We start from the raw sequence: 110,815 nt of genomic DNA on the forward strand, positions 1-110,815 counted from the left end.
GCGCGGGCGTATCGCCGCAGCAGCGCGAAACCGCCGACCTGATCATGCAGGCGGTGGGCGCCACGGTCTGGCTGGACGATGAAACAAAGATCGATGCAGTGACGGCGGTGTCGGGCAGCGGCCCGGCCTATGTGTTCTATTTCATCGAAGCGATGCAGCAGGCGGCCCAGGAGCTGGGGCTGACCGCAGAGCAGGGCATCGAGCTGGCCAAGGCGACGTTTACCGGCGCGGCGCAGCTGGCGGCGCAATCGGCGGAGCCGGTTGCCCTGCTGCGCGAGCGCGTAACCTCGAAAGGCGGCACTACCTACGCCGCGCTGACCAGCATGGAAAATGCCGGCGTCAGGCAGGCCATCGTCAACGCCATCAAGGCGGCTGCGGCGCGCGGGCAGGAACTGGGCGACGAGTTCGGGCGCGATTGATCTGCAAGTAACGCCAGGGTTGAAAAAACAGGGCCGATCGTAAAACGATGGGCCCTGTTTTTTAGGGAGGACTGCTGACGGCTGCAGGTCTTATCTGTTGCGGCCGATCGCCAGGCCGGCCAGCAAGCCGATGACAGCAGCCACGCTGACTGCCTTCCATGGATTGTCGCCAACATATTCGTCGGTCACGTGGGCAGCGTGCCTGGTCTTTTCCACCGCTTTCTTGGTTGCTTTCGGCAATTCCGATTTGGCTGTTTCCAGCGCCGCTTTCAGTTTTGCGCGCGCCTGGTTGTACTTGGTTTCAGCGTGGTCCTGGGTGTCGTCGAGCAGGTTTTCTGCGTCCTTGATGACCGATTTGAGTTCGCCTGCCAGATTGTCGCGCATCTCTTTTACGTTGTCGGTAGTAGCCATGTTTGCCTCTTCAATGTGGATTGCGGGGAAAGATGTTGCCTAATGTATCACACAAAATGACGCAGGGTTCTCAGCGCAGGGCGTAGTCCAGCGCAATGCCGGCAAATACCGCCGCCCCCAGCCAGTTGTTGTGGCGGAAAGCGGCAAAGCAGCCGTCCCGGTCGCGGCTGCGGATCAGGCGGTAGTGATAAAGCGCGCAAGCGGCCGCCAGCAGCATGCCGGCGCTGAACCAGCCGCGCAGGCCATACTGCCAGCCTACAGCAAATACTAAACCCAAACTGGCCGCATAACAAAGCATGATCGCCAGCACGTCGTAGCGGCCGAAAGTGATCGCTGAGGTGCGGATGCCGATCTTGAGGTCGTCGTCGCGGTCGACCATGGCGTATTCGGTATCGTAAGCCACCGCCCAGAACACATTGGCGACCAGCAGCAGCCACGCCGCCGCCGGCACGATCCCCTGTACCGCTGCAAAGCCCATCGGGATGCCGAAGCCGAAGGCGATGCCGAGGTAGGCCTGCGGAATCGCGAAGAAGCGCTTGAAGTAGGGATAGCTGCCGGCGACGATCACCGCGATCACCGACAATTCCTTGGTCAGCGCGTTGAGCGGCAGGATCAGCAGCAGCGACGCCAAGGTCAGCAGCACCGCCACCATGACGGCTTCCCAGGCGGCGATCTTGCCGCTGGTGAGCGGCCGTTCGGCGGTGCGTTTGACATGCTTGTCGAAGTCGCGGTCAGCGAAATCGTTGATGGCGCAGCCGGCCGAACGCATCAGCACGGTGCCGGCGCAGAAGATCGCCACCAGCGTCCAGGCCGGCTTGCCGCCGGCGGCAAGCCACAGGGCGGCCAGGGTGGGCCACAGCAGCAGCAGGATGCCGATGGGTTTGTTCAGGCGGACCAGCTGGAAATAGAGTTTGAGGCGATTCATGGCGATCTGTTGCGGACTGGATAAACAAAAAAAGAGACCTCTAAAAGGTCTCGCTGAAGACGGCGGCCGGCGCTTGCGCGCCGGTTCAGCCTTCGACGGCTAGCGCGTCATGCAGCAGGCTCACGCCTTTCAGGCCGCAGGCCAGCACGGCCTTCTGCACTGCTTCGATGGCGGCGTGGCGGGTAAAGCTCTTGCGCCAGACAATAACGACGCGGCGCGACGGCCCCGGCGCGGTAAACGGCACATAGCGCAGCATGCCGTCCTTGGCGTCGAGGTCGGGCACGGACGCTTGCGGCAGCACGGTGATGCCGATGCCGGAAGCCACCATGTGGCGTATGGTTTCCAGCGAAGAGCCTTCAAAGGTGCGGGCGATGCCGTCGCCGGCGGTCGAGAAGCGCGACATTTCGGGACATACTTCCAGCACCTGGTCGCGGAAGCAATGGCCGTTGCCCAGCAACAGCATGGTTTCCGATTTCAGGTCCTGGGCGCTGATGCTGGCGCGCTCGGCCCAGGCATGGTGCTTGGGCAGCGCTACCACGAACGGTTCGTCGTACAGCGGCTGCACCATCAGGCCGTGCTCGGGAAACGGCAGGGCGATGATGGCGGCGTCCAGTTCGCCTTGGCGCAGCAGCTCCAGCAGGCGCACGGTGAAATTTTCCTGCAGCACCAGCGGCATCTGCGGCACTTGCTCGATCATGGTTTTCACCAGCGGCGGCAGCAGGTAGGGGCCGACGGTGTAGATGATGCCGAGGCGCAGCGGTCCGGCCAGCGGATCCTTGTTCTGGTTGGCGATTTCGCGGATGGTGGCGGTCTGCTCCAGCACCCGTTCCGCCTGCGCCACGATCTGCGCGCCCAGCGGCGTCACCGAAATCTCGGTGCCGCCTCTTTCGAAGATCACCACGCCCAGCTCGTCTTCCAGCTTCTTGATCGCGACGGAGAGAGTCGGTTGCGCGACGAAGCAGGCTTCCGCGGCATGGCCAAAGTGCTTTACGCGCGCTACCGCGACGATATATTTGAGTTCGGTCAGAGTCATGTTGTTATCTTCGCATATTTTTTAAGAGAGGATGTATCTCCGTGTTTGAATGCCGTTCCTGCACTCTGGTAATCCTTGCTGCAAACGCAGCCTCCGCTACACCTTGAGAAAGTCTTCCCGCTCGCCCAGCCAGCGCGCCAGGTGGGCGCTGACGGTGGCGTTGTTGGCCGGCGTCGGTTCCTGCAGCAGCGTATGCGCCAGTTCGCGCGCACGGTCGACCAGCCATTGGTCGGTCATCAGGTCGGCGAAGCGCAGCATGGCCTGGCCCGACTGCCGTGCGCCAAGGAATTCGCCGGGACCGCGGATTTCCAGGTCGCGCCGGGCGATTTCAAAACCGTCGGTGGTTTCGCGCATGGTCATCAAGCGCTGCTTGGCGATCTGGCCGAGCGGGGATTGATATAAAAGTAAGCATACGCTTGCTGCGGAACCGCGTCCAACCCGGCCGCGCAGCTGGTGCAGCTGCGACAGGCCGAAGCGTTCCGCATGCTCGATCACCATCAGCGAAGCGTTCGGCACATCGACCCCGACTTCAATCACGGTGGTGGCCACCAGCACATGGCATTCGCCGGCGCTGAAGGCATCCATCACTTCCTGCTTCTCGGCCTGCTTGAGGCGGCCATGCACCAGGCCGACGCGCAGGTCGGGCAGCGCTTCCGCCAGCATGGCATAGGTCTCGCTCGCGGTCTGCAGCTGCAAGGCTTCCGATTCTTCGATCAGCGGACAGACCCAGTAAGCCTGGCGGCCTTCCAGCACGGCGGCGTGGACGCGCGCGATCACTTCGTCGCGCCTTATCTGGTCGACCGCGCGGGTGACGATAGGCGTGCGGCCGGGCGGCAATTCGTCGATCACAGAGATTTCCAGGTCGGCGTAATAAGTCATCGCCAGAGTGCGCGGAATCGGCGTGGCGCTCATCATCAGCTGATGCGGCACCGTCGCCTCGGTTTTCGCCGCCGCCGCTGCTTCGCCGCCGCCGTTCTCGGAAGTGGTCTTGTTGCGCAGCGCCAGCCGCTGGCCGACGCCGAAGCGGTGCTGTTCATCGACGATCACCAGCCCCAGCTTGGCGAACTGCACGCTGTCCTGTATCAGGGCGTGGGTGCCGATCACCAGCTGCGCCGCGCCGGATTCGATCATGGCTTGCGCCGCCAGTTTTTCCTTCTTTTTCAGGCTGCCGGTGAGCCAGGCGACCTGCACTCCGAGCGGCTCCATCCAGGCGGCGATCTTGCGGAAATGCTGGTCGGCCAGGATTTCGGTGGGCGCCATCAGCACCGCCTGGTAGCCGCTGTCGATGGCCTGGGCCGCCGCCAGCGCCGCCACCACGGTCTTGCCGCTGCCGACATCGCCTTGCAGCAGGCGCTGCATCGGGAACGAGGCGCGCAAGTCTTCGCTGATCTCAGCCACCACCCGTTGCTGCGCCTTGGTCAAGGTAAACGGCAAGGTAGCGAGGAAGGCCGCCGACAATTGCCCGACCAGCGGCAAGGCCCGCGCATTCTTGGCGCGGCGCGCAACCTGGGCGCGTTTCAAAGACAGCTGCTGGGCCAGCAGCTCGTCGAACTTCATCCTGACCCAGGCTGGATGCGAACGGTCTTCCAGCGCGTGTTCATCGACTTCGGGCGGAGGGTTGTGTAGCAGGCGCACGGCGTCTTCGAACGGGCTGAGCTGCTGCGCCGCCAGCTGCGCCGGCGACAAGGTATCGCGCCATTCGACGCGCTGCATGGCGTCAGCGATCGCCTTGCGCAGGAATATCTGCGACAGCCCCTCGCCAGCCGGATACACCGGCGTCAGCACCTCGGGCAGCGGCGCCCCTTCCAGCACCACCTTATAATTCGGATGGACCACCTCGGCGCCGAAAAAGCCATGGCGGATTTCACCGCGCGCGCGAACCCGGGTGCCGACCGCCAGCTGTTTGGTCTGGCTGCCGTAGAAGTTCAGGAAGCGCATCACCAGCTGGCCGCTGTCGTCGGCGATCGTGACGATCAGCTGGCGCCGCGGCCGGTACTGGATCTCGCAAGAACTGACCACCCCTTCTACCTGGGCGATGCTGGCGCCCATCATGCCTGCCTGGCGGATGGTGACGACCTCGGTTTCGTCTTCGTAGCGCAGCGGCAGGTGCAAAACCAGGTCCATGTCGGTGCGCAAGCCGAGCTTCTCCAGCTTGCTGGCGCGGGTGTTCGCGGCTGGGGCGGGGGCAGGTTTTGCGGCAGGTTTTCGCTTTGGAGCTGGCATATCGGACTGTTAATGGGTGGCTGGACGGCGGCAGGGCGTAAAATAGCGGGTTTGCTCACGGGCTTGCTTGTCAATCGCGGTATCCTGTCCGGATTTCCAGCGTCTGCCATTGTAAAGCCTATGGCTGCAATGGCAACCCGAGCGTTATTTCATTATTTATCCGAGCATGCATTCTCTTTCCGATTACGATTTCGACCTGCCGCCAGAACTGATTGCGCAGACGCCCTTGGCCGAACGCAGCGCCTCGCGCCTGCTGCACCTGGACGGCGAACAATTGATAGATCGTCAATTCACTGACATTGTCGAGCAGCTCAATGCCGGCGATCTGCTGGTGTTTAACGATACCCGGGTGCTCAAGGCGCGCTTTTTCGGCATCAAGGAAACCGGCGGCAAGGTCGAGGTGCTGGTCGAGCGGGTGGTCGACGACCGTACCGTGCACGCCCAGCTGCGCGCCTCGAAATCGCCGCCGGCCGGCGCCAGGATCCGCCTGGCCGATGCTTTCGACGTCACGGTGGGCGAGCGGGTCGGCGAATTCTATACGCTGCAGTTTCCCGCCAATGTGTTCGACTTGATCGATGCCCATGGCCGGCTGCCGCTGCCGCCGTATATCGAGCACGATGCCGACGCTTTCGATGAGACCCGTTATCAAACCGTCTACGCCAAGCATGCCGGCGCCGTGGCTGCGCCGACTGCGGGCTTGCATTTTGACCAGGCATTGCTGGAGCAACTACGCCAGAAGGGCATCGTCTTCGCTTATGTCACGCTGCACGTAGGCGCCGGCACCTTCCAGCCGGTGCGCAGCGAAAACCTGGCGGAACACAAGATGCACAGCGAGTGGTACACCATCGGCCAGGCCACGGTGGATGCGGTGCGCGGCACCAAGGCGGCCGGCGGCAAGGTGATCGCGGTTGGCACCACCAGCCTGCGGGCGCTGGAGTCGGCTTCGCAGTCAGGCGCCTTGCAGGCCGGCAGCGCCGATACCGCTTTGTTCATCACACCCGGTTACCGCTTCAAGACCGTGGACCGCCTGATCACGAATTTCCATTTGCCGAAATCGACCTTGCTGATGCTGGTCTCGGCTTTTGCCGGCTATGACCGCATACGTGCCGCCTATGCCCATGCCATCGCCCAGCGCTATCGCTTCTTTAGCTACGGCGACGCAATGCTGCTCACTTATACCGCTTAATTTTGATTCTTGAAAATACCATCCATGCTTGAATTTACCCTGATAAAAACCGAAGGCAAAGCTCGCCGCGGCCGTCTGAAACTGAACCACGGCACGGTTGAAACGCCGATTTTCATGCCGGTCGGCACTTACGGCTCGGTCAAGGCGATGTCGCCGCTGGAGCTGGTCGAGATCGAGGCGCAGATCATTCTGGGCAATACCTTCCATCTATGGCTGCGGCCCGGCACCGAGGTGATCGATAAATTCAACGGCCTGCACAAGTTCATGGGCTGGGACAAGCCGGTCCTGACCGATTCCGGCGGCTTCCAGGTGTTTTCTCTGGGCGCGATGCGCAAGATTACCGAAGAGGGCGTGAAATTTTCTTCGCCGATCAACGGCGACAAGCTGTTCCTCTCGCCCGAGGTGTCGATGCAGATCCAGAAATCGCTCAATTCCGACATCGTGATGCAGTTCGATGAATGCACGCCCTACGAAATCGACGGCCGTCCCGCTACCAGCGAGGAAGCGGCGCAATCGATGCGCATGTCGCTGCGCTGGGCCAAGCGTTCCAAGAACGAGTTCGACCAGCTGGAAAATCCGAACGCGCTGTTCGGCATTGTCCAGGGCGGCATGTTTGAAAACCTGCGCGACGAATCGCTGGCCGGCCTCGAAGATGTCGGTTTCCATGGCATCGCCATCGGCGGCCTGTCGGTCGGCGAGCCGAAGGAAGAAATGATGCGTGTGCTGGAGCACATCGGCCCGCGCCTGCCGGCCGACAAGCCGCACTATCTGATGGGCGTAGGCACGCCGGAAGACCTGGTGGCCGGCGTCGAAAACGGCGTCGACATGTTCGATTGCGTGATGCCTACCCGTAACGCCCGCAACGGCTGGCTGTTTACCCGCTTCGGCGACCTGAAGATCAAGAATGCCCGCTACAAGGACGATGAAAAACCGCTGGACGAAACCTGCGGCTGCTATGCCTGCCGCAATTTTTCGCGTGCTTACTTGCATCATTTGCATCGCACCGGCGAAATCCTTGGCGCGCGCCTGAATACGATACACAATCTGCATTACTACCTGGATCTGATGAAAAATATCCGGGCAGCGCTGGATGTGGGGCAGTTCAGCGTATTTGTGACCCAGTTCCACCTGGACCGGGCACGCGGCGTATAAAGTGGATTGCCTGGTGGGAAGTATGTATTTTGCAACTATTCCCCCGTAAACGGCTCTAAGCACACTGGTCCAATCTGCCGACGCCAACTATAGTGGCAGCAGGTTGGCCGATTTCCCGGCAATATGTAGCGCCGGGGAGCGGCTAGTGTAGTGTTTCGCATGTAATGGCGCTTAAGAAATGGTGTATTTTCGCGCCAGGCTAGACGCAAACCGGAGCGATAGTGGGCTATCGCGAGGATTTGCAACGACGCATGGCGTGAAAAGACGCCGTTTATTAAGTGTGATTATGTGCGCAACACTACACTCGACGGTTGCATGCCGTTACCCAATGCTAGAATGCTGGGCTATTTTCAAACTATTACCTGGAGCAACTCGTGTCAATTATTTCCAGCGCTTACGCGCAAACTGCACCTGCGGCTACCGCCGCTGCCGGCCCATTCGGCCTGAGCGGCAACCTGACCAGCTTTTTGCCGATCATCCTGATGTTCGTGGTGCTGTACTTCCTGATGATTCGTCCGCAAATGAAGCGTCAGAAAGAACAGAAAGCCATGATGGATGCCCTGGGCAAGGGCGATGAAGTAGTGACGGCCGGCGGCATGCTGGGCAAGATCACCAAGGTTGCCGACGGTTACGTCACCCTGGAAATCGCCAGCGGCACTGAAGTCGTGGTGCAAAAGGGTTCGGTTACTACATTGCTGCCAAAGGGCACGATCAAGACGGCACTGTAAGCAGGCGCCTGACTGATGGAACGAGAGCATCCGGATGGGTGCTCTCTTCAAATGTATAGTCCGGAATAAAAAAGAGCCTGGCGGCGCAATGCTACAAGACATCGCCGTAGGGCATCGGCTGCATCAACCATGCAAGCAAGAGACTCCCTCTGAGACTCACACAGAACGCTGAATCAATATGAATCGCTATCCTCTCTGGAAATATATTCTGATCGTCATCGCGCTGCTGTTCGGCGTGCTGTACACCATACCGAATCTTTTTGGCGAATCGCCGGCGGTACAGGTCAGCAGCGGCAAATCGACCCTCAAGGTCGACAGTTCGCTGGCCGATCGGGTGTCGCAAGTGCTGCAGCAAGGCAATTTGTCGACGGACAGCGTCACGTTTGAGAACGCCGGCGCCCAAGGCACGGTACGCGCCCGTTTCCACGATACCGACACCCAGTTCAAGGCCAAGGCACTGCTGGAACAGAGCCTCAATACCGACCCGACCGATCCGGTCTACGTGGTCGCCTTCAACCTGGTGCCGAATACGCCGCACTGGCTGCAAGCCATCCATGCGTTCCCGATGTACCTGGGCCTGGACTTGCGCGGCGGCGTGCACTTCCTGATGCAGGTCGACACCAAGGCGGTCATCAACAAGCGCCTGCAGGGTCTGCAAGCCAGCGTCCGCAGCGAATTGCGCGACAAGGATATCCGCTACAGCGGCATCAACCGCAATGGCGACACCATCGAAATCAGTTTCCGCGACCAGGATACGCTCAACAAGGCGCGCAATATCCTGACGCCGCAACTGACGGAAATGTCGATCCAGATAGCGCCTCCGGTTGCCGGTTCCGATCCGATGCTGACCGCATCGCTGAAACCGGAAGCGCTCAAGCAGATCGTCGACAACGGCGTTACCCAAAACATCACCACGCTGTCGAAGCGGGTCAATGAGCTGGGCGTGAGCGAACCGATCATCCAGCGCCAGGGCGCGGACCGCATCGTGGTGCAGATGCCTGGGGTGCAGGACGTTTCGCGCGCCAAGGACATCATCGGCCGTACCGCGACGCTGGAAGTGCGCATGGTGGACGAATCGGTCACGCGCGGCACCGAAGCGACTGCCGCCATTCCGTTCGGCTCCGAACTGTTCAAGGTCGGCAAGAATGCGCCGGTAGTGCTGTACAAGGACCCGGTCCTGACCGGCGACTATATTTCCAGCGCCGCCGTCAGCTATGACCAGAACCAGCAGCCTTCAGTCAGCCTCGACCTCAACGGCGACGGCGGCCGCAAGATGCGCGACGCTACCCGCGGCAAGGTCGGCAAGGCAATGGCGATCGTGCTGTTTGAAAAAGGCAAGGGCGAAGTCCTGACCGTGGCGACGATCCAGAGCGAGCTCGGTTCGCGCTTCCAGATCACCGGCATGGGCTCGACGGAAGCGGCGGCCGACCTGGCGCTGTTGCTGCGCGCCGGTTCCCTGGCAGCGCCGATGACCATCATCGAAGAACGCACCATCGGCCCGCAACTGGGCGCCGAGAACATCAAAAAGGGTTTTGACTCGACCATGTACGGTTTTGCCGTGATCGCCGCGTTCATGATCATCTATTACATGCTGTTCGGTTTCTTCAGCGTGCTGGCCTTGTCGGTCAACCTGCTGCTGCTGATCGCCGTACTGTCGACTCTGCAGGCCACCCTGACCTTGCCAGGTATCGCCGCGATTGCGCTGACCCTGGGTATTGCGATTGACGCCAACGTGCTGGTGAACGAACGTATCCGCGAAGAACTGCGTAACGGCAATTCGCCGCAGGCTGCGATCTCGATCGGTTTCGACCGCGCCTGGGCCACCATCCTGGACTCCAACGTCACCACCCTGATCGCCGGCCTGGCATTGCTGATTTTCGGTTCCGGCGCGATCCGCGGCTTTGCCGTCGTGCACTGCCTGGGTATCCTGACTTCGATTTTCTCGGCGGTGTTCGTCTCGCGCGGTTTCGCCAATTTGTGGTACGGCCGCAAGAAGAAACTGACCAGCTTGTCGATCGGCCAGATCTGGAAGCCGACCGCTTGAACTGCAGTCCCGAATCAGGACCGCGATAGATATTCAATAACGCTGCCGGCGCGCTTCATCAGCGCGCCGGCACAGCAAGAACCAGTGGTGTGAACCAAAAGGAATGTGATGGAACTTTTCCGTATCAAAAAAGATATTCCGTTCATGCGCCATGCATTGATATTCAATGCAATTTCGGCGCTGACGTTTGTATTCGCCGTATTCTTCCTGTTCTCGAAAGGCCTGCATCTGTCGATCGAGTTTACCGGCGGTACGGTGATCGAGGTCGCCTATTCCAAGCCGGCCAATATCGAGAGCATCCGCAAGACGGTCGAAGGCCTCGGCTATACCGATAATCAGGTGACCAACTTCGGCACAGCGCAAGACGTCATGATCCGCTTGCCGGCCAAGAAAGGTGAAGACTCGGCTGCGCAAAGCGCCACGGTGCTGACTGCCTTGCAAAAGCAGGACGCCGACGTGACCCTGAAACGCACCGAGTTCGTCGGTCCGCAGGTGGGCGACGAGCTGGCGCACGACGGCTTGATGGCGCTGCTGTTCGTGGTGATCGGCATCATGATCTACCTGGCCATCCGCTTCGAATGGAAGTACGCGGTAGCGGCGATTATCGCCAACTTGCACGACGTGGTGATCATTCTCGGCTTCTTCGCCTTCTTCCAGTGGGAATTCTCGCTGACGGTGCTGGCGGCGATCCTGGCGGTGCTGGGCTACTCCGTGAATGAATCGGTGGTGGTGTTCGACCGCGTGCGTGAAACTTTCCGCGACCGCCGCTTCGGCAAGCTGGCGGTGGCCGATGTCATGAACCATGCGATCACCAGCACCATTTCACGCACCATCATCACCCACGGCAGCACTGAAATCATGGTGTTGTCGATGTTCGTGTTCGGCGGTCCGGCGCTGCACTATTTTGCACTGGCGCTGACCATCGGTATTCTGTTCGGTATCTACTCTTCGGTGTTCGTGGCGGCAGCGGTAGCCATGTGGCTGGGCGTCAAGCGGGAAGACATGATCAAGCCGATCAAGGAAAAGGATGATGTTGACGGCGCGGTGGTCTAAGCGTCCGCAGTAATAAGAAAACCAGCCTGCGGGCTGGTTTTTTTGTGGAGAAAAATGGCTGCCGGACTGGCAGCCATTTTTATTTCCGACTCAGAAGAGACTCAGATCTTCTTCGCCAGCAGCGCGGCATGTCCGATGTAGTTGGACGGTGTCATCGCCAGCAGATGATCCTTGGCTTCCTGCGGGATTTCCAGCTTGAGGATGAACTCGCGCAGCGCATCCTTGGAAATGCCCTTGCCGCGGGTCAGTTCTTTCAGCTGCTCGTAGGGATTCTCGATGCCGTAGCGGCGCATCACGGTCTGCACCGGCTCAGCCAGGACTTCCCAGGTTGCGTCCAGGTCTTCGCCCAGGCGCGCCGGATTCACTTCCAGCTTGTTCAGGCCGCGCAGGCAGCTGTCGTAAGCCAGGATCGCGTAACCGAGGCCGACGCCGATATTGCGCAGCACGGTGGAATCGGTCAGGTCGCGCTGCCAGCGCGACAGCGGCAGCTTTTCCGACATGTGCTTGAGCACGGCGTTGGCCATGCCCAGGTTGCCTTCGGAGTTTTCAAAGTCGATCGGGTTGACCTTGTGCGGCATGGTCGACGAACCGATTTCGCCGGCCTTGGTGCGCTGCTTGAAATAACCCAGCGAGATATAGCCCCAGATGTCGCGGTTCAAGTCGAGCAGGATGGTATTGCTGCGGCTGATGGCGTCGAACAGCTCGGCCATGTAGTCATGCGGCTCGATCTGGATGGTGTAGGGATTGAATGTCAGGCCCAGGCGCTGCTCGATCACATCCTTGGAGAAATTCTCCCAGTCGAAATCCGGGTAGGCAGACAGGTGGGCATTGTAGTTGCCGACTGCGCCATTCATCTTGCCCAGGATTTCCACTGCGCCGATACGCTTGACCGCGCGTTGCAGGCGCGCCACGACGTTGGCGATTTCCTTGCCGAGCGTAGTCGGGCTGGCAGGCTGGCCGTGGGTGCGCGACATCATCGGCAGTTCGGCGTTGGCATGGGCCAGTTCGGTCAGCTTGGCGATCAGCTGCTGCAAGGCAGGCAACAATACGGTATCGCGCGCCGCTTTCAGCATCATGCCGTGCGAGGTGTTGTTGATGTCTTCCGAGGTGCAGGCGAAGTGGATGAATTCCGACGCTGCCACCAGTTCAGGCACGTCCTTGACCTGTTCCTTGAGCCAGTATTCCACGGCCTTGACGTCGTGGTTGGTGACGGCTTCGATGGCCTTGATGCGCTCCGCATCGGCTTCGCTGAAATCGCTTGCCAGTTTGTCGAGCAGGGCGCCGGCGCTGGCCGAGAAGGGCTTGATTTCGGCAAAGCCGGCATTGGATAATGCTTGCAGCCAGGCAATTTCAACCTTGACCCGGTGGTGCATGAAGCCGGCCTCGGACAGGATCGGGCGCAACTTGTCGGTTTTGGCAGCGTAGCGGCCATCCAGCGGGGACAGGGCGGAAAGCGTGGTAAGAGACATGATAGTGACGGCTATAGAAGTGGATGACGGGTGGATCAAGATAAGGCTGGCGCGGCGATAGTTTTCATAATGCAAAATGAAACAAGGCCGGGCAAAAACAAGCAAAACCGAATTTTACCATTTGCACCGTGGTAAATATGCCGCTTTGCGCACGGGCCCGGTTGGCAATGAACAAAGTCGCCAATGTCGAATGCTATAATCAGCCAACATTTTTTACCATAAGTGACATATGAAGCTGATCGGTTCCCTGGGTAGTCCTTTTGTTCGCAAAGTCCGTGTCGTGATGGCGGAGAAGAAGCTTGATTACGACTTTGTGCTGGAGGACGTGTGGGCGCCTGATACCAAGATCCAGGCTTCCAACCCGCTGGGCAAGGTGCCTTGCCTGGTGATGGAAGATGGCGGCGCCATGTTTGATTCGCACGTGATCGTCGAGTATCTCGATACCCTGACGCCAGTCGGCAAGCTGATCCCGATCAACAGTCGCGAGCGTTCCGAAGTCAAATGCTGGGAGGCGCTGGCCGACGGCGTGCTGGAAGCCGGTGTGCTGATTCGCCTGGAAGGCACGCAACGGCCGGAGGAATTGCGCAGCCAGGCATGGATCGACCGCCAGCAGCGCAAGATCGACGCCGGCCTCAAAGCCATGTCTGCCGGCCTGGCGGAAAAGCCGTTTTGCTCGGGCACGCATTATTCGCTGGCTGACGTGGCGGTGGGCTGCGCGCTGGGCTGGCTCAGCTTCCGCTTTCCGGAAATCAACTGGCGCGAAGACTATCCGACCCTGGCCAAGCTGTTCGAGAAACTGTCCGAAAGACAGTCGTTCAAAGACACTGTTCCGCAATAAGCCAGTCTCAGATTACAGTCATTAACAATGGCAGCGCAGAATTTTCCATCCACATGCCAGGCTGCCGCCACCAGCGCAGCGGCACTGTGCCGCGTTGTCAAAGCAAAAAAACAGCAGCTCATCTGACCGGAGCGCGCTGTTCCGTCAGATGGGCGACGGAACGGCTGGCTCTCGGCAAATTATCCCGCAGGCAAACTCCCCCGCACCTCTGAACGGACTCTGAACGCTCCTCATTCAGCGACGAGCTGCATGCGCCGATGACCAAGGCAAGCCGAGTCTTGCGCGCGCGGCTGCAGCAGTTCGCGTAGTGTGATTAAGCGGCAGGCCCTGCTTTTTTTGGCGCAAAGAAAGTCGACGGCGACTGGCCGAAGGTCTTCTTGAACATGGCGGAAAACGCCGACTGGCTGGCATAGCCGAGTTCGGCCGCGACCAGCGACAGCGGCATGCCGCGCGCGATCATCGGCGCAGCATGCGCCAGCCGCACCTGCTGCCGCCACTGGCCGAAGGTCATGCCGAGATCCTTCTCGAACAGGCGCGCCAGCGTCCTTTCCGAAGCGCCGGCCTGGTCCGCCCAGGCGGCCAGCGTCATGCCGGAGTCGGGTGCTTCGATCAAGGCCTGGCAGATGGCCTGCAAGCGTTTTTCGGTAGGCAAGGCGACCCGGATGCCCGGCGTCCTGGCCGCCATCAGTTCATCCAGGATCAACTGCGCCAGCAGCGATTCGCGCACGCTGTCGACGTCGGCTTCGGTCAGGGCGGCGATCAGTTCGCGCAACAGGGTCGAGACTTCCAGCACGATGCATTCCTGGCCGGCAAACGGGTTGGCGTCAGCGTGGATGTACAAAGCGCGCAATTGCGATTTTTCTATGGTGGCGATTTCATGCACCAGTTGCGGCGGAATCCAGATCGCTCGCAGCGGCGGCACAATCCAGGTGCTGTTGCCGACCGTGACGCGCAGCACGCCCTCGGGCGCGTAGGTGACCTGGCCCCAGGGGTGGGAGTGGGCAGGCAGCAGCTTGGCAGCGCCGAGGTCACGGGCGCGCAGGCGCACCGGGTGGCGGGCGTCGGGTACTACATCGAGCAAGCCTATCGTGGTGTGGGTCAGGATGTTCGCTGGCATGGGGATAGATGAAATTGGCGGAAATGCGACAAATTATGTCTTCCTATCTTAAAACAGTCTTCCGCTTTTTGCTTACACTTCAGTCTTGCGAATGATAAGCAGTAGTCCGGCTGCAGCCTGGCCGCTTTGTTGTCCTTTTTGTTTGCGCCTCTTCCCAACTATTCAGTTCATCGCCATGCAAACCGTTGCCAAGCAGATTTCCCCCGCGCTAGGGTCGCAGGATGCCGAGAAAACCGGTTTCCGCGTACTCGGCGCCATCAGTTTCGCCCACTTCCTCAACGACATGATCCAGTCGCTGATCCTGTCGATCTATCCGCTGCTGAAAGGGAACTTCAATCTCAGCTTCGCGCAGATCGGCCTGATCACCCTGACTTACCAGATCACGGCATCGATCCTGCAGCCGCTGGTGGGGTTGTACACCGACAAGCATCCGAAACCGTATTCGCTGGCGCTGGGCATGGGCTTTACGCTGGTCGGGCTGCTGCTGCTGTCGGTCGCGCCGAGCTACGGCATCCTGCTGCTGGCGGCGGCGCTGGTGGGTACGGGCTCTTCCATCTTTCATCCTGAATCATCGCGCGTGGCGCGCATGGCCTCGGGCGGCCGCCATGGCCTGGCGCAGTCGATCTTCCAGGTCGGCGGCAATGCCGGCAGCTCGATGGGGCCTTTGCTGGCGGCGTGGGTAGTGATTCCGCACGGCCAGGGCAGCATCGCCTGGTTTTCCGGCGCGGCATTGCTGGCGATCCTGGTGCTGCGGCAGATCGGCAACTGGTACAAGCGCAAGCGCCTGGAAGCCAAGGGCAAGCCGGCCAAGGCGCAGCATCACTACGTGGCGCTGCCGCGCAAGAAGGTCATATTCTCGATCGGGATCCTGCTGTTGCTGATTTTCTCGAAGTATTTCTACATGGCCAGCCTCAGCAGCTACTTCACGTTTTACCTGATCGATAAATTCCAGCTGCCGGTGCAGGCGGCGCAGCTGCATCTGTTCGTATTCCTGTTTGCGGTGGCGGCCGGCACCGTGCTGGGCGGTCCGATCGGCGACAAGGTCGGCCGCAAGCTGGTGATATGGGTGTCGATCCTGGGCGTGGCGCCGTTCACCCTGATGCTGCCCTATGCCAATCTGTTCTGGACCGGCGTCCTGACCGTGGTCATCGGCGTGATCCTGGCGTCGGCCTTCTCGGCGATCCTGGTGTTCGCCCAGGAACTTGTGCCGGGCAAGGTCGGTACCGTATCCGGCCTGTTCTTCGGCTTTGCCTTCGGCATGGGCGGCATAGGCGCCGCAGCGCTCGGCAAACTGGCCGACATGACGAGCATTAGCTTCGTCTATCAGGTCTGTTCGTTCCTGCCGCTGATCGGCTTGCTGGCGATGTTCCTGCCGAACCTTGAGGGTCACCGGCGTAAGGTGGCCGGTTGACGGCAGATCAGGACGGGTCACGGCCATGAAAAAAGCGCGCTGTTATCGGCGCGCTTTTTTTTTATGGCGAAGTCATTATTTCTTCTGTTTTGCAGTCCACTGTTCCAGCGCCTGCAAGGTATTGGCAACATGCTTGTCCGGGTCCATGCTGCTGTATTCATAGATGATGCTGCCGTTCGGCGCGATCACATAGGAAACCCGGTCGGCATAGCTGGTTTTGGAAAGCAGCACCGAGTCATAGGATTTCATGATTTTTTGATCGGTGTCCGCGGCCACCGCAAATTTGCTGCGGCATTCGCTCACTGAAAACTTGTTGAGGGTGTCGATGTTGTCGGCGGAAACACCGATCACGCTGGCGCCCAGCGCCTTGTATTTGTCGACGGCCTCGGCAAACATATGGGCTTCGATGGTGCAGCCTTTAGTGAATGCCGCAGGATAAAAATAGAGCACTACCGGCCCTTTTTTCAACTCGTCGGCCAGGGAGTAGCTGAACACTTGGCCGCCCAGCGAAGCCTGGGTGGTGAATGCGGGCGCCCGGTCACCGGCCTTGAGGGCGGCAAAGGCCGGTGCTGCAACTGAACTACAGATCAATAGAGTGGCAATCAGTCGTTTCATGGTGACTCCTGGTTAAAGATAAGCACCATCATGCTGCGAGTTGCAAGAGTTGTCCAATCACATGTTCAATCTTGAATGTCGAGCGAGTAATACAGCTTCCAGGCTGTTGCTGCTATTAGCGCCAGCCTCTGCCGCCCCAACCGTGGCCGCCCCAGCCGCGACCGCCCCAGCCTCGGTAGTAGCCGAAGCCGATATCGACGCTAGGTGCGACATACACCGGCGCCGGTGCGTAATAGCCGCCGCCGTAATAATCGCCGCCGTAGTACCCATTGCCGCCATAAGGCACGGCAACGCAGCCGCCGAGCAGCAGGCTGGCTCCCAGTGCCGCACTTACCAATAGTAATTTTTTCATGATGCCCTCCGTCCATGCAACCAATGCAGGTTCGATTTAAGGGTAGCAGATAAGTTCAGGGTGGGAAGCGCGCCATGTATCACGCCAGAATGGCTGAACAGGGGAGTATGTATCGATTGAAGGTAAAACAGAGGCTGGATTGGTTAATTTTTTCACATACCCCGCCTAGTATATCGGCGGGGCATGGTAAATCATGTGCTACTTTTACAAACGGTAACCAAATACCCGGTGGAACTGCTCATCGATTTCTGCACGGCTGGGCGCATGGTTTTGCGGTCCCTGATGGGCAATCTTAATGCTGCCCAACAAGCTCGACAGGCGGCCGGTAGTGGCCCAGTCCATGCCGTTGCTGAGACCGTACAGCATGCCGGCGCGGAAGGCGTCGCCGCAGCCGGTCGGATCCAGGATCCGTTCAGCCTGGACGCAAGGGATGTCGATCTTTTTACCGTCGGTATAGATCTCGGCCCCGAGTTCGCCGCGCGTGACGACCAGCGCTGAAACGCGCTCGGCGATTTGCGCCAGCGTCAGGCCAGTGCGCGCAGCCAGCATCTCCGCTTCATAGTCATTCATCGCGATATAGGTGGCGAGTTCGATGAAATGCTTCAGCTCGTCGCCGTTGAACATCGGCATGCCCTGGCCCGGATCGAAGATCAGCGGAATGCCTTGCGCCACGCAGTCTTCCGAGTGCTGCAGCATACCGTCGCGGCCGTCCGGAGCGACGATCGCCAGCTTCACCGGACCCGCGTCAGCCACTTTGTTTTCGTGCGAATAGGTCATCGCGCCAGGGTGGAAGGCGTTGATCTGGTTGTTGTCGGCGTCGGTCGTGATGAAGCATTGCGCGGTGTAGATCGATTCGATGGTGCGTATCGATTTACGTGTAATGCCTTGCCGATCCAGCCGCTGCAGATAGTCGCCGCCATCGTGGCCGATGGTCGCCATGATTTGCGGCGAGCCGCCCAGCAGCTTGAGGTTATAGGCGATATTGCCGGCGCAGCCGCCGTATTCGCGGCGCATGGTCGGCACCAGGAAGGAGACGCTGATTTTGTGCAGCTGGTCTGCCAGCAGCGCATCCGAGAATTTTCCCGGATATTGCATGATGACGTCGAAAGCCAATGAACCGCAGATGAGAGAGGTCATATTAAATAGGAAGCTTGCTGGTTGGCGCGTTAGCCCGCGCAAATATTAAGGATAAAACAGGTATACACGATAACCGGAAGCCTTGAGCTGCAACAGCTCAAAGGTTACCTTGACCGGCTGTTCCTGGTCGCTGGCAAAGCCCTGCGCCAGATTGGCCGATGGATTCAGGTAGTCATGCGGCGCAAACACGCGCCGCGCGATAGGCTTTTCGTTGGCATCGTTGAGGGTCAGCTCGATATTGGGCCAGGCTTGCACGGTGTCGCTGTGGTTGCGCAGCAGCAGGTTCAGCGAAAACAGGTTGCGTGCCGGGTCGAGTGCCTGCAATTCATTGGCTTCAAACGAAATGCTGTCGATCTTCATCGGCAGGCCGACGCTGCAGCCGATTTTTCCGCAGGCGCTGATCAGCGCCGGCTTCAGTTGCGGCATGCGGGCGGCGAGCTGGTCGCGGAAAAAATAGGTAGCCTGGCCGGCCAGGCCCACCAACAGCAGCGCGCTGATGCCCCACATGGCGCCGCGCAGGGTGCCGCCGATGCGTTGCTGGCGGCGCGCGCTGAGCACGAAATCGGGTTCCTCGGCCAGGGGTTCTTCCGCTTCAACCGCCTTCTCTCGATTTTTTTTCTTGCCGCTGCTTTCCGCACCGTCGGCGGCGCCAGACGCCGATGCGGCGGCATTCTTTTCGCCACGCCATGGCTTGCGCTGCAGCTCGTCAATGATGCGGTCGAGTTCGTCGTCGTCCTGGCTGGCCGCTGTCCCGCCATTTTTTTCCTTGGCTGCCAGCGTATAGTCGTCCTGTCCGGCCACATGCATCAAGGTCATGCGCGCCATCTGTTCTTCCGGCTCGTCGTCGGCATGGCGATGCCAGACGTTGGGCGCAGGCGCGTCGGCACTTTCCTCGCCGGTTTCGCTGGCGGACGGTTTGATCAGGCCGAACGGCGTGTGATGGACGTCGGCAGGAGCGGACTGGCTGGTCTCTTCGGCGATGCGCAGGTCTTCTTCGAGGCCGTCGATAGCGGCTTCGACCCGGGTGCTGCTCGGGCTAGCTGTTTTCGTTTCAGGGACGCTGGCCGGCGCAGCGATGCTTGCGGCCGGCGGCGGATGAGCGGCCGCTATGGCAATCGCCGCGCTGGTTTCCTGCCGCGGTTCCGGCGCTGGCTCAGGTGCTGGTTCAGGAGCGAAAGGCTCCATGTAAACCGGTGCAGCCGGTTCGCTGACGACTTGCGGGGTTTGTACTGCTGCCTGACTGACGGGGGGCTGGGCGGCGACTGCCGCGGCGGCCGCTGGCGCAATTGCGGCTTGCTCCGGCTCTGGAGAAGATGCTGCGTCCGGCGCTGCCACGGGGGCAGCCAGTTCCGGCCGCACCAGGTGTTCGATGCCGTTGAATACTTCGCGGCAGCTGCCGCAGCGGACCAGGCCGCCGCGCAGCTTCAGCTGGTCATTGGCGACCCGGAAGGTGGTTTGACAATGCGGACATTGGGTCGCGAGCGCCATGGCGTGCGGCTTAGTGACGAGCGTTGCGGGTGCCGGACAGCGCGACCCAGCCGTCCTGCTCGGCCCACACCGTCAGCGGCAGCCATTGCGCATAGGCGGCGATGACGTCGTTGGCCTGTTCGGCCAGCACGCCCGACAGCGTCAGGCTGCCGCCGGCCGCAACCCGGCTGCACAGCATCGGCGCCATCAGCTTGAGCGGACCGGAGAGAATGTTGGCGACCACGACGTCGTAGACCTGCGGCGCAGCCTGCTGGCTGCTGAAATCTTCCGGCAGATAATAGGCGACCTCGCAATGGTTGCGTTCGCTGTTGTAGCGCGCGGCATCGATGGCGTGCGGGTCGATGTCGACGCCGATCACGGTGGCGGCGCCGAGCTTCTTGGCGACCATGGCCAGGATGCCGGAGCCGCAGCCGTAGTCCAGCACCGTTTGCGGCTTGTGCGGCGGCAGCTTGGGTATATTCGTTTCCAGCCACTCCATGCACAAACGGGTGGTCGGGTGGCTGCCGGTGCCGAAGGCGAGACCGGGATCGAGCTCCAGGATCAGTCCGTTGGCGTCGGGCGCATCGTGCCAGCTTGGCACTACCCAGATGTTCTTGCCGATATGGATAGGGTCGAATTGCGATTGCGTCAGGCGCACCCAATCCTGCGCCGCCACCGGACGCAGAGAGTAGGGCGGCACCGCTACGCCGCAGGCTGCGGCGGCGTTGCTGACGATGGCGGCATGGTCGGCGTCGACCTCGGCCAGGGCCACTACGCGGCTGCGCTGCCAGGCCGCTTCTTTCGGCTCCATGCCGGGTTCGCCGAACAAGGGCTGCTCGTCGGGCGTGCCGAGGTCGGCATCTTCGACCGAGACCGACAGGGCGCCAGCTTCCATCAACGCGTCCGACAGGGTCTCGGCGTCGCTCAGTGCTACTTCAATAACAATTTCGGTCCAGCTCATCAGATGCCTTACAGTGCGTGATGGATTTTTCACCGCCCGGATTGCCTGCGGTGAAAAATCCTTATTTCTTTACTGCTTTATCTGTTTCCTTGGCCACCACCGGCCGTTCGGCCAGTTTGTGCTCCAGATAATGGATGTTGGTGCCGCCTTCGATAAAGCGGGCATCGATCATCAGTTCGCGGTGCAGCTGGATGTTGGTCTGGATTCCTTCGACCACCATTTCCGACAGCGCAATCTGCATCCGTTTGATAGCCTGTTCGCGGCTGGCGCCGTAGGAAATGACCTTGCCGACCATCGAATCATAATGCGGCGGCACGAAATAGCCGGCGTAAGCGTGCGAATCGACACGGATGCCGGGGCCGCCAGGTGCATGCCACGACAGGATTTTGCCTGGCGATGGCGTGAACTTGAACGGATCTTCAGCGTTGATACGGCATTCAATGGCGTGGCCGGTGAGCTGGATGTCGCGCTGGCGGAAGCGCAGCTTTTCGCCGGCGGCGATGCGGATCTGTTCCTGCACGATGTCGATGCCGGTGATCATTTCGGTGATCGGATGCTCCACCTGGACGCGGGTGTTCATTTCGATGAAATAGAACTCGCCGTTTTCATACAGGAACTCAAACGTGCCGGCGCCGCGGTAGTCCATCTTGCGGCAGGCTTCGGCGCAACGGTCGCCGATTTTCTCGATGATCTTGCGGGGGATGCCTGGTGCCGGCGCTTCCTCGATCACCTTCTGGTGGCGGCGCTGCATCGAGCAGTCGCGCTCGCCCAGCCAGACGGCGTTCTTGAACTGGTCGGCCAGGATCTGGATTTCCACGTGGCGCGGATTTTCCAGGTACTTCTCCATATACACTTCAGGATTGCCGAAAGCGGCGCCGGCTTCGGTCTTGGTCATGGTGACCGCATTGGCCAGGGCCGCCTCGGTATGCACCACGCGCATGCCGCGTCCGCCGCCGCCGCCGGCCGCCTTGATGATGACCGGATAGCCGATCTTGCGGGCGATCTTGACGATTTCCTTGGGGTCGTCCGGCAATGCGCCTTCCGAACCGGGAACGCAGGGCACGCCGGCGCGTATCATGGCTTGCTTGGCGGATACTTTATCGCCCATCAGGCGGATGTTCGCCGGCCGCGGGCCGATGAAGACAAAGCCGGATTGCTCCACGCGTTCAGCAAAATCGGCGTTTTCCGACAAGAAGCCGTAGCCGGGATGGATCGCTTCGGCGTCGGTCACTTCAGCGGCGCTGATGATGGCCGGCATGTTGAGGTAGCTCAGGCTGGACGGCGCCGGGCCGATACAGACCGATTCATCCGCCAGTTTTACATATTTGGCGTCACGGTCAGCCTCGGAATGGACCATCACGGTCTTGATGCCCATTTCACGGCAGGCGCGTTGGATGCGCAAGGCGATTTCGCCGCGATTGGCGATAAGGATTTTTTCAAACATAGGTGGTATGTGTCGCTATGGGTCCAGCGTTATCAAACTTTGGGTTGCCGGTGCGGGGCTCGCGTAGCGTCGGATGACTAGTGCGGCAGATGCCCCTGCGCTGGCAACCAGAACGGCGAAACCCCGATGAAGCGGATGCCGCCGTGCAGATTACGTGTAACTTACTGTGGATGACTCGGGGTTGCCGGATTATCCAATGATGAACAACGGCTGGCCGAATTCGACCGGCTGGCCGTTTTCAACCAGGATCTTCTTGACCACGCCGGAAGCGTCGGCTTCGATCTCATTCAGCAGTTTCATGGCTTCGATAATGCACAGGGTGCCGCCTTCCTTGATTTCCGAACCGACTTCGACGAATGCCGGCGAGCCGGGAGCCGACGAGCGGTAGAAGGTGCCGACCATAGGCGATTTGACAATATGGCCTTCCGGTACGGCCGCTACGGCTTCCACCGGAGCTGCCACCGCGACGGGCGCAGGTGCGGCGACCTGATACTGTGCAGGGTGCTGCTGCTGTTGCGGTTGCATCATGACAACTTGGTTTTGCTGGGATGCAGACGACTTGACGATACGGACCTTGCTTTCGCCTTCCGTGACTTCAAGTTCTTCGATGTCTGACTCCGCGACCAGGTCGATCAGCGTTTTGAGTTTTCTCAAATCCATGTGCAATCCTTCAGAATATATAAATTATGAAAAGCTATTTTTCGTTTTTTAACATGCAGATCAACGCAGTTGCAGTGATTTTGCAAAGACGTCAGTCAGTTTACTGTAATGCGGTCAACTAGAGTTTCTTAATGGCAAAATCAATTGCGGCGCGATAGCCATCCACGCCCAGGCCGCAAATGACACCGACAGCGACATCGGATAAATAAGAGTGATGCCGGAATGCTTCCCGTTGGTGGATATTCGAGATGTGGACTTCGACAAAACGAATCGCCACGCCGCTCAGCGCATCGCGCAAGGCCACGCTGGTATGCGTCAGCCCGCCGGGATTGATGACAATAGCGTCGATGCCTTCTACCTTGGCCGCATGGATGCGGTCTATCAGTGCACCTTCGTGATTGCTCTGAAAGTGCACAAGTCGGGCGCCAGCGGCGGTAGCCTGGACCCTAGCTGCTTGTTCAACGTCGCTCAGCGAAGTTGAACCGTAGACTTCTGGCTCTCTTGTTCCCAGCAGGTTCAGGTTGGGTCCGTTGAGTAGAAGTATATTTTTTGCCATGGAGATGATGCTCCGTTTGACGACGATGGCGCATTTTGCCGTCAAATGACGCTGACTGGCAAGGGAAAATTTGTTTCTGTGAAATTTCAGCGCGGCATTGTTAATTGTTTTTTTGGGTAAGCTTCTCACTTACAGCAGGGATAAATCTTTCCGCAGCTCATCGAATTTAATGCTGCCAAGATACATCTTCTTCACCCCGCCATCGCGTCCGATCAGGACCGTAAAGGGCAGGCCACCGGACTGGTTGCCGAACTGCCGCAGCAGTGCGGTGGCGCCGGTGCCGGCCACATACAGAGGGTAAGAGATTTTGTATTTCTCGGCGAATTTCGCGATGTTATCAGCAGAATCGACGCCGATCCCGATAATTTGAACATTTTTCGCTGCAATCTCGCCCTGCAAGGCATTCAGTTCTGGCATTTCCTCCACGCAGGGTGCGCACCAGGTCGCCCAGAAATTGACGATCAGCGGTTTGCCTTTCCATTGCGCGAGGGAGCTGGCTTTGCCGCCGGCGTCCGGTATTTCCTGGGCAAACAGCGCGGCCACGGCAGCGTTCTCCGGGGCGGTCGGGGTATTGCGCTGTATGCCGAAATACACGCCGATCGCGCAAAATAAGAGCGCAATCGGCACAAATATCAAAATATTTCTTTTCATTAATTTTCTTCTTTGTTGATCAGCGCCAGCACCGCGTTCAGATCGGCGCGTTCAGCCCGTTTGCCGGACGCGGCCCTGATACTACCGCGCAAATCGTCAGTTTCATATAGGGTGAGATGGATACCCTCTTTCTTATACATGAAACTCACAGTTTCCACTGGATCGTTATTACCCCCGCTTTTAAGGGAGGGGCTGGACGACAGTTCGAATTGCACATTCTTGTTAAAAAGAAAAATTTCTACGTCTTTCGGACTATCTACGAACAAGTGCAGGTAAATATCGGAGTGTTCCCCGGCAGTCCCATTCAGGGCCGCGCCGGTCAGGTAAGGCTTGAATTGCGCCAGTTCGCCCATGATTTCCGCCGCCAGCCGGCGCAGGTGCAAGAGCCGGGCCGGCTGCGTGTCGGCGAAGAACAGTTCGTTGTATAAACGTACTTCGTCTTCGATCTGGGCGTTATCTGGCATGAAACTGCCGCTACGGCCGCGATTGCTGCCGACGCACAGTTCCAGCGCCTTGCGTTTTGCGGTTCCATAGTCGGCGCCGTCCTCGGCGATCATGCGTGCCGCCGCCGCCGCGATTTCTGCGCGCAGCTGTTCTAGTTCAGGGGAAAGATTGGATGCCATGACCGTCATGATATCTCAATGTGCAAACTCCTATTAAGCCCCTATTAATAGTAGCTACTCCTGCCGGGCGCCGGGTGCTCCGGCAGGTGCATGCAGGCGAACCGCGCAAATCTGCGATCCCACTTTTTAACACGCTGCTAACGGCGGCAGCGGCCGCTCAGGTAAAATCACGGTATTCCCTCTTTTCAGAATAGTGAAACTCAAGAATGCACATTCATATCCTTGGCATCTGCGGCACCTTTATGGGCGGTTTGGCGGTCTTGGCTAAACAGGCAGGACATAAAGTCACCGGTTGCGATGCCAATGTGTACCCGCCGATGAGCACCCAGCTCGAGGCGCAGGGAATCGACCTGATCCAGGGTTTTGGCATCGAGCAGATCGGCTTGCAGCCGGATCTGTATGTGATCGGCAACGTGGTGGTGCGCGGCAATCCGCTGATGGAAGAAATCCTGAACCGCGGTCTGCCTTATATTTCCGGGCCGCAATGGATCGGTGAGCATATCCTGCGCGACAAATGGGTGCTGGCAGTGGCCGGCACACATGGCAAGACCACGACATCGGCCATGCTGGCCTGGATCCTGGAAGACGCCGGCTACGATCCGGGCTTCCTGATCGGCGGCGTACCGATGAATTTCGGGATTTCGGCGCGCCTGTCGGGCAAGGCCGAGGTTGGCGCTCACACCGCAGCATCCCCATTCTTTGTAATTGAGGCGGATGAGTACGACACGGCATTCTTCGACAAGCGCAGCAAATTTGTCCATTACCACGCCAAGACGGCCATCCTGAACAACCTGGAATACGATCACGCCGATATTTTCCCCAACCTGGCAGCCATAGAAACCCAGTTCCACCATCTGGTGCGCACCGTGCCTGGCGTCGGCCGCCTGCTGGTGAATGCCCGTGAACCTGCCTTGCAGCGGGTGCTGGAGCGCGGCTGCTGGAGCGAAAAGGAATTGTTCGGCGGCGACGGGGAGCAAGGCTGGTCGCTGGCGACGCTGGACAACGGCCATTTCGAGGTGCGCTTCAATGGCGAGCTGCAAGGCTGCGTGCAATGGGAGCTGAGCGGCGAGCATAACCGCATGAACGCACTGGCGGCGATTGCCGCGGCGCGCCATGTCGGTGTGCCGCCGGCGCAGGCAATCGCCGCCCTGGCGCGCTTCGAGAATGTCAAGCGGCGCATGGAGTTGCGCGGCGTCGTGAGGGATATTTCCGTGTACGACGATTTTGCCCACCATCCGACCGCGATCGCCACCACGGTCGCCGGTTTGCGCAAGAAAGTCGGCAAGGCGCGCATCCTGGCGGTGCTGGAGCCGCGTTCCAATACGATGAAGCTGGGGGCCATGAAAGATGCATTGCCGGGCAGCCTGGGCGAGGCCGACCTGGTGTTCGGCTACGGCGCCAAGGGCGGCGGCAAGGACGCCCTCGACTGGAACCTGGCCGAAGCGCTGCAGCCGCTTGGCAGCAAAGCAAGTACTTACAGCGAGCTGGAGCCGTTGGTGGCGGCGATCGTCAAGGCTGCCCAGCCGGGCGACCAGGTGCTGGTGATGAGCAACGGCGGCTTCGGCGGCGTCCACCAGAAACTGCTGACGGCGCTGGCTGCCCAATGATCCTGTATCTGCACGGTTTCCGTTCTTCGCCGCAATCGTTCAAGGCACGCTTGCTGGCCGAACGCATGCGGCTGCTGGGTCGGGCCGATGAGTACCAGTGTCCGCAGCTGCCGGCCTCGCCCGCGGCTGCGATCGCCCTGGCGCAGGATCTGGTGCGCGAGGTCGACCCGGCCCAGCTGACGCTGATCGGCTCCTCGCTGGGCGGCTACTACGCCACCTGGCTGGCGCAGCAGAGCGGCTGCAGCGCGGTGCTGCTGAATCCAGCCGTCAAGCCGCCGCGCGACCTGGAGAAATATGTCGGCGTCAGCACCCAATATCACTCCGACGACCCGTTTGAGTTCAAGCGCGAATACATGGCGGAATTGCAGGCCCTGCAGGTTGACGTCATCAGCAAGCCAGAACGCTATTTCCTGATCGCCGCCACCGGCGACGAAGTGCTGGACTGGCGCGAGATGGTCGGCCACTATCCGCAAGCCCGGCAAATAGTGATCCAGGGCAGCGATCACGGCATCAGCGAATTTGCCGACTACGCCGATGAAGTGCTGGCTTTCTGCGGCATAGAGGCGGAATCGAGCAACCGATGATGCATGCCCGTACCCAGGCCAAATGGCATGACCACGCCAACGGCGTAGCGCCGTCCGTCGCCATGCGCGACTGGCTCACTGACCGCGTCTCGCTGACCTACAAGCTGATGGCGCACTGCCAGCAGTTCCGGGTGCAGCGCCTGCGCCAGCAGCGGGCGCTGCCGCTGGCCGAGGAGTGGCAGGCGATCGGCTTGCCGCGCCGCCAGCAGGTGCAGGAACGCGATGTGCTGCTGCGTTGCGACGGCCGTCCCATGGTGCTGGGCCACACGGTGCTGGCGCTGGATGCGACTACCACCGAATGGCCGTTCTTCGGCAGCCTGGGTGAGCGCTCACTTGGCTCGACCCTGTTCGGCGATCCTCTGGTGGCGCGCGGACGGTTGCAGTATGCGCGCCTGTATGGCGGCCATCCGCTGGTGCGGCGCATGTGCGCCGCCAGCGGCGTCGACGCTTTCGCATACCCGCTGTGGGCCAGGCGTTCGGCTTTCCGGCGCAAGACCGGCATCATGCTGGTGACAGAAGTATTTTTCCCCGAGATCGAGGAATTGCGGCGAGCGCGGGCGGATATCAAGGTGTTGTCCGCCGGGTTTTCCATTTCCTCCGATCTATCCAGGCATATCCATCCGGCCCATCAATTACTTTCATTTGCCGCTACTAAACAGGTTTAGCCTCGGGTAGCAGCGATATCATCAGAAATCCACACAGAAATTCACAAGTAAAGCGCATGCAATGAATCTATTTTTTGAAGAGTCCGGCGACTTTAAAGCAGGTGTCGTACTGTCGCAGCAAGGCGAGGCCTATCAGGTCGAACTGCCAACGGGCAAACGCAGCAAGGTGAAAGCCAAGGACGTGCTGCTGCAATTTACTGCGCCGACGCCGCAGGATCTGCTGGACGAAGCCAAACAGATCGCGCAAGGCATGGAGCTCGACTTCCTGTGGGAAGTCGCGGGCCAGGAAGAATTCGGCTTTGCCGAACTGGGCGCCGAGTATTTCGGCCACGCCCCGCAACCGGTGGAAGCCGCCGGCCTGCTGCTGAGCCTGCACACCGCGCCGATCTATTTTTATAAAAAGGGCAAGGGCCGTTACAAGGCCGCGCCGGAAGCATCGCTGAGAGCGGCCCAGGCCGGCATCGAAAAGAAACGCCAGCAAGCCCTTGTCCAGGCCGGCTACGTCGACCAGCTCAAGGCCGGCCAGTTGCCGGAAGTGATGAAGCCGCTGGCGCTGCAGCTGCTGTTCAAACCGGACAAGAACAGCCTGGAATACAAGGCGCTGGAGGCAGCCTGCAATGAATTGCAGACTTCGCCGCAGCGCCTGATGCTGGCGGTCGGCGGTATTGCTTCGCCGAAGCAGCTGCACCTGTCCAAATTCTTGCTGGAATTTTTCCCCAAAGGTGCGGGCTTTCCCAAGATCGCCATCCCGGCGGTGGCCGACCTGCCGCTGGCGCAGGTGCAGGCATTCTCCATCGACGACGTCACCACCACGGAAATCGACGATGCCTTGTCGGTGCAGACCCTGGCTGACGGCAATGTCCGCATCGGCATTCATATCGCCGCACCGGGCCTGGGCATCAAGCGCGGCGGTCCTCTGGACGCGATCGCGCGCGCGCGCATGTCGACCGTCTACATGCCGGGCGACAAAATCACCATGCTGCCGGACGAACTGGTGGAAGCGTTCACCCTGGCAGAAGGCAAGAACTGTCCGGCACTGTCGCTGTACGCCACCCTGAATCCGGCCGACTGGAGCCTGATCAGTACCGAAACCAAGGCCGAACTGGTGCCGATTTCCGCCAACCTGCGCCACAACACGCTGGACGAACTGGTGACGGAAGAGAACCTGGCCAACGACGCCGGCGACTATCCGCACAAGGCCGATATTGCCGTGCTGTGGAAATGGATACAGGTTTTGGAGCAAGGCCGCATGGCCAAGCGCGAAGGCTTCGGCTTGCGGCCGGAGCAGAACAACCGCGTCGATTTCAATTTCTATGTCGAAGACGATGTCGTCACTATCGCGCGCCGCAAGCGCGGTGCGCCGCTGGACAAGATCGTGGCGGAACTGATGATCTTCGCCAACAGCAGCTGGGGCAAGCTGATGTCGGACCACGGCGTGCCCGGCATCTATCGTGCCCAGGGCGGCGGCAGCGGCGGCTGGGCTGCCAAGATGCAGGTGCGCATGGTGACGCACGCGGCGCCCCACCAGGGCCTGGGCGTCGATCAATATGCGTGGAGCACTTCGCCTCTGCGCCGCTATACCGACCTGGTCAACCAGTGGCAGATCCTGGCTTGCGTCGAAGGCGGCGTCGCCGCGCCGCTGGTGGCGCCGTTCAAGCCGCGCGATGCCGATCTGTTCGCGATCGTCTCCGGCTTCGACGCCGCTTACTCCGGCTACGGCGACTTCCAGTCGAACATGGAGCGCTACTGGTGCTTGCGCTGGCTGGGCCAGGAACAGGCGCGCCAGGTAGAAGCCGCGGTGCTGAAGGATGAAATCCTGCGGCTGGCCGAGATCCCGCTGGTCATCAAATTGCCGGGCATGCAACAACTGGCGCGCGGCACCCAGGTCAAGCTGGACATCATCCGCTGGGACGAGGTCGACCTGACGGTTGAGGCGCGCTTGCTGGAAGTCTCTGCGCCGCCGGACGACCAGCAGCTCGACGAGCCGGAGGAGGAAGAGGAAATGGCTGCGGAACTGGATGCCGCCATGGACATGCCGCACGAGAGCACCGAAGCCGAGCTGGAAGCTGCGCTGGAGAGCGAACCTGCGGCGCCGGCCGCTGATGACGAGTGTGCAACTCAGGAGAGCAAACCGGCAACGGAGTGAAAGCATCAGGCAGCGGAGACCTGCAGTAAATTTCCTGTGGGCATCTCTCTGTCGTAGAATGCTTCCCTTGTAGAATTCTACGTTTGTAGAATTCCTCTCCGAACTTCTCTTTTCACTTTTAACAGCGACCTTTGGCACACGCGTGAAATCCTTTTTTCAAAATCGAATCCTGGTCGGCGCCATCGCGGCATCGGTATTGGCGCATGCGGCGCTGCTGGCGGTGCGTTTCGCTGCGCCTGAAGCCTTCAAGCTGAAACCCACCGATCCGGCGCTGGAAGTGATCCTGGTCAACGCCAAGCACAACACCAAGCCGGTCAAGCCAGAAGCGCTGGCGCAAGCCAACCTGGATGGCGGCGGCAATGCCGACGCCGGCCGCGCCAAATCGCCGCTGCCTGACATGCGCAAATCGGAAGATGGCGACAATGTCCAGGCCGCTCAGCGCCGCATCGAGCAGCTGGAGCAGCAGCAACAGCAGATGCTGGCGCAGATGAACAAGCAGACGCCTTTGAAGATGCCTGTCATGGATGTGTCGGACAAGGCCAGCGACAACACGCCGCAGCCTAGCGGCAGGGACCTGGTCGAAAGCGCCAAGGCGATCGCCCGCAGGGAAGCGGAAATCTCGAAGAATATCGACGACTACAACAAGCGGCCGAAAAAGACCCAGATCACGCCGAGCACCCGCGCGGTCGGCTACGCGGCTTATTACAAGGCGTTCCAGGACCGCGTCGAAAAACTGGGCACCTTGAATTTCCCGAAAAAGAATGGCAAGAACCTGTACGGCAAGCTGGTGGTCTATATTCCGATTTACCAGGATGGCTCTTTGTACACCAAAGAAGGCGGCGCCCGTATCGAGCGCGGTTCTGGCAATCGCGACCTCGATGCCGCCACCTTGAAAATCATTGAGCGCTCAGCGCCGTTCGGACGCTTCCCAGAGAATATGCGCAGCAGCGGCAAAGACGATGTGTGGGAAGTGATTTCCACTTTCGAGTTTACCCGCGAAGGGCTGCTGGAAGCACAACTGATGAGCGGAGTAAATCAATGACAGGCGGCGCCGGATCTACAGCTTGCTTTGCAGACTACGTGGTGATCGGCAATCCGATCGCCCACAGCAAATCGCCGGCGATCCATGCCCGCTTTGCTGCCGACACCGCGCAGGACATGCGCTATGCGCACCTGCTGGCGCCGCTCGACGGCTTTGCGGCCGCGGTGCGGGAGTTCATCGCCCAGGGCGGCCGCGGCGCCAATGTCACCGTGCCGTTCAAGCAGGAAGCCTACGCATTGGCCGACCAGCTGACTACCCGCGCCAAGGCGGCCGGTGCAGTGAATACATTGAAATTCGACAATGGCGTCATCCTCGGCGATAACACCGATGGCGTTGGCCTGGTCAGCGACATCGTGCGCAATGCCGGCTTTGACCTTGCGCACAAGAAAATCCTGTTGCTGGGCGCCGGCGGCGCGGCGCGCGGCGCGGTGCTGCCGCTGCTGGAAGAGCGGCCGGCGCAGCTGGTGATCGCCAACCGCACGGTGGCCAAGGCGGAAGAACTGGTGCGGCAGTTCCAGCAGTACAGCGAGCAGCCAGGCATCCTGAGCGCCTGCAGTTTCGCGCAGGCGACGCAGGGGTTCGACCTGGTGATCAACGCGACTTCGGCCAGCTTGCAGGCCGAATTGCCGCCGCTGGCTGCCGGCGTATTCGGCCCCGCGGCGCTGGCTTATGACATGATGTATGGCAGCCAGCCTACCGTCTTCATGCAGTTCGCCGCAGCGCACGGAGCGCGCGTGCGCGATGGCCTTGGCATGCTGGTGGAGCAGGCGGCCGAAGCGTTCTTTGTCTGGCGCGGCGTGCGCCCGCATACCGATGCTGTATTTGCGGCCTTGCGTTCTCAGCTTTAAATGCGCAGCTTTAAGCGCGCACAACTGGCTGCCCGGATTATTTATTTGCAGGAAATCAGAATGAAATCAGTCGGCAAGATTTTTTTGCGTTTATGTTTGCTGCTGATCGCCGCAGTCTTGCTGCTGCAGGTTTATTTTTTCGTACAAATCTGGTGGTGGGTCGACCACAATCCAAGCTCCACCAGCTTCATGCGCCATCGCCTGTCCGAGCTGCAGGAAACCGTACCGGACGCCCAGCTGCAATTCAAATGGGTGCCGTATGCGCGCATCTCGAACAATCTGAAACGCGCCATCATCGCTTCCGAAGACGCCAATTTTTCCGAGCATGACGGCGTCGACTGGGATGCGCTGCAACAGGCTTACGAGAAAAACACCAAGAAGGGCAAGGTGGTGCGCGGCGGTTCCACCATCACCCAGCAGCTGGCGAAAAACCTGTTTCTCTCCGGCGAGCGCAGCTATCTGCGCAAAGGCCAGGAGCTGATCATCACCTATATGCTGGAGTTCCTGATGGACAAGGAGCGCATATTCGAAATCTATCTGAACGTGGTGGAGTGGGGCAACGGCGTGTTCGGCGCCGAGGCGGCCTCTCAGCACTACTACAAAACCTCCGCCACCAACCTCGGCGCCAGCCAGGCCGCGCGGCTTGCAGTGATGCTGCCGCGGCCGCGGTTCTACGATAAGAATCGCGGCTCGGCTTATCTGTCGCAGCGCACCGGTTTGATTTTGCGGCGCATGGGATCGGCTGAATTGCCTTAATATACGGGCCTGACGGAAGTTGTTTAAATTGCAGCAAGCTCGGATTGCCGGACTGAAAAAAACTGCATGGCAACGTCCCTGAAAAATCAGTCTGCGAGGTAAGCGTGATCAATGTATTCATATTGCAAAACGGCCGGCTCAACCAGGTCAATATCGAGAGTCAGAGCGACTTGCAACAGGTCCAGCCGGTCTGGGTCGACCTGACCGAACCGAACGACCAGGAGCGTGCCTGGGTCAAAAGCATCTACGGCGTTACCTTGCCCGGCGAGGACGAAGTCAAGGATATTGAAGCCTCGGCCCGCTATTACGAAGCGGAAAACGGCGACCTCCACTTGCGTACCGACTTCCTGTTCGAAGAAGACGACGGCCCGTCGTCCACCGTCACCGTCGCTTTCATCCTGGCGCGCGACATCCTGTTTTCAGTGCATGGCGAAGACTTGCCGGTGTTTCGCCTGGTGCGCATGCGCGCGCGTTCGCGGCCGGGCTCTATCGGCGATTACAAGGACGTGTTGCTCGACCTGTACCAGACAGATGCCGAATACTCCGCCGACGCCCTGGAGGGCGTCTACAAGAAGCTGGACGAGGTCAGCCAGCGCGTGCTGCAAAAGAAGCTGACCGACCAGGCTGCGGCCGAAGCGCTGAGCGCCATGGCGCATGAGGAAGACTTGAACGGACGGATCCGGCGCAACATGATGGATACCCGCCGCGCCGTCAGTTTCCTGATGCGCGGACGCTTGCTGAACGTGGATCAGTTTGAAGATGCGCGCCAGATCCTGCGCGATATCGAATCGCTGGATGGCCACACCGCGTTCCTGTTCGACAAGATCAACTTCCTGATGGATGCGACGGTCGGCTTCATCAACATCAACCAGAACAAGATCATCAAGATCTTCTCGGTCGCCTCGGTGGCGTTCCTGCCGCCGACCCTGATCGCCAGCATTTACGGCATGAATTTCCGTTTCATGCCCGAGTTCGAGTGGCATCTCGGCTATCCGCTGGCACTGGTGCTGATGGTGTGTTCGGCGATCACGCCGTTCTGGTACTTCCGCCGGCGCGGCTGGCTGAACTGAAAACAGAATGGGCGCGCCCACCTCGGTGGCCCTGGTTGCGTCTCCGTCATTCCCGCGAACGCGGGAATGACGTGGCCGACGAGGCGGACACCTAGACCGGTATGCGGCGGATCTTTACGCCAGTTGCGCAAATGCGCCGCGCGCTGCGGCGATGGTTGCCCCGATCACTGCGTCGTCATGCTGCGCCGACACGAAACCGGCTTCAAAGGCCGACGGCGCCAGGTAGACGCCGGCATCCAGCATGGCGTGGAAGAATTTGTTGAACAGGTCCTTGTTGGAAGCCATCACCGCGGTGTAAGTGCCCGGCACCTCTGCCGCAAAATACAGGCCGAACATGCCGCCGATGGCGTCGCCGCTGAAGGTGACGCCGGCTTCCTTGGCAGCGTCGCTCAAGCCTTGCACCAGCTTGGCGGTTTGCGCCGTCAGCCTGGTGTAGAAATCCGGTTCCTGGATCAGCTTGAGGGTGCTCATGCCCGCCGCCACCGCCACCGGATTGCCGGACAGCGTACCGGCCTGGTACACCGAACCGAGCGGCGCCATGTGCTTCATCAGGTCGGCGCGGCCGCCGAAGGCCGCCACCGGCAAGCCGCCGCCGATGACCTTGCCCAGCGCGGTGATGTCGGGCTTGATGCTGTATAGCGCTTGCGCGCCGCCCAGCGCCACGCGGAAGCCGCACATCACTTCATCGAAAATCAGCACAGTGCCGTATTGCGTGCACAGGCGGCGCATGGTTTGCAGGAATTCCGGCGTCGCCCGCACCAGGTTCATGTTGCCGGCCACCGGCTCGACGATGACGCAGGCGATCTGGTCGCCCATGTCCTTGAAAGCCTGTTCCAGCTGCTCGCAATTGTTGTAGTCGAGCACCAGCGTGTGCTTGACGAAATCTTCCGGCACACCGGCCGAAGTCGGATTGCCGAAGGTCAGCAAGCCGCTGCCGGCCTTGACCAGCAGCGAATCGGCGTGACCGTGATAGCAGCCTTCGAACTTGACGATCTTGTCGCGGCCGGTGGCGCCGCGCGCCAGGCGCAGCGCGCTCATGGTCGCTTCGGTGCCGCTGGACACCAGGCGCACTTGTTCGATCGACGGCACCAGCTTGCAGATTTCTTCTGCGATCTCGATTTCGCCCTGGGTCGGCGCGCCAAAGCTGAGGCCGCGCGCGGCCGCATCCTGCACCGCCTTGATCACCACGGGGTGGGCATGGCCGACGATCGCCGGACCCCAGGAGCCGATGTAGTCGATGTAGCGGCGGTCATCGGCGTCCCAGAAATAAGGGCCTTCGGCGTGCGTGATGAAGCGCGGCGTACCGCCCACCGAACGGAAGGCGCGCACCGGCGAATTGACGCCGCCGGGAGTGGTCAGTTGAGCGCGGGCGAACAGGGTATCGTTATTGGAAATCATTTGCTTGGTGTCGGAAAAATGGTTCACGAAAGATGTTTGCTATGAATGCATGCTGCTCTGCGTGCGCTGAAAATCAGGAATCGCCGGCGCCGTCCTCGTCCTTTGTTTCGCGCTCCAGTCCCTCTTCGCGGGCCCAGAAATAGCGGTCCGGTATCAGCCGGCCCATCCCCAGCCGTTGCGCTGCGGTGACTGCGGCCAAGGTGAATTCCTGGGCTTCGGAAACCGCCTCCGGCACGTCCAGGCCGTTGGCAAGCATGGCTGCGATCGCCGCCGACAAGGTAGTGCCGGCGCCGCTGAAAGAGCCGGAGACGCGCGGCCAGGTATCCTGCCGCACCACGCCGTTTTCGCTGAACAGGGTGTTGCCGATTTCGGCGGCTGGGGTCGGGGTGCCGGTGACGAACAGATATTCGCAGCCGAGTTCGATGACGCGCATCGCGTCGATGCTCAGCATGTCTTCCGACGACTGCTCGCGCCAGGTTTCCGCCAGCCGCGCCAGCTCCACTGCCGACAGCACCATGACGGTGGTTTGCGGAATCAGCAGTTCACGGATGGCGGTCAGCAGGTCTTCGCTGTCTTGTCCCTGATCCGGCATGGCCGATAGAAAAGGGTCTAGAATCAGCGGGATTTCCGGATAGTCTGAGACAATCTCGGCGATCACCGACACGCTCTCGATGCTGCCGACGGCGCCGACCTTGAAGGCGGCCACCGGCATGTCTTCGAGCAGCACGCGGGCCTGGTCGGCGACCCAGTCTGCATCGATCTGCTGGGTGTCTTCGATGCGGGCGGTGTCGCCGATCAGTATCGACGTGATGACAGACAGGCCATGACAGCCCATCGCTGAAAAAGTGGCCAGGTCTGCCTGGATGCCGGCGGCGCCGACTGGGTCGGCCACGCCGAAGGTCAATATAAGGGGAGAAGTTTGGTTTTGCACGGCGGGTAGATTAAGATATCCGACTTTGCATTTTACTTGATTGAAGGGTCACTGCCGTGAGCAATAACGAAAGCAACGCAACATCGAAGACTGAATACAAAACCTGGATGTGCCTGATTTGCGGCTGGGTCTATGACGAAGAGGCCGGTTTGCCGGAAGAAGGCATCGCTCCGGGCACCCTGTGGGACGACGTGCCGATGAACTGGACTTGTCCGGAATGCGGCGCGCGCAAGGAAGATTTCGAAATGGTTGCCATTTAAGCTAATCCCCTCTTTTTTATTGTAGAAAGATTAAGTTATCGTTCTCAGTTACAAAATAAATTGAACTTTACCGGCTTCTGTACATAAAACATTGTCCTAAGGAATGTCTTTCTTTGTTACAGTGACGCCGTAGATTTATTTGGATTGAATGAGACGATTTCATGACTACATCACTTGGCGGCGTCAACCTGAAGGTTATGGTGATTGACGATAGCAGCACGATTCGTCGTTCTGCGGAGATTTTCCTGAGCCAGGCCGGTTATCAGGTAGTACTGGCCGAAGATGGCTTCGATGCCTTGGCGAAAGTCAACGATCACAAGCCTGCACTGATTTTTTGCGACATCCTGATGCCTCGCCTGGACGGCTATCAGACCTGCGCCCTGATCAAAAAGAGCGCCAAATTCCATGCAACGCCGGTGGTCATGCTGTCGTCCAAGGACGGCCTGTTTGACCGCGCGCGCGGCGCCATGGTTGGTTCAGACGAGTACCTCACCAAGCCGTTCACCAAGGACAGTCTGCTGAAGGCGGTGCGCCAGCATACCCAGACTGCGGACGGTGCAGTACCGGCTGTGGCATGAGCCGCAGCGGTTGAACGATTAAATAATTGACGTAAGTAGTTTGCGTAACTGAAGTAAATAAAGGTTGAAAATGGCCATACAAAAAATTCTCATAGTCGACGACTCCCCAACCGAGCGTTATTTCCTGACCGATATCCTGGCGAAGGCCGGCTACTCCGTGTCGACTTCCGAAAACGGCGAAGGCATCCTCGACAAGATCAAGGCTGACAAGCCGCAACTGATCCTGATGGACGTGGTGATGCCTGGCCAGAACGGCTTCCAGGTAACGCGCTCGATTACGCGCGACGACGACACCAAGGATATTCCTATCATCATCTGCAGCAGCAAGGGCCTGGAAACCGACCGTATCTGGGGCTTGCGCCAGGGCGCGCGCGACTACCTGGTGAAACCTATCGATCCGAAGGAACTGCTCGCTAAAATCGCTGCGCTCGGTTAATCGAGTGCGGAAGTTGGAATTTAAAGTTTGACCTACGGCATCAGTACACAATCAATATGACCCAATCAACCTCGCCTCTGACGGCGGATTTGCCGCCATCGTCACCGCTGCAACCTGTCAACAAGGTTGCGCTTGACGCCGACTTGCGCCGCAGCCGGCTGCGCGAATTCCAGTCGCACTTGCTGGAGCGGATGCAGGCTGCCCGCAGCGGCAGCGAGGCGCAGGAAAGCCAGCTTGGCTTATTGATCGGATCGAGCCGGTGGTTGTTGAATCTGCAAGAGGCCGGCGAAATCGTCGCCGTCGACCAGATTTCGCGGGTGCCATTGACCCACGACTGGTATCTGGGCCTGAGCAATGTGCGCGGCACGCTGATCAGCGTGATCGATTTTGCACGCTTTCAGGGACAGGGATTGACGCAAATTGACAAGGAATGTCGGATTGTCGCTTTCGCACCGACATTTTCTTTCAACAGCGGCTTGCTGGTGTCCCGTGTTATGGGCTTGCGCAACGTCGCTCAAATGACGCTGCAAGCCCCTGATCCGCTGGACCAGACTGGCGCCCGGCGCTATCTGGACAGCGATTCCCAGGTCTGGACCGAGCTGAGCATGGCCCAAATCTTGCACGACCCTCGTTTTTTACAAGTAGGTTTATGAGTCCCAGGCGCCGTTGCAACAGCAGCGGTGTCCGGTGGCAGCGAATTGGCAATTAGGAGATTCTGTAATGGCATTCAAACTACCGTCTTTATCCAAGGCGGCCAAGGAAGAGCAGGGCGAGGCTGGCGATCGTTTCATGCAGGACGCGCTGATGCACGATCCTGAACAGACTGTCATGGAAGAACGTTTCATTCCTGAGCCGCCGCCGGCGCCTGTCGTGGCGCCGCTTGCTGCGCCAGCCCCTGTTTATAAGCCTGAGCCGACAGCGGCGCCAAGCTTTGCGGCCGTTCCGGAAGCTGCCGTGACGGCTGCGCCGGCTGCCGCTTTCACCCGCGCTGCCGTTGAAATCGCCAGCCCGGATGCACGGCCGTTGCCACTGATCGGCAAACTGCCGCAGCAAAAGCAGGTCCGCCTGCTGCTGATCATGCTCGGCGCGGGTTTGCTGCTGACCATTTTGTTCCTGTGGCTGAACGCCAAGAGTTCCACGATGAGCTCGACCCAGACCCAGATCGCCGGCGACGCGCTGATGCACTCGCAGCGTATCGGTAAGGCGACGCCGAATGCGATTCAGGGTAATGCCGAGGCGTTCAAGCAACTGGCCGACAGCCGCACGGAATTCAACCAGGATTTGGGCATCCTGTCGAAAGGCGGCGATTTCAAGGGACACGATATCAGTGCCCCGAGCGCCGCCATGGATTCCAAGCTGACCGACGTCAACAAGATCTGGTCGAATACAGACAAGGCCGCGGACACCATCCTGAAGCTGCAAAAGGAATTGACCAGCTTCGGCGTGACCTTGCAAAAACTGAACGGCATCTCGCCTAACCTGCTCGACCTGTCGGAACAGATCGCGACCCTGAAGACCCAGACCGGCGCCACCCCGCGCGAAATCGCGGCGTCCTCGCAGCTGGTCATGTTGACCCAGCGTCTGGGCCGTAGCGCCAATGAATTCCTGACTTCTGAGGGTGTGAACCCGGAAACGGCGTTCTTGCTGGGCAAGGATACCAACACTTTCCGCGACATCGTCAGCGGTTTCCTGAACGGCAGCGATGTATTGCGCCTGCCGGCCAGCAAGAACGAAGAAGAACGCAGCAAGCTGACCGAACTGGAAAAGAGCTTTGCCGAATACCAGGAGTCGGTTGCATCGATTCTGGGCAATATGCAGAACTTCGTTTCCGCCAAGCAGTCCGAGCAATTGATCTTTACCGAGAACGAAAATCTCAAGCAACGCCTGGGTGCGCTGCAGGATACCTATCGTACTGCGCAGGATACGCAAAGCATCTGGTTCTGGCTGATGCTGCTGTCGGCCTTCGCGACCCTGCTGGCGGCTGCCGCGATTGCCTGGGTGCAGGTGCAGGACGGTCGTCACCGTACCCACGAAGCTGACGTACGCCGGATGGAAGCGGAAGAACAGCGTCTGCAGGCGATCAAGCAGGAAGAAGACGCAAGTAACGCCAACGACCAGAACCAGGCCGCGATTTTGCGCCTGATGAATGAATTGCAGGAAGTGGCGGACGGTGACTTGACAGTGCAGGCAACGGTGTCGGAAGACATTACCGGCGCGATCGCCGACTCGGTTAACTATACGGTGGAAGAGTTGCGCGGGCTGGTCGGACGGGTTACCGCAACGGCGCAGCAGGTTACCGTGGCGTCGGACCAGGCGCAAAGCATTTCGATCGAACTGCTGGCGGCGTCGCAACGGCAGTCGCGCGATATTCAGGAAACCACGCAAGCGGTTCTTGACATGGCGACCCAGATTACCGACGTTTCCAAATCGGCTAGTGAATCAGCTGAAGTGGCGCGGCAGTCAGTTAGCGCGGCGGAAGAAGGTTCCAAGGCGGTGGAAAATGCGATTTCGGGTATGAACGAAATCCGCGAACACATCCAGGAAACCTCCAAGCGCATCAAGCGGCTGGGCGAATCGTCCCAGGAAATTGGTGAAATCACCGAACTGATTTCCGACATTACCGAACAGACCAACGTGCTGGCGCTGAATGCGGCGATCCAGGCCGCTTCCGCCGGTGAAGCAGGACGCGGATTCTCGGTGGTTGCGGAAGAAGTTCAGCGCCTGGCGGAACGTTCCGGCGCGGCGACCAAGCAGATTGGCGCGCTGGTGCGTACCATTCAGACCGACACCCACGATGCGGTGGTGGCGATGGAACGTTCGACGCAAGGGGTGGTCGAGGGTGCCAAGCTGTCAGATGCGGCCGGTGCGGCGCTGTCGGACATCCGGCGCGTTTCGAACCGTCTGGCGGAACTGATTCAAAGCATTTCCTCCACTACCGAGCAGCAAGCTAATTCTGCAAACGGCGTGGCCACCAACATTCAAAACATTCTTTCGGTGACGGAAAAGACGCGGGAAGGTACACGCCAGACGGCGCTGTCGATTCGCGAACTGTCGAAGCTGGCAGAAGATTTGAAGAGTTCGGTATCGCGTTTCCGCGTGACCAATTAATGTGTAGTCCTGCGCTTGCCGACCTGCCGTCAGGTCTGCAAGCGCGGTATCGGCCAAGGCTTGCCCGGGTTTGCGCTGCTACTGCCGCAATCATGGGTGATGTTTTGGCCGATATGCATCATGGTCAACTCGTTTGACCACACCCTGAACCCATGAGGCAGTCATGACCACCGATTTTTCCAGTTCCGCGGCGCATTTGCAAGATTCAACGCGGACTCATCTTGATACCGGACCATTGTCATGGGTGATGAGCGAAATTCGCGAGGCGCTGAACCAATCCGGCAATGCCTTGTTGCAAATCAGCGACAAGCAGCAGGCCGGCGACGATCATTCCACCGCCATCCGTCATGCCAAGACCTATCTGCACCAGGCGCACGGCGCCTTGCAAATGGTCGACATTGACGGCGTCATCATCATCACAGAAACCGTTGAAGACCTGCTCGAGCGCGCCGAATCCGGCCAGGCCGAACTGAGCGCGCAGCATGTGCAGACTATCGGCAATGCCTATCAGGCATTGATCGAATACCTGGACGAAGTGCTGGCCGGCGGCAGCCATCAGCCGGTACGCTTGTTCCCTTATTACCAGGCGCTGCTGGAAATCCGCGGCGCTGAAAGAATCCATCCGGCCGACCTGTTTTTCCCCGACCTGACAATCCGCCCGCATTTCCCGGCCGCAGATCATGCCGTGGCGATCGAGGCCGAAGCCTATCTGCCCCTGCGCAAGCGCTTTGAGCGCGCGCTGCTGCCGTTCCTGAAAAGCGCCGACAAGGCGATTGAACTGGAAAACGCCGGCGTCATGCAGGTAGTGGTCGGCGAAGTCGAACAGACCCAGCGCAACCAGCAGGCGCGGGCTTTCTGGTGGGTCATGCACGGCTTTTCTGAAGCGGTTGCGACGGCGCAGATTTCCAACGAACTGTACGTCAAGCAGTTGTTCGCCCGCATCAACCTGCAACTGCGTCGCCTCAGCCAAGGCTCTTCCAGCATTTCGGAGAGGCTGTTGCGCGATGCCTTGTTCTTTATCGCCGGGATTGAAAACGCCTCCAAGCTGACTACCCAGATTCGCGCCGCCTACCGTCTCAATGGCTTGGTGCCGACCGACTACAGCACCCGCCACTACGGCCAGATCAGCCTGGACGCATTGGGCGCCGCCAAAGAACGCCTGGGGCAAGCGAAGAACATGTGGGACCGTCTGGCCAGCGGCGACGCCGGCCCGGCTGCTGCGTTTGAAAAAGAAATGCACGGCCTCAGCGAAGCCGGCAGCCAGCTCAACGCGCCGTCCTTGTCCAAGCTGCTGCGCGAACTGAACGGCATCGCGCGCCACGCCGCGCATTCGCGGCCAGGTGACGCGATCTGCATGGAAATCGCCACCAGCCTGTTGTTTATCGAAAACACGCTGAACCACATCAGCCGTCTGCCGCAGAATTTCTCCGAGCGTGCCGATGCCATGACTGCGCGCCTGCTGGCCGTGGTCTCGGGCGAGACCTTGGACAAGCCGGCACAGTGGATCGACGACATCTATCGCGAAGCGCAACAGCGCCAGACCGTCAAGATGCTGGCTTCGGAAATGCTGTCGAGCTTGCGCCAGGTTGAAAAAATGCTGGATGAGTTCTTCAGGGAGCCAGAGCGGCGGGAAGTGCTGACCCAGATCGAACAAGTGCTGCACCAGATCCAGGGCGCGCTGGCGATCCAGGACCAGAGCGACGCTATCCGCGTGGTCGAACACACGCGCAGCACCTTGAAACGTTTTGCCGCCGAGGGTGGCGAGCTGTTGCCGGAAGCGCCGGAACAAAAGGAGTTTGAACGGATTGCGCAAAACATCGGTGCGCTGAGTTTTTTCATTGAAACGCTGCAGCATCAGTCGGATACGCAAAACAACCACTTCACTTTCGATGAAGAGGCCGGCGTATTCCGCATCAATCTGCTGGAGCGGCGCGCGATGGTTGCCGCGCCGCAGCCCGATCCGGTTGTGTCGTCGACAGTCAGCGAGCATCATCCAGCGGCAGCAAGCGCCGGCGGCGACAGCCTGCCATCGCTGCCTGAACTGGCAACTGTGGAAGACGAGCTGCTGCAGCACCAGCAGCAATCGGCGGAGCTGGCGCTGTCGCTGACAGCGCAGCCGCACGATCCGGAGCTGCAGGAAAGACTGAAGGAATCGCTGGTGCAGATGCGGGTTGATGCTGCCCTGAGCGACAATCCGGAAGCTACCGACCGCGCCCAGGCTGCGATCGACATTCTCGACCATCCGGATTTCTCCGCTTCACAGCAATCGCTGGCGGAGATCGTGACCACCATCGTGCCGCTGCATGCAGCGGAAGCGGCGCCGCCTGTAGCGGCGGTGGCGACGGTGACTGACGAGGAGGCCGACGCCGAACTGCGTGAGATTTTTTTGTCCGAAGCAGAAGAGGTCCTGACTAACGCCAGGCAAGCCCTTCTGCAATTGCACGGCGCACCGCACAAGCAAGAGCCGCTGACAGTATTGCGCCGCGCTTTCCATACACTCAAAGGCAGCGGCCGCATGATCGGCTTGAATGCTTTCGGCGAAGCGGCCTGGAGCATCGAACAGGTCTTGAACCTGTGGCTGTCGGAATCGCGCGCGGTAAGCGCCGACCTGAGCGCTCTGCTCGATCATGCCGTGACCGAGCTTGATGGCTGGGTCAGGGAAATCCAGCTGGATGGACACTCGGAACGGACGCCGCATGCATTGGCTGGCATTGCCGAGACTGTGCGCGAAGGCGGTGCTTTCGCCGCTCCGGCAGTCGCCGCCCCGGTGCTGGCCGAAGCCGCAAGCGAAATCCTGGAACTCAGCGATTTGCCGGAGATGCCGGCGCAAGCCGAGGAAATCCAGCTGAGCGACGACGACCTGGCCTTGTTCGGCGTCACCCACGCTGAGCACACGGAAACCGTCGTCTCCATCCACAGCAAGGCGCACGAAGCCGGCATTGAAGAAGAACTGACCTCGGCAGCGGAAATGCATGAACAGCCGCTGGCTGAAGCGGCGCCGGTCGCCGCGTTGCAGGAAGCGCCTGCCAGTGCTGAAGTTATCGCTTTTCCCGGCATGCAGGAAATCCGGCATGACGACAGCACCAAGCAGATCGGCGACCTGACCATCAGCCTGCCGCTGTACAACATCTATCTGGCCGAGACCGACCAGCTGGTGCGTCACCTCGCGCATGATTTTGCCGAGTGGCGGCATGAACCTGAACGGCCGGTGATGACGCAATCGGTGCACGCCGCCCATTCGCTGGCGGGCAGTTCCGCCACAGTAGGTTTCAAGCCTTTACAGGAAGTCGCGCATGCGCTGGAAATGGCTTTGCAGCGCATGGCGTTGCAGCCAGGCAGCCTGCACGGCGCCGATTATGACACCTTGCAATTGAGCGTCGAGCGCGCCAAGTGGATGCTGCAGCAGTTCACTCAAGGCGACATGCCGTATTACGAGCCGGCGCTGGTGAGCAGCCTGGACAGTTTGTGGCAGCGGCAGGAGTCGCGCGCGCATGAAGTGGAAGAGTTGCCGGAAATAGAAGGCAGCGAAGAAGCGCCGGCGCAGGAAATCGTTGCGCCTGCTATCGAGCTTGAATCGATAGCTGCAGAAATCGCACCGCAACTGACTGAAGTTCCTGTAGCCCCGATCGCGGCCGTCACCGAACCTGTCGAAAACTGGGATGAGGCATTGCACGTGCAGCCGATCGCGATTGCCGCCGTGGCGCCGCATCAGCCTGCAGTGGCGGAAGTGCCGCATCTGTTTGAAGCGCCGAAGGAAGATATCGATCCTTTGCTGGCGGTGCGCGATGAGCTGGATCCAGATTTGCTGCCGATCTTCCTGGAAGAGGGCGGCGACATGCTGCCGCAGATCGGCAGCGCCTTGCGCAGCTGGCAGGAAAATCCGGTCGGCACGACCAGCGCGCATCCGGTGCCGCAGGCTATCCTGCGCCATCTGCACACTATCAAGGGCAGCGCCCGCATGGCCGGCGCGATGGTGCTTGGCCAGCACATGCACGAGATGGAAAGCCATATCGAGGTGATCCTGCAATCGGGCAGCTCGTCACGCCACACGGTCGACGAATTGCTGGCGCACTATGACCGCGGCGTACAGATGTTTGATAATCTGCGCAATCCGCAAGCGGCGCAACCTGTCGCTCCTGCTGCGCCGCTCGCAGCAGAGGCGGCGGCCCAGGCGCATGCACCGGTCAACCTGCCGAGCGTGATGCCATCGCTGGCTGCCGGCGTGGTGGCGCCGGCGCTTGCCAGCACCGGCGGCCTGGTGTCGCAGGTGCGCGTCAATGCGGATATTCTCGACCGGCTGGTGAACCAGGCCGGTGAAGTTTCGATCACCCGTTCACGGCTTGAATCCGGCATCGGCACCTTGCAGCTGTCTTTGTCTGAATTGACGGAAAACGTTGACCGCTTGCGCGGCCAGCTGCGTGAGATCGAAATCCAGGCTGAAGCGCAGATCAGTTCGCGCATGACCCTGGCCGGCGAGCGCGAATTCGACCCGCTCGAATTCGACCGCTTCACGCGGCTGCAGGAACTGACACGGATGATGGCGGAGAGCGTCAACGACGTTGCCTCGCTGCAGAAGAATCTGACCAACACAGTCGAAGGCGCCAACGTCGACTTGCTGACGCAACGCCGGCTGACGCGCGATCTGCAACAGGATCTGATGCATGTGCGGATGGTGCAGTTTGCCAGTATCGGCGAGCGTCTGTACCGGCTGACACGCCAGGTCGCCAAGGAACTGGACAAGCGCGTCAACCTGGATATCCGCGGCAGCCATGTGGAAATCGACCGTAGCGTGCTGGAAAAGATGATCGCTCCGTTCGAGCATTTGCTGCGTAACGCCATCGTGCACGGGATCGAATCGCGGGAAGCACGGCGTGCTGCAGGCAAGAACGAAACCGGCGAACTGAAAATTGAAATCCGTCAGGACGGTAATGAAATTTTGATTCAGCTGTCGGATGACGGCCAGGGCCTGAACCTGCCGCGCATCCGCGACAAGGCGCGTTCCGTCGGTCTGCTGGAAAACGATGAGCAGCTCTCTGACCTGGAAACCACCGACTTGATTTTCCGTCCCGGATTTTCCACCGCTGCGGATGTCACGGAGCTGGCCGGACGCGGCGTCGGCATGGACGTGGTGCGCTCGGAAGCGGCATCGCTGGGTGGCCGCGTTGCGGTGACCAGCGATCCTGGCCATGGCACGCATTTCACGATTCACTTGCCGCTGACCCTGGCGGTTACCCAGGTCGTGCTGCTGACCACCGGCGGCAGTACCTACGCCGTGCCGTCGGCGCTGGTGGAACAGGTGCAGCAGTTGAAGGCCAAGGCCTTGGCCGCCGCCTATAACGACGGCACGCTGATGTGGCAGGGACACAAGGTGCCCTTGCAGTATCTGTCGACGTTGCTGGGCGATGCCGAGATGGCGCCGGTGGCGCAGCAATATTCTCCGGTCATCATTCTGCGCAGCGGTAATGACCGGGTCGCCTTGCATGTCGACGAAATCGTCGGCAACCGAGAAGTCGTGGTCAAGAATATCGGTCCGCAATTGTCGCGGATGATCGGGATTGCCGGCGCCACGGTGCTGGGTTCCGGCGATATCGTGCTGATCCTGAATCCGGTGCCTTTGATGCAGCTGCAACTGCAGCGTTCGGCGCACGAACATCGCGCACCGCGGCAGTCGCACCTGGCAACCCACGACGCCATGGGCGCCGTGGCCGAGATGAGCGTCAATCCTGAATCGGCAGCGCCGCCGGTGGCACAGGCAGTGCAGGGCTTGCGCAGCCAGAGCGTGGTGATGGTGGTCGACGATTCCTTGACCGTGCGCCGGGTGACCCAGCGTCTGCTGTCGCGCGAAGGCTACCAGGTAGTGCTGGCGAAAGACGGCGTCGATGCGCTGGAGCAGCTGCAGGCGATTACTCCGGACGTGATGCTGGTGGACATCGAAATGCCGCGCATGGACGGCTTCGACTTGACCCGCAATATCCGCAATGACGATCGGACCCGCCATATCCCGATCATCATGATCACCTCGCGTACCGCGGGCAAGCATCGCAGCTATGCGATGGAGCTGGGCGTCAACGAGTATCTGGGCAAGCCATACCAGGAAGATGAGCTGATCAGCAACATCAAGTCGTTCATCAAAAAAGAAACAAACACCCTGCAATAAAATGACGGGGGCTGGTGGAAAAACAATTTTCACCGGCCCCTGGAATTCCTCCCCGTTGCTTCCTTCTCACTCTTCAGTTACTTTTCTCACCGCCGCATAACGCTGCAAGGTCAGCTTGCGCGCCTCATCGTGCTGCACCAGCGGCAGGGGGTAATTTTCTCCCAGGCGGATGCCGGCATCCTGCAAGTCTTTTGCAGGCGCCAGCCATGGCGCATGGATATGCCTGTTGCCGAGAGCGGCCAACTGGGGCAGGTAGAGGCGGATGAATTTGCCCTCCGCATCGAATTTCTCGGATTGGGTGATGGGATTGAAGATGCGGAAATAAGGCTGTGCATCGCAGCCGGATGACGCCGCCCACTGCCAGCCGCCATTGTTGGCGGCCAGGTCGAAATCATTGAGCTGCTCGGCAAAGTAGCGCTCTCCCCAACGCCAGTCGACGCCCAGGTCTTTTATCAGGAAAGACGCAACCAGCATGCGCAGGCGGTTATGCATGTAACCACTCTGCTTGAGCTGCAGCATCGCCGCATCCACCAGCGGATAACCGGTGCGGCCGGCGCACCAGGCCAGGAACAGCGCCTGCGCATGCTGCCCGCTTTCCCAGGGGATGGCGTCGTAGTCCGGCTTGAATGCGCGTTGTGCGACATGCGGATGGTGGTACAGGATCATGAAGTAAAAATCGCGCCACACCAGTTCCGACAGCCATACCGCTGCGCCGCTGGCGGCGGCGCCCTGATGCAGGATTTGATACGCGGCGCGGGCCAGGGTGCGGATCGATATGGTGCCGAAACGCAGATGCACCGAGAGATAGGATGGTCCTTTGACCGCGGGGAAATTGCGGGCGTCTTCGTATCGGCCGATACGCTGCAGGAAGTCTTCCAGCAGACTGGCTGCGCCGGACATGCCAGGTGTGATTTTCAAGGCGTGCAGATTGGTTTCCTGGAAGCCGAGTTCGGCCAGGCCGGGGATCATGCCATGCTCCGGCGCGGGCGACGCCAGCCGCGCCGCGTACTTTTCGATCGGGTAGGGCTTCAGGAAAAAAGGTCCATCTGCCGCAGCCAATCTTTTCATCCAGGCGTTCTTGTAAGGCGTGAATACTGAAAACGGCCGTCCTGACAGGGTAAGGATTTCGTCTTGTTCAAAAATCACCTGGTCCTTGAAGCTGTGCCAACTGCGGCCGGCAGCGGCCAGGATGCTTGCGATCTTGGCATCGCGTTGCCGAGCCTGCGGTTCGTAATCGTGGTTGCTGAACACGGCATCGACGCCAAGTTGGGCAGCCAGCGCCGGGACCTCATCGGCAGCGGCGCCGTGGCGCACGATCAGGCTGCCGCCCAGCTTGCGCAGTTCCCGATCCAGTTCGACGATGCTGTCGCGGATGAATTCGACGCGGCGGTCAGCCGTCAGGCCGGCATCCAGCAAAGGCTGCAGGATGTCGGTGTCGAAGACGAACGCGCAGAACACGGCCCTGCTGGTTTTTAAGGCGTGATGCAGGGCGGCGTGGTCGAATACGCGCAAGTCGCGGCGAAACCAGACCAGGGATTTTTCAAACTGGGGCATGGAGGCGGTCTATATAAAAATCGCGTGAGGTAGCGCCGAGGCGGGCTTGCGAGCGACTTTACCCGAGAAGCAACAGTATGCAAAGCGGCTTGCGCCGGTTTAAAACTGATAAAATGCGGCCCATGGCCAAGCTAGATACAACTCCGGACGATTCTCCCGCGCGCAAGAGCGCTGCGAAGGCATCGGGCGACCCGGATTCTCCCTCTTTGAATCTGACAAATCATTTCCTTATTGCAATGCCCTCCATGCTGGATCCGGTTTTTGGCGGAACCGTGGTGTATTTATGTGAGCATAATGCCAACGGCGCCCTCGGCGTGGTGATCAATAAACCTACCGATATGACCATGCAGCTGCTGTTCGAGCGCATTGACCTGAAGCTGGAAATCAATCCGGAACTGGGCTTTGACGATCCAATCGGCGAGCGGCCGGTGATGTTCGGCGGCCCGGTCCAGGTTGAGCGCGGTTTTGTGCTGCATACGCCGGGCAAGAGCTATTCATCGACGCTGAAAGTGACGGAACAGATCGCCATGACGACCTCCAAGGATGTGCTGGAAGAGGTTGCCCAAGGTGGCGGACCGCAGCGAATCCTGGTCAGCCTGGGGTGTTCGGGCTGGAGCGCGGGCCAGCTGGAAAGTGAAATCGTGCATAACGGCTGGCTGACGGTGGCTGCTGATCCTGCGATCATTTTCGACCTGCCGGTCGCCGAGCGTTTTGCCGCCGCTGTCAATCTGCTCGGTATTTCTCCGTATATGCTGACGTCGGAATCCGGGCGTGCGTGAGTTGAACGGCAATATGCGCGGGAGCCTGGCATGAGCGGTTTGACAGGCACGGTGCTTGGTTTCGATTTCGGCCTGAAGCGCATCGGCGTGGCTGTCGGCAATACTCTGTTGAAGCAGGCGCAGCCCTTGCAAGTCATCAGCGCTGCGACCAATGACGGCAAGTTCGCCGAAATCGCGCTGCTGATCAAGGAGTGGCAACCGGTGCTGTGCGTGGTCGGCTTGCCGCTGCATCCGGATGGCGCAGAGCATGAAATGAGCGTGCGCTGCCAGCGCTTTGCCAATCAGCTGCACGGCCGCTATGCAGTCGCCACGGTGCTGGTGGATGAGCGTTACTCGTCGGCGGTGATCAAGCAGCAGCGCGGAGAAGTGATCGACGACCAGGCCGCCGCGATTATCTTGCAGCAGTATTTTGACGATTTATCTGAATGATCCTGTTCGATTTTGTGATGAAGACGCAATGACTACTATCACCCCCCAATTCGATGCCGAAGCGCTGTACCTGGTGCTTGAGGCAAAAGTAAAAGCCGCGCTGGCGCAGACCGACAATGTGGCGGTCATCGGCATCTATTCCGGCGGCGCCTGGATTGCCGAACGCCTGGTGGCGGCCTTGCACCTGAATCCGGCGCAGCGGCTCGGCTTTATCGACGTCTCCTTCTATCGCGACGATTTTTCCGAAAAAGGCTTGCGCACCGATATCAAGCCGACCCAGATTCCATTCGATGTCAACGGCGCCACCATCCTGCTGGTGGACGACGTGCTCTACACCGGCCGCACCACGCGCGCCGCCATCAACGAGCTGTTCGACTACGGCCGCCCGGCAAAGATCATGCTGGCGGCGCTGATCGACCGCGGCGAGCGCGATTTGCCGGTGGCGGCGGATTTTGTCGCCGATGCAGTCACCTTGCAGCCTGGCCAGTCCCTACAACTTCAACGCGCCGACGACGGCAGCTTCACTTTAGACATCCAACCCAATGCTTAATCCTCAACTCAATAAAAACGGCGAACTGCAGCATCTGCTGACGATCGAGGGCCTGCCGACTTCTGTTGTCACGCACATCCTGGATACGGCTTCCTCCTTTGTCGGTGTCAGCGACCGCGATGTCAAGAAAGTGCCGCTGATGCGCGGCAAAAGCGTGTTCAACTTGTTCTTTGAAAATTCGACCCGCACCCGCACCACGTTTGAGATTGCTTCCAAACGCTTGTCGGCCGACGTCATCAACCTGAACATCTCCGCCTCCAGCGCCAGCAAGGGCGAATCGCTGCTGGACACCATCGACAACCTGTCGGCCATGCACGCCGACATGTTCGTGGTGCGCCACTCGCAATCCGGCGCACCCTACCTGATCGCCAAGCACCTGACCGATACCAAGCAGCACCACGTACACGTGGTCAATGCCGGCGACGGCCGCCACGCCCATCCGACTCAGGGCTTGCTGGACATGTACACCATCCGTCACTACAAGAAGGATTTCAGCAACCTGACGGTGGCGATTGTCGGCGACATCCTGCACAGCCGGGTGGCGCGTTCCGACATCCACGGCCTGACTACGCTGGGCGTGCCGGAAGTGCGCGCCATCGGACCGCGGACCTTGCTGCCGAGCGGCCTGGAGCAAATGGGCGTGCGGGTATTCACCGACATGAATGAAGGCCTGAAAGGCGTCGACGTCATCATCATGCTGCGCTTGCAGAATGAACGCATGAGCGGCGCGCTGCTGCCGTCAGCACAGGAGTTTTTCAAGAGCTACGGCCTGACCCCGGAACGGCTGGCGCTGGCCAAGCCGGATGCGATCGTGATGCATCCGGGGCCGATGAACCGCGGTGTCGAGATCGACTCGGCAGTGGCCGACGGCGCGCAAGCGGTGATCCTGCCGCAGGTGACTTTTGGCATTGCGGTGCGGATGGCGGTCATGAGCATTTTGGCTGGGAATTAAAATAGGCCGTTATAAACCACGTCGCGTCATTCCCGCGAAGGCGGGAATCCATTTTACTCAGCAAGTTGGAGCCCAGCGTTCGCGGGGATGACAGCGTTTCTGGGGATCGCGCTCAAGGTGTCGCTGGTTTACGTGTTTTTATCCAGATAATTATTTATTGAATCGCCATAACATTTACAGATGAAACTTCACATCAAAAACGGCCGTCTGATCGACCCCGCAAACAATATCGATGCACAGCAAGATCTGTTTATTGCCGCCGGCAAGATAGTCGGCATCGGCAACGCTCCTGCCGATTTCACCGCCAACAAAACCATCGACGCCAGCGGCCTGGTGGTGACGCCCGGCCTGGTGGACCTGAGCGCGCGCCTGCGCGAGCCGGGCTATGAGTACAAGGCGACGCTGGAATCGGAAATGCAGGCAGCGATGCAGGGCGGCGTCACCAGCCTGGTCTGTCCGCCGGATACCGATCCGGTGCTGGATGAACCGGGCCTGGTGGAAATGCTGAAGCACCGCGCCAAGAGCCTGAACCAGGCGCATGTCTATCCGCTCGGCGCGCTGACTGTCGGGCTGAAGGGGCAGGAACTGACCGAGATGGCCGAGCTGACCGACGCCGGCTGCATCGGCTTCGCCCAGGCCGAAGAGCCGGTACTGGATACCACGGTGCTGCTGCGCGCGCTGCAATATGCGCGCACCTTTTCGTACACCGTCTGGCTGCGTCCGCAAGATCCTTACCTCGGCGCCGGCGGCATCGCCCACAGCGGCCCGATTGCGTCGCGGCTCGGCCTGTCCGGCGTGCCGACCATGGCCGAAACCATACGGCTGCAGACCATTTTCGAGCTGGTCCGCTCCACCGGCGCACGTGTGCACCTGTGCCGGATTTCTTCCGCCGAAGGCTTGGAACTGATACGCAATGCCAAGAAAGAAGGCCTGCCGATCAGCTGCGACGTCGGCGCCCACCACATCCATATGACGGATGTCGACATCGGCTTTTTCGATTCCAATGCGCGCATGACGCCGCCGTTCCGTTCGCAGCGTGACCGCGATGCGATCCGCCAGGCGCTGCTGGACGGCACCATCGATGCCATCTGCTCGGATCACACGCCAGTCGACGACGATGAGAAACTGCTGCCGTTTGGCGAAGCGACGCCCGGCGCCACTGGGTTGGAACTGCTGCTGTCGCTGGCCTTGAAATGGGCCGAGGAATGCGTCGACGCAGCACCGCAGCGCCTCACCCGTGCGCTGGCAAAAATCACCACTGACGCTGCGCGCGTGGCTGGCTTGCCGGCCGGCCAACTGGCCGTCGGCAGCGTCGCCGATATCTGCCTGTTCGATCCGGCGGTGCGCTGGACCGTCGCCGCCAAAGAACTGGCCAGCCAGGGCAAGCACACGCCATTCCTCGGGTATGAACTCAGTGGACGCGTCAAGACCACGATCGTGGCCGGACACATCACGTTCGAACGCGTATGAAGCGGCTGCAATTTGCCTGGCGCCTGACGCGCGTGCTGCTGCATCTGGTGATCGGCCTGTGGACCTGTGCGGTGGTGTTTCCGTTTGCCGATGCCACAGGCCGGCGCTGGCGCATCCGCCAATGGTCGGTCGAACTGCTGGCTATCTGCCGGGTAGAAGTCGCCTTGCGCAATCCTGGCGACAGTGTCGCCGCAGTGCGGGCGCTGATTGTCGCCAATCACGTATCCTGGCTCGACATTTTCGTCATCAACTCGATCCAGACCTGCAGTTTCGTCGGCAAATCGGATATCCGCGACTGGCCGCTGCTTGGGTGGCTATGCGAGAAGGGTGGCACCATCTTTATCGCGCGCGGCAAGCAGCGCGACGTGCGGCGCATTTTCCAGGGGCTGGTCACGAGCATCCAGGCCGGCGAGCGTGTTGCTTTTTTCCCGGAAGGCACCACCGCAGCGCAAGGAGCATTGCTGCCGTTTCATGCCAACCTGTTTGAAGCCGCGCTGGATGCCAAGGTGCCGGTGCAGCCATATGCGCTGCGCTACCTGGATGCGCAAGGAGCGCTGCATCCGGCGGCGGATTTTATCGGCGACATGACTTTTGCGCAGAGCATGATCGCGATCTTGCAGGGCGAGCCGATGAAAGCCGAGCTGATCCAGCTGGCCCCGATCGAAACCGCAGGCGTACACCGGCGGCAGCTGGCCGCTACTGCGCAAGCCTTGATTGCCGATGCATTGGAACAGCCTCAGGCCGAGCGGGTCAGCGCTGCGGCATGATGCCATTTCCGCTTCAGGGCTGACCGGGCCGTTGCGCTTGCGGGCAGCTCACTTGCAGCAGCGCCCGGTCGGCCAGGCGCACGGCAGTCAGTTTGCCGCCCCAGACGCAGCCGGTATCGAGCCCGATCAGATTGGGCCTTTGTATCAATCCCAGCGTCGACCAGTGTCCGAACACCACGGTGACGTCCTCCGTCTGGCGCCGCGGCGCATCGAACCACGGCAGGTAGCCGGGCAGGGAAATTCCAGTGCTTTCCTTCGCCGCCAGTTCCATCGTTCCGTCTTTGTCGCAAAAGCGCAGGCGTGTCAGGGCGTTGACGATGCAACGCAGGCGTTCGTTGCCTTTGAGTTCATCGTTCCAGTGCAAGGGATGATTGCCGTACATCTCGCGCAAGAAGCCTATCCAGTCAGGTCCTTGCAGCACGTCGCCTACTTCTTGGGCCAATGCCAACGTTTTCGTCGCCGACCATTGCGGCAGCACGCCGGCGTGTACGAATAAATGATCTTGCTGGTATAGGGCCAGAGGCTGGCGTCTTAGCCAATCAAGCAACTCTTCCCGGTCAGGTGCATTCAGGATTTCATCCAAGGTATCGCTGCGATGGAGTTTGCGGATGCCATGGGCGGCGGCCAGCAGATGCAGGTCGTGGTTGCCAAGCACGGCCTGCGCGCGTTCGCCCAGGGAGCGTATCAGGCGCAGCGTTTGTAGAGACTGCGGGCCGCGATTGACCAGGTCGCCGGCAAAAATGAATGTGGCGCCAGGGGTTGCCGCCTCGATCTTGTCTATCAGGGTTATCAGGCTTTGGTAACAGCCTTGCAGGTCGCCGATGGCGTATGTCAAAGGACTAACGATTGGCATAAATGGAAGTATGAATTGGCGGGTTGACGGTTGCCATTGTAGATCGGTAGCAGGTTTCAGCGCAGAGATAGATGTTTTGAAGGTTTTCCGGCCACACGGGGGTTATGTAATTGAGATAAGTTGATTTTTGGCACTTTCCGTCGCAAAGGTGGTCCTAATTGCCCATCGCGATCATTTCCAGTTATTTAGATAGAAAATACTTGCATGAATGCATAGAAATTGCACCGACTTTTCGGCCGAACTAATCCGAAATGTGCTGCAAAGGTCGGATTTCTACGGATAATGGGGGATAATCTCGAACTGTTCAGATATTTTTATATTGCAAAAATATAATCAATATAAAATATCGCTTTTAATTTTTGCACTGCATTTAGGATGACCTCATGATTTTTATCACTGGAGGAGCCGGCTTTATCGGTTCCAATTTCGTACTGGACTGGCTGGCGCAGAATGACGAGCCAGTGATCAATTTCGATAAGCTGACTTACGCTGGAAATATCAATAATCTGGTGAGTTTGCGTCAGGATCCGCGCCATATCTTTGTACAAGGAGATATTGGCGATACGGCTCAGGTGGCTGCTTTGCTAGCCAAGCATAAGCCGCGCGCAATTGTGCATTTTGCGGCGGAAAGCCACGTTGATCGCTCCATCCATGGACCAGCCGCTTTTGTGGAGACTAATGTCAACGGCACCTTCGGCTTGCTTGAAGCAACGCGCGCATACTGGGGGGCTCTGCCGGAAGCTGAGAAAGCAGCCTTTCGTTTTCTGCACGTTTCAACCGACGAAGTGTACGGCACCCTGGGTCCGGATGATGCGCCGTTTACCGAAACGACTCAGTACGCGCCTAATAGCCCTTATTCTGCATCGAAGGCTGCATCGGATCATCTGGTCCGCTCCTATCATCATACTTACGGCCTGCCTACGCTGACCACCAATTGTTCCAACAATTACGGCTCCTACCATTTTCCCGAAAAGCTGATTCCTTTGATCATCACCAATGCGCGCGCCGGCAAAGCACTACCTATTTATGGCGATGGACAACAGGTGCGCGACTGGCTCTACGTGAGCGATCATTGCGCGGCGATTCGCCGGGTGCTGGAGGCCGGCAAGCCGGGCGAGGTATATAACGTTGGCGGCTGGAATGAGAAGGCCAATCTGGAAGTGGTGCACACCTTGTGCGACATCCTGGACCAGTTGGACCCCAAGCCGGCTGGCAGTTATCGTGACCAGATAACTTATGTTACCGATCGTCCTGGCCATGACCGGCGTTACGCCATCGATGCGCGAAAGATTGAACGCGAACTTGGCTGGAAGCCGCTCGAAACCTTCGATACGGGCATTCGCAAGACGGTCCGGTGGTATCTGGACAATCAGGAGTGGGTCAAAAATGTCCAGTCTGGCGATTATCTGAAGTGGGTTGAGCAAAATTACGAGCAGCGCCAGAGTTCGGTAGGGGGGTGTCCAATGAACGAGCCGATTTCGCAAAGCCGTAAAGGAATTATTCTCGCTGGCGGTTCCGGCACACGTCTGTATCCAGTGACGATGGCGGTCTCCAAACAGCTGCTGCCAGTGTATGACAAGCCGATGATCTACTATCCGCTGACTACGCTGATGCTGGCAGGGATACGCGAGATTCTGATCATTTCGACGCCGCAGGACACGCCGCGTTTCAAAGAGTTGCTGGGCGACGGACGGCAATGGGGAATCGAACTCAGCTATGCTGTGCAGCCGACGCCGGATGGTTTGGCACAGGCGTTCATTATCGGCCGTGAATTCGTCGGCGACTCGCCATCCGCCTTAATTTTGGGCGACAACATTTATTATGGCCACGATTTCGAGAGTCAGTTGCGTGCAGCATCTGCACGCACTGAGGGCTCTACAGTCTTTGCCTACCATGTTCATGATCCGGAACGCTATGGCGTGGTTGAGTTTGACGATCAGCGGCGCGCGGTGAGCATCGAAGAAAAGCCTGCCCAGCCTAAATCTCACTACGCGGTTACCGGACTCTATTTCTACGACAACGAAGTGTGCGATATCGCTGCCGGCATCAAGCCATCGCCGCGCGGCGAGCTTGAGATTACCGATGTCAATCGCGTCTACCTCGAGCAACATCGTCTGAACGTCGAGTTGATGGGGCGAGGCATGGCTTGGCTGGATACTGGTACGCATGAATCGTTACTGGAAGCGGGGCAATTTATTGCCACTATTGAAAATCGTCAAGGCCTGAAAATAGCCTGTCCGGAAGAGATTGCCTATCGCAAGGGATACATCGATGCTGAGAAACTAGAGCAATTGGCACAGCCGTTAAAGAAAAACGGATATGGCCAATATCTGCTGGGCTTATTAAAAGACAAGGTGTTTTAAATATGCAAGTACAAACCACAAATATTCCTGAAGTATTGATTTTTGAACCAAAGGTTTTTGGTGATGATCGCGGCTTCTTCTACGAAAGTTTCAATGAACGCGGTTTTAATGAATTAACCGGTCTCAGCGTTAATTTTGTTCAAGACAATCATTCCAAATCCGCCAAAAATGTCTTGCGCGGACTGCATTACCAGATCCGTCAGCCGCAAGGCAAGCTGGTGCGCGTCGTCGCCGGCGAGGTATTTGACGTTGCGGTTGATGTGCGTAAGAGTTCACCCACTTTCGGGCATTGGGTCGGCGTGACGTTATCGGCGGAAAACAAGCGCCAGTTATGGATTCCTGAAGGATTTGCACATGGTTTCGTGGTCACCAGCGAATCGGCTGAGTTCCTGTACAAGACTACGGACTACTGGGCGCCTGAATTCGAACGCAGCATTTTATGGAACGATCCTGCCATTGGCATTGACTGGCCGATTCAGGGAGCGCCGTTGTTATCAGGCAAGGACCAGATCGGGAAATTACTGGCTGACGCAGAGGTTTTTGCATGAAAATTCTCGTCACAGGTAAAACCGGCCAAGTCGGCTATGAGTTAGAGCGCAGCTTGCAAGGCCTTGGTGAGATCATCTCTCTTGATCGCAATCAGATGGATTTATCGGATTTGACCCAGGTCCGGGACGTCATTCGTGAGATCAAGCCAAATCTGATCGTCAATCCGGCCGCCTATACGGCGGTGGACAAAGCCGAGACGGAATCCGAGCTAGCCATGCGCGTCAATGGCGAGGCGCCTGGAGTCATGGCGGAAGAGGCCCGCAAGCTGGGCGCAGCGATAATCCATTACTCTACGGACTATGTATTCGATGGCAGCAAGACGAGTCCATATACAGAAAATGATCCCACCTGTCCGATCAACGTGTACGGACGCAGCAAGCTGGCCGGAGAACAGGCAATTCAGGCTGCAGGCATTCCACATTTGATTTTGAGGACCAGCTGGGTCTACGGCGCACGGGGGAAAAATTTTCTGCTGACGGTGCTACGGCTAGCCCAAGACCGCAGCGAGTTGCGCATCGTTGGCGACCAGCACGGGGCGCCAACCTGGTGCCGGACAATTGCAGACACAACTGCGCATATAGTGGCTCAGGCATCGAGTGCCCAGGATTCACATGTCTGGTGGCAGGAGAAGAGCGGTTTGTATCATCTGACCGCACAAGGCCAGACCACTTGGGCGGGATTCACGGAAGCGATACTGGCAAACGCTGTTATCTCTAAAAAGCCCATCGTAACTGCTATTACTACGCAGGAATATCCGTTGCCGGCAAAGCGCCCAAGCTATTCAGTTATCTCGTGCGAGAAATTAATCGCAACTTTCTGCGAATTGCCAACTTGGGAAAATTCTTTACGATTATGTCAATCTTGAGAACGTCAAATATACCCGACATTTATAATATGATGGTTCATTTTCGTATATTTGATTATGTTTCTCAGAAATTGGCATTGTGCAAATTATCTTGCGGGTGAGCGGTTAGATGCCGGTTATTTGGAAATGTGAAATAGCTTTTAAATTATTTGCTGTTGAAGATTTATGATTTTTCAAAGAGGTATTATTATTTCTTTGTTTAATTGAAATTGGAAATAAATTATGGACTTTTAAATGTCGCTTAGTAAAAATACAATATGGAATTTGGCTGGAGCTGGACTTCCACTAGTTGTTGGTGCTGTAACTATCCCATTTCTGATGAATAAATTAGGAATTGAGAGATTTGGGATACTTACTCTTTTATGGGCGATTATTGGTTATTTTAGTCTTTTTGATTTCGGATTGGGGCGGGCAATCACGCAACAGGTGGCTGCGTCATTAGGAGCTGGAAGATTAGGCGAGATACCTGGCTTAATTAAGATGGGAGTGAAATTCACCTTCCTAACCGGATTGGCCGGTGCTCTCATACTTGTTATTGCTTCTTATCCGCTTGGCTATAAAGGCCTGAATGTATCCGTCTCGTTGCAACAAGAAACTTTCTATAGTTTGTTGATTGCGGCCTTGGGTATTCCGCTTGCCACTGTGAGCTCTGGACTACGCGGGGCGCTCGAAGCGTATGAGCATTTTTTTGCAAGTAATGTCGCGAAGATTTTTCTTGGTGTATCGATATTTTTCTTTCCCGTGATTGGCGTGTTTTTTTATGGGAAAAGTCTGTTGGCAGTTACTAGCTTCCTCATTCTTGCAAGATTGCTGAGCTGTGTCTTATATTGGTATTTGGTTAGTAAACTCCCTTGTGGAAATATTGCTAAAGGCACTGTCGATATTGGAATGAGAAAGAAACTATTTTCATTCGGAATATGGATGACTGCGAGTAATTTGATTAGTCCATTATTGGTGAATATGGATCGATTTATTATTTCATATTTATTGGGCGCGACAATGGTCGCGTATTATACGGTTCCATTTGAATTTCTCGTCCGCATGCTGATATTGCCGGGTGCAATTGGCGCCACGTTATTACCAAGGCTAGCAAGAGATTTCACTATTGATTCAAAAACAGCAAGAGCCACATTCAACGGCGGCGTAAAAATAACATCAATTATTATGTTTTTATTATGCCTTGCAGCCGCACTTCTGGCTTACCCTTTAATGAAGCATTTTCTTTCTGCTGATTTTGCAGATAAATCCTGGGTATTGGTTTTAATACTGTCATTGGGCGTGTTGGTGAACGGCATTGCTTATATGCCTTATACTGCGTTGCATGCGCTCGGATATGCCAAGCCAACTGGAATATTACATATTACCGAATTTATTGTTTATATCCCGTTGCTATTTTTATTAGTTAAAATGGGTGGGTTAGAAGGGGCTGCCATCGCATGGCTGATTCGAGCTGCAGTGGATTGCTTCGGACTTTTCTATTTATGCTATGGCAGGATCAACCGAGATATTTGAGCTTAGAATAATATTTTTATTGCCATGTTCAAGCCAAATAATTGGGTATTTGTTTTTTGAAGATGCATATTTTTCTTCACCAGATTTTTGGCTGTTACTTGGGGGCTCCCATTTTTCATGTTTTTCAATAAATCATTTCGTACATCGAACCAAGTAGCCTACTGATCAGTTTGCAGGCAGAATTTTCACTTCGTTAAATTTTAAGGTTATGCAATGCAGAAGATCGCGTCAGTAACAATTTGTTCAATTAATTATATTGCCAAGGCTTTGGTCCTTTTTGATTCATATCGATTGCATCATCCGGATCATGATTTTTATGTCGTCATAGTGGATAGAAAAAATGCGGATTTCAAAGTTGACCGCGAGGGAATATCTGTTATTTGGGCAGAGGATTTAGGAATACCTGATTTTCATCAAAAGGCCTTTACTTTCGATGTTATCGAATTTAATACAAATGTTAAACCGACAGCTTTGAAAATGCTGCTCAAAAAATATAGCGCCGTACTATATTTGGATCCCGACATTGAAATTTTTTCACCTCTGATCCCTGTTTTTGATGGACTTGAGCATGCTCCCATTGTGGTAACCCCACATTGCAATACTCCCATTCTTGATGGATGTAAGCCCGATGATCTGGAGCTTTTGAAGTTTGGGACTTTCAATCTGGGTTTTGTTGGCGTTTCACAATGCGACGAGGCGTTTGGATTTCTCGATTGGTGGTCGGCCCGCTGTCTTGAGCATGGCTTTTATGAGCCGCAAGTCGGACTTGCGGTTGATCAAAAATGGGTCAGTTTGGCACCGTCATATTTTCCAAATCTAAAAATCCTGCACGATGTCGGATTGAATCTGGCATTTTGGAATCTGCATGAAAGAACTCTTTCATTGAAAGATGGTGCGTGGGTGGTAAATGACCATGTGCCATTGCGATTTATTCATTTCAGCTCATTCAATGCTTCTAAGCCAGAAATGATTGCGCAAAAACAAGATAGATTCGCGCCAGGAAGCCGCCCGGATTTTGAACCGCTGGCCAAAATCTATGCTGCTAAGTTGATTTCCGCGGAATCAGAGAAATATAGTAAGCAAAAATATGGTTTCGATTATTTTGATGACGGTATTTATATCACTCCTGCGCTGCGACGATTCTACGCTGCATTGTATTTGGAGAGATTTTCCGAGATCAAGAATCCTTTTGAGGAAAATGGTCCGGTAAAGAAATTTGCCATGAAAAATAATCTGCTGGTGCGCGGCAATGTCCCGGCAAAAAGACATAATTTTCATGACATGAAATCCTATGGCCTGCAAATCAAAATAATCTTGAAAATGTTTCGCTTTGCTTTATATGTCGTTGGACCAGAAAAATATTTTAATCTTATGAGATATTTGGCGCATATTTCTTCTCTGAGAAACCAGGCTGATATTTTCGATAAAAGAAAATAGATTTTAACTAATTTTAGTATCGGTATAAACTGATATTATATTTTTATTGATAATTTTATTATGAACATACTTATTACTGGCGGATTGGGATTTATCGGGACGAATCTTGCGCTTTCTCTTCAGAAAGTAAATCAGCACAACGTTCGGATATTGGATAATTTGAGCCCGCAAATTCACGGTGTGATTCCTGCCGTGGATGCTCGAATACTCGGGCTTGCGAATGTGGAAATAGTGCGCGGGGACGTATGTGATCAGGCTGCCTTGAAAACGGTGTTGAATGGCATAGACGCCGTAGTTCATTTGGCTGCAGAAACAGGCACTGCACAGTCGATGTATCAGATTTCACATTATAATAATGTCAATAGTCAGGCAACTGCCCAATTGTTGGATTTGTTGGCGAATACTCCACACTCAGTGAAGAAGATCGTTCTCGCATCATCAAGATCTATTTATGGTGAGGGGGCATACGAGTGCAAGAATCACGGGACCGTTTATCCCGCAGCCAGAAGCGCTGCACAGTTGAAGAATCATCAATGGGATCCTGTTTGCCCGCAATGTGGTAATTCCATAACATCGATAGCGACACCAGAGGCGGCCCGGCCAAGTCCGGCATCCATTTACGCTGCGACAAAATATGCACAAGAGGATCTTATCCGTATTGCTGGGGATTCACTTGGCATCGGAACAGCAATCTTGCGGTTTCAGAATGTTTATGGCGCTGGCCAGTCACTCAATAATCCTTATACGGGAATTTTATCAATTTTTTCCACGCGGATACGTCGTGGTATGTCACTGCCAATCTTTGAGGATGGGCAGGAAAGTCGTGATTTTGTCCATGTCAGCGACGTTGTCCGTGCAATTGAGCTCGCACTTTTAAATGAGGCAGCGAACGGAGGCACTTTCAACGTTGGTGCCGGTGAACCTACCTCTGTATTGGAGATTGCCAATATGCTTGTAGATGCCTTCGAGGGGAAAATAAGACCGGTAGTGACGGGCCAATATCGCTTGGGTGACATTCGCCACTGTTATGCGGACTTGAGCGAGATTAGATCGAAATTGAAATTCGAGCCACAGATATCCCTGAAGCAAGGAATAGAGGAGTTTGCGAACTGGGTTCTTTCGCAGCCTTTGCCGGAAGATGGCTTGGACAAAGCTAATGAAGAGTTGAAAAAACGCAAGATGATGTCATGAGTTTGAAAGCAATTTTATTTGCGGATTTGAAGCGCCAATATCAGGTCGCTGGACAGTTGGAAAAGGAAGCAACTTTTTTCCGACTCTTGAAGAGCTCGTTTTCCCCGCGCTTCATGCCGGTGGTTCTATTCCGGTTGTCTCACTGGTTTTTACAATGCAAGCTGTCCCCTGTGGCCAAAATATTCAGCCTTGTAAATTTCGTCCTGTTTGGTCTTGAAATTGCAGCACGATGCGAAATTGGTCCTGGTTTGTATTTTCCGCATACTCAGGGAACAGTTATTGGTGCGAATAGAATTGGGGATAATGCCACGATTTATCACAACGTGACTTTGGGGGCTCGCGAGATTGATCTTGATTATTCCACCGCATCTCGTCCAAGTATCGGCGACAACGTTATCTTAGGTGCTGGCGCAAAAATTCTTGGCCCTGTAATGGTTGGAAGCAATGCGCGCGTGGGCGCGAATGCCGTTGTTGTTGATGACGTGCCGGTCGGTGCGACTGTCGTTGGCATTCCGGCACGTATAGTAAAGCAGGTGTCGTCAACATGATGCAGACAGGTCAGCGCGTGCTGTTTATTGCCCCCAGTTTTTTTGGCTATGAGAAAGAAATTCAAGGCGAATTGGAGGCCGCTGGTTGTAAAGTCGACTGGTATGATGACAGGCCTTCTTCTACATCGCTCATGAAAGCAATGATCCGCTTTCGTCCTGAACTGGTAAACAAGGTAGTTAACGATTACTTTGAGAAAATTGTCAGCCGTGCCACTAGCATTGCCTACGATGTGGTGTTTGTTATCAAGGGCGAGGCGCTCCCTGTCGGGAAAATCTTAGCTTTAAAGGCTGCGTTGCCAAATGCAAGATTTTTATACTACACATGGGATTCTTTGAAAAATTTCAAAAATAGCCATGAGAAATTGCCGTATTTCGATAAGGTATACAGCTTTGACCGTTTCGATTCCGTTGATAACAAAAATATTAAGCATCTTCCGTTGTTTTATTCACGTGCCTACGAGGCGCTAGGGAAAGTGGATAGAGCAGGCCGAGAAACGGAAGTTGACCTATTGTTTCTCGGGTCAATACATTCAGATCGTTATCCGGTTGTACAAAAAATATGGAGTGCGGCAAAGAGAGTCGCACCAGATATTCGCCTTTATGCCCATTTTTTTTATCAAAGCAAGTGGGTTTTTGCAATAAGAAAAATTTTTGACCCGCAATTTCGATCGATTCCCTGGCATGATGTGAAATGGAACTCATTGAATTTTGCAGATACGCTGGAGTTAATCGAACGTAGTAAGATACTGGTGGACGTACACCATCCTGGTCAAACTGGATTGACCATGCGCACTATTGAATGCCTGGGGGCAAAAAAGAAGTTAATTACTACAAATATGGATGTGAAAATTTACGATTTTTATAATCCCGATAATATTCTGGTAATTGATAGGCTGGCACCGGTAATACCCGATGATTTTATACGTACTGCTTTTATTGCCATTGGCGAAAATATCTATGAAAAATATAGCTTGCGTGGATGGCTAGCTGAAATATTTTCTTGAGAGATTAGATAACGAATGAAAAGATCTTTTGACTTATTTTTGGCCTTGATTGCGTCAATATTATTATTTGCACCAATAGTTGTAGTTGCTTTTCTGGTGAGATTTACATCGACGGGACCGATTATTTATTGGTCAGATCGTGTCGGTCGTCACAATAAAATCTTTAAAATGCCAAAATTCCGTACGATGCGTACAGACACGCCGGCAGTTGCAACGCATTTACTACCGGATCCTAAGAAATTCCTGACCCCTATAGGATCTTTTTTGCGCAAATCGAGTCTTGATGAGTTGCCGCAACTGTGGAGCATCATTGTTGGTGATATGAGTTTTGTCGGACCTCGTCCAGCGCTGTTCAATCAGGACGACTTGATTGCGATGCGAACAGAATACGGTGTTGACGAATTATTGCCGGGGCTGACTGGATGGGCACAAATCAATGGACGAGATGAACTGCCAATTCCTGAGAAAGTTAAACTAGACGTGGACTATCTTCGGCAACGATCGTTTTTCCTGGATATTAAGATTATCTATCTAACATTTTTGAAGGTTGTTCGTAGAGACGGCATTACGCATTGATGACAGATGATAAATCAAAAGTTTTTTCAAAATGTTGTGATTTTCTTATGCTGGCAGTTAACTAAATTATCGACATGAATTCTTTTTTAAATTTGTCCCGTCTTCAGAAGCAGATAATTGCTGCGTCAGCGGACCTTTTCATGCTGCCGCTGACGTTTTGCCTGGCCATATGGCTGCGTCACGACGGACTCAGCTCCTGGCTGTTGCATCAATACGGTTTGTTGATCGTGGCCGCGCCCTTGATATCGATCCCGATCTTCATCAGGCTAGGGTTGTATCGAGCTGTTGTTCGTTTCATAGATCACAAGATAGTGTATGTCGTCGTTCTCGGCGTAACGTTGTCAGTGATTGCCTTAGGAGCGCTTGGTACTTTTACGCAGACAGCGGGTTATTCTCGCGCGGTTTTTGGCATCTATTGGGTTAGCGCCATCCTGTATGTGGCGGCCAGCCGGTTTTTGGCACGTGGCTATCTGCTCCATGTGAGTGGCGCAACCGGTGCCGTGCCAGTGGTTATTTACGGCGCAGGTCAGGCTGGATCGCAACTGGCGAGTGCGCTTCGCGCGGGCCATGAATATTTGCCGGTAGCGTTTGTTGATGATAAAAAAGAACTCCATAGAGCAACAATCGCTGGCATCAAAGTCTTTGCGGCAAGTGATTTGCCGAGCTTGATTGCCAGATACAATCTCAAAGAGGTTTTGTTGGCAATGCCATCCTTAAGCAAGCTGCAGCAAAAGCATATCCTTGATCAGCTAGAGCCTCTCAAAGTTAAAATCAAAGTAACGCCGCCAATCAAGAGCTTGATCAACGGTGAGCTGCGCGTACAGGATATTCGCGAGGTCGAGATTGAAGATTTGCTGGGGCGTGATCCGGTTGAGCCCAATCCGGAATTGATTTCCGCTTGCATCGTGAATAAATCCGTACTTGTGACCGGCGCAGGAGGCTCTATTGGCTCTGAGCTGTGTCGTCAGATTATCCGGCAACGGCCATCACGGCTGATTTTGCTTGAAATGTCAGAGTTTGGCTTGTATGCGATAGAGCAGGAGTTGAGTGAGTTGCAGCGTAGTCTTGGTTACAGCATTGAACTACTGCCCTTTCTTGGCTCTGTCCTGGAAACCGAGAAATGTACGCGCATCATGCGTACGTTTTTTGTTGAAACGGTGTATCACGCGGCGGCGTACAAGCATGTGCCGCTGGTTGAGCATAATCCTATCGAAGGTATTCGGAACAACGTGTTTGGCACGCTGAGTGTAGCCAAGGCCGCAATGCAAGCTGGCGTCAAATCTTTTGTATTGATTTCGACCGACAAGGCGGTTCGTCCAACCAATGTGATGGGCTCGACCAAGCGTTTTGCGGAATTGATTTTGCAGGCTTTTTCGCGCACGCAAGCCAAAGGGGCCTCAAAGACCAGATTTTGCATGGTGCGTTTTGGAAATGTACTCGGCTCATCAGGTTCGGTCGTGCCGCTGTTTCGCAAGCAGATCATTGCAGGTGGACCAATCACCTTAACCCATCCGGAAATCACCCGCTATTTCATGACAATTCCTGAGGCTGCTCAATTGGTGCTGCAGGCTGGGGCCATGGGACAAGGAGGAGATGTATTCGTATTGGATATGGGGGACCCGGTAAAAATTATTGACCTGGCGACAAGGATGGTCCATTTAAGCGGACTGGAGGTGCTGTCCGATTTAACACCAGACGGTACGATAGAAATCAACCATGTAGGCTTGCGTCCCGGTGAAAAACTATACGAAGAACTCCTGATCGGTGAGAATGTCGAAGGAACGGAGCATCCGCTGATCATGCGCGCACAAGAAGTGGAGATTCCTTGGTCAATTCTGGAAGATCTGCTGAGTAAACTGGATGATGCTTGCGTCAGGTTTTCCTATGAAGAAGTACGTGAACTACTCTTGCGTACAGTCACCGAATATTCGCCGCAATGTGGCATCGAAGATTTCATATGGCGTGCTAAACGCCAGTTGTCGGACGCCAATGATACGACTCTTCACTAACTGGCGAAACAATATTTAGTTGAATTTCACTTATCGGGGGAAATATGGATTTATCAGGATTGACAGTAGCCGAATTACGAACACTTCAAGATCAGGTCAAGCAAGCCTTGAAAGATCGCGAGCATCAAGAACAGGTCAAGGCGCGCGAGCAAATTCTGGCTATTGCCCAAGGTGCCGGAATCTCTCTGCAGGACCTGTTCGGCGCGCAGTCGCGTGGAAAAACGACAACCTCGAAGGCCAAGGTGGCGGTCCGCTATCGTCATCCATCGGATTCATTGCTGCAGTGGACCGGTCGCGGCCGTCAACCTAAATGGGTGCAGGATTGGGTCGCTTCAGGCAACTCCTTGGATACGATACGCGTATAGCAATTGGAGCCATTTCATTGTTTCTGTTATTTGTGAATGACAATGATTTGATGGCAAATGTTTGAGCCGAAGGCGCATGCTGAGGTCGAAGGATGCGTTCTTTGCTCCACTTAGCGCCCAGTCTTTATTGAAAATGGCGTATGAGTAGCACGTTCCCCTCAGTTTCATACGCCACAGACAGCTATACTCTTCGTACATAAATTTATGCTTCCACTCTCAAATTCCATCTTCAAAGCGTATGACATTCGAGGTGTAATCGACATTACGCTGGATGCGGGCATCGCGCGCCAGATTGGTCACGCTTTCGGTGTCGCTGCCCGTGCTAAAGATGAAAAAACGGTAATCATCGGCCGCGACGGCCGTTTGTCCGGACCGGAGCTGAGCGCTGCCTTGGCCACAGGTTTGCAGGACGCGGGCGTGGATGTGATCGACCTGGGTGTAGTGGTGACGCCGATGGTGTATTTCGCGACGCATGTGCTTGGCGCACAGTCCGGCATCATGGTCACCGGCAGCCATAACCCGCCTGATTACAACGGCTTCAAGATGGTGCTGGCCGGGGAAGCGATTTATGGCGAAACCATCCAGCAGCTGTATCACGCCATCGCCAATGGCAGCAGCGGGGCTACCGTAGCAGCGCCCAACGGCAGCTATCGGCGGCACGACATCAAGGATGCCTACCTGCAGCGCATCGTCGGCGACATCAAGCTGGCGCGGCCGATGAAGATCGTGGCCGACTGCGGCAACGGCGTCGCCGGCGCCTTTGCCGGCGAGCTGTATCGCGCCCTCGGCTGCGAGGCGCAGGAACTGTTCTGCGAAGTGGACGGCACTTTCCCCAACCATCATCCCGATCCGGCCCATCCGGAAAACCTGCAGGACGTGATCCGCGCCTTGCAGAACTCCGATGCGGAAATCGGCCTGGCGTTCGATGGCGACGGCGACCGTCTTGGCGTCGTCACGAAAGACGGCCAGATCATCTATCCGGACCGGCAGCTGATGCTGTTTGCCGCCGACGTGCTGACGCGCCATCCCGGCCGTGAGATTTTGTATGACGTCAAATGCACCCGTCACCTGGCGCCATGGATCACCGGGCGCGGCGGCAAGCCCTTGATGTGGAAGACCGGCCACTCGCTGGTCAAGGCCAAGATGCGCGAAACCGGCGCGCCGCTGGGCGGTGAAATGAGCGGCCATGTTTTCTTCAAGGATCGCTGGTATGGTTTCGATGACGGCCTGTATGCCGGTGCGCGCCTGCTGGAACTGCTGAGCCGCGAAAGCGATCCGTCCGCGCTGCTGAATGCCTTGCCGCAATCGTCCAGTACGCCTGAGCTGCAATTGAAACTGGAAGAGGGCGAGAATTTCTCCCTGATCGAGAAATTGCAGGGTGAGGCGCATTTCCCGGGGGCGGAAGAAATCATCAAGATCGACGGCTTGCGGGTTGAATACGCCGACGGTTTCGGCCTGGCGCGTTCTTCCAACACCACGCCGGTGGTCGTGATGCGCTTCGAGGCCGAGTCGGAGCAGGCGCTGGCGCGGATCCAGTCGGAATTCAAGCGCGTGATCCTGGCTGCCAAGCCCGACGCATCGCTGCCTTTCTGATCAACCTGTCGAAATGGCCGCGATTTGAACATTCTGATCGTCCGCGTCTCCTCTTTGGGCGACGTGGTGCATAACATGCCGATGGTATCGGACATCCGGCGTCATTATCCCGATGCGAATATCGACTGGGTCGTGGAAGAAGGGTATACCGGCCTGGTGCGCATGAATCCGGACGTGCGCCGCATCATTCCGATTGCCTTGCGCCGTTGGCGCAAGAGTCTGTTGTCTGCCGCCACAAGGGCGGAAATTTCAAATTTCAGGCAGCAGCTCAAGCAGGATACCTACGATTTCGTGTTCGATACACAAGGCTTACTGAAAACCAGTGTAGTAATGTGGATGGCGCGGCTTGCGCAAGGCGGCCAACGGGTCGGATTGGCGAATGCAACTGAGGGCTCAGGCTATGAGCCGCTGTCACGCGTATTTCATTCCAAGAGCGTCGAGGTGGACCTGCATACGCACGCTGTATTGCGTGCCCGTGAAGTAGCGGCAAAGGCGCTTGGCTACAGCGTCGACGGCGTTGCAGATTTCAATCTGCATCAGCCGGCCATGACGCCCGCAGAGCGGCCCGCATGGCTGTCGGATGCGCCATACGCGGTCTTTTTCCATGGCACGGCGCGTGCTGCCAAGCAGTGGCCCAATATTAACTGGGTGCGCATTGCGGCGCTGCTTGCCGAACGGGGGCTGCGCGTGTTGCTGCCTTGGGGGAGCGATGCTGAGAAAAACACTGCGGAGCAACTGGCGAGTCAAATGAGCAATGCGTGGGTGCTCCCTAAATTGTCACTGTTGGAGGCTGTGGTGCTGGCGCAGCGTGCGGAGTTAGTGATTGGTGTTGACACTGGTTTGACTCATATTGCTGCTGCATTCAATCGACCGACAGTCGAGTTGTACTGCGATTCACCTCGCTGGAAAACCGAGGGTAATTGGTCAGATAAAATCGTCAATTTGGGTGATCATGGGTACTCACCGACGGCGGAGCAGGTCGAGGATGCCGTGACCATGCTCATAGATTCTGTCAGCAGGTAATGTATATCGATCTATCAAAAACATGCCGAAGTGCCGACCCGTTGACTGCCTTTCTAAAGGATGTTTTTGTTAAGCTAACCGCAGCGCAGATTCAAGTAATCTTTACAAGTATCTTTACGCCGGACTTGGATTTTCAATTTTCTACACAAACAAAAAAGCAATGAAGAAAATCGCTATCGTTCAGTCCAACTATATCCCGTGGAAGGGGTATTTTGACATGATCGCTGCTGTGGATGAATTCATCCTCTATGATGACATGCAATACACGAGGCGCGATTGGCGTAACCGTAACCAGATAAAAACACCGCAAGGGCGACAGTGGCTCACTGTACCGGTCAAGGTGAAGGGTAAATATCACCAGTCAATACGCGAAACGGAAATTGATGATGCAGAATGGGCCGAAGGGCACTGGAAAACGCTCACCCAGAATTACCGCCATGCGCCGCATTTTGAAGAAATTGCTACTTTGCTTGAGCCTTTATACATAAGACGTACGCACACGCGTTTGTCTGCCCTTAACCGCGAGTTAATCGAGATTATCTGTCAGTACCTAGGTATTGCTACAAAAATCAGTAACTCTTGGGATTACTCTTTGATCGAAGGTAAAAGCGAACGTCTTGCTGATCTTTGTGAGCAAGCCGGAGGGGCGGAGTATGTCTCCGGCCCGGCGGCAAAGGACTATATCGAAGAGCATTTTTTTACCGAACGAAACATAAAGCTTACTTGGTTCAATTATGAGGGGTATCCAGAACACCCTCAGTTGTGGGGAGAATTTACTCACGGCGTCAGCATAGTCGATTTGCTGTTTAACTGCGGCAAGGATGCACCACTCTATATGAAATATATCAAGCCATGAAACTTTCAATTGTCTCCACTCTTTATAAATCTGAGCAATATATTGAAGAGTTTTGCAACAGAGCAGAGGCTGCCGCGCGCCAAGTTGTTGGCGACGAATACGAGATTCTCCTGGTCAATGATGGCTCGCCGGACAGCAGCCTCGAGTGTGCAATCCGCCTCAGTGAATCAAATTCGCACATAGTAGTTGTCGATCTATCTCGCAATTTTGGCCATCACAAGGCGATGATGACGGGATTGGCGCATGCCGGCGGCGAGCACATTTTTCTCATCGACAGCGACCTTGAAGAGGAGCCGGAGTGGTTGCTCAGCTTCTCTAAGCAAATGGGCCGAGATCCGTGTGATGTGGTCTACGGTGTGCAGGAGTATCGCAAGGGCGATGTTATGGAGCGATGGAGCGGTCAATGGTATTACCGCTTATTTCAGGCGTTGACAGGTCTTGCCCTGCCGGAAAATATTGTCACCGCAAGACTAATGACACGCCGATATGTTAAAGCTCTGCTGCTCCATGAAGAAAGAGAGCTTATGATTGCCGGCCTTTGGCTTATTACCGGTTTTGACCAGCAACCACAGATTGTCAAAAAACATAGCACAAGTGAAACTACGTACACTTTGAGGCATAAGCTTTCAGTCTTGGTAAATGCCATTACTTCCTTCAGCAATGCACCGCTAGTCGGTATTTTTTACATTGGCGTGAGCATTTTTTTACTGGCGGGAGCTTATACAGTTTATCTTTTCATCTATTGGTTATTTCTTGCCAAACCCCTCAGCGGCTGGACTTCGGTTATGGCGTCCATCTGGTTATTGGGAGGACTGATCATTTCTTTTATAGGCATCATTGGCATTTATCTCTCCAAGATATTTTCGGAGACCAAGCGGCGACCATATACGATCGTGCGAGAAATCTATAATAGAAAAATGATGGAAGATTGAATTACGTCGCTAGTTAAATTCTCTTAGAGAGATAATATGAATACAACGCCATCTGGCGATATTCCTTTTTATGGAGTATTGAAAAGAGATATCTCTGCCACAATGATTGAGAAAGCCGTCGAAGAGATACGCAACCTTGGATTTACGGTAGTTCCTTCCGGATTTTCTGATGCTGAACTAAAGATAATTTCCGAAAGATTCGATTTGTTGCGCTTAGAATATGCAAAAAAGTTTGGAGAAAGCTATCTAGAAAATATTGATGAACACAACACTCTCCGATTACCTCTGGCGTTTGATTCTTGTTTCCTCGATCTGGCAGCCAATTCAAATGTCATCGAAATTATTAGCAAACTTATCGTTGGAAAATTTATTTTGAATCAACAAAATGGGATCATCAATCCTGCGGGAAAAATTTATAATCAGGGAGCATGGCATAGAGATCTTCCATATCAGCATTTTGTGTCATCGACACCATTGGCTATCAATGCGTTGTTTTGTGTCGACGAGTTCAATCTGAATAATGGGGCGACTCATGTTCTGCCTGCTAGTCATAGGCAGGAATCATTTCCATCAGATGCATATATCATAAAAAATGAAGTTCAGGTGAAAGCCGCTGCAGGTTCTTTCATCTTGATTGATTGCATGGCTTTTCACCGTGGTGGCAGAAATTTATCAGAAAAAAACAGGCGTGCTGTAAATCATGTTTATACGATTCCTTTGATGAAACAGCAGATCGATATACCTGCGATACTGAGTAACATGGATTTCGACGCTAAAGTCAAAGATTTACTCGGGTTTAAATACAAAGTCCCTCAATCGATCGAAGCTTTTCTCTTATCAAGGGAATTGACTGGCCTTTGATGTTGGCATATGTGATTTTATTGCTATCTGAAAAATAGTAAAAATGGATGTAAACAATTTTGTTAATGTGCGCTCGACTATTTATATTTCCGATATTACTGTGTGGTATTTGGAAAAGCGTGGAAAATTGGATAATACTTCGATATTCCGAGCGTCAGCGACCGCTCTTTTTTTGATACTGGTTGTAGGGAAAATGGCAGCACTAATAAAACCTACGCTCTTAAAAATTGAGTAGAGCGCCTGTTTGTTGTTGATGTCAAAGATTGGATATGCGTGAATAAAGAAAATAATGAGCTTTTGTCGGATGTGGCTGGTTATTACTCTGCCAAATTAGCGACACATGGCGAGACGCCACTTGGCGTTGACTGGAATGGTGAGGCAAGCCAGATATTGCGTTTTGAGCAGTTGTGCAAACTGGTTACGCAGCCTAAAGGTTTCTCACTTGCAGACCTTGGATGTGGTTACGGCGCCTTGTTCGAGTATTTGGTACCGCATTATGAGAGCTTTACTTACATTGGTTGCGACGTGTCTAATGATATGGTGCGAGCCGCGCAGGCACGCTATGAAAAGAGCGCCAATGCCAGCTTCGTGGTCACGTCTGAACCTCTTGAGGTAACGGACTACGTTATAGCAAGCGGTATTTTCAATGTCCGGCTAGAACGCAGCGATGAGGAGTGGCGGGACTATCTCGAGACGACTTTGGATATATTGGACCGCAGCAGTCGTTTTGGGTTTGCTTTTAATTGTCTGACTTCGTATTCGGATCCCGATAAGATGCGGGACTATTTATATTACGCAAATCCTGGTGAGTTATTTGATTTATGCAAACAACGCTATTCTCGCAATGTCGCGTTGCTGCATGACTACGGACTATATGAGTTCACTATATTGGTGAGAAAAATCCTATGAAAAGGCAACTGATCATTTTTGGATCTGGAGATATTGCCGAATTGGCTCACTACTATTTTTCGACGGACTCCGACTATGAAGTCGTCGCCTTCACGGTAGATGCCGAGTACCTTGTTTCGCCCGAATTTTGTGGATTACCCGTAGTGCCGTTTGGCGAGCTGAGAAATTTCTTCTCGCCGGACAATCACGAGATCTTCATCGCATTGAGCTATTCCAAGCTCAATCAATTGCGCAAGGAAAAATACCTTGCTGCGAAAGCCTTGAATTATCGCTTGGCCAGTTATGTGAGTTCCCGTGCCACAGTGCTCAATGATGGAGTGATTGGTGACAATTGCTTTATCCTGGAAGACAACACCATTCAGCCTTTCGTCACGATAGGTAGTAACGTGACTCTCTGGAGCGGCAATCATATCGGGCATCATTCGACTATTCACGATCATTGCTTCATCGCATCTCATGTGGTGATTTCTGGCGGGGTCGAAGTCGGAGAATCCTGTTTTATTGGCGTTAATGCGACATTGCGTGATCACATCAAAATTGGTGAAAAATGCGTGATTGGTGCTGGGGCGCTGTTGTTGGCCGATGCAGAACCAGAAGGGGTTTATATCTCCGAAGTTGCTGCACGCTCCAAGGTGCCAAGTTCTCGTCTGAGAAAAATTTAAGGGGAGACTGATGCGCTGGATCAAACATGGACAACTTTATTGTCCTGAGGCGACTCACCCTAAACTGGCAAGTCATGCCGCCAACCCGTTGGCCCTCCTTTTGGATGGTGATGTGTACCGTGTTTTTTATAGCGGTCGGGATATGCAAAATCGCTCGTCGGTAGGGTATGTGGATGTGGACGTAGTGAAGCGGGAGGTCATCTACATTCACGATCAGCCTATATTCGAGCATGGACCACAAGGCAGCTTCTACTCGCATGGCGTTAGCATAGGCAACTGCTATGAAGTTGATGGGTGTCGCTACATTTTATTCATGGGGTGGCAATATCCTCCCGATGGCCACTGGCGAGGAGATATTGGCCGCCTGATATTAGACTCCGACCTCTCTCTTCGTCTCGACAGCGATGAACCGTTCATCTCTATCGATGAAATTGATCCGGTAAGTCTTTCGTATCCGTGGGTTATGCGCGACGAAAGCGATGTTTATCGTATGTGGTATGGATCGACAGTGACCTGGGACGCCGGGAACGGTGAAATGCTGCACGTAATCAATCATGCTGCTTCGAATAACGGGCATCATTGGCAGCGTGGTGGTCTTGCCATTCCGTATCGGTTAGGTATTGCTCAAGCATTTTCACGTCCATCCGTTATTGGGAACCGATCTGACGGTTATCAAATGTGGTTCTCGTACCGAAGCGGCTCGGGCGAAAAATACCGGATCGGTTATGCGTATAGCCGCGATGGAGAAACCTGGGAGCTCCGATTGGACGAAGTCGGGATCGATGTTTCATCCGATGGCTGGGATTCCGAAATGATCGAATACCCTTTTGTTTTTGATCACAAAGGACAACGTTTGATGCTGTACAACGGCAACGGCAACGGAAAAACGGGATTTGGTATTGCGGTGCTGGAAAATGAATAAATCCATGGCGGTACATAAGTCGGCGGTGCAGTTGTTCCGCTATGGCGTGGTCGGCATTGCAAGCAATCTCGCTGGATATTTGCTTTTCTTACTAATTACATACATTGGTGTTGAGCCAAAAATTGCAATGACATTGTTGTATGCGGCCGGAGCCACGGCAGGTTTTTTTGGGAATCGACGCTGGGCTTTTGCTCACGAAGGCGCACTATTGGAAGCCGGTACTCGATATGTTATTGCGCACTTGTTTGGATACATGATTAATTTTTTTATCTTACTAACGTTCGTCGATGTGCTGGGATATTCTCACCAAAAAGTGCAGGCAGTCGCGATTATTGTGGTGGCTGGTTTTCTTTTCGTGGTCTTCAAATATTTCGTTTTCTCAAAAAAACAGAGTTGCAAGGAGGGACATGAATGAAAAAATGCCTCTCATGTTCTACCCGCTTTCCTGCGCCAAATTCCAGTTGCCCGGCTTGCGGATGGACCCCAGGCACATATGCGGGTTTTCCAGCGTATGCACCTGCTCTGGCTCAGGAAGGCGGTGGCTTCAAGGCGGCTTACTTCGCTGACTTGGCTCGACGCGAAGCCAGGCATTTCTGGTTTCGTGGCCGCAATCGTTTAATCATTTGGGCGCTAGAAAAATATTGCCCTGGGTTTCGCTCATTTCTTGAGGTCGGCTGCGGTACCGGATATGTATTGTCAGGTATCGCCAAGGCTCATGCTGGTGCGCAGCTTCATGGCAGCGAAATATTTGCGACTGGGTTGGCTTTCGCTGCTGAGCGACAACCAGGTATCGATTTCATGCAAATGGATGCAAGAAATATTCCGTTTGTTGAAGAATTTGAGGCGATAGGTGCTTTTGATGTATTGGAGCACATCGAAGAAGACGAGCAGGTTCTGGCTCAGATGCATGATGCTTTGAAACCAGGCGGAGTCGTGCTGCTTACAGTTCCGCAGCATGCCTGGCTGTGGAGCCCGATTGATGACTATGCTTGTCATGTGCGGCGTTACTCTGCTAAAGAACTGCGCTTGAAAGTCAATGCAGCTGGCTTTGAAATTCTGCGTAGCACCTCATTCGTGTCAAGCCTGCTTCTTGCAATGTTTGTTTCCCGTATGTTCCAAAAACGAAAATCGGAGAAAAAGATGGATGCCACTGCGGAACTCAGAATTTCGAGTTGGCTAAATTATCTTTTCGAAGCAATGCTGAGTGCGGAAGTGGCCCTGATCCGTGCCGGCATCGATTTGCCGATAGGTGGTTCTCGTTTGATTGTGGCAAGAAAATTATGACTACCATGCATCACCAAACTCACCAGGCGCCTATACAGCATCAGGTAATTGGAAAAACGATATTTTCGAACAGGGATTTGCCAGAGACGTTGCTGCTCTGTTTTGGTTTTGCATTGGCATTATTGATCCCGGTCGTGGTGGGCGCGGGTAGCCTCTCCCCGTTGCGGATGGCGGCTGTTTGTCTTATATCTGTAGCGTCGGTGTTTTTCGGGCGGGCATTGGGACTCATATTGCAACTGCCCAGGAAATCCGGGTTTGCGGCTGCATTTGAAATTGTGGTGGGATTTTCCGCATTGAGTCTATTGCACCTCTCAGTCACGGCTATTATGAACCTGAGTACCGGTGTAGCCGTTTTGGCTGATGCAATGATACTTTTGGTTTTTTGCGGTATGGTCGAACGCAGGGTAACGCCACAAAAATCATCATGTGCCGGCCAGTTTCAGCGTAGTGCCCACGCATTTCGATCAACGATGATCGATGTCGCTGTTTTACTGATGATCTCGATTTTCGTGACTGTATGGGCAAGGGAGGCTCTGGCATCGGTCCGCAGCGCAGAGGTGACGGGCGTATTTCGGGTATGGAGCGATTTTTTGCTGCAGGCCGCAGAAATCAAATATCTTGAGGACTACCCTTCCTTTGCCAAGCATTCAATCTATTTAGCTGATACCCACCAAGCGCTTTACCACAGGGCGAGTTACGCCTTATCAGCGATTTACTCATGGATGACAAAGGATCCCGAGCTTGAAACGTCGACTTACTTCTGGATGCCAACGGGCCTAATTTTGCTAGGACTGGGAGCATATGGCCTTGGTACAGCCCTCGCGGGACGAATAGCCGGCTGCATTGCCGTCATGGCGCTTTTTATGCTGCCCGATGCGTCCATGTATTGGTTTAAGAACGGTTATTTCGCATTTCATTGGTTAATACAGGTCGCGCCTGGCGCCGGGTATGCTCTCGCACTTGTGCTTATCGCCCTTGGCGTTTATGTACTTGGAGTTGCCAGTTCACGCTTCCAGCTGATGCTTGTGGCGGCGTTCCTGACCCTAATCTCTGCTGCGTTCCGTGTACATATTGCGATTCCGGCGATCATGTTGTTCGCGTGTTTGCTTCTGCAGTGCTGGCAGCCGGTAAAGTCCTGGCATCGCTCCGCCGCCATTCTTGCCATGCTGTTAATCGGGATTGCCGCGATGGTATTCATGGAGAGCGTGACGTTCGCTCCGCATCTGCTGACCGGCCAGAGAGATGGATTACTTTATATCGAAGCAGTGCATGCCGCTACGCCGACAGCATACGAGGGCTTCTATGCAAAAGCGACTGCAGGTGCTGGTGACATCTGGAAAGGCATTCTTGGATATGCTTTGATACTTCCGGCGCAGTATGGAGCAATATTGCCAGCCCTATTAGTGCTGATTTTCCTGAGAATACGATCGTCAACGGCAATCTGGGCAGTGGATATCATTCCATTTTTGCTGTTGGCTGTGCATTGTGCGATAACTTTCTTGTTACCGACGCCGAGCAACGGGGATATTACAGAATGGAGCCACCGATCGTTCGTGTTGCTCTATGCTGTCCTTCTGATATTTATGGTGACATGGATGTGGCCCATGGCTAGCGATGCATATCTTCGTGGAAGAAAGTTCTGGAGGCTGCAGGTTGTCGGGGCATTGGTTATTTCTTGTGTTGGCATGATCGTTCCGTGGCAATACGGGAAAAGGGTGCAAGAGGGTTCGCTGCGAGATGGCCCGAGCGCGTGCGCTACAGTTATTTCAGGAGACATGTTCAAAATGAGCCGCTACGTGCGCGAGCATGCTCATAGTGGGGACAGAATGCTCATGTCCAATGGTGATCCCATCGCTCTCGGAGTAGCTTTGACGGGCTTGCAGGCATATGTATCACGGGAGCAGTTGTTTCAAAAAGTAGGGGGAGATGTGGCAAAGGTTGCCGCATCTCGCAGCGCAGAAAACCGACGGTTAAGCGATATTACAAATTTTGAAGGCCTGTCAGCCTTCGGTCGGAAAGCTGGAGTCCGCTGGTATATCCTGCAACCGGGGGATATGCCTGGCTGGTCCAGAGAATTGCTTGATCGAGCCGTATTTGTAAGCGGCAATTTGCGAGTCTTTGATTTGCAGTCCTGATGGACATCTTAAGCTTCTAGAAGCAGTGCTTCCGATTCAAGCCGCTTGGCAATCGACCGTTGATTGACCTTCATTCACTAGCAGTCAATTTATAATTACTACTCTAATGACAGAAAAGCATATTCCCTTCAATTGGCCGCACATGACTGGCAAGGAACTCTACTATATCGCCGAATCCCATTTCAATGGGCGGCTGGCTGGAGACGGACCTTTCACCAAACGCTGTCATGCATGGCTTGAACAGCGCAGTGGTTGCGCTAAAGTGCTGTTGACTCATTCATGCACGGCAGCGCTTGAGATGGCGGCGCTGTTGTTGGATATTGAGCCGGGCGACGAAGTCATCATGCCGTCATTTACTTTTGTATCGACTGCAAATGCCTTTGTATTGCGCGGCGCGGTGCCGGTGTTTGTGGATGTCCGAGATGACACATTCAATCTTGACGAGCGCCTCATAGAGTCAGCGATCACCTCTCGGACGAGAGCGATCGTGCCGGTTCATTACGCGGGAGTGGCTTGTGAAATGGATACAATCTTGGACATCGCCAGACGCCACGGCCTGAAAGTGGTGGAGGATGCGGCTCAAGGTGTAATGGCGAGCTACAAAGGACGCGCGCTGGGCAGCATCGGCGATCTGGGGGCTTATAGTTTCCATGAAACCAAGAACGTTATTTCCGGTGAGGGTGGCAGTCTGCTTGTGAATGACGCGGATTTAGCGTTGCGCGCCGAAATTATTCGAGAAAAGGGCACCGATCGTAGCCAATTCTTTCGCGGAGAAGTGGATAAATATACGTGGAAGGAAGTGGGTTCTTCATTCTTGCCTGGCGAGTTGGTCGCAGCGTTCTTGTGGGCGCAACTTGAGGAGGCGGACCGCATTACTCAAGAACGCCTTGCCAGCTGGGAGCGTTATCACGCATTGATGGCGCCGCTGGCTGACAAGGGCCTCTTGCGTCGCCCAATAGTGCCGAATGAGTGCCAGCACAACGCGCATATGTACTATGTTCTGTTGTCTGAGGACGTAGATCGGCTGGCTATCCTTGCGGAGTTGAAGGGCAACGATATATCTTCAGTGTTTCACTATGTGCCCCTGCATTCTTCTCCGGCCGGACAAAAATATGGCCGCTCGCATGGGAATCTTTCTGTTACCGATTCGGTTTCTGAAAAGTTGATTCGTTTGCCGCTATGGGTCGGGCTCACTGAGGCGCAACAGGACAAGGTGGCCAAAGTGCTGACTAAGGCGCTCAACATGAATTCTGCATAGTTTCAGCGAGAACTGGAAAAGCTGCACATTCGATGCGTGATGGCAAAGCACGAGCGGCGTCGACAATACGCGGCACTGGTCGTTGGCGGAAGGCAGCAGGAGTCGAACCTACCCGGGAGTGACTGGCACCCCCCACCGGGTTTGAAGCCCGGCCGCATCACCGGATACGTGTGCCTTCCTTGCTGCGCTATCTTATCCTGATTCGCAATTTCTACGTCATCAGAACCAGTCCAGGTCGCCGCCGCGCAACACGTGCGCATCGCGCAGGCGGCGGGTATAGCCTATGCGATCGAAAAATTCCAGGATCTGTATCGCCCGTTTGCGCCCGATGCCGGTGGCGTCGCGCCAGCTTGCAGCGCTCACTCCGGCAGCAGCCGAAGCGTTGCTCTCCGTCTCTTGCTGTGCAATCAGGCTGGCCATCAGCGCAGCCAGTTCGCGCATGCGTTCATGGTGATAAAACAGATCCCGCTCAATCTGATAAACCGATCCTTGCCGCAGCAATTTGCGCAGCAACTGGCGCACTTGTTCTTCAGGCAGGGAATGGAGCCGTGCCAGGTCGCGCACCCACGGCGGATCGAAACCTGCGGCGGCAAGCGCGGCCAGCAGTTGCGTCGCCAGCGCCTGTTCGCTTTCCGACAGCGCTACCGCATGCTGCGGCAGATGCAGCCACGGACCGCTACGCCGTATCGTGCCGTCCTCGATGAGAGATGTCAGAACCGCCAGCCACAGCGCGGTGTCCAGCGTCGGCTGCGCCATACGTCGCAGACGTCCGCCATCGACGCCTTGCTCATCGGGAAAACGCGCATGGAAATCCGTGAGCGCGTCGACCGCACATGCTTTCAGAGATTGCCATTGGGTCGACAGCATGACAAATCTATCCTGTTCCAGTGAGCCGGTCGCGATCGTCTGCGCATCGGGCGGAAAAGGCAGGGCATCTGATGGCAAGCCGCTGAGTTGCATCAGCGTCGACAGGCGCAAGCCGCCGGGCGAGGTTGCTTGCAGCAATACCTTGAGGTCGGCGCCGCTCAGCATTTTCTCGATCGCATCAAGCCAGGCTTGCCGCTCCGGTGTGCGCCGCTTTCTGGCCGGCGCGGTCGGATCGAGTACGTGGCCGCCGCCGATTGTCATGTTGGCCTGCGCATTGCGGACGATAAAACGGTCGCCTGGGGTCGCGCAGACGGCGGATTCAAACTGCAGCTGCGCCCGGCAGCGATTGCCGGCGTTCAGGGCATTCCCCTCCAGCAGGGTGACGTGTGCAAGCTGGTGCGAGGTGCCGAGATGGACGTGCAGGAGAGAACGGTTGCGCAGCACCAGGCCGGCGCTGGCCGACAGCTGCAACGCGACGTCAACCCGGGTCGACGGCGTTAGTGCGCGCGGATCCGCCAGCCAGTCGCCGCGTTTGATAGCGTCCTTGTCAATGCCGCTCAGGTTGAGCGCGCAGCGCTGGCCGGCGCTGCCGGCGGCGGCGGGGCGGTTTTGTACGTGCAGGCTACGCACACGCACCGTATCGCCGGCCGGCATCAGCGTCAGATGATCGCCGCTGCGGACCTGGCCGGAGAAAACGGTGCCGGTAGCCACCGTGCCGTGTCCCGGCAGGGTGAACACCCGGTCTATCGCCAGCCGGAACAGCCCATTGGCGCGGCGCGGCGGCATGCTTTGCGCTACGGCATGCAGATGCTGTTGCAGGGCCGTGGTTCCGGCATCTTGCGGCAGGTGCGCCGCCACGTTGAATATCGGGACGCCAGCCAGCCTGCTGCTCGCCAGCAGGGCTTCAATCTCAATGGTGACATCGGCAATGCGCGCCTCATCGACACGGTCGATTTTGGTCAGGGCAACGGCGCCGGCATCGACGCCCAGCCACTGGAGTATTTCCAGGTGCTCACGTGTCTGCGGCATGACGCCGTCGTCGGCGGCGATCACCAGCAGTGCGAAATCGATGCCGCTGGCCCCGGCCACCATGGTGTGCACCAGGCGCTCGTGGCCGGGAACGTCGATGAACCCCAGTACCTCGCCATTCGGCAGCGCGGTGTAGGCGTAGCCTAGTTCAATCGATATGCCGCGTTCCTGTTCTTCCTTGAGACGGTCGGTGTTGACGCCGGTCAGCGCTTTGATCAGCGTGGTCTTGCCGTGATCGATATGCCCGGCGGTGCCGACGATCATAGAGACAATTCCTGCAGTTGCGAGATGAAGCTGGCTTCCTCGTGTTGTTCCAGGCAGCGGCAATCCAGCCACAGGGCGTCGTTGGCGATGCGTCCGACCACCGGCCGCGGCAGCTGCCGCAGCGCCCGTTCCAGCCTGTCGAGCGCGCGGCCGTGGCGCTTGCCGTCGGCATTGTCGGCGCGCAGCACCAAGCCGTGGCTCGGCAGCTGGTCGACCGGCAAGGCGCCGCTGCCGATCTGGCTGAACATGGCTTCAGCGGCCACCGTGTAGCGGTTTTCCAGCGCCTTCTGCAACGCCGGCAACAGGCGTTCCGCCTGTGCTCGTATTTGCGCTTGCGGGCGGGTCAGCAGGCGCAGGGTGGTAAGCCGTTCGGCCAGGAATTCCGGCGCGAGATACAGGCGCAGCACCGGCTCCAGTGCGGCCAGGGTCAGCTTGCCGACGCGCAGCGCACGCTTCAGCGGATTTTTTTTGATGCGGCTTATCAGGTCGGCGCGGCCGACGATGATGCCGCACTGTGGCCCGCCCAGCAGCTTGTCGCCGCTGAAGGTCACCAGGTCGGCGCCCTGGCGGATGGTTTCGCGCACCGTGGCTTCGTTGGGCAAGCCCCATTGCGTCAGGTCAAGCAGTGTACCGCTGCCAAGATCTACCGTCACGGCTACGCCGCGCGGTCGCGCCAGTTCCGCCAGCGCGGCGACATCGACGCTGCTGGTGAAGCCGCTGATGGCGTAATTGCTGCAATGGACTTTCATCAGCATGGCGCTGCGGGAGTTGATGGCGTTGGCATAATCGGCAGGATGGGTGCGGTTGGTACTGCCGACTTCGACCAGTTTTGCGCCGGCGCGCTGCATGATGTCGGGCACCCGGAAGGCGCCGCCGATTTCCACCAGTTCACCGCGCGAGACAATCACTTCTTTCTTTTGCGCCAGCGCATTCAGCATCAGGAATACTGCGGCGGCGTTGTTGTTGACGACGGTCACGGCTTCCGCGCCGGTGAGTTCGCGCAAGATATCTTCCACCAGGCTGTCGCGGTCGCCGCGGCCGCCGGTCTCCAGGTCGAACTCGAGATTGCCGGGCGAGGTCATGGCGCTGACCACGGCCTGCACCGCTTCGTCTGGCAGCAGCGCGCGTCCCAGGTTGGTATGCAGTACGGTGCCGCTGAGATTGAACATCGCACGCAGGTGCAGGCGGCTGGCGTCAGTCAGTTGTTGCCCTACCGACGCGCAGAGCTGGAAGTCCTCGATGTCGATGACTGCGAGTTTGCCAGCCACGGCTTGGGCCCTGAGTCCATCCAGATGCTTGCGCACCGCGGCGGTTACCTGGGTGCGCCCATATTGCGCCAGCAAAGGCTTGAACTGCGGCAGATTCAGAACCCGGTCCACCGAGGGAATGCCGCTGGCTGAAGCCAGCGGCGGACTGCTGAGCGGGTTCGTGGCGCGCATTCAGTCCTCCGCCGCTTGCCACAGCAAGGGATTGCCCTGACGCCGCGCATAAACGGTTTCACCCATCAGCAGATCCAGCGTCAGGCTGGCCAGGTCGTCCGCAACGGGTTCTATGTAAGGATCTTTTTCCTGGTAAAAAATCTTCAGCCAGCTATGGCATTCATCGCAGGTTTCCGCCTTGATGGCGGCCGCGCCGGCAGCCTGCTCGTCTTCTATGGATTGATAAGCGATGCCTTTGGTGGAATCGCAGTACGCGCATTTGATGCGCACCATATGCCATTCGGCGGCGCACATGCCGCATTGCAGGTAACGATGGCCTTGCGACTGGCCATCCATCCGCACCACGCTGGCAACCGGCATGGAACCGCAGCAGGGACACAAGCCCGGCGTGTCCAGCAATGGCACGTCGCGGACATCAAAACGCGTCACCAGATCGCTGCAGATCACCTGCAGGGCGGCGACGTAGAACGGGGCGCTGGCCGGATCGACGATTTCATTATTGCGCCGCAAGATGGCTTCGGCCTGGCTGTCGCGCTGGTTGGCGCCGGTTTGCCGGATGCGCTCTATCAGTTGCATCAGCGTCGGCGGCAGGCCGCTGACTTTTGCCAGCTGCTCCAGCAACTGATCCAGCACTGTCTGCCAATGCGGGCTGCGTACCTGGTCTGTCGCCAGGATCAGCGGCAGCAGATGCGCTTGGGCCAGGTTGTGGCGCGCCTGGCCGCGGGCATGGCTGTCCGGTTCGCCGCTCAGGTCGTTCAATGCCTGTTGCTGGGCCTGCGCCAGCGATGCCATCAGGTTCAGGTAGTCGCCGATAGGATTGCCTGCCGCCAGCTGTTTCAGGCGCCGCGCGCGGTCGCTGAAAATACTGGCGCGCTGCGGCAGCCGGATGCGCGGAATCGCGTTGTGATCCAGCGCTTCGATTTCGCCTGGTTCAAGGATACGTTGCAAGGTAGTTCCTTTTTTCGCAGCAATCGGCAACCGCGGAAATCGCGGAAAAGCATGCCGCTGTTTATTTTCGTGAATTACCTTTTGATGCGCAAGTTGCTAATGTAGCTTAATTATCCTGCAAGATTCGCATGGTTAATTTTACTCCCCGGTCATTTTTCTGTACCAGTCCGCATGATGCTTGCGCGCCCAGGCTCGGCTGACCGTGCCGCGCGTCATGGCGCCGACTGTTCCTTTGACCCAGATGGCGGCATAGATATGCACCACGATGCCCGCGATCAGGACAAAGCCGCACAGCGCGTGCAGCACCACCGCAAGCCTGATCACAAAGATAGGGAACAGCCAGGAGAACCAGGCGCGCCAGATGACGATGCCGGACAGCAGCAAGCCAGCCATGCAGGCGAGCATTACCCAGAACAACAGCTTCTGCCCACCGTTGTAGCGTCCCACCGGCGGCAGGTTTTCTTCGCGGTTGTTGATGACGTCGCCGACGTTTTTCAGCCAGGTAATGTCATTTTTCTCGACCAGGTTATGGCGCCAGAAACGCAGCGCCAGCAGCGTAAAGAAGACAAACATCAGCAGCCCGATGAAGGGATGCAGGATGCGGGTCCAGGGGCCGCCGCCCAGCACAAAATTGAGCCAGAACATCGCCGGATGGAACAGGGCCAGGCCCGACAGCGCCAGCACCACGAAAGTGATGGCGACCAGCCAGTGATTGATGCGTTCGCCGGCGTTGTAACGGACGATCTTGTCTTTGTCTGCATCTCGCTGGTGCTTGTTCATGGTGGCAGATCCTGTGCGTTGATGTTGGGATCGTTCGCATTGTTCTCGGGCGACGTCAGCAGAGCGGCGCGCTTGGAGGCGTCGGTTTCTTCCTTTTCCACGGCCTTGTCTTCATCCGTGACTTCGTTCGGGCCGACCTTGATGTAATGGAAGAAGCCGGCCAGCGCGGTCAGTGCGATACCGGCCAGCGCCAATGGCTTGGCCGCGCCTTTCCACAGCGAGACCAAGGGGCTGATGCGCGGATTGTCCGGCAAGCCGTGATACAGCGACGGCTTGTCGGCATGGTGCAGCACATACATCACATGGGTGCCGCCCACGCCCGGCGGATCGTACAAGCCGGCCTGGGCAAAGCCGCGTTCCTTGAGGTCGACGATGCGTTCCGCCGCGTGCTCCTTCATGTCTTCCTTGGTGCCGAAGACGATGGCGCCGGTCGGGCAGGTCTTGACGCAGGCCGGTTCCTGGCCGACGGCGACCCGGTCCGAGCACAGCGTGCACTTGTAGGCCTTGTTGTCTTTCTTCGAAATGCGCGGCACATCGAACGGACAACCGGTCACGCAGTAACCGCAGCCGATGCAGTTTTCTTCATGAAAATCGACGATGCCGTTGTTGTACTGGACGATCGCGCCGGGTGACGGGCATGCCTTGAGGCAGCCGGGATCTTCGCAGTGCATGCAGCCGTCCTTGCGGATCAGCCATTCCAGGTTGCCGTCGGGATTTTCGTACTCCGAAAAGCGCATCACGGTCCACGAGTGTTCCGTCATGTCGGGCGGATTGTCGAGCACGCCGACATTGACGCCGACCTCGTCGCGCAGGTCGTTCCACTCCATGCAGGCGGTCTGGCAGGCTTTGCAGCCTATGCATTTGGTGACGTCGATCAGCTTGGCGACAGTGCCGGTCACCGGTTCGCGCACGCCGGGCGGGGCCGTGGTGGTGGCGGAGACGCGCTTGATATCTAGGGATTGCAGGGCCATGGTTTCTCCTATGCCTTCTCAACCTTGACCAGGAACGACTTGAATTCCGGCGTTTGCGAATTGCCATCTCCCACACCCGGCGTCAGCGTGTTGGCGAGATAGCCCGGCTTGGTCAGGCCCTTGAAACCCCAGTGGATCGGGATGCCGACGTGATGCACAGGTTTGCCTTCGATCGTCATTTTCTTGATGCGCTTGGTCACCACGGCGACGGCGACAATGTGGCCGCGCTTCGAGCTGACCTTGACCCGCTCGCCGGCCACCACGCCGACTTCCTTCGCCAGGTCCTCGCCGATTTCGACAAACTGCTCGGGCTGGATGATGGCGTTGAGGCGGGCGTGCTTGGTCCAGTAATGGAAATGCTCGGTGAGCCGGTAGGTGGTGCCGATGTGCGGGAAGGCATCGGCCTTGCCGAACATGGCGCGGTCGTCAGGGAATACGCGCGCGCCCGGATTGCTGGTCGCGGCCGCATTCTTCGGGAACAGCGGGTTGTAGCCGACCGGCGTTTCAAACGGTTCGTAGTGTACCGGGAACGGTCCTTCCGCCATGCCGGCGCGGGCAAAGAAGCGCGCCACGCCTTCCGGGTTCATGATGAACGGGCCCATGCCGCCGGCCGGGGCTTCATCCACCTTGAAATCGGGAACGTCGACGCCGCCCCATTTCTGGCCGTTCCAGCCGATCAGCTTGCGCCTGGCGTCGAACGGCTTGCCGTTGAGGTCGCACGAGGCGCGGTTGTACAGGATACGGCGGTTGGCCGGCCAGGCCCACGACCAATTGAGGGTCTGGCCGATGCCGGTCGGATCCGAGTTGTCGCGGCGCGCCATCTGGTTGCCGGCTTCGGTCCAGCAGCCGGCGAAGATCCAGCAGCCGCAGGCGGTGCTGCCGTCGTCGCGCAGCTCGGCAAAGCCGGCCACCTGCTCGTTTTTCTTACGCACGATCTTGCTTGCATCCTTGGGATCGGCCAGGTCGCTCAGTGCGCGGCCATTGTATTCCTTGGCCAGCTCTTCCGCGGTCGGACTTTCCGGATTGGCATAGGGCCAGGACAGCTTGACGATGGGATCGGGGTACTTGCCGCCATCCGCTGCATACATCTTGCGCATTTTCAGAAACAGGGTCGACATGATTTCCAGGTCGCTGCGCGCTTCGCCCGGAGGCTCCGCGCCTTTCCAGTGCCATTGCAGCCAGCGGCCGGAATTGACCAGGGAACCTTCTTCCTCGGCGAAGCAGGTGGTCGGCAGGCGGAAGACTTCGGTCTGTATCTGGCTTGGGTCGACGTCGTTGAACGCGCCATAGTTCTTCCAGAACTCGGAAGTCTCGGTGGCGAGCGGATCCATCACCACCAGGAACTTCAGCTTGGCCAGGCTGGCGCCGATCTTGCCCTTGTCCGGGGCTGCCGCCAGCGGGTTGAAGCCTTGTGCGATATAGCCGTTGACCTTGCCTTGCTTCATCAGCTCGAACACTTGCAGCATGTCGTAAGGCTTGTCCAGCTTGGGCAGGTAGTCGTAGGCCCAGTTGTTGTCCGCGGTGGCGGCATCGCCCCACCAGGATTTCATCAGGCTGACGTGGAATTTTCCGTAATTCTGCCAATAGCTCAGCTGGTTGGGACGCAGCGGCTTGCTGGCGCGGGCGGCGATGTACTTGCCGAAATCCTGCTCGGATTCCGACGGCAAGGTCATATAGCCCGGCAGCAGGTTGGTCATCAGCCCCAGATCGGTCAGCCCCTGGATATTCGAGTGGCCGCGCAGGGCGTTCATGCCGCCGCCGGCGATGCCGATATTGCCAAGCAGCAGCTGCACCATGGCGCCGGTGCGGATGATCTGCGAGCCGATCGAGTGCTGGGTCCAGCCGAGCGCGTACAGGATAGTGCCGGCACGCGTCGGCGAAGCGGTGGAGGCCAGCATCTCGCACACTTTCAGGAATTTATCCTTGGGCGTGCCGCATACGCTTTCCACCATTTCCGGCGTATAGCGCTCGTAGTGTTGCTTCATCAGGTTGAACACGCAGCGCGGATGCGCCAGAGTCGGATCGGTCTTGACGAAACCGTCCTCGCCCAGCTCGTAATCCCAGGTGTTCTTGCTGTAGTTGCGCTTGTCCGCGTTGTAGCCCGAGAAAATCCCGTCGTCAAAGGTAAAGTCTTCGCGCACGATGAAGCTGAAGTCAGTGTAGTTCTTGACGTATTCGTGCTGGATTTGATCCTTTTCCAGCAGGTAGCGGATGACGCCGCCAAGGAAAATGATGTCGGTGCCGGTGCGGATCGGCGCATAGAAATCCGCTACCGAGGCCGAGCGCGTAAAGCGCGGATCGACCACGATCAGTTTCGCCTTGTTATGCGCCTTCGCTTCGGTCACCCATTTGAAGCCGCATGGATGGGCCTCGGCCGCATTGCCGCCCATGATCAGTATTACATCCGCATTCTTGATATCGACCCAATGATTCGTCATCGCTCCACGGCCAAACGTCGGGGCAAGACCTGCCACCGTCGGACCGTGTCAGACACGCGCCTGGTTGTCGAACGCCAGCAGCCCGAGGCTGCGCATGGTTTTGTGGGTCAGGTAGCCGACTTCATTGCTGCTGGCTGACGCTGCCAGCATGCCTGTGGTCAGCCAGCGGTTGACAGTCAGGCCTTCCGGCGTCTTTTCCACGAAATTGGCGTCGCGGTCCTGTTTCATCAGGGTGGCGATGCGGCTCAGCGCGTCGTCCCACGACATGCGTTTCCATTCCTTCGAGCCCGGCGCCCGGTATTCGGGGAACTGCAGGCGGCTGGGACTGTGCACGAAATCCAGCAGGGAGGCGCCCTTGGGGCAAAGCGTGCCGCGGTTGACCGGATGGTCCGGATCGCCTTCGATATGAAAGATGCTGGCTTTGGCATTCTTGGCGCCGTCGCCGAGGCTGTACATCAGGATTCCGCAACTGACAGAGCAGTAGGGGCAGGTGTTGCGGGTTTCGACACTGCGCGCCAGCTTATAGTTGCGGACTTCGGCCAGCGCGGGCGCCGGCGAAAATCCCATGAGCGCCAGGCTCGAGCCTGCCAGGGTAGCGCCAGTCGTTTTAAGGAACTGGCGCCGCGACATGTGAACCATGGGTAGACCTCTCTTTGTGCAGTAATGCCACAACGTTCGGAACATGCTGTTTTATTATAGGATGGATTATTGTTTGCCAACAGAGCGAAATGTAGCGTCCCTGCAGCGTCAACGCGTTCAATACGAGTTGATAAAATATCCTTAAATTAATTATTTGATAATTATAATGCAGGTCGATAGAAGCTGTGGTTCACGCCGTCATTGCAACGCGGCATAATACGGCCATGGAACAACAAATCATCGAAATCGATATTGCCGACTGGCAGATCAGCACACCCAACTCAGCCTGGATTTCCGCACTGGAGGCTGGAAAAGTACTGTACTTTCCCCATCTGAGCTTTGCCTTCACTGCCGACGAACAGCGCTTCCTGACGCCGGCAATCCGCGACCCTAAAAGCCGCAATATCAGCCTCGACGCCAACGGCAAGCTCAAGGGGGCGCTGGGCGATGCCGCCGATCAGGCCGCGCTGGCCCAGATGATCGGACGTTTCCGCAGCCAGGCGCAGCAACTGATTTATTCCTTGCTGCCGGCCTATGCCGATAGCCGCAGCGAGTTGCGCATGGCGCCCACCAGCTACCGGCCGATGCAGGTGGAAACCCGCGCCCAGTCCTGGCGCGCCGATGACCGTCGCCTGCATGTCGATGCTTTCCCGTCGCGCCCGAATTACGGCGAGCGCATCCTGCGCGTGTTTGCCAACGTCAATCCGGATGGCGTGCCGCGCGTCTGGCGTGTCGGCGAACCGTTCGAAGATGTCGCACAGCGTTTCCTGCCGCGCGTAAAAAGCTATTCGCGCTGGCAGGCGCAGGCGCTGAATGCCCTGCACATCACCAAATCCTTGCGCAGCGAATACGATCATCTGATGCTGCAGCTGCACGACGCCATGAAATCCGATCCGGACTATCAGAAAAACGGTCCGCAAGTGACGCAGCCGTTTGCCGCCGGATCGGTGTGGGTGTGTTTTTCCGACCAGACGCCGCACGCGGTCATGGCCGGCCAGTACATGATGGAACAAACCTTGCATCTGCCGGCAGCCAAGCAATACGACCCGGGCGCCAGCCCGCTGGCGATCCTGCGCCGCCTGACCGGCCGCGTGCTGACCGAATGAAGGCTGCATCGGGTTTTGATGCAGGCCGGGCCTGGCGCATCCGTTTGCTGTATTCCGCAGTGTGGTGGCTGGCGATGCCGATGGTATTGCTGCGCTTGTGGCGGCGTGGCGGCAAGGAGCCGGGCTACCGCCAGCATGTGGCAGAGCGTATCGGTTTTTACCCGCCGCTGGCGCCGCAGCTGGCCGCGGGTAAATTTATCTGGGTGCATGCCGTCTCGGTGGGCGAGACGCGCGCGGCCGAACCCTTGATCAAGGCTTTGCTCGACGCCTATCCCGAGCACGCGATTGTGCTGACGCACATGACGGCGACCGGACGCGAGACCGGCAAGCAATTGTTCGGGCGGTCGCCGCGCGTGCTGCAATCTTTTCTCCCTTATGACACCGGCTGGATGGTGGGCCGCTTCCTGCGCCATTTTTCTCCTTGCCTGTGCGTGCTGATGGAAACCGAAGTGTGGCCGAACCTGATCGTCCAGTGCGGACGCTACAAGGTGCCGGTGGCGCTGGTCAACGCGCGCCTTTCAGAGCGCTCCCTGCGGCGCGGCAAGCGCTTTGCGACGCTGATGACAGAAGCAGCCGGCGGCATGTCTTGCGTTGGCGCGCAAACCGATGCGGACGCCGGACGCTTACGCCAGCTCGGCGGTGGCAATGTGCAGATTACCGGCAACCTGAAATTCGACGTCACGCCGTCGCCGGGTTTGCTGGCGCTTGGCGCTGCGCTGCGGGAGCAGATCGGCCACCGCGCGGTGCTGCTGTGTGCCAGCACCCGCGAGGGTGAGGAAGAATTGATCCTGGAGGGATTGTCCAGGCGTTTGCAGAATCCCGCCAACGTCAGTTTGCTGCCGGCCGATTTGCTGGTAGTGATCGTGCCGCGCCATCCGCAGCGCTTTGACGAAGTGGCCGCCATGGCGGAGGCGAAAGGCTTGTCGCCATGGCGTCGCAGCAGCATGGACAAGCAGCCGGTGCCGGCCCGGGTCAAGGTATTGGTAGGCGATTCGATGGGTGAGATGTTCGCCTATTACGCCATGTGCGATGCGGCTTTCATCGGCGGCAGCCTGCTGCCGATGGGCGGACAGAACCTGATCGAAGCTTTCGCGGTCGGCAAACCGGTATTGATCGGTCCGCATACTTTCAATTTTTCCGATATCACCGAACAGGCGATCGCTGCCGGCGCCGCGCAACGAGTGAGCGACGTCGACAATATGCTGGATGCAGCCTTTCATCTGTTGCAGAACGACTCGCAACGGCTAGCGATGGGTGAGCATGCCGTCCATTTCGCGCGGCAACATCGCGGGGCTACTGCGCGCACCGTGGCGTTGCTGACGCCATTTATCAAGGTTGGCTGAACATGAACGCAACTGTCATTGCTACCAAAGTAATCAGCAGCTTGCTGCTTTTGCCTGCCAGCCTGATCTTGCTGTGCGTCGTGGGCATGTTATTGCGACGTAGCTATCCTAGCGTTGGCATCGTCGTCAGTTTCGCCTCTTTGCTATTGCTTTTCGTGCTGAGTACGGAAGTGGGGACTTTGCTGCTGGCTGGACCGCTCGAGCGGCGAGTGCCGGCATTGGAAGCGGGCGCAACCGGCGGCGCACAGGCAATTGTCGTATTGGGGGGAGGCCGCATCAGCAACGCCCCTGAATATGGCGGCGAGGATATACCCAATTATCAGACGCTTGCGCGCTTGCGTTATGGCGCCAAGTTGCAGCGCCAGACCGGTTTGCCTGTATTGGTATCCGGCGGCATGCCGGATGGTTCGCGCGTGTCGGAAGCCGTGCTGATGGCAAATAGCTTGCAGGAAGATTTTGCGGTGCCGGTAAAATGGCGAGAAGAAGCATCGGACGATACTGCCCAGAATGCGAAATTCTCTGCCGTCATTCTGCAGCAGGCCGGCGTCAGGAAAATCCTGCTGGTTACGGACGCCTTACACATGCCGCGCGCGCAGATGATGTTCGCGCAGGCTGGACTCGAGGTGGTGATTGCGCCGACCATATTTTTTAGCCACGAGCGGCTTACCCTCAGGAGTTTCTTGCCGTCCGGGAAAGGCATGTATCGCAGCGATTACGCCTTGCATGAGTGGCTGGGGATCTTGTGGTTCAAGATCCGCTCAGGCCAGTCACAGCAAGCTGGCGAGGTCGCGGCGGCCAGCTGATGTGCGTTGGCTGCATCGGTATCAATCCGACAACGCGGATTAAGCGTCCATCTGCGATCAAAACCGTGTTTTCCGGTAATCTGTGAAGAAGCAGATTTTTGAAGGAAAACCCATTGCATGTCTACCGGAAAGACATCGTTGGCCGGTTTCGATTCCTCGCAAAAACCGACAGACCGCTTGCTTTTTGCCGTTTTACCGGAGAAGCCCGCTGCTGCGCGCATTGAACAGCTTACTCATGCCTTGCGCCTTGAACATGACCTGCACGGCGCCGCGATTCATGCAGGACAGTTGCACATTACCCTTGCGATCCTGGGCGAGTATCTGGGACTGCCGCATGATCTGCTCGCTGCCGCGGCTGGCGCCGCTTCACAGATTGAGCAGACGGCGTTTAGAGTCCGGTTCGACCATGTCCAGACCTTTCGTAACAAATCGAGCGTGTCAGGAAATTATCCCATTGTTCTTTGCGGCGACGAGGGCGTTATCGGTTTGGAGACTCTGCATCAACGTCTGGCAGGCAGGCTGCGCCGTTTCGGCTTTAAGGGGATTCCAGCAAGCATGACGCCTCATGTGACCTTGCTGTATGAGCCCGAGCGAGTCCCCAGCCATGCGGTGGCAGCGGTAGAGTGGACGGTGCAGGAATTCGTGTTGCTGCATCGCCATATTGGCCAGAATCTTCCTTATTCCATTTTAGGCAGATGGCCCTTGCAGAAGGTTTCCTGGCTGCCGCAGTGAACAGCGCGAACAGCTAAGAATCGTTCCCGACGCTGGCGCCGTATTCTTTTCCGTTCGTCTGCATTGAAACGGAAGCGCCCAGTAAAAACGCCGCACAAGTGCGGCGTTTTTTTTACATCAGTGCGTTGGCTCAACCCAGGTCAGGATTTCGCCGCCGCGACGGTATTTTCATTCAAGCCGCCACCCAGCGAGCGATACAGATCGATCGCATTGTTCAAGCGCAGTTGCCGCGTCTGGATCAAGGCTTGCTGCGCCGAGAACAGGTCGCGCTGCGCATTGAGGCGGTCGGTGGAGCTGGCGATGCCGTTCTTGTAGCGCAGATCAGTCAGTTTCACACGCTCTTCCTGAGCCTTGACGAAAGCATCCTGCGCTGCCAGCTGCTCATCCAGCGTACTGCGCGCGACCAGCGCATCGGATACTTCCCTGAATGCGCTCTGGATAGTCTTTTCGTAGCTGGCAATCGCCAGATTCTTGCGGATCTCGCTCAGCGACAGGTTGGCGCGGTTGCGTCCGCCTTCAAAGATCGGCAGCGTCAATTGCGGCACGAACGACCAGGTACGGCTGCCGGCCGAGAACAGGCTGCCCAGCGAGCTGCTGGAATTGCCGATCCCGGCTGTCAGTGAAATGGTCGGGAAGAAGGCGGCGCGGGCGGCGCCGATATTCGCGTTGGCCGAGCGCAGCTGCTGCTCTGCCTGGCGGATATCCGGGCGGCGGTTCAGCAAGTCGGACGGCAGCCCGGCGGGGATTTCGCTGACGATCTTTTCATCCGACAGCGATTGCGACGCCGGCAGTTCGCCTAGCGGTTTGCCGACCAGCAGCACCAGGGCATTGGTAGCCTGGCCGCGCTGACGCGCCAGCGTGGCCAGCGATATGCGTGCTGACTGCACCAGCGTTTCCGAGTTGCGCAGGTCGAGCGCCGATGAAGCGCCGACATCGAAACGCATCTTGTCCAGCTTGTAGTCGTCCAGGCGGCTGTCCAACGTCTGCTGCGCCAGCTGCTGCTGTTCGGCAAACGACTGTTCCGTCAGGTAAGCCTGGGCGACTTGCGAAATCAGGCTGATTTGCGCCGATTGCCGTGCTTCTTCCGTCGCCAGGTAGCTCGCCAGGGCGGCATCTTTCAGGCTGCGTATGCGGCCGAAGAAATCCAGCTCGAAAGCCGTCATGTTCAAGCCGACCTGGTAGGCGGTGCCGACCGCAGGCTGGCCGGGAACCAGCTGATCCGCGGCTGTGCGGCCACGGGTACGGCTGAAGTTGCCATTGAAGTGAGGCAGGGCGTCGGATGCAGTGATGTCGTACTGCGCCCGTGCTTCCTCGATGTTCAAGGCAGCGGTACGCAGGTCACGATTGTTTTCCAGCGCGGATGCGATCAGCGCCTGCAGGCGCTGATCCGGGAAAAATTCGCGCCAGCCGAGTTCCACCGCATCGTATTGCGCCTTGCCGTCGGCCGCAGCCGGATAGCTGCCGGCGACCGGCGCCTCCGGCCGCACGTAGGTCGGCGCCATGGTGCAACCCGAGAGCACGCCTGCCAGCAGCAGGGCGCCGGTCAGGTTCTTGGGCAATGACGCAGCAATGGTCATATTAAACATGCTGACTCTCCACATCTATTTTTTTGTTTGCATCGTGCAGCCTTTGCTGGCGCTCGCTGCCTTTGAAGAAACTGCGCACCACCACGAAGAACACCGGCACCAGGAACACCGCCAGTACAGTCGCCGTGATCATGCCGCCCATGACGCCGGTACCGATAGCGCGCTGGCTGCCTGAACCGGCGCCGGTCTTGATTGCCAGCGGCAACACGCCGAGGATGAACGCAAACGAGGTCATCAGGATCGGCCGGAAACGCAGGTGGACTGCTTCCAGCGTTGCTTCGATCAGGCCCTTGCCTTCAGCCTGCAGGTCTTTGGCGAATTCGATGATCAGAATCGCGTTCTTGGCCGACAAGCCGACCACGGTAATCATCCCGACCTTGAAGTAGACGTCGTTCGGCATGCCGCGCAAGGTGACGCCCAGCAGCGCGCCGAGAATACCCAGCGGCACCACCAGCATCACCGCCAGCGGAATCGACGTGCTTTCATACAACGCCGCCAGCACCAGGAATACGGCGATCAGCGACAGCAGGTACAGCATCGGCGCTTGCGAACCGGAAGTTTTTTCTTCCAGCGACTGGCCGGTCCATTCGAAGCCGAAGCCTGGCGGCAGCTTGGCGGTCAGCGCTTCCATTTCATCCATCGCTTCGCCGGTGCTATGGCCAGGCGAGGCGCCGCCGGAGATCTTCATCGCCGGATAGCCGTTGTAGCGCGTCAGCTGCACCGGACCCTTGATCCATTCGGAGGTGGTGAAGGACGAGAACGGCACCATGGTGCCCTGGGTGTTCTTGACATACAGCCTGGCCAGGTCTTCCGGTTGCAGGCGTTGCTTCGCATCGGCTTGCACGATCACGCGTTGCTGGCGGCCCTGGTTCGGGAAGTCATTGACGTAGGAAGAACCGAGCGCAGTCGACAGCGTGCTGTTGATGGCGCTGAACGAAACGCCCAGCGCATTGGCCTTGTCACGGTCGATGTTGAGCTGCAGCTGCGGCGAGTCTTCCAGGCCTTCAGGACGTACTCCGGCCAGGATCTTGCTTTGCGCTGCCATGCCGAGCATCTGGTTACGCGCCGCGGTCAACGCGGCATGTCCTTGTCCCGAACGGTCTTGCAGGCGGAAGGTGAAGCCGGTGGCGTTGCCCAGTTCCGGGATAGGCGGCGGATTCAGCGGATAGACGATGGCGTCCTTGATCTGCGAGAACGCGCCGAACGCCTTGCCGGCGATCGCATCGGCCGATTCGCCAGGTCCGCGCAGGCTCCAGTCTTTCAGCGGCGTGAACACCAGGCCGGCATTCTGGCCGTTGCCGGAGAAGCTGAAGCCGGTAATCGCCACCACATTGGCCACCGCAGGTAGTTTCGCGTAATACGCTTCGATCTGCTTGATCACTTCCAGGGTGCGGTTGCTGCTGGCGCCGGCAGGCAACTGCACGTTGGTGATGATGTAGCCCTGGTCTTCGGCCGGCAGGAAAGATGCCGGCAGGCGCGTGTACAGCAACCCCACGCAGATCAGGATGGCGCCATATACCAGCAGGTAGCGGACGGTCTTGTTCAGCATACCGGCGACGACGCCTTGATAGCGGTTGGTGGTCGCGTTGAACTTGCGGTTGAACCAGCCGAAGAAGCCCTTTTTCTCGTGATGATGGCCTTTTTCCACCGGTTTCAGGATGGTGGCGCACAGCGCCGGCGTCAGCGTAAATGCCATCAATACCGAGAACACCATGGAAGCCACCATCGACAGTGAGAACTGGCGATAGATCGCGCCCACCGCGCCGCTGAAGAATGCCATCGGGATGAACACCGCGATCAGCACCAGGGTGATACCGATCAGCGCGCCGGTAATCTGGCCCATGGCCTTGCGGGTTGCTTCGCGCGGCGACAAGCCTTCTTCGCTCATGATGCGCTCGACGTTTTCCACCACGACGATCGCATCGTCGATCAGGATACCGATCGCCAGCACCATGCCGAACATGGTGAGGACGTTGATCGAGAAGCCGAACAGCAGCAGCGTGGCAAAAGTACCCATCAGCGCCACCGGAACCACGACGGTAGGAATCAGGGTATAGCGGATGTTTTGCAGGAACAGGTACATCACCAGGAACACCAGGATGATCGCTTCCACCAGGGTCTTGACCACTTCTTCAATCGAAATCTTGACGAATTTCGAAGTGTCGTAAGGGATCTCGTACTGGACGCCGGCCGGGAAGTACTTGGACAGCTCTTTCATCTTGGCTTTGACTGCTGTCGCTGTGCCCAGGGCGTTGGCGGTAGGCGACAGCTGCACGCCGACGAAAGAAGTCGGCTTGCCGTCGAGGCGACCGGCGGTGGCGTAAGACTGGCCGCCGATTTCGATACGCGCAACATCGCGCAGGCGGACGATGGAGCCGTCCGAATTGGCGCGCAGCTGGATCTTGCCGAACTGTTCGACGGTATTCAGCTGGCCGGTGGCGACCACGGTGGCAGAAATCTGCTGGCTGCCAGGGCTAGGCAGATCGCCCAGCGTACCGCCGGCGACCAGCGCATTTTGCGCGCTGATGGCGGCGGTGACATCGGCCGGGGTCAGGTTCAGGCCAACCAGTTTGGCCGGGTCGATCCAGATGCGCATGGCGCGTTCGGTGCCAAACAGCTGGGCCTGGCCGACGCCTGGCACGCGCTTGATCTCATTGAGCACGTTACGCGACAGATAGTCGCCCAGCGCGATCGGGTCGAGTTTGCCGTCGGTCGACGAAAGACCGATGAACATCAGGAAGTTGCTGCGCGACTTGGTGACTTGCACGCCGTTCTGCGTCACTACCGCAGGCAGCCGTGCTTCCACCCGTTTCAGGCGGTTCTGCACATCCACTGCGGCCAGGTCGGCGTTGGTTTCCGGCGAAAACGTCACGGTGATCGCGACCGAGCCGTCGGCCTGGCTTTGCGACTCGATGTACTGCAAGCCGTCGGCGCCGTTCATTTCCTGTTCGATCAGGCTGGTAACGCTATCGTCGATGGTTTGCGCGGTCGCGCCGGGATAGGCTGCGCTGACGACAATCGTCGGCGGTGCAATCGAAGGATACTGGGCCACCGGTAATTGCGTGATCGCCAGAGCACCCCCGAGCAGGATGAATACGGCGAGCACCCACGCAAACACGGGGCGGTCGATGAAAAACTTGCCCATCAGTAGGCTCCTTATTTAGCGGTTGAATCAGCTTGCGGAGCGGCGGATGCGGCTGCGTTTGCTGCAGCGGCAGCCGGTTTCCAAGGCGATGGATTGACCACTGCGCCCGGTTTCACCTTTTGCAAACCATCGACGATGACCTTGTCGCCAGCTTTCAAGCCTTCGGTGACGATCCATTTGTCGCCTTGTGCGGTATCGGCTTTCACCGGCTGTACTGCTACCTTGTTGTCAGCACCCACCAGGAACACCGAAGCGCCGTTGAGGTCGCGCTGGACCGCCTGTTGCGGCACGGTCAGGGCAGCGCCATTGACAGCCTGCTCCAGCTTGGCGCGCACGTACATGCCTGGCAGCAGGCTGTGGTCCGGATTCGGGAACTCGGCGCGCAAAGTGACGGAGCCGGTATTCGGATCCACCGTCAGGTCGGAAAACAGCAGCTTGCCTGCTTGCGGGTAGGCGTGGCCGTCCTCGGTTTCCAGGCTGACCTTGGCTTGTCCTTGGCCCGCGCTTTGCAGCTGGCCGTTGCGCATCGCTTCCTGCAGTTTCAGGATGTCGGTGCTGGACTGGGTCAGGTTGACGTAGATCGGATCGATCTGCTGCACGGTTGCCAGCTGGGTGACTTCGCCTTGGCCGACCAGCGCGCCTTCGGTCACCAGCGCCTTGCCGATGCGGCCGGAAATCGGCGAGGTGACAGTGGCGTAGCCCAGGTTCAGGCGGGCGGTTTCGCGTGCGGCCTTGGCAGCAGCGACATCTGCCGCGGCTTGCTTCTGCGCCGCCACGGTATCGTCGTAATCCTGCTTGCTGACGGCATTCACTTCGACCAGCGGCTTGTAGCGCTGGGCTTTCAGTGTAGCGGTGGTCAGATTTGCTTCAGCCTTGGCCAGCGTTGCCTGCGCACTGTCGTAGGTCGCGCGCAGCGGCGCCGGATCGATCAGGTACAGAGTCTGTCCGGCCTTGACGTCGCTGCCTTCGCGGAAAGTGCGCTTGAGCACGATGCCGGCGGCGCGGGCGCCGATCTGCGCGATGCGGGTGGCTTCCAGGCGGCCAGGCAATTCGGTTGTGAGAGCCAGCCGTTCCGGTGCGATAGTGATGATGGAAACACCGGCTGGGGGCGGCGCACCTTGGGCGTCCGGCTTTTTGCCGCAGGCAGCGACCGCGGACAATACCGCGACAGCCAGGGTGATACGCGTGAGACGACTGATAGAGCTAACTGAATTCATAAAATTCTCGCACGGTAATTGAGGAAAGACTGCAAATCTGACAGGTGACTGTGTTACTGGAAAGGACATAGGATATATAAATAATTGCTTTGCTGCACCGGCGGCTGTTTAACTGGAAACAGGCGGAAGGCGTTCGAGCAGCCGGAATCCTGCTATTATACATACATGCACGAATGTATGTACTTGGCTTGTATAAATGTGCTAACCAAGTATATGTTGCCGTTTAACTATTTGCTGCGATTGCACAAAAATATTGCCAAAAACTGGAGGTTGGCTCGCCATGGCTAGAAGTACGAAAGAAGAAGCGCTGGAAACGCGCGGCCGCATTCTCGATGCGGCGGCGGATGTGTTTCACCGGCACGGCGTGGCCCGCACTACACTGGCCGATGTCGCCAGCGCAGCCGACGTCACGCGCGGCGCTATCTATTGGCACTTCAAGAACAAGAGCGATTTATTCGACGCTATGTGCGAGCAGTTTCGCTTGCCGATGGAAGCGTTGATTACCAACAGCGCCGATGAGAGCGCAGTGGACCCACTGGGGCAGTTCCGCAGCTGGTGTCTGTTTGCCCTGGAAGAGGCGGTGCACAATCCGCAGACACGCAAGATTTTCGACATTATTTTAAACAAATGCGAATTTGTCGATCCCGAAGATCCCATTTATATGCGTCAGCAGGAGTGCTTCATAGAGGGCCGCATGAATATCCAGCGCATTCTGCGCTACGCTGTCGCCAAAGGCCAGCTGCCGCGTAACCTGGACACCGAGTTGGGCGCGGTATCGGTGCAGGCGTTGCTGTCAGGATTCCTGGATAACTGGTTATTCAAACCGGATAGCTTTGATCTGGGAGCGCATACCGAAAGGCTGGTGGATTTAACTATTTACATGTTGAAAACGGCGCCGTCACTGCAAAAAAAATCCAGCTGACCAATTTGCCAGGCGCCGTTGGTCCAGGCGTATCTAGCCTAATAGACTGCCGGCGCCAGCAAGACATTGATCTGCTGCAGATCTTCTTCCTTCAATGTACCCACCGCCGACTTCAGCTTGAGGCTGTTCATCAGCGTGTCATAGCGCGCCTTGGCCAGGTCCCTGCGCGTGGAAAACAACTGCTGTTGCGCATTCAACACATCGATATTGATGCGCACCCCGACCTGGTAGCCCAAACGGTTGGAATCCAGCGACGACTGGCTCGAAATTTCCGCCGCCTCATAGGCCTTCACCTGGGCCAGGCCGCTGCTGACGCCGAGATAAGCCTGGCGCGCATTCAATGCCGCGGTCCTGCGCGCATTTTCCAGATCGGAGCGAGCCTTGTCTTCCAGCGCTACAGCCTGGCGCACGCTGCTGTTGACCGCGCCGCCGGCATACAGCGGAATGGTCCACTGCACGCCGATCGAGTTGGCCGTCTGCGAGACATTGTTGAAAGGGATGTCGCTGCCGCTGACATCGGCGTGCGCGCGGCTGGCGATAAGGTCGACTGTCGGCAGATGGCCGGCGCGGGCTTTCTTGATGTCGTACTTGGCCGTATCCAGTGCGATCTGCTGGCCGATCACGCCGAAATTCTGATCCTCGGCGCTGCTGACCCAGGTCTCTATCGCAGCCGGCTGCGGCGCGCTCAGCTGCACTCCAGGGCGCAAGGTCGCCAATGGCGCCGGCGCTTTGCCGATGATTTGCTGCAGCACGTTGCGCGCCACTTCCAGGTTGTTGGTCGCCGCGATTTCCTGCGCGATCACCAGATCGTAGCTGGCTTGCGCTTCGTTGGTATCGGTGATGGTCGCCGTGCCGACTTCGAAATTGCGCTTGGCGGAAGCCAGCTGCTCGGCAATCGCGCTTTTCTGCGCCTGCAGGAAAGCGAGCACGTCTTGCGCCGTCAGCGTATCGAAGTAAGCCTGGCTGACGCGCAGGATCAGGTCCTGCTGCGCCTGGGCGAACCTGACTTCGCTGGCGGCCACCGACAGCTTGCTTTCCTGGTACTGCTGCCAGTAGGCCGGCCGGAACAGCGGCTGGGTCAGCTGCAGGCTGTAATTGTTGGTAATGGTGTTCCAGGATTGTCCGGAGCGACTGTAGTTGCCGCCGAAGCCGACCACCGGCAGCAGTGCTGCGCGGCCCTGCACGCTGGCTTCGTTGCCGGCGCTGAGTGCATAGCGCGCGCTGGTGTAGACCGGGTCGTTGGCCAGCGCCTGCTGGTAGGTTTGCACCAGGTCGACAGCTTGCGCGTTCATGGTCAGCAACGCGCTCGCAATCAAGGAGGCAATCAGGGTATTGCGCATTACACTCTCCGCAGCGATGTCGGCAGGTTTATTTAGTAGGTCGGCATGGCCGGATCAACCTGCTGCGCCCAGGCATGGACGCCGCCGGTCAGGTTGCTTACCGCGGAAAAGCCGTGGCGCTCAAGGAAGGCGGCGACCTGCATGCTGCGCGCGCCGTGGTGGCAGATGCAGACGATGGCCTGCTCTTCCTCCAGGTCGTTCAGGTGCGCCGGCACCGTCTGCATCGGCATCAGCTGCGCTGCCGCGATGTGGCAGGTTTCGTATTCCCAGGGTTCGCGCACATCCAGCAACAACGGCGTCGGCCGCTGCGGATCGGCAATCCAGGCGGCCAGTTCTGAGGCGGTGAGATGTTGCATAGGCTGGCTTAGAACTTGAACTGGGAATGTACGGCGGCTTCGCGCAGCGGCTTGACGTCGGTTTCAAACAGGTTGACCGTGCTGTAATTGGTGTCCGAAGTGCGGGTGATAACCTGCGCAAACATCACAGGCGCGTCGCCGACGATGGCGATGATGCGGCCGCCGACATTGAGTTGCTTGAGGAAGGCATCCGGCAGCACGGCCAGCGAGCCGGAGATGACGATCACGTCGAAGCGCTTGGTTTCGCTCTGGTCCCAGCCCTGGGCGCCGTTGCCTTGCACTACGTCGACGTTGGTGATGCCATAGGCAGCCAGGTTGCCGGCGGCCAGCGCCTTCAGCTCCGGATCGATTTCCACTGTGGTGACATGCCTTGCCTTGTAACACAGCAACGCTGCCATGTAGCCCGAGCCTGAGCCGATTTCCAGCACCTGTTCATGCTTCTTGACGGCAGCTTCCTGCAGCAGGCGCGCTTCAATCTTCGGCGCCAGCATGCTTTCGCCGTTGGCGCCCGGCAGCGGAATCTCGGTATCGGAAAATGCCAGGCTTTTGTAGGCGGCCGGCACAAAATCCTCACGGCGGACGACCGTCAGCAATTCCAGAACGTCCAGATCCAGCACGTTCCACGGGCGAATTTGCTGTTCGATCATATTGAAGCGGGCTTGTTCGATATTCATGGTTAAGGCTCGGTAATGAAAAATAAAGGGCTCATTCTATCAAAGGCCACCCTCAAAAACCTATCGCAGGCTGCGGCAAACCTAGCAAAACACCGATGTGCAACGGTAATCCACGGTTTACGGCGCCCCGGCATGGTCCATGCTCAGGCAGAAGCCAGGTCCGGCGGCTTCTGCAAGCCGTTCAGGCACAGATCGATGAAACTTTCCAGGTAGCTTGCCGAATCCAGCGGTTCCGCATGACAGGGGTTGAAAGCTTGTTGCCACATCATCAGCATGATCACCGGCGCGATCACCACGTTGGCGGTCTGGCGCACGTCGATCGCGCGGAACTCGCCGCGCTCGACGCCGCGCTCCAGCATGCGCACGATCATGGCGTCGCCGCGCACGCTGACTTCTTCGCGGTAAAACGTCGCCAGTTCCGGAAAATTGGCCGATTCCGCCATCATCAGCTTGGTGATTCCGGCTACCTTGGTGGCGCCGATACGCTCCCACCAGCCCAGGATCAGCTCGCGGAACAGATCGGCGCTGCTGCCGCCGTAGCCGTCGATGATGTCTTCGGCTTCATCCAGGATCGGCAGCATGTTTTCGCGCACCACGGCCTTGAACAGCTCTTCCTTGTTCTCGAAATACAGGTACAGCGTCCCTTTCGAGACACCGGCCCTGGCCGCGACGTCGCCCAGCCGGGTAGCGGCAAAGCCGCGCTCGACGAATATATCCAGCGCGGCCGCCAGCAATTCCTGCGGACGCGCCTCTTTACGGCGCGCCCAACGGGGTTTGGAGCTGAAAGGGCAGTTCATGAATCCTTGGTTTTGCAAATAACTGACTTAAGAGTCAGTAATGTAAGCGGCAATGCCCGGAGTGTCAACTTGTGTGATGGGTGTTACGTGCGAATAAAAACTTGAATGAAACAATAGAAACTTGAATGTGAGGTGACCCCCATTTAATAAAACCTTGAATAGTGAACCGCCGCTCGAAGCGGTCGATAATTTAGCATTGGCGGCCCAAATTGTGCTGCTTACAAAAATCAATCCAACTTTGGGTTGACAATGGAGGAATCATGTCAATAATAGTTCTATCAGTTGATTTATTTACGTCTGAAATTGGTATATGAGCCCATTCTCAATAACATTTCGCGAATTGCGAATATTCAGCGGGCTACGTCAGGCCGAGTTCGCTGCCCAATTGGGCTACGAGCAAAGCTATATTTCAGCCATAGAGCTAGGGACAAAAGGTCCGCCCACAGTCGATTTTGTAGCGCGCTTGATTCATCGCTTTGAATTGGATGAGGAATGGAAAAACCGTTTGTTGGACGCTTTGGAGGTGTCGCACCGAAAAATAGTGCTGCCAAGTGAGGCATCTGAGGAGCTTTATAAGATGTTCAACGAATTGAGGCGTCAGCTCGACAAATTGCATCCAGCACAAGTTGAGCTTATGCAAGTCGCGCTGCGTTTGCCGGAATCGATATTGGCCAATGCGGCGAAGCCGACGGTATTGCCTAGGCGAAAAATCCGGCGTAATAAGAACGAGACCGGTGAGGCGTAGGAACAAAGAATGCAGATGGCTGACTTTAAGGGACGGGTGGAATTTGCTACCTGTTTTGATGCGGTCAACGCATAAGAAAGTTTTTTTGGTATTTTCATTATTGAAATAAAAGAACAATAATAAGAACTTTTTAGCTCTAAATTTGATGGTTTTTACGTGGCTATCTGTGTGTTTTGTGGGTAGTGGTGCAAACGGGAAACTTTAGCCTAAAGAGGTGGGGGTCATGTTCGGGAACATTCCAGTGCAGACTGATGTGCGACGATTCGGAACGCTATCCGATATCGATGTGCTTCCGACTGAACCGGTACCGAAACCGCGTCGTGCCAAAGGGATGACATATAAGAAATTGTATGAACGCATCCGACAGGGCTATGGTATGGGCCACGGCAGTGGGTACAAGCCTTGGCTAACGTTGCGGCGGAAAAACCCATCGCCACGCTCGAATCAGGTAGTTTCGTGGATGCCCCCGCTTGGACGTACTGCCCATTATTTTTCTCGCGGGGAATATCACACCGCACTACTCTTGCTTTGGCTGGGCGTCAAGGATTTGCGCGAACAGTTTCCCATTTGGCCGATTCCTCATCCCCACCCGCTGGTTGGGACGCCGGGAGCGGCCTCCCTCAATCTCCCTTGGTCGCGCGGACTTCTGACTATCGCTGACGAATGCGGCATTAATCATGGCTATGAAATAGGCTCCCGACAACCATACGTGGCGAGTCTCGATTTGGTCGCCACGGCCCCTCTGACGGAGGGGCCAGTACTAGCCGTATTTTCTTCAAAGCCGATCAGCGAACCCACTGAGGAAGTCAAATGGCGGACACTTGAGCGACTTGAGCTGGAACGCCGTTATTCACTTGACATCGGGGCAACCTATTTTGTATCGAGTTCTGCCTTGATCCCATTGCTTACGGCTGGACAACTGGAGTGGTGGCTTGATTGTGCAACTTTGCATTGCGCGCCTCATCTTTCGCCGTATGTGGAGGGATTCGCAGAACAGATCAATACGCATATGGAATTGCCTATTAACGAAACAGTCATTCGTGCTGGTGAATCGGTATCGCTCCCCATTGATGATGCATGGTTGTTGTTTCGATACTGCGCATGGACACAAATAATTGACATCGATCCATCGGTTCGCATTCTCACGTCATATCCAATTCGGCCGGGCGGCCGCCAGTTGCAGCATGCCTTACGCCGTCGTCTATTCGGAGAATCGTGGCCATGAACAATACAACAATTGAGCCTGGTGATGTACTCATTGGGACGACAGGCGAATCTCCCCTTCAGGGGCCATATCGTGTTCTGGAAATAATTCGACGGTTTGATAAGGTTACGTTGATCCCGATCCCTATCGGCCCGAGAAAGACTGAAGGGAGAAAGCAGGCGAATTATTATGCTCGTGGATTTTTGTCGCAAAGGTTTTCTCACCTAACGGGTTGGCTCGAAAAAAATGTGCTCAGTAAAACGACGATTGAACTGCCTAGTCATTGGCACCTCAGCGATATCGATCTACGCGAACTCTCACCCCCGAAGAGTGATCCAAGTATCCCAATAGAGGATCGCCATAGATCCCCGCTGGAAATTAAACGCAATTTCAAGTGGAAGCTGATCGAGCCGCTTATACCTGTGACGGCGGAGATTGGAAAAACACGCCCGCCCGACCTCACATGCCTTGATGCGCTGGTCCGTGAGCGTGCTTCCGAAGTCGGGGTCAGTGTGGGGCAATTATTTGATGCATTACATCGATACTATGCGTTCGGATGCATAAAGAATGCGCTATTGCCAAATAATATTGGACGATCTGGTGCACCAGGAAAACCTCGGCGAGCAAAGAAAAATGTGAAGCTTGGTCGCAAGAATGAAGCCGCCAAGGCAGGGAATACTGAATTAGCCGGGCTAATTCTAGACGAGGAACACGTTCAAAATATCAGAGATGGTTACATGATGTTTGTGCGGCCTGGCACAACGGTTACACAAGCATTTCTGTCCATGAGCAGTACATTCTATTGCAGCGGTCATACCATGAAACATGGCCATCTGATTCCCAATCTATTGGATGCCCATCTTCGGCCGACGGAGAGTGAATTTAGATATCACGGACCGCGGGCCGAAGATGCTACCGCTGCAGCTCGCCGGCTGATGGGAGAGGGTGATTGGGCACGCAATTATCGGCCCCTTTTAGGGACTGTCCGCGATGGCATTCCAACCATAGGTCAGGTAGGATCGCTGGATGCGTCACCGGTAGATGTCAATTTCGTTGCATGTGGAGATCCTCTTCAACCCATCGGGGTTGGTCGAGGTCTTTTCGTGCGTGATGCATGGCTTGGTCTATATTTCGGTTGGACTATTGGTCTTGGCGGCTTTGGTACCAACGACGCTAAGCTAGCGATTTTGCGTGCAGCAACCGATAAGTCTTCACTGCTTGCCCGTTATAACCTCGATTTGCCACCTGAAGATTTTCCGGCGCTTTTTTTCTCGAAGTATCTTTCGGATAATGGTGAGTTGCGTAGTTGCGATGGTATTGAATCCATTGTAGATGAGCTGACATCTCGTATAGAGTTTATTGCTAGCGGACGTGCCGATCGGAACAGCGCTTCCGAATCGGGACATCATTCACGGCATCGTCAATTTGATCACCATATCACCGGAACGACGAAAGGTCGTCAGACAAAGCGTGGCGAGCCGCTTGCTATTACAAAGGCGCTCCTCTCGCGCTATGAGTACACGCGTCTTCTCTTGTTGTGGATTCACTGGGCGAACACCAAGCAAACACTGCCGCTGCATATGGTGCCGACAGAAATGCGACGGGAATTTTCGGCTCGGGGAAAGACGCCCGAGCGGACCAGAATAGAAATTTATCGTTGGGCAAAGGCAAACGGCTATGTGTCCGGGAAACCAGTAGACCCCACTTATTTGCGTGCTCATTTGCTTCCGAAATTTACTGCCAGTGTTCAGCGCAGTGGATTGATTTTACATCGCCCAAACAACGGCAATGCGGTCGAATTGCTTCATGGCGCCCGTTTCAATCATGAGTACTTAGCCTATTCCGGCATCATTCGCGATGCTTTGTCCCGAGGAAGCAAGCATATCGAGGTCAGTGCTGATCCAGACGATCTATCCCAAATCATTTTTATTGATAAAAATGGAACACACGTCATTCCCAACATTAAGGACGATGTGATTTTGATTCATGAAGGAGGCATTCCGGATCTATGTGCGATAAATGACGTGGAAAAATTGCACGCTGTAGAAACCGCGTCAACCAGAGATCAAGATGCTATTGACCAACAATCGTTCAGAAAAGAAGTTGAGGCGGACGCGAAGGAAAAAAGAAAAATTGCACAAAGCATAGCCGGTCAAAACAAACAGAAGAGTGCGAAGAGTGCGAGTGTTCGCGCGGCTCAGCGATTCGAAAAACGTGCACAACTAGACGATGAAATATCCCGGCAGGCCGGTCGGGGCGACTCTTGCTCGCAACATGTACAGGAGCCATCGGCCACGCCTGTGCGGCTTCATCCGCAGCGGCCCATATCAACAAGAATGCAAGATTTGATGAAAAACCGCTTATCTCGCTTCAATGCGGAAAGGAAACTTTGATGAACGCTCCCGTTGATACGTCTTTCCTAGGGGTATCCGATAATCCATTTTTGGAGCCGCTTGAAGAATATTTGTCGACAAGCAATCTCGAGGTGCGATTGCAAAGTTGGCCGTTATCCGGTCTGGACATGATGAACCTGGATACCCAAACGCGTCATGACTTGCTGGATCGAATGCAGGAACAAATGTTTGAGCCCACTTTCACATCCCTTGACACGACAACCCGCCTCTTTCGCATGATCCGTCGTGGCTATATAGGGCGTAATCCGGTGTTGGTATCGTCCCGTGCAAGAGCGATGTCGATTGCGCGTTGCGCGGGGAAGGAGTTGAAAGACTTGCCATGGTTTCCGAATTCCGCAAAAGGCATGCGCATCAGTGGTATTACTGGCTTGGGGAAGTCATACGAAATTCGGCGCGCCCTCATGCAATTACCGCAAAAGTATGTACATGGGCGGTCCCAACGCGCTGATTGGAACCATATGACCCAAGCGACATGGCTCTACGTTGCCATGAGTCACGACGGCTCGCTTGGTGGATTGTTGCTTCAGATTCTCACTGCACTTGATGCTGCGATCGGGACGGGTTACGCGGGTGAGCGAAGTCTGACCGGTCTTAGTAATGAAAAACTCGCAGTGCATGTAGGCATTATTCTTAACAATCATGGCGTCGGCGTGCTTGTGATTGATGAGTTGCAGGGTCGAAATTTCGCGGGTGGCGCACGGGGTGGTCTCGCTGCAACTTTCTTTTTGCGGCTACTCAATTTTGGCATTCCCTTGGTGCTAATTGGGAATCCACTTGGCATGGATGCGCTCGACACGTTTTCTCAGGACATGCGTCGTATAGGCTCCGGCGGAAACATCGAAATGCATCCTATGGAAGTAACTGATTATGATTTTACTGATGTTTTGGCGCCAGCACTTTGGCGTTATAACGTGATGCCAGAACCTTCGCCAATTGTGGACACTGAAGGTGCGATATTGTTCAAATATTGTGGTGGTATACGCGATTATGGGGCGCGCATACGTGCCTGCTCTCAACGTTTGGCATTGGATTTGGGAGATCCATTCGTTACCGAGGAGCATATGGATGAAGTCTTTAACGGACCTGATTTCAGTGTCAAGGACAGGGATTTGATTGCGGGATTTCGAGACAAGAATCCACTTCTTCTCCAGCAATTCGACGATGTGCCTTGGCAACGCTATGCTGTGCGATGGGGACTTTATCCCACGCCTACGCAGCACCCAGTAGCCAAAATCCGTGAATCTGGCGAACAGGCGCCGACAACTAGTAACACTGCGTCGTCTGCGAAGGCTAGAAAGTCTGTGGCGCAGCAGGCAAGTGAAACTGCACTACGTAACCGGACTCGCAAAGCAAATCAGAAGACATCGGAAGCAGCCATTCGTGAAAATCTTGATTCGAATGATATGCGGAGCGATGGCTTGCAAGATTATCTTATTAGTGGGTTGGAGCAGTTGAAGACTAACGAAAAACTCGATCTGGAAGCTAATCACAAACCATAAGGAGTGTAGCGATGCTTGTCAATCCGGATAAACCGTCGATCAGCGTTCTCCCGTTCTTTCCAGCTGGCTTGCCCGATGAAACGATTGGATCACGCATTAGCCGATATCACATTCTCAGAGGCCAACCGACCGCGCATTCGACTTATCGGCAATTGTTCGAACGAGGCGCATTTAGTCTGACTACCTTGATACGGCGTCATCTCGACAAGCTGGCCGAAAAATTGCCAGGGCTACCGATGCAAAATCTCTGGAATTTACAGAGAGAGGGCACGCTTTTACCACTATTCCAACGATTCTCGGGGACGCAGACGGCTATTAAACATGGAGAAAATGGCGATGACATGGTTTCTGTCGAGCAGCCGCGACGCATCAACGGGGACAGCACGCTGACGCATATGTGCGCGGAGTGTCTTATTGAAGATGATGCAAATCATGGCACACCCTATCTGCATCGCTCCCATCAAATCCCAGGTGTCACGGCTTGTTGGAAGCATGCAACAAAACTGCTGGATTGTTGTCCAGCATGTCGTTGCCCATTTGCACAGCCCAATCAATTAATTCTGTCGGCCTGGCTCGGATGTGCGTGCGGATACGTGATCGCTGATCATGCGAAAACTGTTCAAGAATTGCCATCAGAGCTTGAAGTCGAATTTGCGCGCTTTGCGCAAGCTCTGCTAATAGATGAGTCCAGCCAACTGAATTCGGCGCAGTTGATAGCTGTATATAAGGAACGCGCAACCGAAATAGGATATGGGAGAGGAACGTTATGCTTGAAGCGTCAGGCACTCTTTGAACAGATCGAAGATTTTTTTGGCGCTTCGCTGCTGTCCAAAATCGATCCTGCGTACCGGACAGGGAAGCTCAGCGGCTGGTTTCACGTCATTAGCCCCTCCATGGCCGTCGAAACGCCGTTGAATCGTCACCTCATTTTTTCTTATTTCCTGTTTCGCGATGCGAAGCTATTTCTGAGTCGTGCGCGTATGGTTATCGAGGCTTCAAGAAAATATGATGTTATACATGATGAAGAATCAGAGCGTGTGGGAGAGGGAAATTTGGACAGCAGCCATGGTGCGGCGAAACAATCTGTCGACCAATTGCTTAATGAGTTAGTAGAAAATGCACAGCGATACAATTATGGCGTGCAACAACTTTGGAACTATCATTTTGGGGTGATGAAACGGCTCGTAAAGTTGTTGCCTAATGCATGCGACGTGATTGACGAACGCTTGCGAGCAGTTGCGGCGGAAAAGAAACGCCGAGCTAGTACGACGTTGAAGATAAAGGAGCGCGACCAGCGCTCGGACGCGCAATGGGCTAAGGCAATCGCGACGATATCCGCTGAGCTCTATCAGAAAGATCAAAGACCGGTAAGAATAACGAGATCTAGGCTCATTAAAGCCGCGAAATTCAATCCAAAGGGCGTGAATTGGCCATTGGAAGCCAGATTCCCATTGGCGAATGCCACAAGCAAGAAGTTCGCTGAGACAACCTGGTGTTTTTACGCTCGGCGGATGTTGTGGACGTTGCAGTCACTTCATGATCCTTATACACCTGTTCACAAAATTGTGATTTTGTCGGGGCTGGAGGTTTATAAGGCAAAAGCCATACTGCAGTATTTTTCCGATGTGACACGTTGCGGGGGAACTTCCATTAAAGTAATTAATGCGGTCCTAGATGAGCGTGGTATTGGCATGGATTGGCAAGGGCCGTGTCCTGAGCGATCATTTTATCGCGCCGGTAGGGCATATCGGCTCCGCACGAATCGTCGTGGACCGATCGGTGGACGCGCGGGAGACGTCCCGCGCATGTCGTGACGATGCGCAGCGATTGGAGAGCCGATCAAGCGTATACTTTCTATGGAAATCAACTCTTTACCGATTCGGCGCCTTGATGAGACACTATATAGCATTGCAGCCAGAACGCGTTGGATGAATGTCGCTAAAGATGACCGCGATGCCTGTCGGAGCCTGTTCGGTTATTTTAGGCATACACGTGTATCTGATTTCCCAGTCGATCTCGTGCATTTTTGCGCTGTCACCGGCGAGCAGTACGGTAACCCACAAGACGTCTTGAACGAAATGACGCTTGCTGAATTCTTCAACCGGATCGGCAGTCACCCTTGGCACAGCGGCAGTTTGTGCTTGCCATTTGCTACGGCTGGTTACGGATTGTCGACATTGTCAAATGGCCACACCAATACATGGCGTGCATGCTCCCTATGCCTGGAATCAGAAATGAGCTTGGCTGGAACAGCCTTTTGGCATCGATCACATCATCTGCCGACGGCCTTTTTTTGTCCAGCTCATCGTGTACCGCTCAGTGTCTGTGTTTCGCCAATTCAAGTACGCCACAATTGTTTTTTGCTTCCGCAGGATACACTGCTGACTGATAGGTTTCATGGAATTGTTGCAGCGGAAAACCAGGATCTCTTGTTGCGTTTGACGAAACTGGGTATGGATATTTTGTTCGACACGGAACGACCGATAGATCAAGGCACCGCGCAAGCAGCGATATTCGACGCACTTAATGAGAAATGCTTGCTGACGTCATCGAAATTGATGTGTCGGGAACCATTTTTTACAGAGTTTTCCAGGCGCTATAGTTTTTTGCATCGATTTCCTGGGCTTTCCGATGCGGTATCATCACGAGGTATCGAAATTCTTCTTCGGAAGCTGCAACGGGAAAACATCAATCGATCGGCGATCCATAATTTGTTGCTGATTGATTGGCTTTTTGGCTCATGGCGGTTGTTCAAAGAGCACTGCGCCTGGCATGAAGTTATGGGAAATCGAGAGGAAAGTCGAGGAACAAAAAACTTTCCTCGAACAGAGACTGCGCGCTATGTCACGCTTCATGGTGTCTGTGGCATAAATGGTAGCGAGCAAGATAGTCACCGAGAAATATGTTTAAGATTTCTCGATACAAATAGGTGCGCGACGAGAAGTCGATTTTCCCGTGCGGCGCCAAAATCTTTTAGATGGTTGTCGCGCTATGATTCTGATTGGTTCAATCACTATGTTCCATCTATTTGCCGATCTCGGAAGCAAAATGAACTATTTTGAGTTTAAATGTAAGCGCCAATTCTTCTCCCTCCTATCGCCGCGCCTCCCCGAGTTAGGTAATCCATAGGTGTTGGTGCTGATTGAATCTTGACCCTGGGTTGGACTGAACCCCTCGGGCTGGACCAAGGTTGAACTAGAAACTAAGCCGCTTGCGGAGCGTGTTGTGCCTCGAACTGGTTGGGTGATTGATAACCAAGCGCGGAGTGCATGCGTTTGTCGTTATAAA

The 110,815-nt window shown here is 56.6% G+C and carries 95 protein-coding genes, 1 tRNA gene and 1 pseudogene (1 of these 97 cut by a window edge); 63 read left to right on the top strand and 34 right to left on the bottom strand.

From position 1 onward, the window contains the following. Positions 1–419: the 3' portion of a pyrroline-5-carboxylate reductase gene (proC, locus tag KHU30_RS22290; RefSeq protein WP_211444892.1), read on the top strand. The gene continues 406 nt to the left of window position 1, outside the view; the window shows 419 of its 825 coding nt (coding positions 407–825); its start codon lies beyond the left edge, outside the window; the stop codon is at positions 417–419. A gap of 90 nt (positions 420–509) precedes the next feature. On the opposite strand, the gene KHU30_RS22295 is transcribed toward proC, so the two are convergent. The 4 genes from KHU30_RS22295 to recG all read right to left on the bottom strand — a co-directional run bounded on the left by KHU30_RS22295 (position 510) and on the right by recG (position 5,011). Next, positions 510–830: a DUF883 family protein gene (locus tag KHU30_RS22295; RefSeq protein ID WP_211444806.1), complete on the bottom strand. Its 321-nt coding sequence runs from the start codon at positions 828–830 to the stop codon at positions 510–512. A 70-nt stretch (positions 831–900) separates the two neighbouring features. Beyond that, on the bottom strand, positions 901–1,755 hold the full coding sequence (gene ubiA / locus KHU30_RS22300; protein WP_211444807.1) for a 4-hydroxybenzoate octaprenyltransferase: 855 nt from the start codon (positions 1,753–1,755) through the stop codon (positions 901–903). 85 nt (positions 1,756–1,840) lie between these two features. Further along, positions 1,841–2,788 (bottom strand): LysR substrate-binding domain-containing protein, encoded by a 948-nt coding sequence (locus KHU30_RS22305; RefSeq protein WP_211444808.1) that lies wholly within the window; start codon positions 2,786–2,788, stop codon positions 1,841–1,843. A gap of 96 nt (positions 2,789–2,884) precedes the next feature. Further along, positions 2,885–5,011, bottom strand: a complete 2,127-nt coding sequence (recG, locus tag KHU30_RS22310; protein WP_211444809.1) for an ATP-dependent DNA helicase RecG — start codon at positions 5,009–5,011, stop codon at positions 2,885–2,887. 166 nt (positions 5,012–5,177) lie between these two features. Between recG and queA the strand changes: the two genes are divergently transcribed. The 5 genes from queA to secF all read left to right on the top strand — a co-directional run bounded on the left by queA (position 5,178) and on the right by secF (position 11,174). Beyond that, positions 5,178–6,197, top strand: a complete 1,020-nt coding sequence (gene queA, locus KHU30_RS22315) for a tRNA preQ1(34) S-adenosylmethionine ribosyltransferase-isomerase QueA (RefSeq protein WP_211444810.1) — start codon at positions 5,178–5,180, stop codon at positions 6,195–6,197. 24 nt (positions 6,198–6,221) lie between these two features. Continuing rightward, the gene (gene tgt, locus KHU30_RS22320) at positions 6,222–7,349 is read left to right on the top strand and encodes a tRNA guanosine(34) transglycosylase Tgt (protein ID WP_211444811.1); all 1,128 of its coding nucleotides are present in this window, start codon (positions 6,222–6,224) and stop codon (positions 7,347–7,349) included. Between the two features lie 374 nt (positions 7,350–7,723). Continuing rightward, entirely contained in the window at positions 7,724–8,077 is a 354-nt protein-coding gene (yajC, locus tag KHU30_RS22325) for a preprotein translocase subunit YajC (RefSeq protein ID WP_211444812.1), read from the top strand. Between the two features lie 178 nt (positions 8,078–8,255). Then, positions 8,256–10,121: a protein translocase subunit SecD gene (gene secD / locus KHU30_RS22330; protein ID WP_211444813.1), complete on the top strand. Its 1,866-nt coding sequence runs from the start codon at positions 8,256–8,258 to the stop codon at positions 10,119–10,121. 108 nt (positions 10,122–10,229) lie between these two features. Then, positions 10,230–11,174, top strand: coding sequence for a protein translocase subunit SecF (gene secF, locus KHU30_RS22335; RefSeq protein WP_098495474.1), 945 nt, complete (start codon positions 10,230–10,232; stop codon positions 11,172–11,174). Positions 11,175–11,275: 101 nt separating this feature from the next. On the opposite strand, the gene purB is transcribed toward secF, so the two are convergent. After that, positions 11,276–12,643, bottom strand: coding sequence for an adenylosuccinate lyase (gene purB, locus KHU30_RS22340; RefSeq protein WP_211444814.1), 1,368 nt, complete (start codon positions 12,641–12,643; stop codon positions 11,276–11,278). A 229-nt stretch (positions 12,644–12,872) separates the two neighbouring features. On the opposite strand from purB, the gene KHU30_RS22345 reads away from it, so the two are divergent. Further along, positions 12,873–13,481 carry a glutathione S-transferase C-terminal domain-containing protein gene (locus KHU30_RS22345; RefSeq protein WP_211444815.1) on the top strand — a complete coding sequence of 203 codons (609 nt, stop codon included), beginning with the start codon at positions 12,873–12,875 and terminating at the stop codon, positions 13,479–13,481. A 313-nt stretch (positions 13,482–13,794) separates the two neighbouring features. On the opposite strand, the gene KHU30_RS22350 is transcribed toward KHU30_RS22345, so the two are convergent. Next, the gene (locus KHU30_RS22350) at positions 13,795–14,598 is read right to left on the bottom strand and encodes an AraC family transcriptional regulator (RefSeq protein ID WP_211444816.1); all 804 of its coding nucleotides are present in this window, start codon (positions 14,596–14,598) and stop codon (positions 13,795–13,797) included. 175 nt (positions 14,599–14,773) lie between these two features. On the opposite strand from KHU30_RS22350, the gene KHU30_RS22355 reads away from it, so the two are divergent. Further along, positions 14,774–16,009, top strand: a complete 1,236-nt coding sequence (locus tag KHU30_RS22355; protein ID WP_211444817.1) for an MFS transporter — start codon at positions 14,774–14,776, stop codon at positions 16,007–16,009. 75 nt (positions 16,010–16,084) lie between these two features. On the opposite strand, the gene KHU30_RS22360 is transcribed toward KHU30_RS22355, so the two are convergent. From KHU30_RS22360 to KHU30_RS22405, 10 genes are all read right to left on the bottom strand, one after another. Continuing rightward, positions 16,085–16,624, bottom strand: a complete 540-nt coding sequence (locus KHU30_RS22360; RefSeq protein ID WP_211444818.1) for a peroxiredoxin — start codon at positions 16,622–16,624, stop codon at positions 16,085–16,087. A 115-nt stretch (positions 16,625–16,739) separates the two neighbouring features. Beyond that, a complete protein-coding gene (locus tag KHU30_RS22365; RefSeq protein ID WP_211444819.1) occupies positions 16,740–16,976 on the bottom strand; it encodes a hypothetical protein in 237 nt (78 codons plus the stop codon). 204 nt (positions 16,977–17,180) lie between these two features. Next, a complete protein-coding gene (locus tag KHU30_RS22370; RefSeq protein WP_211444820.1) occupies positions 17,181–18,113 on the bottom strand; it encodes a carbohydrate kinase family protein in 933 nt (310 codons plus the stop codon). 45 nt (positions 18,114–18,158) lie between these two features. Continuing rightward, positions 18,159–19,601: a DUF3426 domain-containing protein gene (locus tag KHU30_RS25430; protein ID WP_211444821.1), complete on the bottom strand. Its 1,443-nt coding sequence runs from the start codon at positions 19,599–19,601 to the stop codon at positions 18,159–18,161. A gap of 10 nt (positions 19,602–19,611) precedes the next feature. Then, complete coding sequence (prmA, locus tag KHU30_RS22380) at positions 19,612–20,541, bottom strand: 50S ribosomal protein L11 methyltransferase (protein WP_211444822.1); 930 nt, start codon at positions 20,539–20,541, stop codon at positions 19,612–19,614. A 61-nt stretch (positions 20,542–20,602) separates the two neighbouring features. After that, a complete protein-coding gene (accC, locus tag KHU30_RS22385) occupies positions 20,603–21,985 on the bottom strand; it encodes an acetyl-CoA carboxylase biotin carboxylase subunit (RefSeq protein WP_211444823.1) in 1,383 nt (460 codons plus the stop codon). 189 nt (positions 21,986–22,174) lie between these two features. Next, positions 22,175–22,645, bottom strand: coding sequence for an acetyl-CoA carboxylase biotin carboxyl carrier protein (gene accB, locus KHU30_RS22390; protein WP_211444824.1), 471 nt, complete (start codon positions 22,643–22,645; stop codon positions 22,175–22,177). Between the two features lie 118 nt (positions 22,646–22,763). Further along, a complete protein-coding gene (gene aroQ, locus KHU30_RS22395; RefSeq protein WP_211444893.1) occupies positions 22,764–23,201 on the bottom strand; it encodes a type II 3-dehydroquinate dehydratase in 438 nt (145 codons plus the stop codon). 129 nt (positions 23,202–23,330) lie between these two features. Beyond that, positions 23,331–23,852, bottom strand: coding sequence for a TlpA family protein disulfide reductase (locus KHU30_RS22400; protein ID WP_211444825.1), 522 nt, complete (start codon positions 23,850–23,852; stop codon positions 23,331–23,333). After that, a complete protein-coding gene (locus KHU30_RS22405; protein ID WP_211444826.1) occupies positions 23,852–24,484 on the bottom strand; it encodes a hypothetical protein in 633 nt (210 codons plus the stop codon). The genes KHU30_RS22400 and KHU30_RS22405 overlap by 1 nt, the downstream gene beginning before the upstream one ends. Before the next feature lie 197 nt (positions 24,485–24,681). Between KHU30_RS22405 and mpl the strand changes: the two genes are divergently transcribed. The 8 genes from mpl (at position 24,682) to corA (ending at position 33,193) form a co-directional block, all read left to right on the top strand. Then, positions 24,682–26,082 carry a UDP-N-acetylmuramate:L-alanyl-gamma-D-glutamyl-meso-diaminopimelate ligase gene (gene mpl / locus KHU30_RS22410; protein ID WP_211444827.1) on the top strand — a complete coding sequence of 467 codons (1,401 nt, stop codon included), beginning with the start codon at positions 24,682–24,684 and terminating at the stop codon, positions 26,080–26,082. Continuing rightward, entirely contained in the window at positions 26,079–26,666 is a 588-nt protein-coding gene (locus KHU30_RS22415) for a YqiA/YcfP family alpha/beta fold hydrolase (protein ID WP_211444828.1), read from the top strand. The genes mpl and KHU30_RS22415 overlap by 4 nt, the downstream gene beginning before the upstream one ends. Continuing rightward, positions 26,663–27,331: a chorismate--pyruvate lyase family protein gene (locus KHU30_RS22420; RefSeq protein WP_230411218.1), complete on the top strand. Its 669-nt coding sequence runs from the start codon at positions 26,663–26,665 to the stop codon at positions 27,329–27,331. Before KHU30_RS22415 ends, KHU30_RS22420 begins: the two co-directional genes overlap by 4 nt. Before the next feature lie 61 nt (positions 27,332–27,392). Next, positions 27,393–29,477 (top strand): ribonuclease catalytic domain-containing protein, encoded by a 2,085-nt coding sequence (locus KHU30_RS22425; RefSeq protein WP_211444829.1) that lies wholly within the window; start codon positions 27,393–27,395, stop codon positions 29,475–29,477. A 142-nt stretch (positions 29,478–29,619) separates the two neighbouring features. Continuing rightward, positions 29,620–30,519, top strand: coding sequence for a TonB C-terminal domain-containing protein (locus KHU30_RS22430; RefSeq protein ID WP_211444830.1), 900 nt, complete (start codon positions 29,620–29,622; stop codon positions 30,517–30,519). Continuing rightward, positions 30,516–31,367 (top strand): shikimate dehydrogenase, encoded by an 852-nt coding sequence (gene aroE, locus KHU30_RS22435; protein WP_211444831.1) that lies wholly within the window; start codon positions 30,516–30,518, stop codon positions 31,365–31,367. Before KHU30_RS22430 ends, aroE begins: the two co-directional genes overlap by 4 nt. Positions 31,368–31,427: 60 nt before the next feature. Further along, positions 31,428–32,123, top strand: coding sequence for a monofunctional biosynthetic peptidoglycan transglycosylase (gene mtgA / locus KHU30_RS22440; RefSeq protein ID WP_211444832.1), 696 nt, complete (start codon positions 31,428–31,430; stop codon positions 32,121–32,123). Between the two features lie 104 nt (positions 32,124–32,227). Beyond that, positions 32,228–33,193, top strand: coding sequence for a magnesium/cobalt transporter CorA (gene corA / locus KHU30_RS22445; protein ID WP_211444833.1), 966 nt, complete (start codon positions 32,228–32,230; stop codon positions 33,191–33,193). A 114-nt stretch (positions 33,194–33,307) separates the two neighbouring features. Here corA and hemL read toward each other — a convergent pair whose 3' ends face one another. Further along, positions 33,308–34,591 (bottom strand): glutamate-1-semialdehyde 2,1-aminomutase, encoded by a 1,284-nt coding sequence (gene hemL / locus KHU30_RS22450; RefSeq protein ID WP_211444895.1) that lies wholly within the window; start codon positions 34,589–34,591, stop codon positions 33,308–33,310. A 73-nt stretch (positions 34,592–34,664) separates the two neighbouring features. After that, a complete protein-coding gene (gene thiD / locus KHU30_RS22455) occupies positions 34,665–35,522 on the bottom strand; it encodes a bifunctional hydroxymethylpyrimidine kinase/phosphomethylpyrimidine kinase (RefSeq protein WP_211444834.1) in 858 nt (285 codons plus the stop codon). Between the two features lie 107 nt (positions 35,523–35,629). On the opposite strand from thiD, the gene KHU30_RS22460 reads away from it, so the two are divergent. The 6 genes from KHU30_RS22460 to KHU30_RS22485 all read left to right on the top strand — a co-directional run bounded on the left by KHU30_RS22460 (position 35,630) and on the right by KHU30_RS22485 (position 46,061). Continuing rightward, complete coding sequence (locus KHU30_RS22460; RefSeq protein ID WP_038495022.1) at positions 35,630–35,782, top strand: rubredoxin; 153 nt, start codon at positions 35,630–35,632, stop codon at positions 35,780–35,782. A gap of 161 nt (positions 35,783–35,943) precedes the next feature. After that, entirely contained in the window at positions 35,944–36,360 is a 417-nt protein-coding gene (locus tag KHU30_RS22465; protein ID WP_211444835.1) for a response regulator, read from the top strand. A gap of 70 nt (positions 36,361–36,430) precedes the next feature. Beyond that, positions 36,431–36,796 (top strand): response regulator, encoded by a 366-nt coding sequence (locus KHU30_RS22470; RefSeq protein ID WP_038485766.1) that lies wholly within the window; start codon positions 36,431–36,433, stop codon positions 36,794–36,796. Positions 36,797–36,852: 56 nt separating this feature from the next. Beyond that, on the top strand, positions 36,853–37,449 hold the full coding sequence (locus KHU30_RS22475; protein ID WP_211444836.1) for a chemotaxis protein CheW: 597 nt from the start codon (positions 36,853–36,855) through the stop codon (positions 37,447–37,449). A gap of 67 nt (positions 37,450–37,516) precedes the next feature. Further along, entirely contained in the window at positions 37,517–39,904 is a 2,388-nt protein-coding gene (locus tag KHU30_RS22480) for a methyl-accepting chemotaxis protein (protein WP_230411219.1), read from the top strand. Positions 39,905–40,067: 163 nt separating this feature from the next. After that, entirely contained in the window at positions 40,068–46,061 is a 5,994-nt protein-coding gene (locus KHU30_RS22485) for a hybrid sensor histidine kinase/response regulator (protein ID WP_211444838.1), read from the top strand. A gap of 66 nt (positions 46,062–46,127) precedes the next feature. On the opposite strand, the gene KHU30_RS22490 is transcribed toward KHU30_RS22485, so the two are convergent. Beyond that, complete coding sequence (locus KHU30_RS22490; RefSeq protein WP_211444839.1) at positions 46,128–47,615, bottom strand: cryptochrome/photolyase family protein; 1,488 nt, start codon at positions 47,613–47,615, stop codon at positions 46,128–46,130. 77 nt (positions 47,616–47,692) lie between these two features. Between KHU30_RS22490 and KHU30_RS22495 the strand changes: the two genes are divergently transcribed. The 6 genes from KHU30_RS22495 (at position 47,693) to KHU30_RS22520 (ending at position 52,562) form a co-directional block, all read left to right on the top strand. Next, positions 47,693–48,394 (top strand): YqgE/AlgH family protein, encoded by a 702-nt coding sequence (locus tag KHU30_RS22495; protein ID WP_268906992.1) that lies wholly within the window; start codon positions 47,693–47,695, stop codon positions 48,392–48,394. A 30-nt stretch (positions 48,395–48,424) separates the two neighbouring features. Further along, positions 48,425–48,823 (top strand): Holliday junction resolvase RuvX, encoded by a 399-nt coding sequence (gene ruvX / locus KHU30_RS22500; RefSeq protein ID WP_098495504.1) that lies wholly within the window; start codon positions 48,425–48,427, stop codon positions 48,821–48,823. Positions 48,824–48,851: 28 nt separating this feature from the next. After that, positions 48,852–49,373 (top strand): bifunctional pyr operon transcriptional regulator/uracil phosphoribosyltransferase PyrR, encoded by a 522-nt coding sequence (gene pyrR, locus KHU30_RS22505; protein WP_211444840.1) that lies wholly within the window; start codon positions 48,852–48,854, stop codon positions 49,371–49,373. After that, positions 49,366–50,325, top strand: coding sequence for an aspartate carbamoyltransferase catalytic subunit (locus KHU30_RS22510; RefSeq protein WP_211444841.1), 960 nt, complete (start codon positions 49,366–49,368; stop codon positions 50,323–50,325). The genes pyrR and KHU30_RS22510 overlap by 8 nt, the downstream gene beginning before the upstream one ends. Positions 50,326–50,505: 180 nt before the next feature. Continuing rightward, a complete protein-coding gene (locus KHU30_RS22515) occupies positions 50,506–51,795 on the top strand; it encodes a dihydroorotase (RefSeq protein WP_211444842.1) in 1,290 nt (429 codons plus the stop codon). Beyond that, entirely contained in the window at positions 51,792–52,562 is a 771-nt protein-coding gene (locus tag KHU30_RS22520) for a lysophospholipid acyltransferase family protein (RefSeq protein WP_211444843.1), read from the top strand. The genes KHU30_RS22515 and KHU30_RS22520 overlap by 4 nt, the downstream gene beginning before the upstream one ends. Positions 52,563–52,575: 13 nt before the next feature. Here the strand turns inward: KHU30_RS22520 and KHU30_RS22525 are convergent, their stop codons facing one another. Continuing rightward, positions 52,576–53,415: a symmetrical bis(5'-nucleosyl)-tetraphosphatase gene (locus tag KHU30_RS22525; protein WP_211444844.1), complete on the bottom strand. Its 840-nt coding sequence runs from the start codon at positions 53,413–53,415 to the stop codon at positions 52,576–52,578. A gap of 383 nt (positions 53,416–53,798) precedes the next feature. On the opposite strand from KHU30_RS22525, the pseudogene rfbB reads away from it, so the two are divergent. The 24 genes and pseudogenes from rfbB to rffA form a co-directional block, all read left to right on the top strand. Next, positions 53,799–54,854 (top strand): annotated as a pseudogene (gene rfbB / locus KHU30_RS22530) (dTDP-glucose 4,6-dehydratase); the annotation flags it as partial. A gap of 24 nt (positions 54,855–54,878) precedes the next feature. Beyond that, positions 54,879–55,778: a glucose-1-phosphate thymidylyltransferase RfbA gene (gene rfbA / locus KHU30_RS22535; protein WP_211444897.1), complete on the top strand. Its 900-nt coding sequence runs from the start codon at positions 54,879–54,881 to the stop codon at positions 55,776–55,778. 2 nt (positions 55,779–55,780) lie between these two features. After that, positions 55,781–56,326, top strand: coding sequence for a dTDP-4-dehydrorhamnose 3,5-epimerase (rfbC, locus tag KHU30_RS22540; protein WP_211444845.1), 546 nt, complete (start codon positions 55,781–55,783; stop codon positions 56,324–56,326). Then, positions 56,323–57,192 carry a dTDP-4-dehydrorhamnose reductase gene (gene rfbD, locus KHU30_RS22545; RefSeq protein WP_211444846.1) on the top strand — a complete coding sequence of 290 codons (870 nt, stop codon included), beginning with the start codon at positions 56,323–56,325 and terminating at the stop codon, positions 57,190–57,192. The genes rfbC and rfbD overlap by 4 nt, the downstream gene beginning before the upstream one ends. 234 nt (positions 57,193–57,426) lie before the next feature. After that, entirely contained in the window at positions 57,427–58,704 is a 1,278-nt protein-coding gene (locus tag KHU30_RS22550; RefSeq protein WP_211444847.1) for a flippase, read from the top strand. A 213-nt stretch (positions 58,705–58,917) separates the two neighbouring features. Next, on the top strand, positions 58,918–60,141 hold the full coding sequence (locus KHU30_RS22555) for a glycosyl transferase (RefSeq protein WP_211444848.1): 1,224 nt from the start codon (positions 58,918–58,920) through the stop codon (positions 60,139–60,141). A gap of 60 nt (positions 60,142–60,201) precedes the next feature. Continuing rightward, a complete protein-coding gene (locus KHU30_RS22560) occupies positions 60,202–61,332 on the top strand; it encodes an NAD-dependent epimerase/dehydratase family protein (RefSeq protein WP_211444849.1) in 1,131 nt (376 codons plus the stop codon). Further along, positions 61,329–61,880: a serine O-acetyltransferase gene (locus KHU30_RS22565; protein ID WP_211444850.1), complete on the top strand. Its 552-nt coding sequence runs from the start codon at positions 61,329–61,331 to the stop codon at positions 61,878–61,880. Before KHU30_RS22560 ends, KHU30_RS22565 begins: the two co-directional genes overlap by 4 nt. After that, a complete protein-coding gene (locus KHU30_RS22570) occupies positions 61,877–62,884 on the top strand; it encodes a CgeB family protein (protein WP_211444851.1) in 1,008 nt (335 codons plus the stop codon). The genes KHU30_RS22565 and KHU30_RS22570 overlap by 4 nt, the downstream gene beginning before the upstream one ends. A gap of 15 nt (positions 62,885–62,899) precedes the next feature. Beyond that, a complete protein-coding gene (locus tag KHU30_RS22575; RefSeq protein ID WP_211444852.1) occupies positions 62,900–63,460 on the top strand; it encodes a sugar transferase in 561 nt (186 codons plus the stop codon). A gap of 74 nt (positions 63,461–63,534) precedes the next feature. After that, positions 63,535–65,469 carry a polysaccharide biosynthesis protein gene (locus tag KHU30_RS22580; RefSeq protein WP_211444853.1) on the top strand — a complete coding sequence of 645 codons (1,935 nt, stop codon included), beginning with the start codon at positions 63,535–63,537 and terminating at the stop codon, positions 65,467–65,469. 59 nt (positions 65,470–65,528) lie between these two features. After that, positions 65,529–65,834: an H-NS histone family protein gene (locus KHU30_RS22585; RefSeq protein ID WP_329956710.1), complete on the top strand. Its 306-nt coding sequence runs from the start codon at positions 65,529–65,531 to the stop codon at positions 65,832–65,834. 204 nt (positions 65,835–66,038) lie between these two features. Continuing rightward, entirely contained in the window at positions 66,039–67,427 is a 1,389-nt protein-coding gene (locus tag KHU30_RS22590) for a phosphomannomutase/phosphoglucomutase (RefSeq protein WP_211444855.1), read from the top strand. A gap of 24 nt (positions 67,428–67,451) precedes the next feature. After that, the gene (gene waaC / locus KHU30_RS22595; RefSeq protein WP_211444856.1) at positions 67,452–68,450 is read left to right on the top strand and encodes a lipopolysaccharide heptosyltransferase I; all 999 of its coding nucleotides are present in this window, start codon (positions 67,452–67,454) and stop codon (positions 68,448–68,450) included. A gap of 160 nt (positions 68,451–68,610) precedes the next feature. Further along, positions 68,611–69,306 (top strand): WbqC family protein, encoded by a 696-nt coding sequence (locus KHU30_RS22600; RefSeq protein ID WP_211444857.1) that lies wholly within the window; start codon positions 68,611–68,613, stop codon positions 69,304–69,306. Then, complete coding sequence (locus KHU30_RS22605; RefSeq protein WP_211444858.1) at positions 69,303–70,238, top strand: glycosyltransferase family 2 protein; 936 nt, start codon at positions 69,303–69,305, stop codon at positions 70,236–70,238. Before KHU30_RS22600 ends, KHU30_RS22605 begins: the two co-directional genes overlap by 4 nt. Positions 70,239–70,274: 36 nt before the next feature. Beyond that, on the top strand, positions 70,275–71,099 hold the full coding sequence (locus KHU30_RS22610; protein ID WP_230427536.1) for a phytanoyl-CoA dioxygenase family protein: 825 nt from the start codon (positions 70,275–70,277) through the stop codon (positions 71,097–71,099). A gap of 273 nt (positions 71,100–71,372) precedes the next feature. Further along, positions 71,373–72,008 carry a class I SAM-dependent methyltransferase gene (locus tag KHU30_RS22615; RefSeq protein ID WP_211444859.1) on the top strand — a complete coding sequence of 212 codons (636 nt, stop codon included), beginning with the start codon at positions 71,373–71,375 and terminating at the stop codon, positions 72,006–72,008. Then, positions 72,005–72,670 carry an acetyltransferase gene (locus KHU30_RS22620; protein ID WP_211444860.1) on the top strand — a complete coding sequence of 222 codons (666 nt, stop codon included), beginning with the start codon at positions 72,005–72,007 and terminating at the stop codon, positions 72,668–72,670. The genes KHU30_RS22615 and KHU30_RS22620 overlap by 4 nt, the downstream gene beginning before the upstream one ends. Positions 72,671–72,680: 10 nt before the next feature. Then, on the top strand, positions 72,681–73,592 hold the full coding sequence (locus KHU30_RS22625; protein ID WP_211444861.1) for a glycoside hydrolase family protein: 912 nt from the start codon (positions 72,681–72,683) through the stop codon (positions 73,590–73,592). Further along, a complete protein-coding gene (locus KHU30_RS22630; RefSeq protein ID WP_211444862.1) occupies positions 73,585–74,007 on the top strand; it encodes a GtrA family protein in 423 nt (140 codons plus the stop codon). The genes KHU30_RS22625 and KHU30_RS22630 overlap by 8 nt, the downstream gene beginning before the upstream one ends. Continuing rightward, the gene (locus KHU30_RS22635) at positions 74,004–74,876 is read left to right on the top strand and encodes a class I SAM-dependent methyltransferase (RefSeq protein ID WP_211444863.1); all 873 of its coding nucleotides are present in this window, start codon (positions 74,004–74,006) and stop codon (positions 74,874–74,876) included. Before KHU30_RS22630 ends, KHU30_RS22635 begins: the two co-directional genes overlap by 4 nt. Further along, the gene (locus KHU30_RS22640) at positions 74,873–77,011 is read left to right on the top strand and encodes a hypothetical protein (protein ID WP_211444864.1); all 2,139 of its coding nucleotides are present in this window, start codon (positions 74,873–74,875) and stop codon (positions 77,009–77,011) included. The genes KHU30_RS22635 and KHU30_RS22640 overlap by 4 nt, the downstream gene beginning before the upstream one ends. Positions 77,012–77,117: 106 nt before the next feature. Then, positions 77,118–78,269: a dTDP-4-amino-4,6-dideoxygalactose transaminase gene (gene rffA / locus KHU30_RS22645; protein WP_211444865.1), complete on the top strand. Its 1,152-nt coding sequence runs from the start codon at positions 77,118–77,120 to the stop codon at positions 78,267–78,269. Positions 78,270–78,352: 83 nt separating this feature from the next. On the opposite strand, the gene KHU30_RS22650 is transcribed toward rffA, so the two are convergent. From KHU30_RS22650 to fdnG, 7 genes are all read right to left on the bottom strand, one after another. Continuing rightward, a tRNA-Sec gene (locus tag KHU30_RS22650) sits at positions 78,353–78,448 on the bottom strand. A 40-nt stretch (positions 78,449–78,488) separates the two neighbouring features. After that, entirely contained in the window at positions 78,489–80,429 is a 1,941-nt protein-coding gene (gene selB, locus KHU30_RS22655; RefSeq protein WP_211444866.1) for a selenocysteine-specific translation elongation factor, read from the bottom strand. After that, on the bottom strand, positions 80,426–81,868 hold the full coding sequence (gene selA / locus KHU30_RS22660) for an L-seryl-tRNA(Sec) selenium transferase (RefSeq protein ID WP_211444867.1): 1,443 nt from the start codon (positions 81,866–81,868) through the stop codon (positions 80,426–80,428). Before selA ends, selB begins: the two co-directional genes overlap by 4 nt. Further along, positions 81,869–82,816: a formate dehydrogenase accessory protein FdhE gene (gene fdhE, locus KHU30_RS22665; protein WP_211444868.1), complete on the bottom strand. Its 948-nt coding sequence runs from the start codon at positions 82,814–82,816 to the stop codon at positions 81,869–81,871. Positions 82,817–82,954: 138 nt separating this feature from the next. Continuing rightward, positions 82,955–83,596: a formate dehydrogenase subunit gamma gene (locus KHU30_RS22670; protein ID WP_211444869.1), complete on the bottom strand. Its 642-nt coding sequence runs from the start codon at positions 83,594–83,596 to the stop codon at positions 82,955–82,957. Then, positions 83,593–84,567 (bottom strand): formate dehydrogenase subunit beta, encoded by a 975-nt coding sequence (gene fdxH / locus KHU30_RS22675; RefSeq protein ID WP_211444870.1) that lies wholly within the window; start codon positions 84,565–84,567, stop codon positions 83,593–83,595. Before fdxH ends, KHU30_RS22670 begins: the two co-directional genes overlap by 4 nt. Before the next feature lie 8 nt (positions 84,568–84,575). Beyond that, complete coding sequence (gene fdnG / locus KHU30_RS22680) at positions 84,576–87,644, bottom strand: formate dehydrogenase-N subunit alpha (protein WP_211444871.1); 3,069 nt, start codon at positions 87,642–87,644, stop codon at positions 84,576–84,578. Positions 87,645–87,868: 224 nt separating this feature from the next. On the opposite strand from fdnG, the gene KHU30_RS22685 reads away from it, so the two are divergent. From KHU30_RS22685 to KHU30_RS22700, 4 genes are all read left to right on the top strand, one after another. Further along, complete coding sequence (locus KHU30_RS22685) at positions 87,869–88,750, top strand: Kdo hydroxylase family protein (RefSeq protein WP_211444872.1); 882 nt, start codon at positions 87,869–87,871, stop codon at positions 88,748–88,750. Between the two features lie 38 nt (positions 88,751–88,788). After that, positions 88,789–90,093 (top strand): lipid IV(A) 3-deoxy-D-manno-octulosonic acid transferase, encoded by a 1,305-nt coding sequence (waaA, locus tag KHU30_RS22690; protein WP_211444899.1) that lies wholly within the window; start codon positions 88,789–88,791, stop codon positions 90,091–90,093. Positions 90,094–90,095: 2 nt separating this feature from the next. Beyond that, positions 90,096–90,896 carry a YdcF family protein gene (locus tag KHU30_RS22695; RefSeq protein WP_211444873.1) on the top strand — a complete coding sequence of 267 codons (801 nt, stop codon included), beginning with the start codon at positions 90,096–90,098 and terminating at the stop codon, positions 90,894–90,896. A 117-nt stretch (positions 90,897–91,013) separates the two neighbouring features. Continuing rightward, on the top strand, positions 91,014–91,628 hold the full coding sequence (locus tag KHU30_RS22700) for a 2'-5' RNA ligase family protein (protein ID WP_211444874.1): 615 nt from the start codon (positions 91,014–91,016) through the stop codon (positions 91,626–91,628). A gap of 140 nt (positions 91,629–91,768) precedes the next feature. Here the strand turns inward: KHU30_RS22700 and KHU30_RS22705 are convergent, their stop codons facing one another. The 3 genes from KHU30_RS22705 to KHU30_RS22715 are packed head-to-tail and all read right to left on the bottom strand — an operon-like array spanning position 91,769 to position 97,576. After that, the gene (locus KHU30_RS22705) at positions 91,769–93,214 is read right to left on the bottom strand and encodes an efflux transporter outer membrane subunit (RefSeq protein ID WP_211444875.1); all 1,446 of its coding nucleotides are present in this window, start codon (positions 93,212–93,214) and stop codon (positions 91,769–91,771) included. After that, positions 93,207–96,359: an efflux RND transporter permease subunit gene (locus KHU30_RS22710; protein WP_211444876.1), complete on the bottom strand. Its 3,153-nt coding sequence runs from the start codon at positions 96,357–96,359 to the stop codon at positions 93,207–93,209. Before KHU30_RS22710 ends, KHU30_RS22705 begins: the two co-directional genes overlap by 8 nt. An 11-nt stretch (positions 96,360–96,370) precedes the next feature. After that, complete coding sequence (locus tag KHU30_RS22715) at positions 96,371–97,576, bottom strand: efflux RND transporter periplasmic adaptor subunit (protein WP_211444877.1); 1,206 nt, start codon at positions 97,574–97,576, stop codon at positions 96,371–96,373. A 280-nt stretch (positions 97,577–97,856) separates the two neighbouring features. Here KHU30_RS22715 and KHU30_RS22720 point away from each other — a divergent pair, with 280 nt between their 5' ends. Next, complete coding sequence (locus KHU30_RS22720; RefSeq protein ID WP_211444900.1) at positions 97,857–98,498, top strand: TetR family transcriptional regulator; 642 nt, start codon at positions 97,857–97,859, stop codon at positions 98,496–98,498. Between the two features lie 38 nt (positions 98,499–98,536). Here KHU30_RS22720 and KHU30_RS22725 read toward each other — a convergent pair whose 3' ends face one another. The 4 genes from KHU30_RS22725 to KHU30_RS22740 form a co-directional block, all read right to left on the bottom strand. Continuing rightward, positions 98,537–99,838, bottom strand: a complete 1,302-nt coding sequence (locus KHU30_RS22725; protein WP_211444878.1) for a TolC family outer membrane protein — start codon at positions 99,836–99,838, stop codon at positions 98,537–98,539. 32 nt (positions 99,839–99,870) lie between these two features. Further along, on the bottom strand, positions 99,871–100,194 hold the full coding sequence (locus KHU30_RS22730) for a rhodanese-like domain-containing protein (RefSeq protein ID WP_061937507.1): 324 nt from the start codon (positions 100,192–100,194) through the stop codon (positions 99,871–99,873). 8 nt (positions 100,195–100,202) lie between these two features. Then, the gene (locus tag KHU30_RS22735) at positions 100,203–100,868 is read right to left on the bottom strand and encodes a protein-L-isoaspartate O-methyltransferase family protein (protein WP_211444879.1); all 666 of its coding nucleotides are present in this window, start codon (positions 100,866–100,868) and stop codon (positions 100,203–100,205) included. Positions 100,869–101,011: 143 nt separating this feature from the next. Further along, positions 101,012–101,665 carry a TetR/AcrR family transcriptional regulator gene (locus KHU30_RS22740; RefSeq protein WP_211444880.1) on the bottom strand — a complete coding sequence of 218 codons (654 nt, stop codon included), beginning with the start codon at positions 101,663–101,665 and terminating at the stop codon, positions 101,012–101,014. 310 nt (positions 101,666–101,975) lie between these two features. On the opposite strand from KHU30_RS22740, the gene KHU30_RS22745 reads away from it, so the two are divergent. From KHU30_RS22745 to KHU30_RS22770, 6 genes are all read left to right on the top strand, one after another. Continuing rightward, a complete protein-coding gene (locus KHU30_RS22745) occupies positions 101,976–102,410 on the top strand; it encodes a helix-turn-helix domain-containing protein (RefSeq protein WP_211444881.1) in 435 nt (144 codons plus the stop codon). 223 nt (positions 102,411–102,633) lie between these two features. Continuing rightward, positions 102,634–103,635: a PDDEXK family nuclease gene (locus KHU30_RS22750; protein WP_211444882.1), complete on the top strand. Its 1,002-nt coding sequence runs from the start codon at positions 102,634–102,636 to the stop codon at positions 103,633–103,635. Beyond that, positions 103,632–106,007: a hypothetical protein gene (locus KHU30_RS22755; protein WP_211444883.1), complete on the top strand. Its 2,376-nt coding sequence runs from the start codon at positions 103,632–103,634 to the stop codon at positions 106,005–106,007. Before KHU30_RS22750 ends, KHU30_RS22755 begins: the two co-directional genes overlap by 4 nt. Further along, a complete protein-coding gene (locus KHU30_RS22760) occupies positions 106,007–107,527 on the top strand; it encodes an ATP-binding protein (RefSeq protein ID WP_211444884.1) in 1,521 nt (506 codons plus the stop codon). Before KHU30_RS22755 ends, KHU30_RS22760 begins: the two co-directional genes overlap by 1 nt. Before the next feature lie 11 nt (positions 107,528–107,538). After that, positions 107,539–109,341: a TnsD family Tn7-like transposition protein gene (locus tag KHU30_RS22765; RefSeq protein WP_211444885.1), complete on the top strand. Its 1,803-nt coding sequence runs from the start codon at positions 107,539–107,541 to the stop codon at positions 109,339–109,341. A 42-nt stretch (positions 109,342–109,383) separates the two neighbouring features. Beyond that, a complete protein-coding gene (locus KHU30_RS22770) occupies positions 109,384–110,589 on the top strand; it encodes a TniQ family protein (protein WP_211444886.1) in 1,206 nt (401 codons plus the stop codon). The last annotated feature ends 226 nt before the right edge of the window (positions 110,590–110,815 follow it).

Source organism: Collimonas humicola, assembly GCF_018304945.1.
In the GTDB taxonomy this organism is placed as follows: Bacteria; Pseudomonadota; Gammaproteobacteria; order Burkholderiales; family Burkholderiaceae_D; genus Collimonas; species Collimonas humicola.

Excerpts from the sequence above, each read along its gene's own strand:
- KHU30_RS22295 (WP_211444806.1), bottom strand. The coding sequence starts at position 830 with ATGGCTACTACCGACAACGTAAAAGAGATGCGCGACAATCTGGCAGGC.
- ubiA (WP_211444807.1), bottom strand. The coding sequence starts at position 1,755 with ATGAATCGCCTCAAACTCTATTTCCAGCTGGTCCGCCTGAACAAACCC.
- KHU30_RS22305 (WP_211444808.1), bottom strand. The coding sequence starts at position 2,788 with ATGACTCTGACCGAACTCAAATATATCGTCGCGGTAGCGCGCGTAAAG.
- recG (WP_211444809.1), bottom strand. The coding sequence starts at position 5,011 with ATGCCAGCTCCAAAGCGAAAACCTGCCGCAAAACCTGCCCCCGCCCCA.
- queA (WP_211444810.1), top strand. The coding sequence starts at position 5,178 with ATGCATTCTCTTTCCGATTACGATTTCGACCTGCCGCCAGAACTGATT.
- tgt (WP_211444811.1), top strand. The coding sequence starts at position 6,222 with ATGCTTGAATTTACCCTGATAAAAACCGAAGGCAAAGCTCGCCGCGGC.
- secD (WP_211444813.1), top strand. The coding sequence starts at position 8,256 with ATGAATCGCTATCCTCTCTGGAAATATATTCTGATCGTCATCGCGCTG.
- secF (WP_098495474.1), top strand. The coding sequence starts at position 10,230 with ATGGAACTTTTCCGTATCAAAAAAGATATTCCGTTCATGCGCCATGCA.
- purB (WP_211444814.1), bottom strand. The coding sequence starts at position 12,643 with ATGTCTCTTACCACGCTTTCCGCCCTGTCCCCGCTGGATGGCCGCTAC.
- KHU30_RS22345 (WP_211444815.1), top strand. The coding sequence starts at position 12,873 with ATGAAGCTGATCGGTTCCCTGGGTAGTCCTTTTGTTCGCAAAGTCCGT.
- KHU30_RS22350 (WP_211444816.1), bottom strand. The coding sequence starts at position 14,598 with ATGCCAGCGAACATCCTGACCCACACCACGATAGGCTTGCTCGATGTA.
- KHU30_RS22355 (WP_211444817.1), top strand. The coding sequence starts at position 14,774 with ATGCAAACCGTTGCCAAGCAGATTTCCCCCGCGCTAGGGTCGCAGGAT.
- KHU30_RS22360 (WP_211444818.1), bottom strand. The coding sequence starts at position 16,624 with ATGAAACGACTGATTGCCACTCTATTGATCTGTAGTTCAGTTGCAGCA.
- KHU30_RS22365 (WP_211444819.1), bottom strand. The coding sequence starts at position 16,976 with ATGAAAAAATTACTATTGGTAAGTGCGGCACTGGGAGCCAGCCTGCTG.
- KHU30_RS22370 (WP_211444820.1), bottom strand. The coding sequence starts at position 18,113 with ATGACCTCTCTCATCTGCGGTTCATTGGCTTTCGACGTCATCATGCAA.
- KHU30_RS25430 (WP_211444821.1), bottom strand. The coding sequence starts at position 19,601 with ATGGCGCTCGCGACCCAATGTCCGCATTGTCAAACCACCTTCCGGGTC.
- prmA (WP_211444822.1), bottom strand. The coding sequence starts at position 20,541 with ATGAGCTGGACCGAAATTGTTATTGAAGTAGCACTGAGCGACGCCGAG.
- accC (WP_211444823.1), bottom strand. The coding sequence starts at position 21,985 with ATGTTTGAAAAAATCCTTATCGCCAATCGCGGCGAAATCGCCTTGCGC.
- accB (WP_211444824.1), bottom strand. The coding sequence starts at position 22,645 with ATGGATTTGAGAAAACTCAAAACGCTGATCGACCTGGTCGCGGAGTCA.
- aroQ (WP_211444893.1), bottom strand. The coding sequence starts at position 23,201 with ATGGCAAAAAATATACTTCTACTCAACGGACCCAACCTGAACCTGCTG.
- KHU30_RS22400 (WP_211444825.1), bottom strand. The coding sequence starts at position 23,852 with ATGAAAAGAAATATTTTGATATTTGTGCCGATTGCGCTCTTATTTTGC.
- KHU30_RS22405 (WP_211444826.1), bottom strand. The coding sequence starts at position 24,484 with ATGACGGTCATGGCATCCAATCTTTCCCCTGAACTAGAACAGCTGCGC.
- mpl (WP_211444827.1), top strand. The coding sequence starts at position 24,682 with ATGCACATTCATATCCTTGGCATCTGCGGCACCTTTATGGGCGGTTTG.
- KHU30_RS22415 (WP_211444828.1), top strand. The coding sequence starts at position 26,079 with ATGATCCTGTATCTGCACGGTTTCCGTTCTTCGCCGCAATCGTTCAAG.
- KHU30_RS22420 (WP_230411218.1), top strand. The coding sequence starts at position 26,663 with ATGATGCATGCCCGTACCCAGGCCAAATGGCATGACCACGCCAACGGC.
- KHU30_RS22425 (WP_211444829.1), top strand. The coding sequence starts at position 27,393 with ATGAATCTATTTTTTGAAGAGTCCGGCGACTTTAAAGCAGGTGTCGTA.
- aroE (WP_211444831.1), top strand. The coding sequence starts at position 30,516 with ATGACAGGCGGCGCCGGATCTACAGCTTGCTTTGCAGACTACGTGGTG.
- mtgA (WP_211444832.1), top strand. The coding sequence starts at position 31,428 with ATGAAATCAGTCGGCAAGATTTTTTTGCGTTTATGTTTGCTGCTGATC.
- hemL (WP_211444895.1), bottom strand. The coding sequence starts at position 34,591 with ATGATTTCCAATAACGATACCCTGTTCGCCCGCGCTCAACTGACCACT.
- KHU30_RS22460 (WP_038495022.1), top strand. The coding sequence starts at position 35,630 with ATGTGCCTGATTTGCGGCTGGGTCTATGACGAAGAGGCCGGTTTGCCG.
- KHU30_RS22465 (WP_211444835.1), top strand. The coding sequence starts at position 35,944 with ATGACTACATCACTTGGCGGCGTCAACCTGAAGGTTATGGTGATTGAC.
- KHU30_RS22470 (WP_038485766.1), top strand. The coding sequence starts at position 36,431 with ATGGCCATACAAAAAATTCTCATAGTCGACGACTCCCCAACCGAGCGT.
- KHU30_RS22475 (WP_211444836.1), top strand. The coding sequence starts at position 36,853 with ATGACCCAATCAACCTCGCCTCTGACGGCGGATTTGCCGCCATCGTCA.
- KHU30_RS22480 (WP_230411219.1), top strand. The coding sequence starts at position 37,517 with ATGGCATTCAAACTACCGTCTTTATCCAAGGCGGCCAAGGAAGAGCAG.
- KHU30_RS22485 (WP_211444838.1), top strand. The coding sequence starts at position 40,068 with ATGACCACCGATTTTTCCAGTTCCGCGGCGCATTTGCAAGATTCAACG.
- KHU30_RS22490 (WP_211444839.1), bottom strand. The coding sequence starts at position 47,615 with ATGCCCCAGTTTGAAAAATCCCTGGTCTGGTTTCGCCGCGACTTGCGC.
- KHU30_RS22495 (WP_268906992.1), top strand. The coding sequence starts at position 47,693 with ATGCAAAGCGGCTTGCGCCGGTTTAAAACTGATAAAATGCGGCCCATG.
- ruvX (WP_098495504.1), top strand. The coding sequence starts at position 48,425 with ATGAGCGGTTTGACAGGCACGGTGCTTGGTTTCGATTTCGGCCTGAAG.
- pyrR (WP_211444840.1), top strand. The coding sequence starts at position 48,852 with ATGACTACTATCACCCCCCAATTCGATGCCGAAGCGCTGTACCTGGTG.
- KHU30_RS22510 (WP_211444841.1), top strand. The coding sequence starts at position 49,366 with ATGCTTAATCCTCAACTCAATAAAAACGGCGAACTGCAGCATCTGCTG.
- KHU30_RS22515 (WP_211444842.1), top strand. The coding sequence starts at position 50,506 with ATGAAACTTCACATCAAAAACGGCCGTCTGATCGACCCCGCAAACAAT.
- KHU30_RS22520 (WP_211444843.1), top strand. The coding sequence starts at position 51,792 with ATGAAGCGGCTGCAATTTGCCTGGCGCCTGACGCGCGTGCTGCTGCAT.
- KHU30_RS22525 (WP_211444844.1), bottom strand. The coding sequence starts at position 53,415 with ATGCCAATCGTTAGTCCTTTGACATACGCCATCGGCGACCTGCAAGGC.
- rfbA (WP_211444897.1), top strand. The coding sequence starts at position 54,879 with ATGAACGAGCCGATTTCGCAAAGCCGTAAAGGAATTATTCTCGCTGGC.
- rfbC (WP_211444845.1), top strand. The coding sequence starts at position 55,781 with ATGCAAGTACAAACCACAAATATTCCTGAAGTATTGATTTTTGAACCA.
- rfbD (WP_211444846.1), top strand. The coding sequence starts at position 56,323 with ATGAAAATTCTCGTCACAGGTAAAACCGGCCAAGTCGGCTATGAGTTA.
- KHU30_RS22550 (WP_211444847.1), top strand. The coding sequence starts at position 57,427 with ATGTCGCTTAGTAAAAATACAATATGGAATTTGGCTGGAGCTGGACTT.
- KHU30_RS22555 (WP_211444848.1), top strand. The coding sequence starts at position 58,918 with ATGCAGAAGATCGCGTCAGTAACAATTTGTTCAATTAATTATATTGCC.
- KHU30_RS22560 (WP_211444849.1), top strand. The coding sequence starts at position 60,202 with ATGAACATACTTATTACTGGCGGATTGGGATTTATCGGGACGAATCTT.
- KHU30_RS22565 (WP_211444850.1), top strand. The coding sequence starts at position 61,329 with ATGAGTTTGAAAGCAATTTTATTTGCGGATTTGAAGCGCCAATATCAG.
- KHU30_RS22570 (WP_211444851.1), top strand. The coding sequence starts at position 61,877 with ATGATGCAGACAGGTCAGCGCGTGCTGTTTATTGCCCCCAGTTTTTTT.
- KHU30_RS22575 (WP_211444852.1), top strand. The coding sequence starts at position 62,900 with ATGAAAAGATCTTTTGACTTATTTTTGGCCTTGATTGCGTCAATATTA.
- KHU30_RS22580 (WP_211444853.1), top strand. The coding sequence starts at position 63,535 with ATGAATTCTTTTTTAAATTTGTCCCGTCTTCAGAAGCAGATAATTGCT.
- KHU30_RS22590 (WP_211444855.1), top strand. The coding sequence starts at position 66,039 with ATGCTTCCACTCTCAAATTCCATCTTCAAAGCGTATGACATTCGAGGT.
- KHU30_RS22600 (WP_211444857.1), top strand. The coding sequence starts at position 68,611 with ATGAAGAAAATCGCTATCGTTCAGTCCAACTATATCCCGTGGAAGGGG.
- KHU30_RS22605 (WP_211444858.1), top strand. The coding sequence starts at position 69,303 with ATGAAACTTTCAATTGTCTCCACTCTTTATAAATCTGAGCAATATATT.
- KHU30_RS22610 (WP_230427536.1), top strand. The coding sequence starts at position 70,275 with ATGAATACAACGCCATCTGGCGATATTCCTTTTTATGGAGTATTGAAA.
- KHU30_RS22620 (WP_211444860.1), top strand. The coding sequence starts at position 72,005 with ATGAAAAGGCAACTGATCATTTTTGGATCTGGAGATATTGCCGAATTG.
- KHU30_RS22625 (WP_211444861.1), top strand. The coding sequence starts at position 72,681 with ATGCGCTGGATCAAACATGGACAACTTTATTGTCCTGAGGCGACTCAC.
- KHU30_RS22630 (WP_211444862.1), top strand. The coding sequence starts at position 73,585 with ATGAATAAATCCATGGCGGTACATAAGTCGGCGGTGCAGTTGTTCCGC.
- KHU30_RS22635 (WP_211444863.1), top strand. The coding sequence starts at position 74,004 with ATGAAAAAATGCCTCTCATGTTCTACCCGCTTTCCTGCGCCAAATTCC.
- KHU30_RS22640 (WP_211444864.1), top strand. The coding sequence starts at position 74,873 with ATGACTACCATGCATCACCAAACTCACCAGGCGCCTATACAGCATCAG.
- rffA (WP_211444865.1), top strand. The coding sequence starts at position 77,118 with ATGACAGAAAAGCATATTCCCTTCAATTGGCCGCACATGACTGGCAAG.
- selB (WP_211444866.1), bottom strand. The coding sequence starts at position 80,429 with ATGATCGTCGGCACCGCCGGGCATATCGATCACGGCAAGACCACGCTG.
- selA (WP_211444867.1), bottom strand. The coding sequence starts at position 81,868 with ATGCGCGCCACGAACCCGCTCAGCAGTCCGCCGCTGGCTTCAGCCAGC.
- KHU30_RS22670 (WP_211444869.1), bottom strand. The coding sequence starts at position 83,596 with ATGAACAAGCACCAGCGAGATGCAGACAAAGACAAGATCGTCCGTTAC.
- fdxH (WP_211444870.1), bottom strand. The coding sequence starts at position 84,567 with ATGGCCCTGCAATCCCTAGATATCAAGCGCGTCTCCGCCACCACCACG.
- KHU30_RS22685 (WP_211444872.1), top strand. The coding sequence starts at position 87,869 with ATGGAACAACAAATCATCGAAATCGATATTGCCGACTGGCAGATCAGC.
- KHU30_RS22695 (WP_211444873.1), top strand. The coding sequence starts at position 90,096 with ATGAACGCAACTGTCATTGCTACCAAAGTAATCAGCAGCTTGCTGCTT.
- KHU30_RS22700 (WP_211444874.1), top strand. The coding sequence starts at position 91,014 with ATGTCTACCGGAAAGACATCGTTGGCCGGTTTCGATTCCTCGCAAAAA.
- KHU30_RS22705 (WP_211444875.1), bottom strand. The coding sequence starts at position 93,214 with ATGTTTAATATGACCATTGCTGCGTCATTGCCCAAGAACCTGACCGGC.
- KHU30_RS22710 (WP_211444876.1), bottom strand. The coding sequence starts at position 96,359 with ATGGGCAAGTTTTTCATCGACCGCCCCGTGTTTGCGTGGGTGCTCGCC.
- KHU30_RS22715 (WP_211444877.1), bottom strand. The coding sequence starts at position 97,576 with ATGAATTCAGTTAGCTCTATCAGTCGTCTCACGCGTATCACCCTGGCT.
- KHU30_RS22720 (WP_211444900.1), top strand. The coding sequence starts at position 97,857 with ATGGCTAGAAGTACGAAAGAAGAAGCGCTGGAAACGCGCGGCCGCATT.
- KHU30_RS22725 (WP_211444878.1), bottom strand. The coding sequence starts at position 99,838 with ATGCGCAATACCCTGATTGCCTCCTTGATTGCGAGCGCGTTGCTGACC.
- KHU30_RS22730 (WP_061937507.1), bottom strand. The coding sequence starts at position 100,194 with ATGCAACATCTCACCGCCTCAGAACTGGCCGCCTGGATTGCCGATCCG.
- KHU30_RS22735 (WP_211444879.1), bottom strand. The coding sequence starts at position 100,868 with ATGAATATCGAACAAGCCCGCTTCAATATGATCGAACAGCAAATTCGC.
- KHU30_RS22740 (WP_211444880.1), bottom strand. The coding sequence starts at position 101,665 with ATGAACTGCCCTTTCAGCTCCAAACCCCGTTGGGCGCGCCGTAAAGAG.
- KHU30_RS22745 (WP_211444881.1), top strand. The coding sequence starts at position 101,976 with ATGAGCCCATTCTCAATAACATTTCGCGAATTGCGAATATTCAGCGGG.
- KHU30_RS22750 (WP_211444882.1), top strand. The coding sequence starts at position 102,634 with ATGTTCGGGAACATTCCAGTGCAGACTGATGTGCGACGATTCGGAACG.
- KHU30_RS22755 (WP_211444883.1), top strand. The coding sequence starts at position 103,632 with ATGAACAATACAACAATTGAGCCTGGTGATGTACTCATTGGGACGACA.
- KHU30_RS22760 (WP_211444884.1), top strand. The coding sequence starts at position 106,007 with ATGAACGCTCCCGTTGATACGTCTTTCCTAGGGGTATCCGATAATCCA.
- KHU30_RS22765 (WP_211444885.1), top strand. The coding sequence starts at position 107,539 with ATGCTTGTCAATCCGGATAAACCGTCGATCAGCGTTCTCCCGTTCTTT.
- KHU30_RS22770 (WP_211444886.1), top strand. The coding sequence starts at position 109,384 with ATGGAAATCAACTCTTTACCGATTCGGCGCCTTGATGAGACACTATAT.